This is a genomic window from Kitasatospora sp. CM 4170 (assembly GCF_032110285.1).
Lineage (GTDB): Bacteria > Actinomycetota > Actinomycetes > Streptomycetales > Streptomycetaceae > Kitasatospora > Kitasatospora aburaviensis.
Genome location: NZ_CP134877.1, coordinates 1,134,757 through 1,249,336, shown reverse-complemented (window position 1 = coordinate 1,249,336; position 114,580 = coordinate 1,134,757). Strand labels below are relative to the sequence as shown.

At 74.5% G+C, this 114,580-nt stretch carries 92 protein-coding genes and 2 pseudogenes (1 of these 94 cut by a window edge); 47 read left to right on the top strand and 47 right to left on the bottom strand.

Going from position 1 to position 114,580, the window contains the following annotated elements; translation table 11 throughout:
• Nucleotides 1-1,034, top strand: partial view of a globin domain-containing protein gene (locus tag RMN57_RS05335; protein WP_313762206.1) — the 3' portion only. 364 nt of this gene lie to the left of the window's left edge; only the last 1,034 of its 1,398 coding nucleotides appear in the window; its start codon lies beyond the left edge, outside the window; the stop codon is at nt 1,032-1,034.
• A gap of 100 nt (nt 1,035-1,134) precedes the next feature.
• On the opposite strand, the gene RMN57_RS05330 is transcribed toward RMN57_RS05335, so the two are convergent.
• On the bottom strand, nt 1,135-2,556 hold the full coding sequence (locus RMN57_RS05330; protein ID WP_313762205.1) for a selenium-binding protein SBP56-related protein: 1,422 nt from the start codon (nt 2,554-2,556) through the stop codon (nt 1,135-1,137).
• A gap of 257 nt (nt 2,557-2,813) precedes the next feature.
• Here RMN57_RS05330 and RMN57_RS05325 point away from each other — a divergent pair, with 257 nt between their 5' ends.
• The 3 genes from RMN57_RS05325 to RMN57_RS05315 all read left to right on the top strand — a co-directional run bounded on the left by RMN57_RS05325 (nt 2,814) and on the right by RMN57_RS05315 (nt 5,744).
• Nucleotides 2,814-3,872: an alpha/beta hydrolase gene (locus tag RMN57_RS05325; protein WP_313762204.1), complete on the top strand. Its 1,059-nt coding sequence runs from the start codon at nt 2,814-2,816 to the stop codon at nt 3,870-3,872.
• 56 nt (nt 3,873-3,928) lie between these two features.
• Complete coding sequence (locus RMN57_RS05320; RefSeq protein ID WP_313767717.1) at nt 3,929-4,723, top strand: fused MFS/spermidine synthase; 795 nt, start codon at nt 3,929-3,931, stop codon at nt 4,721-4,723.
• 196 nt (nt 4,724-4,919) lie between these two features.
• Complete coding sequence (locus RMN57_RS05315; protein ID WP_313762203.1) at nt 4,920-5,744, top strand: class I SAM-dependent methyltransferase; 825 nt, start codon at nt 4,920-4,922, stop codon at nt 5,742-5,744.
• A gap of 96 nt (nt 5,745-5,840) precedes the next feature.
• Here RMN57_RS05315 and RMN57_RS05310 read toward each other — a convergent pair whose 3' ends face one another.
• The 3 genes from RMN57_RS05310 to RMN57_RS05300 form a co-directional block, all read right to left on the bottom strand.
• Nucleotides 5,841-6,476 (bottom strand): hypothetical protein, encoded by a 636-nt coding sequence (locus RMN57_RS05310; protein ID WP_313767716.1) that lies wholly within the window; start codon nt 6,474-6,476, stop codon nt 5,841-5,843.
• 122 nt (nt 6,477-6,598) lie between these two features.
• A complete protein-coding gene (locus RMN57_RS05305; RefSeq protein WP_313767715.1) occupies nt 6,599-8,173 on the bottom strand; it encodes an IS1182 family transposase in 1,575 nt (524 codons plus the stop codon).
• A 156-nt stretch (nt 8,174-8,329) separates the two neighbouring features.
• Nucleotides 8,330-9,610, bottom strand: coding sequence for an MFS transporter (locus RMN57_RS05300; RefSeq protein WP_313762202.1), 1,281 nt, complete (start codon nt 9,608-9,610; stop codon nt 8,330-8,332).
• A 145-nt stretch (nt 9,611-9,755) separates the two neighbouring features.
• On the opposite strand from RMN57_RS05300, the gene RMN57_RS05295 reads away from it, so the two are divergent.
• The 5 genes from RMN57_RS05295 (at nt 9,756) to RMN57_RS05275 (ending at nt 13,947) form a co-directional block, all read left to right on the top strand.
• Nucleotides 9,756-10,262, top strand: a complete 507-nt coding sequence (locus RMN57_RS05295; RefSeq protein WP_313762201.1) for a MarR family transcriptional regulator — start codon at nt 9,756-9,758, stop codon at nt 10,260-10,262.
• A 252-nt stretch (nt 10,263-10,514) separates the two neighbouring features.
• A complete protein-coding gene (locus RMN57_RS05290) occupies nt 10,515-11,198 on the top strand; it encodes a DedA family protein (protein WP_313762200.1) in 684 nt (227 codons plus the stop codon).
• 138 nt (nt 11,199-11,336) lie between these two features.
• The gene (locus tag RMN57_RS05285; protein WP_313762199.1) at nt 11,337-12,005 is read left to right on the top strand and encodes an O-methyltransferase; all 669 of its coding nucleotides are present in this window, start codon (nt 11,337-11,339) and stop codon (nt 12,003-12,005) included.
• Nucleotides 12,006-12,171: 166 nt separating this feature from the next.
• The gene (locus RMN57_RS05280; protein ID WP_313762198.1) at nt 12,172-13,071 is read left to right on the top strand and encodes a Gfo/Idh/MocA family oxidoreductase; all 900 of its coding nucleotides are present in this window, start codon (nt 12,172-12,174) and stop codon (nt 13,069-13,071) included.
• Nucleotides 13,072-13,302: 231 nt separating this feature from the next.
• Nucleotides 13,303-13,947, top strand: a complete 645-nt coding sequence (locus tag RMN57_RS05275; RefSeq protein ID WP_313762197.1) for a hypothetical protein — start codon at nt 13,303-13,305, stop codon at nt 13,945-13,947.
• Nucleotides 13,948-14,050: 103 nt separating this feature from the next.
• Here the strand turns inward: RMN57_RS05275 and RMN57_RS05270 are convergent, their stop codons facing one another.
• Nucleotides 14,051-15,148 carry a hypothetical protein gene (locus RMN57_RS05270; protein ID WP_313762196.1) on the bottom strand — a complete coding sequence of 366 codons (1,098 nt, stop codon included), beginning with the start codon at nt 15,146-15,148 and terminating at the stop codon, nt 14,051-14,053.
• 95 nt (nt 15,149-15,243) lie between these two features.
• Between RMN57_RS05270 and RMN57_RS05265 the strand changes: the two genes are divergently transcribed.
• The 3 genes from RMN57_RS05265 (at nt 15,244) to RMN57_RS05255 (ending at nt 19,149) form a co-directional block, all read left to right on the top strand.
• Complete coding sequence (locus RMN57_RS05265; RefSeq protein WP_313762195.1) at nt 15,244-16,272, top strand: phosphotransferase family protein; 1,029 nt, start codon at nt 15,244-15,246, stop codon at nt 16,270-16,272.
• Between the two features lie 4 nt (nt 16,273-16,276).
• Nucleotides 16,277-17,506 carry an acyl-CoA dehydrogenase family protein gene (locus RMN57_RS05260; protein ID WP_313762194.1) on the top strand — a complete coding sequence of 410 codons (1,230 nt, stop codon included), beginning with the start codon at nt 16,277-16,279 and terminating at the stop codon, nt 17,504-17,506.
• Nucleotides 17,507-17,757: 251 nt separating this feature from the next.
• Entirely contained in the window at nt 17,758-19,149 is a 1,392-nt protein-coding gene (locus RMN57_RS05255) for an esterase (protein ID WP_313762193.1), read from the top strand.
• A gap of 90 nt (nt 19,150-19,239) precedes the next feature.
• Here RMN57_RS05255 and RMN57_RS05250 read toward each other — a convergent pair whose 3' ends face one another.
• Genes RMN57_RS05250 through RMN57_RS05240 form a run of 3 tightly spaced genes read right to left on the bottom strand, consistent with a single transcriptional unit; the run spans nt 19,240 to nt 21,775 of the window.
• Nucleotides 19,240-20,211, bottom strand: a complete 972-nt coding sequence (locus tag RMN57_RS05250) for an NADPH:quinone oxidoreductase family protein (protein WP_313762192.1) — start codon at nt 20,209-20,211, stop codon at nt 19,240-19,242.
• Nucleotides 20,208-21,020 carry an SDR family oxidoreductase gene (locus tag RMN57_RS05245; RefSeq protein ID WP_313762191.1) on the bottom strand — a complete coding sequence of 271 codons (813 nt, stop codon included), beginning with the start codon at nt 21,018-21,020 and terminating at the stop codon, nt 20,208-20,210. Before RMN57_RS05245 ends, RMN57_RS05250 begins: the two co-directional genes overlap by 4 nt.
• A complete protein-coding gene (locus RMN57_RS05240; protein WP_313762190.1) occupies nt 21,017-21,775 on the bottom strand; it encodes an SDR family oxidoreductase in 759 nt (252 codons plus the stop codon). Before RMN57_RS05240 ends, RMN57_RS05245 begins: the two co-directional genes overlap by 4 nt.
• Nucleotides 21,776-21,983: 208 nt before the next feature.
• Here RMN57_RS05240 and RMN57_RS05235 point away from each other — a divergent pair, with 208 nt between their 5' ends.
• Nucleotides 21,984-22,613: a TetR/AcrR family transcriptional regulator gene (locus RMN57_RS05235; RefSeq protein WP_313762189.1), complete on the top strand. Its 630-nt coding sequence runs from the start codon at nt 21,984-21,986 to the stop codon at nt 22,611-22,613.
• A 37-nt stretch (nt 22,614-22,650) separates the two neighbouring features.
• Here the strand turns inward: RMN57_RS05235 and RMN57_RS05230 are convergent, their stop codons facing one another.
• The 8 genes from RMN57_RS05230 to RMN57_RS05195 form a co-directional block, all read right to left on the bottom strand.
• Nucleotides 22,651-23,496 carry a methyltransferase domain-containing protein gene (locus RMN57_RS05230; RefSeq protein WP_313767714.1) on the bottom strand — a complete coding sequence of 282 codons (846 nt, stop codon included), beginning with the start codon at nt 23,494-23,496 and terminating at the stop codon, nt 22,651-22,653.
• 310 nt (nt 23,497-23,806) lie between these two features.
• Nucleotides 23,807-24,202, bottom strand: coding sequence for a ribonuclease (locus RMN57_RS05225; protein ID WP_313762188.1), 396 nt, complete (start codon nt 24,200-24,202; stop codon nt 23,807-23,809).
• Nucleotides 24,203-24,495: 293 nt separating this feature from the next.
• Nucleotides 24,496-25,326, bottom strand: coding sequence for an SAM-dependent methyltransferase (locus RMN57_RS05220; RefSeq protein WP_313762187.1), 831 nt, complete (start codon nt 25,324-25,326; stop codon nt 24,496-24,498).
• 84 nt (nt 25,327-25,410) lie between these two features.
• Nucleotides 25,411-25,815, bottom strand: coding sequence for a hypothetical protein (locus RMN57_RS05215; RefSeq protein WP_380236880.1), 405 nt, complete (start codon nt 25,813-25,815; stop codon nt 25,411-25,413).
• 136 nt (nt 25,816-25,951) lie between these two features.
• Complete coding sequence (locus RMN57_RS05210) at nt 25,952-26,422, bottom strand: roadblock/LC7 domain-containing protein (protein ID WP_313762185.1); 471 nt, start codon at nt 26,420-26,422, stop codon at nt 25,952-25,954.
• 262 nt (nt 26,423-26,684) lie between these two features.
• Nucleotides 26,685-27,608: a MarR family transcriptional regulator gene (locus tag RMN57_RS05205; RefSeq protein WP_313762184.1), complete on the bottom strand. Its 924-nt coding sequence runs from the start codon at nt 27,606-27,608 to the stop codon at nt 26,685-26,687.
• 366 nt (nt 27,609-27,974) lie between these two features.
• Complete coding sequence (locus RMN57_RS05200) at nt 27,975-28,901, bottom strand: lysozyme (RefSeq protein ID WP_313762183.1); 927 nt, start codon at nt 28,899-28,901, stop codon at nt 27,975-27,977.
• Nucleotides 28,902-29,127: 226 nt separating this feature from the next.
• On the bottom strand, nt 29,128-29,544 hold the full coding sequence (locus tag RMN57_RS05195) for a VOC family protein (protein WP_313762182.1): 417 nt from the start codon (nt 29,542-29,544) through the stop codon (nt 29,128-29,130).
• A gap of 471 nt (nt 29,545-30,015) precedes the next feature.
• On the opposite strand from RMN57_RS05195, the gene RMN57_RS05190 reads away from it, so the two are divergent.
• Nucleotides 30,016-30,531 (top strand): hypothetical protein, encoded by a 516-nt coding sequence (locus tag RMN57_RS05190; RefSeq protein ID WP_313762181.1) that lies wholly within the window; start codon nt 30,016-30,018, stop codon nt 30,529-30,531.
• A 131-nt stretch (nt 30,532-30,662) separates the two neighbouring features.
• On the opposite strand, the gene RMN57_RS05185 is transcribed toward RMN57_RS05190, so the two are convergent.
• The 4 genes from RMN57_RS05185 to RMN57_RS05170 all read right to left on the bottom strand — a co-directional run bounded on the left by RMN57_RS05185 (nt 30,663) and on the right by RMN57_RS05170 (nt 36,026).
• Nucleotides 30,663-32,990 (bottom strand): collagenase, encoded by a 2,328-nt coding sequence (locus RMN57_RS05185; RefSeq protein WP_313762180.1) that lies wholly within the window; start codon nt 32,988-32,990, stop codon nt 30,663-30,665.
• A gap of 469 nt (nt 32,991-33,459) precedes the next feature.
• Nucleotides 33,460-35,079 carry an MFS transporter gene (locus tag RMN57_RS05180; RefSeq protein WP_313762179.1) on the bottom strand — a complete coding sequence of 540 codons (1,620 nt, stop codon included), beginning with the start codon at nt 35,077-35,079 and terminating at the stop codon, nt 33,460-33,462.
• Nucleotides 35,080-35,181: 102 nt separating this feature from the next.
• Complete coding sequence (locus RMN57_RS05175; RefSeq protein ID WP_313762178.1) at nt 35,182-35,466, bottom strand: SHOCT domain-containing protein; 285 nt, start codon at nt 35,464-35,466, stop codon at nt 35,182-35,184.
• 107 nt (nt 35,467-35,573) lie between these two features.
• Nucleotides 35,574-36,026, bottom strand: a complete 453-nt coding sequence (locus RMN57_RS05170; protein ID WP_313762177.1) for a DUF6325 family protein — start codon at nt 36,024-36,026, stop codon at nt 35,574-35,576.
• Nucleotides 36,027-36,578: 552 nt separating this feature from the next.
• Here RMN57_RS05170 and RMN57_RS05165 point away from each other — a divergent pair.
• Both RMN57_RS05165 and RMN57_RS05160 read left to right on the top strand, forming a co-directional pair.
• Nucleotides 36,579-37,895 carry a hypothetical protein gene (locus RMN57_RS05165; protein WP_313762176.1) on the top strand — a complete coding sequence of 439 codons (1,317 nt, stop codon included), beginning with the start codon at nt 36,579-36,581 and terminating at the stop codon, nt 37,893-37,895.
• A 152-nt stretch (nt 37,896-38,047) separates the two neighbouring features.
• Nucleotides 38,048-38,248, top strand: coding sequence for a hypothetical protein (locus RMN57_RS05160; protein ID WP_313762175.1), 201 nt, complete (start codon nt 38,048-38,050; stop codon nt 38,246-38,248).
• Between the two features lie 148 nt (nt 38,249-38,396).
• Here RMN57_RS05160 and RMN57_RS05155 read toward each other — a convergent pair whose 3' ends face one another.
• The 3 genes from RMN57_RS05155 to RMN57_RS05145 form a co-directional block, all read right to left on the bottom strand.
• Nucleotides 38,397-38,915, bottom strand: a complete 519-nt coding sequence (locus RMN57_RS05155) for a hypothetical protein (RefSeq protein WP_313762174.1) — start codon at nt 38,913-38,915, stop codon at nt 38,397-38,399.
• Between the two features lie 18 nt (nt 38,916-38,933).
• The gene (locus RMN57_RS05150) at nt 38,934-39,329 is read right to left on the bottom strand and encodes an SHOCT domain-containing protein (protein ID WP_313762173.1); all 396 of its coding nucleotides are present in this window, start codon (nt 39,327-39,329) and stop codon (nt 38,934-38,936) included.
• Nucleotides 39,330-39,562: 233 nt separating this feature from the next.
• Nucleotides 39,563-39,907 (bottom strand): hypothetical protein, encoded by a 345-nt coding sequence (locus tag RMN57_RS05145; RefSeq protein WP_313762172.1) that lies wholly within the window; start codon nt 39,905-39,907, stop codon nt 39,563-39,565.
• Nucleotides 39,908-40,104: 197 nt separating this feature from the next.
• Here RMN57_RS05145 and RMN57_RS05140 point away from each other — a divergent pair, with 197 nt between their 5' ends.
• From RMN57_RS05140 to RMN57_RS05120, 5 genes are all read left to right on the top strand, one after another.
• The gene (locus RMN57_RS05140) at nt 40,105-40,686 is read left to right on the top strand and encodes a GNAT family N-acetyltransferase (RefSeq protein ID WP_313762171.1); all 582 of its coding nucleotides are present in this window, start codon (nt 40,105-40,107) and stop codon (nt 40,684-40,686) included.
• A 135-nt stretch (nt 40,687-40,821) separates the two neighbouring features.
• Nucleotides 40,822-42,612: a glycosyltransferase family 2 protein gene (locus RMN57_RS05135; RefSeq protein ID WP_313762170.1), complete on the top strand. Its 1,791-nt coding sequence runs from the start codon at nt 40,822-40,824 to the stop codon at nt 42,610-42,612.
• A 212-nt stretch (nt 42,613-42,824) separates the two neighbouring features.
• Complete coding sequence (locus tag RMN57_RS05130; RefSeq protein WP_313762169.1) at nt 42,825-45,098, top strand: acyltransferase family protein; 2,274 nt, start codon at nt 42,825-42,827, stop codon at nt 45,096-45,098.
• A 1,196-nt stretch (nt 45,099-46,294) separates the two neighbouring features.
• Complete coding sequence (locus RMN57_RS05125) at nt 46,295-46,516, top strand: hypothetical protein (RefSeq protein WP_313762168.1); 222 nt, start codon at nt 46,295-46,297, stop codon at nt 46,514-46,516.
• A 386-nt stretch (nt 46,517-46,902) separates the two neighbouring features.
• The gene (locus RMN57_RS05120; RefSeq protein ID WP_313762167.1) at nt 46,903-47,529 is read left to right on the top strand and encodes a class I SAM-dependent methyltransferase; all 627 of its coding nucleotides are present in this window, start codon (nt 46,903-46,905) and stop codon (nt 47,527-47,529) included.
• 1 nt (nt 47,530) lies between these two features.
• Here the strand turns inward: RMN57_RS05120 and RMN57_RS05115 are convergent, their stop codons facing one another.
• A complete protein-coding gene (locus tag RMN57_RS05115) occupies nt 47,531-47,959 on the bottom strand; it encodes a VOC family protein (protein WP_313762166.1) in 429 nt (142 codons plus the stop codon).
• An 89-nt stretch (nt 47,960-48,048) separates the two neighbouring features.
• Complete coding sequence (locus RMN57_RS05110; RefSeq protein ID WP_313762165.1) at nt 48,049-48,609, bottom strand: TetR family transcriptional regulator; 561 nt, start codon at nt 48,607-48,609, stop codon at nt 48,049-48,051.
• 83 nt (nt 48,610-48,692) lie between these two features.
• On the opposite strand from RMN57_RS05110, the gene RMN57_RS05105 reads away from it, so the two are divergent.
• Nucleotides 48,693-49,547, top strand: a complete 855-nt coding sequence (locus RMN57_RS05105) for a patatin-like phospholipase family protein (RefSeq protein ID WP_313762164.1) — start codon at nt 48,693-48,695, stop codon at nt 49,545-49,547.
• Between the two features lie 143 nt (nt 49,548-49,690).
• On the opposite strand, the gene RMN57_RS05100 is transcribed toward RMN57_RS05105, so the two are convergent.
• The 3 genes from RMN57_RS05100 to RMN57_RS05090 form a co-directional block, all read right to left on the bottom strand.
• Nucleotides 49,691-51,478, bottom strand: coding sequence for an alpha/beta fold hydrolase (locus tag RMN57_RS05100; RefSeq protein ID WP_313762163.1), 1,788 nt, complete (start codon nt 51,476-51,478; stop codon nt 49,691-49,693).
• Nucleotides 51,479-51,704: 226 nt separating this feature from the next.
• Nucleotides 51,705-52,292, bottom strand: a complete 588-nt coding sequence (locus tag RMN57_RS05095; protein WP_313762162.1) for a TetR family transcriptional regulator C-terminal domain-containing protein — start codon at nt 52,290-52,292, stop codon at nt 51,705-51,707.
• Between the two features lie 204 nt (nt 52,293-52,496).
• Nucleotides 52,497-52,922 (bottom strand): DUF6193 family natural product biosynthesis protein, encoded by a 426-nt coding sequence (locus RMN57_RS05090; protein WP_313762161.1) that lies wholly within the window; start codon nt 52,920-52,922, stop codon nt 52,497-52,499.
• Between the two features lie 220 nt (nt 52,923-53,142).
• Between RMN57_RS05090 and RMN57_RS05085 the strand changes: the two are divergent.
• From RMN57_RS05085 to RMN57_RS05055, 7 genes and pseudogenes are all read left to right on the top strand, one after another.
• Nucleotides 53,143-53,844: pseudogene (locus tag RMN57_RS05085) on the top strand (serine hydrolase domain-containing protein); the annotation flags it as partial.
• 70 nt (nt 53,845-53,914) lie between these two features.
• Nucleotides 53,915-54,850 carry a serine hydrolase gene (locus RMN57_RS05080; protein WP_313762160.1) on the top strand — a complete coding sequence of 312 codons (936 nt, stop codon included), beginning with the start codon at nt 53,915-53,917 and terminating at the stop codon, nt 54,848-54,850.
• A gap of 125 nt (nt 54,851-54,975) precedes the next feature.
• Nucleotides 54,976-55,599 (top strand): histidine phosphatase family protein, encoded by a 624-nt coding sequence (locus RMN57_RS05075; RefSeq protein ID WP_313767713.1) that lies wholly within the window; start codon nt 54,976-54,978, stop codon nt 55,597-55,599.
• A 51-nt stretch (nt 55,600-55,650) separates the two neighbouring features.
• Nucleotides 55,651-56,214 carry a GNAT family N-acetyltransferase gene (locus RMN57_RS05070; protein ID WP_313762159.1) on the top strand — a complete coding sequence of 188 codons (564 nt, stop codon included), beginning with the start codon at nt 55,651-55,653 and terminating at the stop codon, nt 56,212-56,214.
• Nucleotides 56,215-56,477: 263 nt separating this feature from the next.
• Nucleotides 56,478-59,279, top strand: coding sequence for a LuxR family transcriptional regulator (locus RMN57_RS05065; protein ID WP_313762158.1), 2,802 nt, complete (start codon nt 56,478-56,480; stop codon nt 59,277-59,279).
• A 222-nt stretch (nt 59,280-59,501) separates the two neighbouring features.
• Nucleotides 59,502-60,476, top strand: a complete 975-nt coding sequence (locus RMN57_RS05060) for a helix-turn-helix domain-containing protein (RefSeq protein WP_313762157.1) — start codon at nt 59,502-59,504, stop codon at nt 60,474-60,476.
• A 431-nt stretch (nt 60,477-60,907) separates the two neighbouring features.
• A complete protein-coding gene (locus tag RMN57_RS05055) occupies nt 60,908-61,948 on the top strand; it encodes an alpha/beta hydrolase (RefSeq protein ID WP_313762156.1) in 1,041 nt (346 codons plus the stop codon).
• A gap of 233 nt (nt 61,949-62,181) precedes the next feature.
• On the opposite strand, the gene RMN57_RS05050 is transcribed toward RMN57_RS05055, so the two are convergent.
• Together RMN57_RS05050 and RMN57_RS05045 are read right to left on the bottom strand one after the other, a co-directional pair.
• Nucleotides 62,182-62,727 (bottom strand): DoxX family membrane protein, encoded by a 546-nt coding sequence (locus RMN57_RS05050; RefSeq protein WP_313762155.1) that lies wholly within the window; start codon nt 62,725-62,727, stop codon nt 62,182-62,184.
• Between the two features lie 42 nt (nt 62,728-62,769).
• Nucleotides 62,770-63,432, bottom strand: coding sequence for a hydrolase (locus RMN57_RS05045; protein WP_313762154.1), 663 nt, complete (start codon nt 63,430-63,432; stop codon nt 62,770-62,772).
• A gap of 457 nt (nt 63,433-63,889) precedes the next feature.
• Here RMN57_RS05045 and RMN57_RS05040 point away from each other — a divergent pair, with 457 nt between their 5' ends.
• A complete protein-coding gene (locus tag RMN57_RS05040; RefSeq protein WP_313762153.1) occupies nt 63,890-65,014 on the top strand; it encodes a helix-turn-helix domain-containing protein in 1,125 nt (374 codons plus the stop codon).
• 96 nt (nt 65,015-65,110) lie between these two features.
• Here RMN57_RS05040 and RMN57_RS05035 read toward each other — a convergent pair whose 3' ends face one another.
• The 4 genes from RMN57_RS05035 to RMN57_RS05020 form a co-directional block, all read right to left on the bottom strand.
• Nucleotides 65,111-65,851 carry a class I SAM-dependent methyltransferase gene (locus tag RMN57_RS05035; RefSeq protein ID WP_313762152.1) on the bottom strand — a complete coding sequence of 247 codons (741 nt, stop codon included), beginning with the start codon at nt 65,849-65,851 and terminating at the stop codon, nt 65,111-65,113.
• Nucleotides 65,852-66,101: 250 nt separating this feature from the next.
• Nucleotides 66,102-68,573, bottom strand: a complete 2,472-nt coding sequence (locus RMN57_RS05030; RefSeq protein WP_313762151.1) for a hypothetical protein — start codon at nt 68,571-68,573, stop codon at nt 66,102-66,104.
• A 53-nt stretch (nt 68,574-68,626) separates the two neighbouring features.
• A complete protein-coding gene (locus tag RMN57_RS05025) occupies nt 68,627-70,918 on the bottom strand; it encodes a helix-turn-helix domain-containing protein (RefSeq protein ID WP_313762150.1) in 2,292 nt (763 codons plus the stop codon).
• A 224-nt stretch (nt 70,919-71,142) separates the two neighbouring features.
• On the bottom strand, nt 71,143-72,735 hold the full coding sequence (locus RMN57_RS05020) for a M4 family metallopeptidase (RefSeq protein WP_313762149.1): 1,593 nt from the start codon (nt 72,733-72,735) through the stop codon (nt 71,143-71,145).
• 226 nt (nt 72,736-72,961) lie between these two features.
• Between RMN57_RS05020 and RMN57_RS05015 the strand changes: the two genes are divergently transcribed.
• The 3 genes from RMN57_RS05015 (at nt 72,962) to RMN57_RS05005 (ending at nt 75,439) form a co-directional block, all read left to right on the top strand.
• The gene (locus tag RMN57_RS05015) at nt 72,962-73,363 is read left to right on the top strand and encodes a GNAT family N-acetyltransferase (protein ID WP_313762148.1); all 402 of its coding nucleotides are present in this window, start codon (nt 72,962-72,964) and stop codon (nt 73,361-73,363) included.
• 68 nt (nt 73,364-73,431) lie between these two features.
• Entirely contained in the window at nt 73,432-73,974 is a 543-nt protein-coding gene (locus tag RMN57_RS05010; protein ID WP_313762147.1) for a GNAT family protein, read from the top strand.
• Nucleotides 73,975-74,083: 109 nt separating this feature from the next.
• A complete protein-coding gene (locus tag RMN57_RS05005; RefSeq protein WP_313762146.1) occupies nt 74,084-75,439 on the top strand; it encodes a hypothetical protein in 1,356 nt (451 codons plus the stop codon).
• A gap of 106 nt (nt 75,440-75,545) precedes the next feature.
• Here RMN57_RS05005 and RMN57_RS05000 read toward each other — a convergent pair whose 3' ends face one another.
• Nucleotides 75,546-77,696, bottom strand: a complete 2,151-nt coding sequence (locus RMN57_RS05000) for an amino acid adenylation domain-containing protein (protein ID WP_313762145.1) — start codon at nt 77,694-77,696, stop codon at nt 75,546-75,548.
• A 310-nt stretch (nt 77,697-78,006) separates the two neighbouring features.
• Between RMN57_RS05000 and RMN57_RS04995 the strand changes: the two genes are divergently transcribed.
• The 6 genes from RMN57_RS04995 (at nt 78,007) to RMN57_RS04970 (ending at nt 85,523) form a co-directional block, all read left to right on the top strand.
• A complete protein-coding gene (locus tag RMN57_RS04995; RefSeq protein WP_313762144.1) occupies nt 78,007-78,846 on the top strand; it encodes an ATP-binding cassette domain-containing protein in 840 nt (279 codons plus the stop codon).
• 461 nt (nt 78,847-79,307) lie between these two features.
• On the top strand, nt 79,308-80,453 hold the full coding sequence (gene efeO / locus RMN57_RS04990; protein WP_313762143.1) for an iron uptake system protein EfeO: 1,146 nt from the start codon (nt 79,308-79,310) through the stop codon (nt 80,451-80,453).
• 111 nt (nt 80,454-80,564) lie between these two features.
• The gene (efeB, locus tag RMN57_RS04985; RefSeq protein ID WP_313762142.1) at nt 80,565-81,902 is read left to right on the top strand and encodes an iron uptake transporter deferrochelatase/peroxidase subunit; all 1,338 of its coding nucleotides are present in this window, start codon (nt 80,565-80,567) and stop codon (nt 81,900-81,902) included.
• Nucleotides 81,903-81,932: 30 nt separating this feature from the next.
• On the top strand, nt 81,933-82,784 hold the full coding sequence (efeU, locus tag RMN57_RS04980) for an iron uptake transporter permease EfeU (RefSeq protein WP_313762141.1): 852 nt from the start codon (nt 81,933-81,935) through the stop codon (nt 82,782-82,784).
• Between the two features lie 204 nt (nt 82,785-82,988).
• Complete coding sequence (locus RMN57_RS04975; RefSeq protein WP_313762140.1) at nt 82,989-84,581, top strand: IS1182 family transposase; 1,593 nt, start codon at nt 82,989-82,991, stop codon at nt 84,579-84,581.
• A gap of 294 nt (nt 84,582-84,875) precedes the next feature.
• Nucleotides 84,876-85,523: an HNH endonuclease family protein gene (locus tag RMN57_RS04970; RefSeq protein WP_313762139.1), complete on the top strand. Its 648-nt coding sequence runs from the start codon at nt 84,876-84,878 to the stop codon at nt 85,521-85,523.
• A 125-nt stretch (nt 85,524-85,648) separates the two neighbouring features.
• Here the strand turns inward: RMN57_RS04970 and RMN57_RS04965 are convergent, their stop codons facing one another.
• The 6 genes and pseudogenes from RMN57_RS04965 to RMN57_RS04940 all read right to left on the bottom strand — a co-directional run bounded on the left by RMN57_RS04965 (nt 85,649) and on the right by RMN57_RS04940 (nt 95,581).
• A complete protein-coding gene (locus RMN57_RS04965; RefSeq protein ID WP_313762138.1) occupies nt 85,649-88,210 on the bottom strand; it encodes an ABC transporter permease in 2,562 nt (853 codons plus the stop codon).
• Nucleotides 88,211-88,257: 47 nt separating this feature from the next.
• Nucleotides 88,258-89,027, bottom strand: a pseudogene (locus tag RMN57_RS04960) (ABC transporter ATP-binding protein).
• A gap of 315 nt (nt 89,028-89,342) precedes the next feature.
• Nucleotides 89,343-91,493, bottom strand: a complete 2,151-nt coding sequence (locus RMN57_RS04955) for a restriction endonuclease (RefSeq protein ID WP_313762137.1) — start codon at nt 91,491-91,493, stop codon at nt 89,343-89,345.
• 342 nt (nt 91,494-91,835) lie between these two features.
• Nucleotides 91,836-92,513: a maleylpyruvate isomerase N-terminal domain-containing protein gene (locus RMN57_RS04950; protein ID WP_313762136.1), complete on the bottom strand. Its 678-nt coding sequence runs from the start codon at nt 92,511-92,513 to the stop codon at nt 91,836-91,838.
• A gap of 167 nt (nt 92,514-92,680) precedes the next feature.
• The gene (locus RMN57_RS04945; RefSeq protein ID WP_313762135.1) at nt 92,681-93,931 is read right to left on the bottom strand and encodes an ALF repeat-containing protein; all 1,251 of its coding nucleotides are present in this window, start codon (nt 93,929-93,931) and stop codon (nt 92,681-92,683) included.
• Between the two features lie 303 nt (nt 93,932-94,234).
• Nucleotides 94,235-95,581, bottom strand: coding sequence for an ALF repeat-containing protein (locus tag RMN57_RS04940; RefSeq protein ID WP_313762134.1), 1,347 nt, complete (start codon nt 95,579-95,581; stop codon nt 94,235-94,237).
• A 256-nt stretch (nt 95,582-95,837) separates the two neighbouring features.
• Between RMN57_RS04940 and RMN57_RS04935 the strand changes: the two genes are divergently transcribed.
• Both RMN57_RS04935 and RMN57_RS04930 read left to right on the top strand, forming a co-directional pair.
• On the top strand, nt 95,838-98,198 hold the full coding sequence (locus RMN57_RS04935) for a penicillin acylase family protein (RefSeq protein WP_313762133.1): 2,361 nt from the start codon (nt 95,838-95,840) through the stop codon (nt 98,196-98,198).
• A 127-nt stretch (nt 98,199-98,325) separates the two neighbouring features.
• Nucleotides 98,326-99,252 carry a DUF2797 domain-containing protein gene (locus RMN57_RS04930; RefSeq protein ID WP_313762132.1) on the top strand — a complete coding sequence of 309 codons (927 nt, stop codon included), beginning with the start codon at nt 98,326-98,328 and terminating at the stop codon, nt 99,250-99,252.
• An 88-nt stretch (nt 99,253-99,340) separates the two neighbouring features.
• On the opposite strand, the gene RMN57_RS04925 is transcribed toward RMN57_RS04930, so the two are convergent.
• The 4 genes from RMN57_RS04925 to RMN57_RS04910 all read right to left on the bottom strand — a co-directional run bounded on the left by RMN57_RS04925 (nt 99,341) and on the right by RMN57_RS04910 (nt 103,404).
• Nucleotides 99,341-99,586 carry a hypothetical protein gene (locus RMN57_RS04925; RefSeq protein WP_313762131.1) on the bottom strand — a complete coding sequence of 82 codons (246 nt, stop codon included), beginning with the start codon at nt 99,584-99,586 and terminating at the stop codon, nt 99,341-99,343.
• Between the two features lie 418 nt (nt 99,587-100,004).
• On the bottom strand, nt 100,005-100,742 hold the full coding sequence (locus tag RMN57_RS04920; RefSeq protein ID WP_313762130.1) for a succinate dehydrogenase/fumarate reductase iron-sulfur subunit: 738 nt from the start codon (nt 100,740-100,742) through the stop codon (nt 100,005-100,007).
• Nucleotides 100,739-102,694 (bottom strand): fumarate reductase/succinate dehydrogenase flavoprotein subunit, encoded by a 1,956-nt coding sequence (locus RMN57_RS04915; RefSeq protein ID WP_380238044.1) that lies wholly within the window; start codon nt 102,692-102,694, stop codon nt 100,739-100,741. The genes RMN57_RS04920 and RMN57_RS04915 overlap by 4 nt, the downstream gene beginning before the upstream one ends.
• A 5-nt stretch (nt 102,695-102,699) precedes the next feature.
• Nucleotides 102,700-103,404, bottom strand: coding sequence for a succinate dehydrogenase cytochrome b subunit (locus RMN57_RS04910; protein WP_313762129.1), 705 nt, complete (start codon nt 103,402-103,404; stop codon nt 102,700-102,702).
• A gap of 96 nt (nt 103,405-103,500) precedes the next feature.
• Between RMN57_RS04910 and RMN57_RS04905 the strand changes: the two genes are divergently transcribed.
• From RMN57_RS04905 to RMN57_RS04890, 4 genes are all read left to right on the top strand, one after another.
• Nucleotides 103,501-104,427, top strand: a complete 927-nt coding sequence (locus tag RMN57_RS04905) for a LysR substrate-binding domain-containing protein (RefSeq protein ID WP_313762128.1) — start codon at nt 103,501-103,503, stop codon at nt 104,425-104,427.
• 84 nt (nt 104,428-104,511) lie between these two features.
• Nucleotides 104,512-105,396 (top strand): IS5 family transposase, encoded by an 885-nt coding sequence (locus RMN57_RS04900; protein WP_313761644.1) that lies wholly within the window; start codon nt 104,512-104,514, stop codon nt 105,394-105,396.
• Nucleotides 105,397-105,672: 276 nt separating this feature from the next.
• Nucleotides 105,673-107,613, top strand: coding sequence for a protein kinase domain-containing protein (locus RMN57_RS04895; RefSeq protein ID WP_313762127.1), 1,941 nt, complete (start codon nt 105,673-105,675; stop codon nt 107,611-107,613).
• An 88-nt stretch (nt 107,614-107,701) separates the two neighbouring features.
• On the top strand, nt 107,702-108,832 hold the full coding sequence (locus tag RMN57_RS04890) for a hypothetical protein (protein WP_313762126.1): 1,131 nt from the start codon (nt 107,702-107,704) through the stop codon (nt 108,830-108,832).
• Nucleotides 108,833-108,897: 65 nt separating this feature from the next.
• On the opposite strand, the gene RMN57_RS04885 is transcribed toward RMN57_RS04890, so the two are convergent.
• Nucleotides 108,898-109,386, bottom strand: coding sequence for a glutathione peroxidase (locus tag RMN57_RS04885; protein ID WP_313762125.1), 489 nt, complete (start codon nt 109,384-109,386; stop codon nt 108,898-108,900).
• A 265-nt stretch (nt 109,387-109,651) separates the two neighbouring features.
• Between RMN57_RS04885 and RMN57_RS04880 the strand changes: the two genes are divergently transcribed.
• The gene (locus RMN57_RS04880) at nt 109,652-111,634 is read left to right on the top strand and encodes a serine/threonine-protein kinase (RefSeq protein WP_313762124.1); all 1,983 of its coding nucleotides are present in this window, start codon (nt 109,652-109,654) and stop codon (nt 111,632-111,634) included.
• 102 nt (nt 111,635-111,736) lie between these two features.
• Nucleotides 111,737-112,501 (top strand): hypothetical protein, encoded by a 765-nt coding sequence (locus RMN57_RS04875; protein ID WP_313762123.1) that lies wholly within the window; start codon nt 111,737-111,739, stop codon nt 112,499-112,501.
• 89 nt (nt 112,502-112,590) lie between these two features.
• On the opposite strand, the gene gcl is transcribed toward RMN57_RS04875, so the two are convergent.
• Nucleotides 112,591-114,369 carry a glyoxylate carboligase gene (gene gcl, locus RMN57_RS04870; RefSeq protein ID WP_313767711.1) on the bottom strand — a complete coding sequence of 593 codons (1,779 nt, stop codon included), beginning with the start codon at nt 114,367-114,369 and terminating at the stop codon, nt 112,591-112,593.
• Nucleotides 114,370-114,580: the final 211 nt, after the last annotated feature.

Here is a 114,580-nt window from a genome sequence, read left to right as displayed (position 1 = left end):
CGATGGAGTTCCAACAGGCCCACCTGGAGCGGATGTTCACCTATCTCGTCGAGCACCTCGACCGGCCCGCCGAACTCGCCGACACGCTCGGGCGGCTCGGTCGCGACCACCGCAAGCTCGGCGTCCGGCCGGTCCACTACGAAGCCTTCGAGGAGGCGCTCTGCGCGGCGATCCGGCACCGGGCCGGCTCGCAGTGGAACGAGGAGCTGGAGGCGGCGTGGGTGCGGATGCTGCGCTTCTCCGTCGGGGCGATGGTCGCCGGCGCCGAGTCCGCGCTCACCGAACCGCCGTACTGGCACGCCGTGGTGGTCGGCCACGACCGCCGCCGCCCGGACGTCGCCGTGCTGCGCGTGCGCACCGGCGAGCCCTACCCCTACCGGGCCGGCCAGTACGGGACCGTCGAGCACCCGCTGCTGCCGCACACCTGGCGGCAGTACTCGATGGGCTGCGCGCCTCGCGCGGACAACGAGGTGGAGTTCCACGTCCGCCGCACCGGGCCGGGCGGGGTGAGCGAGGCGCTGGTCGAGCGGACCGCGGTCGGGGACCGGCTGCGGCTCGGCCCGCCGCGCGGCTCCCTGATGCCCGCGGACGACACCCGGGACCTGCTCCTGGTCGCCGGCGGCACCGGACTGGCGCCGATGAAGGCGATCGTCGAGGAGCTGGCCGAGCACCGTCCGCGCGGGCGGCGGGTCCACCTCTTCGTCGGCGCCCGGGACCGGGCCGACCTCTACGACTGGCCGGCGCTGTCCGAACTCGGCGGGCGCAAGCCCTGGTTGGAGCTGATCCCGGTCGCCGACGACGACCCGGCGGGCGGTGCGGCGGGCGGTGCGGCGGGCGGTGCGGCGGGCGGTTCCGCGGGCGGTGCGGCGGGCGGCCGGCGGCTGGCCGAGGCGGTCGGGCGCAGGGGCGACTGGAGCGACCACCTGGCCTGCGTCAGCGGTCCGGCCGGGATGGTGGACGAGGTCCGCACCCGCCTGGTGGCCGCCGGCCTGCCGCCCGCCCGGGTCCACCACGACCCGGTGCTCGGCCGCTGAGCCGGGGCGGCGGGCGGCGGCCCCTCCCGGCCGCGCCGCCCGCCGCTCGGGGCCGCCCGCGGCCCAAAGCCGCCCGCCCCCGCCCCCGCCCCGGCGCCACCTACCGGTAGCAGTACGAGTCCGACGACGCGTCCCCGCCCGCCAGGTGGGTCTGGTGCACCCGCAGCCCCCGGAACTCGTCGCCGTGCGGGAAGAAGCGCCGGTCGACGCTCAGCCCGCCGGCCCGGGGGTCGGCGTCGAGCTTGACGATCCACGGCTCGATGCCGTCCGGGTAGAACTGGTCGTCCCAGGCCCCGTACAGCGAGTTGGTGACGTACAGTCGCCGCCCGTCCCGGCTGAGCTCCACCATCTGCGGGGCGCCGCTCAGCGGCCGGTCCGGCTCCGCCGGGTGCGGCGTCCGCGCGGTCACCCCGCCGAGCCGCACCGAGGCCGCCAGCCGCGGGCGGAACGGGTCCGAGACGTCGTACTGGAACAGCTCCCCGGTGCCCCAGGCCGACACGTACAGCCAGCGGTCGTCCACCGAGAGGTTGATGTCCGTGACCAGCGGCGGCACCGCGCCGAACGGCTGCAGCGCGGGCGGCAGGTCCTCGGCCTTCGCCGGCTCGGCGGGGATCTCGATCACCTTGCGCGCGGTGAAGGCCGGGCCCTCCCGGTACCAGAGCCAGACGGAGGAGGAGAGGTCCTCGACGTTCGCGACCACGCCGACGAAGCCCCACTCGGCCTGCGGGTCGTGCGCCGGCCGCAGCTCCAGCACCATCTGGTACTGGTCCCCGAGGTCGATCCGCTGCAGGTGCCGGCCCGAGTCCAGCTCCCAGAAGTGCAGCGCGTGCCCGTACTTGCGGCCCAGCAGCAGTTCCGGCACCACCCCGTCCTCCACCATCCACGGCGTGCCCCACTCGCTGGTCACCCCCACGTTGCTGCCCAGGTGCCACCAGACGTCGTAGGCCAGGTGCTGCGGTCCGCGCTCGGTCTCCCAGGCGCGCAGCACGTCGAACGTGGTGTGGTCGAGCAGGGCGACCCCGCCCGGGCCGTCGGCCCCCGTCCCGCCGCCGAGGCAGGAGAGGAAGACGCCGTCCGGCCCGCAGTGCAGCGTGTGCGGGCGCGAGTACCCCGCGCGGGCCGCCAGCTCCTCGGCGGGCACGGTCTTCACCAGCCTCGGCCGCACCGGGTCCGGCCGGGTGTCGAGGACGTGCAGCTTCGAGGAGCGCAGCCCGGGCAGCAGCAGGTAGCGCCGCTCGGGGTCGCGGTGGCACGCGTGCGCCAGCGCGCTGGAGCAGGCGTTCCAGCCGAAGTGGTGCAGTTCGTCGCCCGGCTCGGGCATGTCGGTGAAGTTGAGCACCCGTCCGTAGGTCGGCGACCCCGGATCGGTGTCGACGGTGATCAGCGCGTCCGGCCGGCGCGCCGTCCGGTCGAACCCCGCGACGTACGCCAACCGCTCCGGCGGAGCGGCGATCGCCTCGGCGGGCGTGCGGTACAGGGACGGGTCGCCGTGCCCGGCCCGAGGCGCGTCTCCGTGCGGCATGCTGACTCCTCAACTCGCGTCACCGACAAGGGGAGTGACTCTGGTCCGGGCAGCGTTCCACAGAACCGCGGGCGCACAGCAGGCGCACCGGGAGCGGGGGAGCGGGCGGGGCGACCCCGCGGGCGACCGGACGGCCGGTACCGCGCACCCGGCTACCGGCCGGTATCGTCGGTCCAGCAGGAGCGCCGCTCCCGGACCGCCCGGTCCGGCGCCGGCGCGTCGGGGCAGTCTGAGCAGAGAGCCGGGTGCGGGCAGGCATGGAATTCCGAGAAGACGTCCTGGGCGCTCCCTACGAGGCCGCCGAGCTGCCGCTCGCCGCCGACGCGGAGGGCGCGGTCAGCGCCACCCTGGTGCGCCGCCTGGTGAAGGGCTCGGACCGCGCCGTGCTCTACGTGCACGGCTACAACGACTACTTCTTCCAGACCCACCTCGCCGACCACTACGTCGAGCTCGGCTACTCCTTCTACGCCCTCGACCTGCGCAAGTACGGCCGGTCGCTGCGCCCGCACCACTCGCCGAACTTCGTCCGCGACCTCTCCGAGTACGACGAGGAGCTGGACGCCGCCGTCCGGATCATCCGCGAGGAGGACGGCCACCGCCGGCTGCTGCTCAACGGCCACTCCACCGGCGGCCTGGTCGGCGCCCTGTGGGCCGGTCGCCGGGCCGGCCGCGGGCTGGTCGACGCGCTCTTCCTCAACAGCCCGTTCCTCGCGCTGCCGACCGCCGCCGCCGTGCGCACCGTCGGCGGGCCCGCGGTCTCGGCGGTCGCCCGGCTCTCCCCGACCCGTGTGCTGCCCTCCACGCTCAACCCCCACTACACCCACAGCCTGCACCGCGACCACCGCGGCGAGTGGGACTTCGACCTGCGGCTCAAGCCCGCCGAGGGCTTCCCGCTGTTCGCGGGCTGGCTGGCGGCGATCAACCGGGGCCAGCGCGAGGTCCGGGCCGGGCTCGGCATCGACGTGCCGGTCCTGCTCATGGCGTCCACCGCCTCGATCGCCACCACCAAGTGGCACGCGGCGCTCCACCACGCCGACGGGGTGCTGCGCGCCGACGACATCGCCGCCCTGGGCCCGCGCCTGGGCCGGCACGTCACCGTCATCCGGATCAAGGGCGGCATGCACGACCTCGTCCTCTCCGGCGAGGCGGCCCGCACCCAGACCTTCACCGAGCTGGACCGCTGGCTCGACACCTACCTGCCGGCCCCCGACGCACCGGCCGCCGACGCACCGGCCGCCGACGCACCGGCCGCCGACGCACCGGCCGCCGACGCACCGGCCGGCGGCGCACCGGCCGCCGACCGGACCTCCGCGTGAGCGGTGCGGAGCGGCTGCCGGTCGCGCGCAGGACCGACCTCGGGCAGGCCCGGCTGATGCCCGACATCGACCGCGACGGCGGCTGGCTGCTCACCCTGGACGACACCCCGCAGTCCTACGTCGACCTCGACGACCCCACCCACCTGGAGTTCGAGTACACCCGGCGGCTCGGCCACCTGGTCGACGCGATCGCCCCGGCGGGGCAGCCGCTCGACGCCCTCCACCTCGGCGGCGGTGCCCTCACCCTGCCCCGCTACCTCGCCGCCACCCGCCCCGGCTCCCGGCAGCGGGTGGTCGAGGTGGACGGCCCGCTGCTCGCCCTGGTCGAGGAGCAGCTGCCCTGGCAGGGACCGGGCGTCGACGTCACCGCGGTGGTCGGCGACGCGCGGGCGGCCCTGGCCGACATCCCGGCCGGCACGCTGGACCTCGTGGTCGCCGACGTCTTCCACGGCTCGCGCACCCCCGCGCACCTCACCTCGGTGGAGTTCCTGCGGGTGGCGGCCGCCGCGCTGCGCCCCGGCGGCTGCTACGCCGCCAACCTCGCCGACGGTCCGCCGCTCGCCTTCGCCCGCGCGCAGGCGGCGACGGTGCGCGCCGTCTTCCCCGAGGTCTGCCTGGTCGCGGAGGCCCCGGTGCTGCGCGGCCGCCGCTACGGCAACATCCTGCTGGTCGGCTCCACCGCCCCGCTGCCGGTGGCGGACCTCTCCCGCCGCGTGGCCGCCGACATCTTCCCGGCGCGCCTGACGGACGGCGCCGACCTGGCGGCGTTCACCGGCCGGACGGCTGCGGTGACGGACGCCGGGGCGACCGACTCACCCCCGCCGCCGGACGGCGCGTTCAGCGTCGGCTGAGCCGCCCGCGGCCGGCGGCCGTCCGTCGCCGCCACCGCGATCGCCACCCGGACAGGCACCGCGGCCGGCACCGCGACAGACACCACGACCGGCACCGGCGCGCCGCTGCGGCGCGCGCCCGGTTCGCGCCCCCGCAGGTGTCAGAATCGGCGGGTCCACGCCGGGAGCAGGTCCGAGACGTCCGAGGGAGCGCGTGATGAGCAGCGGAGAGCGGCCCGAGCTGGGGGAGGTGCCGGAGACGGCGCTGTGGACCCTGTGGTACCGGGCCGTCGAGGCCCGCCGGCCGGACGCGGTGCTGCACGACCCGAAGGCCGTCGAGCTCGTCGACCGGATCGACTTCCCGTTCGCGGACCGCTTCGGCACCAGCGGCACCCAGGCCCAGCTGCAGGCACTGCGGGCGTCCTGCTTCGACCGCGAGGTGGCGGACTTCCTGGACCGCGAGCCGCGCGGCACCGTCGTCTCCCTGGGGGAGGGGCTGGAGACCCAGTACTGGCGGGTCGACAACGGCCGGGCCCGCTGGCTCGGCGTCGACCTGCCGGAGGCGGTCGCCCTGCGCGAGCGGCTGCTGCCGCCCGGCCCGCGCCGGCGCCACCTGGCCGCCGACGCCACCGACCTCTCCTGGGCCGACGAGGTGGACCACAGCCGCGCCGTCCTGATCTCCGCCCAGGGCCTGCTCATGTACCTCCCGCCGATGCAGGTGCGGGCCCTGATCGCGGGGTGCGCCGAACGCCTCCCGGGGGCGACCTTCCTGCTGGACGCCGTCCCCCGCTGGTTCAGCCACCTGACCCTCACCGGCAGGATGCGCAGCCACGCCTACCAGCCCCCGCCCATGCCCTGGGCGATGGACGCGGACGAGCGCGGCAAGCTCCGCACCGCGGGCCCGGCGGTGGCCGCGGTCCGCGACGTCCGGCCGACCGGTGGACGCGGTCTGGTCGGCGCGCTGCTGCCGCTCGCGCTCGCCGTCCCGCCGTTCGCCACCCGCCGCCCCTCCGTCGTCGCGCTGGAGTTCTCCGCGCGGTGACGCCGGTCGGGCTCCGACCGGGCCGGGTCGGTCGGCCTGAAGCGGGGCGCGTCGGGCGCGGCCGGGTGCTCGGGTGTCGGCGGGTGCCGGCCGGTGTCAGCGCACCGCCACCGTGGTCGTGACGCGGACCAGGCAGGGTGTCCGGGGCGTGGACCCGAAGCCGAACCGCACGGGCGTCACCGGCGCGAGCGGTCCGAGCTCCCGGCCCCCGAAGACGGCGGTGGCGGTGGTGAGCGGGTGGAGGTCGCGGACGCCGTACCACTCCCGCCGGCCCCGTCCGGCGGTGCCGCGGGTGCGCACACCCAGCAGGAGGCGGGCGAGCGGGTCGGTCACGGCGGTCCACGCCGGACGGGCGGCGATCGGCGCGGGGACGGCCCGGAGCAGGTGGCCGAGGGTGTCCCGTCGCCCGACGGTGAAGCGCAGGTCGAGCGGTCCCGCTGCGATCCGCCAGTCCACCGGCCCCGTCTCGACGTGGACGGGGGCGATCAGCACGCGGTCGAAGGTGTACGTCCCGGCGACGAACTCGGCCGTCCGCTCGGTGGGGGCGATCAGGAGCCGGTCCCCGTCCGCGTGCTCGACCATGACGTCGGTGAAGGGTCCGAACGGCGAGCCCGGCCAGTGACCCACCACCAGGCGGGTGCCGGAGGCCGTCCCGACCCCGGCGATCCAGCCGTCGAACCGCAGCCGCGCCGGCCGCCGGGAGCCTCGCGCGGGCTCGGGCGCGGTGAGCATCCGGCCACGTCCAGCGGGTAGCGGGTCCATCACTCCTCCTCCGCGAGCCTCCATCAGCCTAGAAGCCTGATGAAGATCTTGCTGTTGGAGGGGTTGTCCTGTCTGGGACAGCCCCTCCAGCGCTATGTGGTTGCGGGGGCGATGGTCCAGGTGTGGCCGGTGCGGGTGAGTCCGAGGTTGATGAGGCGGCGGAGGTTGAGGGCGGCGGCGCGGTTGTGGAGCCAGGTGTTGTTCTTCAGGACGCCTCGGTAGGGGACGCGGCGGTTGCCCCGGGCGGTGAGCCATGCGATGGCGCGTTCCACCGGTGGCCGCCAGCGGCGGTATTCGGCCTGCCAGGTGGGGTCGGAGGCTTGGTCGCGGGCGGCTTTCAAACGGTCGTAGTGGGCGTGGACCTGGAGGGCGCGGCCGGTCTTGGAACGGGTGCACCGCTCGCGCAGGGGGCAGTGGGTGCAGAGCTTCTTGAACTGGGCGGTGCGGGCGCCGGCCGCGTCAGGGCGGCCGAGGGCCTTGGTGTGGCCGGCCGGGCAGGTGACGGTGGCGGCCCGGGTGTCGACGTGGAAGTCGTCACTGGTGAAGCCGCCGGGGACGGCGGGCCGCTGCGGCGGTGGCTTGACGACCGGGGTGTGGCCGTCGGTTTCGAGGGCTTCGCGCAGGTCGCCGGTGCCGTAGGCGGTGTCGCCGAGGATGGTCAGCGTCTCGCTCTCGTCGGCGAGCAGGTCCTGGGCGACGGCGGCCTCGTGGTTCTGCGCTCCGGTGCCGGCGGTGAGCTCGACTTCGGTGAGCAGGCCGGTCTCGGGCTCGAACGCGGCGTGGGCGCGGAAGCCCTCCTGGTGGCGGGTGCGGGTCTTGTGGATGTGCCGGGCCTCGGGGTCGACGGTGGACACGATGCGGTCGTGAGCGGTGCCACGGGCGATCCGCCAACGGCCGTCGCGACCGTCGGAGCCGTCGGCGACCTCCACGTCCTGACCGGCGACCAGGGCCAGCAGCCCGACCGCGTTGGCGGCCTTCTCGTCCAGCTGGCGTTCGGGCAGGCGGCCGAGCAGGTTGAGGGCATCGGTGACCAGGGCGTCGACCAGGTCGGCGCGGGCCCGCTCGTCGTTCCAGGCGATGCGGGGCTTGCCCGGGTCGGTGTAATCGTGGGCGGTGCACCAGGTGGCGGCGGTCCGCCCGGCGTCGGGGACGTCCCGGATCACCCGGCGGATCGCGGCGATCAGCTGGGTGACGGTGTCCTGGGTGGCCACCGCGTCGTCCAGCACGGTGGAGTCCAGCGCCCGCCGCTGCCTGCCCTTGAGGACGCCGGTCGCCGCCACTACCTGCCTGACCCTGGTGAACAACCGGTTCGGATCCGGCGAGCGCTGCAGCCGGCGGCGGAAGTAGGCCAGCAGCGACGGGTCGAACGCGGTGTCGTACAGGCCGAGCCCGCACGCGGCCTTCCACCGCAGGTCACACCGCAGCTGTTGGACCGTCTCGAAGTCCGACAACCCGTGCAGGCTCTGCAGGACCACGGTCGCCGCCAGGACCTGCGGCGGCATGCTCGGCCGTCCGTTCCGAGACGGGTACATGTCCGCGAACATCGAACCCGGGAACAGCGCCTCCCGGTGCTCGGCCAGGAACGCGAAGACACTCCCCGCCGGGATCAACTCCCGGCAGGTCTCCCACACATCCGGCCCGACCAGCTCCCCGGCCCATTCCCCCATCGCCACAGAGACGAGTCTGGCCCCACCACACGGACGGTGGGGCCAGAACCCAACATCTTCATCAGACTTCTAGGTCCTGTCAGGGCCTGGGACCGGCGCCCGACGACGGACCGGTCCCGGAGGCCCCCCGGGTGCGGTCCGCGCTGGGCCGGCCGGTCAGCCGCCCAGCGTGATGAGGGCGGCGATCGCCGGGCCGAAGGCGCCGCCCAGCTGGTAGCAGAGGTTGAAGAGACCGATCGCCGTGGGCCGCTGGGCGGCCGGCGTGGCCTGGGTGGCGGACACCGCGAGCGTCGCCTGGCCCGCACTCGTCGCGAGGACGGCCAGGGTCGCGACCGGCAGGAGCAGCGGAGCCCAGGGGGTCAGCGCGGCGGTGAGCGGGGCCAGTGCGCCGACCGTGAGCACGATCGTCAGGACCCGTCGGCGGCCCATCCGGGCCGAGGCGGCGGCCAGCGCCATGGCGAGCGCCGAACCGACGAGGAGGGCGACCAGCTGGCCGGTGCCGATGGTGGAGGTGGACCAGTCGGTCCGCCGGTGCAACAGCTGCGGGACGGTGAAGAGCAGCGTGAAGTACGAGGTCGAGACGGTGCAGGCGAGCAGGGCGGACAGGACGAACGTCCGGGTGCGCAGCAGCGACAGCGGGACGAAGCCCGTGGGGTTGGACCGGACGTGGAGGACCAGCAGCGCTGCCGCTGCCAGTGCGGCGGCGACCGCCGGGAGCGGGTAGCGCGGGACGAGCACCAGGGCGGTGGCCAGCAGGACGAGCAGCGCGGCGCCCCGGCCGTCGAAGCGGGTGGTCTGCGGGGGTGCGGAGAGGTCGGCGCGGCGCATGACCGCCGGCACCGCGATCAGGGCCACGGCCCCCACCGCGAGGGACAGCCGCCAGGAGGCCGCCCCGGCGACGGCCGAACCGAGCAGCGGTCCGACCGCGCCCAGCGTCCCGAAGCCCGCCGTGATCACGCCCATCCGGCGGACCGAGCCCGCCAGGCTCATCGCCGCGGTGATCAGGCCGGCGGCACCCACGGCCTGGGCCGCCCGCCCGGTCATCGCGAGCGGCAGCCAGGGCGCCGCGGCGACGACCGCGGTGCCGGCCACGATCAGGGCGGTGCCGAGCCGGAGCGTGCTGCCCAGGCCGCGGCGTCGCAGCAGGCTCGCCATCAGCGGTGTGCCGACGGCCATGGCCCAGGCGAAGACGGTGACGAGCCAGGTCGCGGTGGCCGTTCGGACGCCGAGCGAGCCGGCCATCTCGGGAAGGATCAGGACCGGGCTGTTGGCGCTGGCGGCGACCGGGGTGGCCAGCAGGGCCAGCCACGCGACCGGCACCGGGCGGCGTGGAGCGGGCCCCGCGCCGGCCGGCTGTGGTGGGGCGGTGCGGGTGTCGCCGTGGGTGTCGTTATGGGTGTCGTTCTGGCTGTGGGCGCGCAGCGTCAACGCGGACATCGGATGCCCCCCTCGTTCAGGACCGTCAATCTCAACACTGAGATAACACCAGCTGGCTCTCTTAGAGTCAAGTATCTCGAAACTAAGAGAATCGATACTGATAGAGTTCTCCTTGAGAGAGTCGGGATCGAGAGGAGTGACGGCGATGAGCGACGCCGTGGACGCGATCATCGGGCAGTGGGCCAAGGAGCGCCCCGACGCCGTGGAGGGTCTCTGGCCGGTCGAGCTCTTCGGGCGCGTCCAGCGCCTCGCGCTGGTGGTCGAGCGGTCGGTCAAGGCCACCGCGGCCGCGCACGGCCTGGACGTCGGCGAGTTCGACCTCCTCGCCACGCTGCAGCGCTCCGGGCCGCCCTACGCCCTCACGGCCGGGACGTTCCTCAAGGCGTCCATGGTCTCCTCCGGCACCATCACCAACCGCGTCGACAAGATGGAGGCCAAGGGCCTGGTCGAACGCGTGCGGGACGGGGAGGACCGGCGCACCGTCAAGATCCGGCTCACCGAGCGCGGGCACGAGGTCACCCGGGCCGCCTTCGCCGATCATCTGGCGAACTACGCGAAGCTGCTCGACGACGTCGACCGCGACCTGGTCGAGGAGTCCGGCGCGACCCTGCGTCGCGTCCTGGAGGCCCTCGGCGACACCAGCATCACCTGACGGCCGACCGGCACCGTCGCGCGCGCCGGCCCGACCGTCCGTCGCCGACCGGTTCCGGGCGGTCCGCGGAACCACCCGCAGGCGTCGTACGTCGTAATCGGGGGTGATCGGCCGGGGGGACAGGCCGCCTCGGCACGTTAGGCTGCACTTTCGGGGAGCGGCCTGTGCCGCCATGATCGACGTCGAGACCGCCGGCCACGCACCGCACGCGTACCGCCGCCGCGGCTCGTCCTGCCACGGAGGTAGCTGGCCTTGCACATCGACGCCTGGATCGAGAGCGTGCCGCCGAATGCGGTGTACGCCCTGGTCGCGCTGATCATCGGGCTGGAGTCCCTGGGCATCCCGCTGCCCGGCGAGATCGCGCTGGTGTCGGCGGCCCTGCTGTCCGCCAAGGGCGTGGTGAGCCCGGTCTGGGTCGCGGGCTGCGCGATCGCGGGCGCGATCATCGGTGACTCGATCGGCTACTCGATCGGTCGCAAGGGCGGCAAGCAGCTGTTCGAGAAGCTCGGACGGAAGTTCCCCAAGCACTTCGGGCCGGACCACCTGGCCAGCGCCGAGCGCTCGTTCCAGAAGTGGGGCATGTGGGCCGTCTTCTTCGGCCGCTTCATCGCCCTGCTGCGCATCTTCGCCGGCCCGCTCGCCGGTGCGCTGAAGATGCCGTACTGGAAGTTCCTGATCGCCAACGTGCTCGGCGGCGTGGTCTGGGCCGGCGGGACCACGCTGCTGGTGTACCAGGTGGGCAAGGTGGCCGAGCAGTGGCTGTCGCGCTTCTCCTGGGTGGGCCTGCTGCTCGCCGTGCTGATCGGCACGCTCTCGGCCTGGATCATGAAGCGCAAGGCCGCCAAGTCCGCGAAGCAGCGCGAGGCCGAGAACGCGGCCGCCGCGACCTCCTCCGCCGCCGCCGAGCCGACGGCCGCCGCACCCGCCGTGGACTGACCCTCCGCAGCGGACGGATGCGGCAGCGCCGCAGCGCCGCACATCGTCGGGCTTGTCGCTCCAGCGGAGCGGCCACACCGCCGGGGTAGCATCGGGCTACCCCGGCGGTGGCATGTAAAGCAGCAGGTGGAGGGCCCGATGACGCAGCAGACGTGGGACGCGGTGGACGCGTACTTCACCGATCGGCTGATCGGCCACGATCCGGAGCTGGAGGCCGCGGCGGCCGCTGCCGACCGGGCCGGGCTGCCGCACATCGCCGTGGCGCCCAACCAGGGCAAGCTGCTCCACCTGCTGGCCCTCACCCAGGGCGCCCGCCGGATCCTGGAGGTCGGCACGCTCGGCGGCTACAGCGCGATCTGGCTGGCCCGGGCGCTGCCCGCCGACGGCCGGCTGATCACGCTGGAGATCGACCCCCGCCACGCGGAGGTCGCCCGGGGCAACCTGGCCCGGGCCGGGCTGGACGGGGTCGCCGAGGTCCGGATCGGCCCGGCCGCGGACACGCTGGCCCGGCTGGTGGCGGACGGCGTCGAGCCGTTCGACCTGGTCTTCATCGACGCGGACAAGCAGAGCAACCCGGAGTACTTCGCCCGGGCGCTGGAGCTGACCCGCCCCGGTTCGCTGATCGTCGTGGACAACGTGGTCCGCGCCGGCGCCGTGGCCGACGCCGCGAGCACCGACCCGGCGGTCACCGCCACCCGGCGCCTGCACGACCTGATCGCCGCCGAGCCGAGGGTCTCCGCGACCTCGGTGCAGACGGTGGGCACCAAGGGCTACGACGGCTTCACCCTGGCCCGCGTGCGGAGCTGATCCGGACCGCGGAGCTGAGCCGTGGAGCTGAGCCGCGCCGCGGAGCTCGCGGAGCCGAACAGCACGGCAAGGCCGCGCAGGAAGGCCGCACCGCGTTCCGGAACCGGCCGGAGCGCCGCGAACGGGACCGGCGGACCGGCACACGAACGAGAGAGCGAAGGACACCATGCGGATCGGACTGCTGGGCACCGGCCCCTGGGCGGAGCGGGTGCACGCGCCCGTCCTCGCGGAGCACCCCGCCTACGAGTTCGCGGGCGTCTGGGGCCGCCGGCCCGAGGCGGCCGCCGCGCTCGGCGCGGCGCACGGCGTGCCCGGCCACGCCGACCTCGACCGGCTGCTCGCCGAGGTGGACGCCGTCTCCATCGCCCTCCCGCCGACCGTCCAGGCGGACCTCGCGGTGCGCGCCGCCGAGGCCGGCTGCCACCTGCTGCTGGACAAGCCGGTCGCGCTGACCGTCCCGGACGCCCGCCGCGTGGTCCGGGCGACCGGCGCCGGCGGTCTCGCCTCGGTGGTCTTCTTCACGGTCCGCTTCGGCGGCGAGCAGATCCCGTGGATCGAGAAGCAGGCCGCGGTCGGCGGCTGGTTCACCGGCCGCTCCGACTGGCTCGGCTCGGTCTTCGCCCCCGACAGCACCAGCCCGTACGCCGCCTCGGCCTGGCGCCGGGAGAAGGGCGCGCTCTGGGACGTCGGCCCGCACGCGCTCTCCGTCCTGCTGCCGGTGCTCGGCGACGCGGCGCAGGTCACCGCCGTGGCCGGCCCGCTCGACACCGTCCACCTGGTCCTGCGGCACACCGGCGGCGCGTCCAGCACCCTCGCGCTCAGCCTGACCGCCCCGCTGGCCGGCGGCGGCACCGGCCTGGAACTGCGCGGCGAGGCCGGCGTCGTCCACCTCCCCGAGCGCGGCGAGGGCCCGGTCGCCGCCCTCCACCGCGCCCTCGACGCCCTGGCCGACTCCGTCCGCACCGGCGTCCCGCACGCCTGCGACGCCGTCTTCGGTCTCCGCGTGGTCGAGATCCTGGCCGCCGCCGAGCACTCCCTCACCACGGGCACCGCGGTCACCCTCTGACGCCGCCCGCCGGCCCCGCCGGCCCCGGTGCCGGGTCCGGCGCGAGCGGAGAGTCCGGGTGCGGCGGCGCCCGGACGGTCGGGCGGACGCGCGCATGATCTCGTCCGGCACGCCGGGCGCGGGCCGGCGTCGCGCAGCCGCGCCGGTGGGGGTGCGCGAAGCCCCGGCGCGCGCCGCCCGCAGGCTCTAAGCTGGCGCGGCCAAGCACCCCACGACATCGGGAGCCGGACGATGGCCGTACCTCGCGACGCCCTGCTGGACCTGCGCCGGGCCGCCTCGGCGGGACTGCTCGACCTCGACGCGTCCGGCCCCGCCTCGCGCGATGCGGTGCGGGCGCGGGAAACCCTCCTGGAGCCGCACTTCGGTGCCGTCGACTGGTCGGTTCCGCCGAGCTACGGGGCGCTGCTGGCGGAGCACAACCGGCTGTGCTGCCGCCGGGAGGAGGACGATCTTGAGCGGGAGTTCGTTCTCGTGGACGAAGAGGAGCTCGTCGACCTGAACGCCGAGCTGGTGCACCTGCCCGAGGGGGTCGGCCGCGAGCCGGGGCGGTACCTGTCGACCAACCACCTGGTCGGGTTCGCCGAAGCCGGCTACGAGGCGGTGTGGTGCTTCGACGTCGCGCAGCCCGGCGAGGACGGCGAGTACCCGGTCTACTACCACCATCAGGACGAGCCGCGGGCACGCTACCTCGCGGACGGCGCGTGGGAGGAGCAGGCCGACGCCGTGCCAGACTTCCCGTCGTTCGCGGCCTGGTTCGAGGCGATGGCCGCGGCCTTCACCGCCGCGCGGCCCCCGGCCTGGTTCGACGAGATGGGTACCCCGGCCCTGGTCGGGCTCGCCCGCGACGGCGTCTTCCGGGCCGGCGGCCGGCCCTGACCGAAGCCCTGACCGAAGCCCTGACCGGCCGCGGCGACGCAAGCGCCGGGCTGCCGGCTCCGGGCCCCGGCCCCGCCGCGGGCCGGGCCCGGCCGACGCCGGGTCAGGCCGGGCCCGGGGGGCCGGGGCGACGGTCCGCGGGGCGGGCCGGGGGGATCGGAGGGGCGTGGAAGTCGCGCGGCCCGGTCCAGAGGGCGGGGACGGCGTCGCTGCGGCGGGCCAGCTCGTAGGCCAGAGCCTCGTAGTTCACGCGCCAGCCGTGGAAGTGCGGCCAGGCGTCGGCGGTGGCGCGCTCGCGGGGGAAGCCGGCCGCGGTGATCATGGCGACGGCGGCGTCGAACTCGGTGTAGCTGAGCCGGATCGGGGTGTCGGGCGACGGGTCCGGGTCGAAGTCGACGCGCAGCGAGCGGGCGATGTCGCGCAGCGCGGTGAACCCGGCGCGCAGCACCAGGCGGGCCTCGGGCGGCGCCGAGCGCGGGTTGACGGCCAGGTGGATGGCGGCGGCGTCCATCACGGAGACCAGGCCGACCACCCAGCTGCGGTTCGGCTGCGGGGAGCGGAAGGAGAGCAGCACGGGGTAGTTGGAGTGGCTCTCACCGATGTCCGCGGCAAGCCGCTCCCAGTCGCGGTAGAGCTGGGGCAGCGCCGTCTCGGTGTCGACCAGCGACTGGCGGGCCAGCAGCTCCGGGCCCCAGGCGGGCTCGCCGGCGCGGGACTGGAGGAGCGTCACCTCGACCTCGCGGCGGTTGTAGGCGCCGTACAGGGTGGGCAGGTAGGAGATCTGCAGCGCGATCACCAGCGGGCCGCTGGCCGCCGCCATGAAGTCGATGACGGAGAGGTGGAGGCGGTCGCCGCTGGCGAAGCCGAGGGTGAAGAGGCTGGATCCGGCCTCGCGGAAGGAGACCGCCCAGTCCAGCTGCGAGGTGCCGTGCAGCAGCAGGGTGTAGGCGATCAGCATGCTGCCCAGCCAGACCCCGAGCATGCCGAGCAGGACCAGCGGGGCGAGCCAGGTCTGTACCCGGTCCTGCGTGTGGTAGCCGCCGAACGGCTGTGTGAGCAGGCGCAGCAGCGCCCGCAGGGTGCGCCAGAGTCGGTGCACCAGGGCGGAGTAGAGCCCGCGCGGGACCACGAGGGTCCGCAGGATGCTGGCGACGGTCAGGACCAGGAGCAGCACACCGGCCAGGGTGTGGATCAACCTCATGGAGGACATTCTGGCGGTCCGGCGGCATTGACAGGGCACGGCCCACCGCTGAATGCTAAGCAAGCGCTTAGTCAGCCGAGTGAGGAGAGCGATCCGTGCCAGAGAACCCCGTCGACCCGCCCGGCCTCGACCTCGCCCGGCTCCGCGCCCACCTGGACCGCGAGCTGCCCGGCACGGTGCAGGGCCCGCTGGACGCCGAGCTGATCGAGGGCGGCCGCTCCAACCTCACGTACGTGCTCACCGACGGCACCGGCCGCTGGGTGCTGCGCCGCCCGCCGCTCGGTCACGTGCTCGCCACCGCCCACGACATGGGCCGCGAGCACCGGGTGATGACCGCGCTCGGCGGTACCGGCGTGCCCGTCCCCGGCACCCTCCTGCTCGACCCGGGCACGGAGACGCTCGGCGCGCCCTGGTACCTGATGGACTTCGTCCCGGGGACGGCCCACCGGGACGCCGCCCCCCTCGCCGGCCTCGGCGCCCCGCGCGTCCACGCGATCGGCGAGCGGCTGGTCGACACCCTCGCCGCCCTGCACCGGATCGACCCGGCGGCCGTCGGGCTCGCCGACTTCGGCCGCCCGGACGGCTACCTGGAGCGGCAGCTGCGCCGCTGGTCCACCCAGCTCGCCGCCTCCCGCAGCCGCGAGCTGCCCGGCGTCGACCGGCTGCACGGCCTGCTCGCCGCCCGGCTGCCGGAGTCCCCCGTGCCCGCCCTCGTCCACGGCGACTACCGGCTGGACAACGTGCTCGTCGACGAACACGACGCCGTCGCCGCCGTCCTGGACTGGGAGATGTCCACCCTCGGGGACCCGCTCACCGACGTCGGCCTGCTGGTGATGTACACCGAGCTGGCCGGGGTCGGCGGCGGCATCATCCCCTCCGCCGCCACCGCCCCGGGCTTCCCCTCCGCCGGCGAGCTGGTCGCCCGGTACGCGGGGCTCACCGGCCGCGAAGCCGCCGACCTCGACTGGTACGTCGCCTTCGCCTCCTTCAAGCTCGCCGTCGTCGCCGAAGGCATCCACTACCGCTTCCGGCAGGGCAGCACCCTCGGCGCCGGCTTCGAACGGGCCGGCGAGATCGCCCCCGTCCTCGCCGAGCACGGCCTGACCACCCTCAAGGAGCGCTGACCCGATGGACTTCGCCCACGACGCCCGCACGCTCGAACTGCGCGAGCAGCTGCTGGCCTTCATGGACGCGCACGTGTACCCGGCCGAGCCCGTCCTGGAGGCACAGCTCGCCGACCCGGCCCGCACCGCCTGGGCCGTGCCGCCGATCGTCGCCGAACTGCAGGCCGAGGCCCGCAAGCAGGGCCTGTGGAACCTCTTCCTGACCGATCGGCACGGTCTGCCCGGTGAGCCGGGCGCCGGGCTGACCAACCTCCAGTACGCGCCGCTCGCCGAGATCACCGGCCGCAGCCCCCAGCTGGCGCCGCCCGCCCTCAACTGCGCCGCGCCCGACACCGGCAACATGGAGCTGCTCGCCCAGTTCGGCTCCGCGGAGCAGAAGCGGCAGTGGCTCACGCCGCTCCTCGACGCCGGGATCCGCTCCGCCTTCGCGATGACCGAACCGGACGTCGCCTCCTCCGACGCCACCAACATCGAGACCCGGATCGAGCGCGACGGCGACGACTACGTGATCACCGGCCGCAAGTGGTACATCACGGGCGCGATGAACCCGCAGTGCCGGATCCTCATCGTGATGGGCAAGACCGACCCCGGCGCCGACCCGCACCGGCAGCAGAGCATGGTGCTCGTCCCGCGCGACACCCCCGGCGTCACCGTGCGGCGCGGCATGAAGGTCTTCGGCTACGACGACTCCGACCACGGTGGCCACGCCGAGATCCACTTCGACGGCGTCCGCGTCCCGGCGGCGAACCTGATCGGCGAGGAGGGCGCCGGCTTCGCGATCGCCCAGGCCCGGCTGGGCCCGGGCCGGATCCACCACTGCATGCGGGCGATCGGCATGGCCGAGCGGGCCGTCGAGCTGATGTGCCGGCGGACGCTGGACCGGGAGGCCTTCGGCCGGCCGCTCGCCGACCAGGGCGTGGTGCAGGACTGGATCGCCGAGTCCCGCGTCCGGATCGAGCAGCTGCGGCTGCTGGTGCTCAAGACCGCCTGGCTGATGGACACCGTCGGCAACCGCGGCGCGCACACCGAGATCCAGGCCATCAAGATCGCCACCCCGAGCACCGTCGAGTGGATCCTCGACAAGGCCGTCCAGGCCCACGGCGCGGCCGGCGTCGGGCAGGACACCCCGCTCGCCCAGCTCTGGGCCGGCAACCGGACGCTGCGCCTGGCCGACGGGCCCGACGAGGTGCACAAGCGCTCGCTCGCCAGGCGCGAGCTGAAGCGCCACCGCTGACCCCGGCGCGCGGGCGCCGGCCCGCCCGGCCCGCCCGGGCCGCCCGCCCCGCGCGCCGCGGCGGCGTCGCTCCGCGGCGGCCCCTAGGGGAGCGCCCGGAGCGCGGGGCTCCCTCGAACGGGTGTCATATCAGGGTGGAACCGGGAGGCTTGGTTCCGAGGTATGACGTCCACGCACCACTGCGGCCCGTACTGTCACGGTACGGGCCGGCCGGTCGGCGGCGGGCGGAGACGAACGGGGAACGGGCGAGCATGCGCAAGCGGGGGCAGGAGCAGTACCGGGGTCACGACCGGGCACAGGCAGAGGGACAGGCGCCGGCACGGGCACGCACCCGGGCACCCGGCCGGTCCGCGGCCCGGGGCCGCAGCCGGGCGGCGCGGACCGGGATCGCCGCGGTGCTGGCGGCGACGGCGCTGCTGGGCACGGCCGCCGCACCGGCGACGGCCGCAGCAGCGGCACCCGCCCCGGCCGGGACGGAGCGGCAGGCCCGCGCCTGGCTGCCCGAGCCGACCGGGCCCTACCCGGTCGGCACCACCACCCTGCACCTCACCGACGCCGGGCGGCAGGACCCGTGGAAGCCGGAGCGGGCCCGCGAGCTGATGATCAGCCTCTGGTACCCGACCGCGCGCCCCGCCACCGGCGACGACCGCGCCCGCTACATGGACCCGCGCGCGGCCGAGCACTTCGGCGGCGCGGACGGCGCCGCCGTCTTCAACTACCGCACCGAGCCCGGCCGGACGGCCTGGCAGCAGATCCGCACCCAGGCCCGCCAGGACGCGCCCGCGCTGCCCGGCCGCGGCCCCCGCCCGGTGGTGCTCTACTCGGCGGGGCTCGGCGACCCGCGCACCTGGGGCACCGGCCTGGTCGAGGACCTCGCCTCCCGCGGCTACGTGGTGGTCACCGTCGACCACACCTACGACGCGTCCGAGGTGGTCTTCCCGGACGGCAGCCGCGCCGACTCCGTCCTTCCCGGCATGGCCGGCCCCGACCTGGACATCGGCGCGCTGCTCCGCAAGGTGATGCGGACCCGGGTCGACGACACCCGCTTCGTCCTGGACGAGCTGGCCGCGCTGCGCACCGACGGTCGGCTGCCGGCCGGTCTCGGGGCCTCGCTCGACCTGGGCCGGATCGGCATGGTCGGCCACTCGGCCGGCGGGTTCACCGCAGTGCAGACCATGCACGACGACCCGCGGATCGCGGCCGGGGTCAACATGGACGGCCAGCTGCACTTCCCGGGGCCGGACGGCACCGGGGTCAACCTGGGCAGCGTCGCCGAGGACGGCCTGGACCGGCCGTTCCTGCTGATGGGCACCGGGAGCGAGGACTCCGGCGACTACCACCACCAGCCCGGCTGGGCCGCGCTCTGGCAGCACAGCAGCGGCTGGAAGGCGGACGTCACGCTCACCGGTTCCCGGCACGGCTCGTACACCGACGCGCAGTCGCTGCTGCCGCAACTCGCCCGCCAGGGCGCCGTGTCGGGGGATCAGCTGCGCTCGGACGTCGGGGACGTCCGGCCGGAGCGCGCGGTGGCGGCGACCCGCGCGTACGTCGCGTCGTTCTTCGACCGGTGGCTGCGCGGGCACGACGACCACCTGCTGGACGGGCCCTCCCCGCGCTTCCCGGAGATGGAGTTCACCCGCTAGCGCGAACCCGCGGGGCCGCGGAGCCCGCGAGCCCGCGGGGCCTGCTCACCGGGCCCGCCGCCGTCACGCGGCGGGCCCGGTGAGCAGGCCTCAGCTGCCCAGCACCACGACCCGGCCGGTGGTGAGACCGTCCGCGACCTGCTGGACGGCGTCCGCCGCCCCGGTGAGCGGGAGGCGGGCGCTCACCAGCGGGCGGACCACGCCGGCCGCGGCCAGCTCGGAGAGCTGCTCGTGCGCGGCCCGGACCGCCTGCGGGTCGTGGGTGTTGTACAGGCCCCAGTGCAGCCCGAGCAGGCTGTAGTTCTTCACCAGGGCGTGGTTGAGCGGCGGCGCCGGGATCTCCCCGCTCGCGAATCCGACCACCACGATGCGGCCCTCGAACGCGACGCACCTGGCCGAGCCGGTGAACGCGGCGCCGCCGACCGGGTCGAAGGCCACGTCGGCGCCCCGCCCGCCGGTCGCCTCCTTGACCGCGGCGACGAAGTCCTCGGCGCTCCGGTCCACCACCAGGTCGGCGCCGAGCTCCTTGGCGACGGCGGCCTTGGCGGGGCCGCCGACCACGGCGATCACCCGCGCACCGGCGGCCCGGCCGAGCTGGACCGCCGCACTGCCGACCCCGCCGGCCGCCGCGTGCACCAGCAGCGTCTCACCCGGCCGCAGCCCGGCCCGCCGGTGCAGCGCGAACCAGGCGGTCTGGTAGCCGATGTGCAGCGCGGCCGCCTCGGCGTCGTCGAGGGCGCCGGGCGCCGGGAACGCGGCCCCGGCGTCCAGCAGCGCGTACTCGGCGAAGGCACCGGCGGGCAGCACCGGGTTGCCGATCACCCGCTCGCCCGCCCGGGGGCCGTCCACCACCTCGCCGCAGAGCTCGACGCCGGGGGTGAACGGCAGCGGCGGGCGCACCTGGTAATGGCCCCGCACCATCAGCGCGTCCGGGAAGTTGACGGCGGCGGCCCGCACCCGGACCACCAGCTGCCCCGCCGCGGCCACCGGCGCCGGAACGTCCTCGGCCAGCCGCAGCACCGCGCGCGGCTCGCCCCACTCGTGCACCTGCCAGGCCCTCACAGCGCCGCGCTCCGTTCCAGCCCCTGCTGGAGCCGGTTGACGCCGGCCAGCCAGCGGTCCGGGTCGGTGGCGCGGACGGCGTAGTACTCGGCCACCTCGGCGTGCGGCAGGACGAGGAAGCGGTCCTCGCGCAGCGCGTCGAGCAGGGCCGCGGCGACGTCCGCCGGCTCCATCGCGGTCGGGGCCAGCAGCGCCTCGCCGACCGCGCCGGCCGCGGTGAGCATGTCCGTCCGCACGCCCTGCGGGCAGAGCGCGTGCACCCGGACGCCGCGGTGGCGGTAGGTGGCGGCCAGCCATTCGGCGAAGGCGAGCGCGCCGTGCTTGGAGACCGCGTACGGGGCCGAGCCGAGCATGGTGAGCAGCCCGGCGGCCGACACGGTGGAGACGAACCGGCCGGCGCCGCGCTCCAGCCAGCGGGGGAGCAGCAGGTCGGCGGCGCGGACGTGCGCGAGCACGTTGACCTCCCAGGCGGCCGCCCAGGCACCGGCCGACGCGTCGGCCCCGCCGACCGGCGCGACCCCGGCGTTGGCGCACCAGACGTCGATCTCGCCGAGCGCGGCCCGGGCCCGGTCGACCAGCGCGGCCACGCCCTCGGCGGAGGCGGCGTCGCCGGGGGCGGCCGTGCCGCCGCACTCGGCGGCCACCGCACCGGCGGCCGCGGCGTCCAGGTCGTTGACCACCACGCGGGCACCGGCGGCGGCGAAGGCGCGGGCCAGCGCGGCCCCGATGCCCCGGCCGGCGCCGGTCACCACCACGCCCTGGCCGGCGAAGTCCCCGGCGGGCCCGGTGGGCTCCGCGGCGGCGGTCACAGCCCGCCGCCCAGGGTCACGCCGCCGTCCACCACCAGGGTCTGACCGGTGATCCAGGCGGCGTCCGAGGAGAGCAGGAAGGCCACCGCGCCCGCGACGTCCTCCGGCACCCCGAGCCGGCCCAGCGGGTACGCGGCGGCCACCTGCTCCTCGCGGCCCTCGTAGAGCGCCTCGGCGAACCTCGTCTTCACCACCGCGGGCGCGACGGCGTTGACCCGGATGCCCTGGCCGCCCAGCTCGGCGGCCAGCTCCGTGGTGAGCCGCATCAGGGCTGCCTTGGACACCCCGTACAGGCCGATCCCGAGGGACGCCCGGATGCCCGCGATGGAGGCCACGTTGACCACCGAGCCGCCGTGCTCGCCCATCCAGGCGGCGTGCGCCCGGCGGGTCCAGGCCAGCGGGGCGAGCACGTTGACGGCGAGGATCTTGGCGGCGGCCGCCTCGTCGGTGTCCAGCACGGGGCCGTAGACCGGGTTGATGCCGGTGTTGTTGACCAGGTGGTCGAGCCGGCCGAAGGCCTCCATCGTGCGGGCGACCGCGTCGTCCTGGTGGGCCGGGTCGTCGGCCTTGCCCGCGACGCCGATGGCGACCTCGGGGCCGCCCAGGTCGCGGACGGCCTCGGCGAGCGGCTCGGCGTTGCGGGCGGTCAGGCAGACCCGGGCGCCGCGGGCCACCAGCTCCCGCGCGATCCCGAGGCCGATGCCCCGGCTGGAGCCGGTGACGACGGCCACTTGGCCCTTGAAGGAGTGCACCACGGAGGGTCCTTTCGCGCGGTCCGGCCGAAGGGCTGGCCGGGGGCTGGCCGGGGAGCCGGCCGGAGGGACCGGCCGGCGGGTCTCACGTTCTGCCTCAGTACTCGTGACTAAGCGCTTGCTTAGCATGCTGTCGGTGCGGGACCCTGTCAACAGCCCGCCCGACCCCGCCGCCGGACCGTCCGCACGACCCTTCTGGGAGGATGGCGCCATGACCAGCACGCCCATCGCCGACCTATGGCCCGCCCGGCCCGGCGGCGCCGACGCCCGCCCCGAGGCGGCGTACCGGCTGCTCCAGGCCGCCGTGGAGTCCTTCGCCGAGCGCGGCTTCCACGCGACCACCACCCGGGACATCGCCACCGCGGCCGGCATGAGCCCCGCGGCGCTCTACATCCACTACCCGTCCAAGGCCGCCCTGCTCGCCGAGATCAGCCGGACCGGGCACGCGGCCACCCTCGCCCTGGTCCGGGCCGCGGCCGGCGGCGCCGGCGACGCGGCCGCCCGGATGCGTCGCCTGGTCGAGGACTTCACCGTCTGGCACGCCCGCGGCCGCACCGTCGGCCGGGTGGTCAACTACGAACTGCACGCCCTGCCCGAGGACGACTACGCGGTGGTCGCCGCGCTGCGCCTGGACATCGAGCGCGAGGTGACCGCCCTCATCGAGGAGGGCGTCACCGGCGGCCTCTTCGTCGTCCAGGAGGTCCGCACCGCCGCCCGGGCGGTCACCTCGCTCGGCATCGACGTCTCCCGCTGGTACACCGACCGCAGCAGCGAGACACCGGAGGAGCTCGGCCGCCGCTACGGCGAGCTGGTGCTGCGGATGCTCGGCGCCCGCCTCTGACGCGACCGGCGGGGCGCCGGGGCCGACGGAGGCAGGTCTACGGCTTGACGGCGGTGTGCACGTACCAGGAGACGTAGTCCCGGACCTTGTACATCTCCACCACCGACCGCATGTTCAGCCACCGCTCCGCCGGGCCGAACAGTCGCAGCAGCGCGTACGGCACCCGGAAGTAGGCGTAGAGCGCGTCCGAGGTCGGCCGGTACCGCGCGGTCGCGTCCAGCGCCTCCTCGACCCGGAAGCCCGCCCCGGCCAGCAGGTCGTTCAGACTCCGGGTGTCGTACTGCTTCGCCCCCGGGAAGACCATCGCGTCCAGGTACGGATCCAGCACAGCGCGGCCCTCGGCGCCCAGCTCGTCCCGCGGCGCACCGATCGGGCCCAGGAGCACCAGCCGGCCGCCCGGCCGCAGCACCCGGTGGAGCTCGGCCAGCGCCCGCGCCGGGTCGTACGAGTGCACCAGCGTCTCCATCGAGTACGCGCCGTCGAACGAGCCGTCGGCGAACTCCAGGTCGTGGTAGTCGCCCCAGGAGAACGTGGTCCGGTCCTCCAGCGCGGCCCGTTCGCTCAGCCGGCGGGCCTCCCGGACGTGGAAGTCCAGCACGTCGACCCCGGTGATCCGCAGGCCGAACCGCTTCGCCATCTCCCGCGCCACCACGCCCGCACCGCAGCCGGCGTCCAGCACCCGGGAGCCGGCCGGCAGCGACAGCTTCCGCCCCAGCACCCCCTCCAACTGGCGCTGCGCCCGCCAGCAGCGCCACTTCGACTGGCCGGGCTCCGTCCAGCCCCAGTGCCGGGCGTTGCGGCAGACCGCCGTGTAGAAGAGCCGGCTGCCGGGGCGTCCGTAGACGCGCCGCAGCCCGGTGAGATCGAGCTCGCCACTGACCATCTGCACCCGCCCGGCCTTCCGCTGCTCCGCGCCGCCGCCGCCGTTGTCGCTGCCGCCGCCGTCGCTGCCGTCGTCGCCGTGCGGCGCGTACCGTCCCGCGCCGCCGTCCCGCCCACGCTAGCGACGGACTCCGGGCGGCGCCGGTCCGGTGCGTCCGCTCGGGTGGTGGGCGGACGCCGCACCGGGGCGTGGGGCGCGGTGCGGGCGCGGGTCCGGCCGGGGTGCGGAGGTGGGGCCGCCCCGCCCCGGGAGGTCGGGGCGGGGCGGCGGGTGGACGTGGGGGTGTGGGGGCGGGTGTGTCGGGGGGAGCTCAGCAGCTCCAGTTCACCTTGTAGAAGGTGGAGTAGTGGTTCGAGGTGTAGTAGTCCTCGTGGTAGACGCGGCCGGTGACGATCCGTCGGGCACCGCGGGTCGGGCTGCCGGGGGTGATGACGGTGTACTCGTGGTAGTAGCCGGAGGACTTGGCGGGCAGCACGCCCTCCCGGTTCTGGAAGACCACGCCGTCCTGCGAGTACGGGAAGGGGCCGCCGGCGTCGATCAGGTCCAGGGTGTCCCAGGCCTCGTCCGGCAGGTCGGTCAGGCACACGCTGCCGCTGACGGTGGCGTGGGCCTCGGTCGCGAACACGGCGGTCGGCGCCAGGGCGATCAGGCCGACGGCGACGACGGAAGCGGCGCGGGTCTTCAACGCGCGTAGAGCAATTCGCATGGCAGCAGTCTGAAGTCTTGTCAGGTTCGCGCGGAACCCTTGTCGGAGCGGTGCGGAAACACTTCACGTCCGCGTAACTGGCGCAGCCCCGGGGCGATGCGCGGCGTATCCGATCCACACGGAATCCGCCAGGATTCGCGTGCATCGGCGCCGGTCGGAGCCGCCGTCGCGGCGGCGCGGCGCGGCGCGTCGACGTGCCGGACGCGCGGCGGCCCGCCGCCGGGCGTGCCGGCGGCGGGCCGTGGTGGAGCGTGGTGCGCCGAAGCGGGGCCGGGAGGTGGGCCGGCCGGCGGTCAGGCCTTGCGGCCGACGCCCGCGTACATCCAGCGGGTGGAGCCCTCGGTCGGGCCGTCCGGGCGCCAGAGCGGGACGAAGTCGACCCCGGGCTCCAGCAGCTCCCAGTCGTCGAAGTACCGCACCACGTCGGCGCGGCCGCGGTCGTGGATCTTCGAGGCGGTGTTGTCCCAGGTCTTCGCGACCTCGGCGGCCCGCTCGGGGTCGCCTTCGGAGCTGCTGTGCGAGACCAGCAGGTAGCTGCCGGGGGCGACCCGCTTGTGGATCGCCTGCACGGCGGCGTCGGCGTGCTCGTCCCCGACGAAGTGCAGTACGGCCAGCAGGAGCACGGCGACCGGCTGCGAGAGGTCGATCAGGTCGCGCAGCTCCGGGCGGTCCAGCAGCTCGTCGAGGTCGCGGAGATCGCCGGTGAGGACGGTGGTGGTCCGGTTGTCCGCGAGCAGCGCCCGGCCGTGGGTGAGCACGATCGGGTCGTTGTCGATGTAGACCACCCGCGAGTCCGGCGCGACCTCCTGCGCGACCTCGTGGACGTTGCCCCGGGCGGGCAGGCCCGAGCCGATGTCGATGAACTGGCGGATGCCCGCTTCGGCGCAGAGCCGGACGGCCCGGCGGAGGAAGGCGCGGTTCTCGCGGGCGCCCTGCGGGATGTCCGGCGCGATGGAGATGGCGTGCTCGGCCGCGGCCCGGTCCGGCGGGAAGTTGTCCTTCCCGCCGAGCCAGTAGTCGTATATCCGGGCCGGATGCGGACGGTCGGTCTGCAGGTCCGTCACATCGCTCTTGCCTCTGTCGTCGAACATCCGGTCCCCTCCGGTGAACTGATAGGCTGTCATGTACATGTCCGCCAGGGGGCGGCTCGGTGACGGCCGGTCGAACGTTCACGCATGATAGCGGTCCCGGGCGAACGCCCCGGTTGCTCAGAGCGGACCGTGCTCCCGAAGGACCCTCCTGGCCTGGGCGAAGAGCATGCCGACGTTCACGGTCTTGCGGCAGACGACCACGGCGACGACCTCGTCCGCGCTCTCCATCCGCAGGAACAGGTGCGTCAGGTTGTCGCTGTTGACCAGGATCTCCTGGAAGTAGTGCCGGTCGCTCACCACGCCGCGGCGCTCCTTGAAGATGCCCTCGATCATCACCACGTTGCGGCCCTGGAAGAGGTCGAGCGTGGCGGCGGCCAGCATGTCGAGGACCTCCGGCGGGTGGGAGTCGACCGTCTCCACCGCCAGCAGCATGCCGGTCGACATGTCGATGATGCCGGCTGCCACGCAGTCGGGGGCCTCGGAGCGGAGGCTCTTCACGATGCGCACCACCCGTTCGGACATGCTGTGGGGTTGGGTCTCCGGCAGGTTCATGGGGGTGCTTCGTCTCCTGGTGTCGTCGATCACGTACTGGATGTGGGGCCGTGCTGGTTGTGGGGCCGTGCTGGGCCGGGGGCGGGTCGTCGCCGGGTCGTGGCGGTCAACCGGCCGGTGCGGCCGGTTCCCTGGGCTCGGCCGACTCGGCCGACTCGGCCGATTCGGCCGCGCGCCGCGGGTCGGCCGGGCCCGCGGGTGCGGTGGGGGCGAGGACGGAGCCGATGCGTTCCGCCGCACCCTGGGTTTCGAGGTGGAGGCGCTTCATGTCCATCCCCGCGTCGCCGAGTACGGCGATCAGTCCGAGTTCGCCGATGGCCTGGGCGAAGAGGTAGCCGTCGCTGAATCTGGCCGTCGTGTGGCGCAGCGGCCCCTTCCCGGTCGCGCTGCCGGACCGGCGGGCGATGCCGACCGCGGCGGCGGTGAGCGCGGCGAGCACCTCGGGGTCGGCGGCGTCGTCGGTCTCGGCCGTGATCAGCAACCCGTCGGCGGACGCCACGACCACGTCGGTGACCCCGACCACCCGGTCCCGCAGAAGCCGCATCTCGGCAGCCAGGTCGTCACCTTTGATCGGCATGGTGCTCCGTATCTGTTCGTTCGTTCACGTGGGTTTCTCGCGAGGGGTTCGTGCGAGTGGGTTCTTGCGAAGGAGGGGATTCGCGAGCGGTTCGGCGGGTTTTCCGCGGAGTCGTGCGAGGGATTGCGCGGGTTTCCGCAGCAGGCTCTCGCCGGGGGCTTCGCAAGCGTTCGGTGCGGGCCCCCCGGAAGGAGGCCCAGCGGGCCGAATCCGGCCGGACCCGGGAATTGGACGGGCTGCGACGGGGCTGCGGCGGGGCCGTTCAGGGGAGCCGGTCGGAGACCGACCGGAGCGGGAACAGTTCGGTGATCCGGCTGGCCCCGCGCTGCCGCAGTGGAAGCGCCGGCCGGTCGGAGCGCGGACCGGCCGCCAGCGGCGGCGCGCCCGTGCCCGGCGAGCCGAAGGGGCGGCCGTTCCCGCCCGCCGTTGCGAGCGGCCGGAGCGTTCCGGGGGGTCCGGCCGTCTGGACCAGGCCCTCCGCGTGCATGCGCGCCATCTCGACGGTCACGGCGTACAGGCTCCGCCCGAGGAGGAAGGCGATGTCGCGGGCGCTGCGGCGCCCGTTGACGCGGACCAGGATCTCGCGCCGGTCGCCGTTCACCGAGGACCGGTCGGGGTTCGCCGGCCCCTCCAGCAGCGCGGCGCCCGTCACCGTCCGCAGGGGGCGGCTGTGGAAGGGGGCGTGGGGTGCGGCGAGCGAGGCGAGCACGCCGATCCGTCGTTCGGCCTCCTGGAGCAGCCAGTCCGCGTCGATGCCCTCGGGGGCCGCGAGGTGCTGGAAGGGGGCGCCCGGATCGAAGGAGAACCCGTCGATCCGTCCCATGCCGATGGCCAGCGCCGCGTCCAAAGCCGCCATCAGGCAGACCAGTTGGAGCTCGGCCTGGCCGACCAGCCCGCGGGCGACCAGCTCGGCCCCGGCCCGGTCGCTCGCCTCTCCGGCTCGCAGGGCGGTCGACCATTCGGACTCGCTCACCCGGCCGGAGTGCAGCAGCAGGGTCTCCACGCCCGGGGCGCCCGGTGAGGAGACCTCGACGACGGCGCCGGTCCGGAAGTGGAACCGGCCGCCGGGGTCGCCGACGACCTGCAGGGAGCCGGAGAGCTCGCCGGTCCGGGCCCGCCGCCGGATCTCGGAGGTGACGGACACCAGGGAGTCGCAGTGTTCCGCCGGCCGTTCGACTTCTGGCATGTTCCCCGCAATCGCCCGGATTGAGTAGCTTTCGACTTCGGGCTCGGACTCTAGCCGCAGGGTCGAATCCGCAATCGAGGAGACCGGAATTGATCGCAATACCTGGCCATGCGGGCATATGACAATCGGATGATGATCGGTGATGTCGGAATTCGCGGTGATCTGTCCGGTGCGCATTCGGCGCATTCGGCGCGGTCGGCGCGGTCGGCGCGGTCGGCGCGGTCGGCGCGGTCGTGCGGGGTCGGCGCGTTCGGCGCGGGGGTCGGGGCCGGGCGGGCCGCCGCCGCGGTCGCCGGGGGTAGCGCCGCGGCCCGGGCCGAGGAAACGACTCTCCTCGGCCCGGGCCGCTGGCGTGCTCGGTCGGGATCAGCCGTTGGCGAGGGCCTGGAGGCGGTCGTAGGCGCCGTTGAAGAGGTTCTGGTCGCCGGGGAAGGTGCCGGAGTCCGCGTACTGCCAGAAGGTCTGGTAGCTCCAGCCGTTGGGGAGCGTGCCGACGGAGGAGGAGTAGCGGGCGATCCAGAGCGGGTTGGTGGACCCGAAGCCGCCGTAGTTCCCGGTGCAGGTGGCCCACCAGTTGGTGGTCGTGTAGATGGTGGGGTAGCGGCCGGTGCGGGAGCGGACGGTGTCGCTGAACGAGCGGATCCAGCCGACCATGCCGCTCTGGCTGAGGCCGTAGCAGGTGGCGCCGTACGGGTTGTACTCGATGTCGAGGGCGGGCGGCAGCGTCCTGCCGTCGCGGGACCAGCCGCCGCCGTGGTCGACGAACCAGTTGGCCTGGGCGGAGCCGGAGGAGCGGTCCGGGAGGGCGAAGTGGTAGGCCCCGCGGATCAGTCCGGCGTTGTAGGAGCCGTTGTACTGCTGGGCGAAGTAGGGGTTCCGGTAGGTGGTCCCCTCGGTGGCCTTGACGTAGGCGAAGCGGGCGCCCTTGGTGGCCACCGACGACCAGTTGACGTTGCCCTGGTAGCTGGCGACGTCCAGTCCGGGGGTCTGGGTGACGGCGAGGGCGGCGATCCCGGCGGTGCTGCCTCTGCCTTCGTGCGCGGCGACGGTGGAGCCGGCGAAGTCGCGCTCGGGGTGGATGGGCGGCAGGTGCCGGTCCGCCTGCTCGGCGGTCGGGGAGGCCTCGGCGGTCGCGGAGGTCTCGGTGGGCGCGGGGTCGGCCGCGTAGGCCGGGGCGGCGGTGCCGGCGGCCAGGGCGACCGCCGCGGCGAGGGCGGCGAGGACGGCGAGCCTGTGGGCTTGCGGGGTTTCGGTGGTACCGGTGGGGCTGGCGGAGCGGGAAGTGCTGGACATGAACACTCCTCTGGTCCGGTTCTGGTGACCCGTGGACAGCGGTACAGCCGGTGCGCCGGTGCGGGACCGGCCGGGAGCAGAGTAGCCATGTCCCCGCCAGGATGGCCAGGTATCGTCGGTAACATCCTGATCGGTCGTCACATCCGTTCGTGCGGAGCCCCGGTGGCCGGACCGGTGGCTGGACCGGTGGCCGGCCGGACCCCGGGGCGCCGCCGCGGCGGTCGGCTCAGGATTGCGGCTGGACGATGTCGACCAGCCAGGTGATGCCGTAGCGGTCGGTGCACATGCCGAAGATGTCGCCCCACATCTGCTTCTCCATCGGCACCATGACGGTGCCGCCGCTGGAGAGCTTCTCCCAGTAGCCGCGCAGCTCGCCCGCGTCCTCGCCGCTCACGCTCACCGAGATGCGGCCGCCGGAGGCGTCCTGGTCCCCCTGCGGGCTGTCGGCGCCCATGAGGGTGAAGCCCGCGGTCGTGGTGAGCATGCTGTGCATGATCCGGTCGGCTCCGCCCCCGGCCTCGGCCTGGCCGAAGTCGCCGTAGGTGTTGACGGTGAGTTCGCCGCCGAAGACCTCGCGGTAGAACTCCATGGCCTCGCGGGCGTTGCCGTTGAACCCGATGTAGGGGTTGAGGATGGAAGCCATCACATCTCCGTTTCCTGACGGTATGTCCGTTCTGGCAGGGTAGGTGATGGCGGGGCGGCGGCCCCGGCGACGACTCCTGACCGGCGCGGCGGATCCGGGCGCGGCGCGGCCTGCCGGACGTGTGCGGGAGTGCGACCGTCCGACCCGCCCCGGTCGCCAGTGCATTCCGGCCGGCCCGGTGACTACCGGCGGCTCCGGTCGGTGCACGGTACGTGTCGGCCCCGTTCGCTCGCGCGCCTGCTCGTGCGGCGCCGGGGCCCCGGCGTGGGACGTCGGACAGGCCGACTTCCCACGCCGCGCCCGCCGGGCACGAGGCGCCCCCGGCGGTGCCGGGGCGCCCGTCGGCCCGCGGGCGGACAATGGAGAGCCAGTGCCAGGGTGTGCCGGAACGGAGGCCGCCGCCGAGACCGCGCGAGCGGGGCGGCCCCGCGGCCCGAGCACCCCTGTCCGGTCGCCGACCGGGAGGTGCCCATGCCGACCGCCCCCACCCTCCGTGGCAGCGCCCTGCTGCCGCGCCTCGCCCGCGTCGTGCACTGGCCCGGGCGCCGCCGCCCGCCGCCGCGCCCCGACCGGACCACGCAGCTGACCGGCCTGGCCGAGGTCCTGGCCGAGGCGGTCGCCGAGCAGGTGCCGACGGACCTGGTCGTGGCCGGCTGCGGTGAGCCGGGCCCGGTGCCCGGCGCACTGGCCCGGGCCACCGGGCTGCAGGCCGTGCGCTGGTCCCGGCTCGCGACCAGGCTCCGTGACCTGCCCGCCGACGGCGACGTCGCCGGGCTGCGGGAGCACGCGCTCCGGCTGGTGCTCTACCACGAGTGGATGCTGCGGCACTCCGCCGACCTGGCCTTCACCTCCCACCCGGACGCGCGCACCGAGCAGGCCCGGCTCCGGATCAACGGCCTCGGTGCTCCGGCCGACCGGCTGCGCGAGCTCTACCTCATGGTCCGCGCGGAGTCCGACCCCACCCGCCGGGAGCGGGCCGGACCCTGAACGGCGGCTCCGGACGGTTCGCGCCGGGGGCGATGCCCCCCGGGCGGGCCCGAATGTTCGTCGAGGGCTTCCAGGGGGCGCCGGCGGGAAGGGGCGGGGCCGGACCGCCGGCGCGGTCCGGCCCCTGGGAGTCACCGGCGCAGGGGGCCTTCGCAGGTGTAGTCGGCGGTGCCGGCCCGGCCGTCCGGCCAGACGTCGACCTTGCCGAACCAGCAGTTCATGTCGGCGAGGTTGTTGGCCGCGCCGCCGCCGCGGTTGAGCAGGTAGTGGTCGACCGTCGAGGCCATGTCCTGGCGGACCCGGCCGGTGTCGGCGGAGTCGGTGAGGTTGGCGGTGATGCGCCCGCTGCAGCTGAAGCGCATCTTGTTGTTCCAGTCGGCGTTGTCCTTGCAGAGCGGGGCGTTCTGGGTGGCGGAGGCGAAGGCGGACTGCACCTCCGAGGCCCAGGCGTAGTTCAGCCGGCCGTTGGCCGTGTAGTCGGTGTCGGGCACGAAGAGTTCCGTGGCCCGGGGGAGGGCGGCGTCGATGAACGCCGTGTACTCGGCCTGGAGGCCGGCGTCGCGGCCGAGGCGGTCGCGCCAGGCGTCGTAGCCGGCTCTGTCGTCGGCGCGCAGCAGCCGGTACATCTCGGCCAGCCGGTCGGGGTGCTTCTCGCCCAGCAGGTTGAAGAAGGTCGCCGCGTACGGGTAGGCCCGGAAGCCGAGGCTGCTCCAGGTGGCGTGCACGATCTGGTCGACCGTCAGGGGCCGGTTGCCCTGACGGAGGTCGGTCGCGATGCCGTCCACCATGTTCTTGCGGAGCCTGACGCCGTCGTCGCGGGTGGCGCCGGCGAAGTACTCGGCGGTGCCCTCGTTCATGGCGAAGGTGGCGTCGCCGGGCCAGCGCTTGGTGTAGCCGGAGTCGGGGATCGCCCAGCGGGCGTTCAGGTAGTGGGTGTACTCGTGCCGGAACAGCTCCTCCAGGCTCAGGTACGACTCCACGCCGACCACCCGCTGGTAGGTGTAGAAGGTGGAGCGGTCCTCCAGGAACATGCCGCCGTTCTCGACGTCGGCGATGCCGGCGAGCAGCCGCTGGAGGTTCTTGTAGTGGGTCTTGGTGTCGTACAGCTGGACGGTGAGCACGGGGTGCTCGTCGCCGGGCAGCGGCTGGTCGGTGCCGATGGTGCGGAAGAACTGGGCCTTGACCTGCTTGGTCGCGTAGTACAGCTGGTCGGCGGTGGCCCGGTCGAGCGCGGTGCGGACGACCAGGGTGCCGTTGTCGTAGCTGTAGGTGTGGGGGAAGATCTCCGGGTCGACGTCCGAGGGGCACGCCCGGTACGGGGCGCAGGCCTTGATGGCGGCTGCCCCCGCGGCGAGGGCGCCCCACTGGTAGCTCAGCCGGCCGTAGGTGTCGGTGACGTTCTGGAACACCCACGGCAGCCGGCCGGCGACCTCGGCGGTCAGGCCGGGGAGGGCGCCGATCCGGGTGTACTCCAGCATGGCGTCGGCGACGGTCCAGTCGCTCTTCGTGCCCTTGAGGTGGGTGTAGCCGGCGTAGGCGCGGAAGGCCTCGCGGTACTCCGCGTCGGCGGCGACGGCGGCCCGGAACGTGCCCTGCGGGTCCTCGCCGACGTTCTCGATGCCCTGGAAGTTGATCCGGAGGGCGCCGTAGACGGCCCAGTTCCAGCCCTCGTCGCCGGTGGCCCTGCTGCCCGCGGCGAAGTACGGCAGGACCCGCTTGATCAGCCCGAGGCGGTTGGTGCGCAGGGTGGGCGCGGTACCGGTGTGGAGCAGCTCGCCCAGGGCCCAGCCGTTGGCGGTGGTGACCTCGAAGACCCGCGGGTTGGCGGTGTAGTCCTGGATGGCGTGCTCGATCGCGGCGACGGTCCCGGCGTCCTTGACGTCGATCTCGTCGTGGTCGTAGTCGAAGAGGACCGCGACGTGCAGGAAGTACCAGAGTCCGCGCTGGTTGTGGTTGTTGGCGTTGTCGAAGGAGGGCGCCAGCGCGCTCACCCGGGCGGCGACGGCCTGCACGTACGCCGGCGTGATCAGCCGGGTGAAGCGGGTGTCCCAGCTCCCCAGCAACGGCAGCAGGCAGTCGTCGTAGGTGTGGGCCGGGTCGGCGAGGAAGTCCGCGACCTGGGACGGGCTGAGCGCGGTGAAGGCCTCTCGGCTGCACGAGGCGTCGTGGGCGGCGGTGGGTCCCGCCGAAGCGGTGGCCGGTGCGGCGGCAGGCTCGCCGGCGGACGGACCGCTCGGTGCGTCGGACCGGGCGCCGGTGTTCGGCTGGAGCCGCTCGGCGCCGTCCCAGCCGGCGGGGGCCGGCACGCCGGTACCGCCCGACCTGGCCGGGGACGCTGCTGCGGGGGTGGGGGCGTCGGCCGCGACGGCCGGCTGGGCGCTCCGGATCAGCGGAGCCGCGAGCGTGACGGCCACGGCGGCCGAGAGCAGCGTGTTCCGCAGGCGTAGCTTGGTGGACACCAATTCTCCTCTGAAAGTGGGGTGTTGGGATTCTGGTGTCGTGCAGTGGCCGCCGCGCGGGCCCAGGGGAGTGGAGGTGGGCGCGAGTGGGGGCCGCCCCGGCGCGCGGGGGTGGTGCGCGCCGGGAGCGGCCGGCCGGGTGGAAGGACCGGCCGGTCCGGGCCCCGTACGGGGACATCCTGGAATCAGGGCAGGGGTGTTCCCGTACGGGAGTTGAAGGGGCGGCGGCACCTGGTGGGAGGGGCAGGTTGCCAGCCGGTGATACGTAACATAGTAATGTGAAATTGCAGTGCGCAAGGGTTTGCAGCAATGTCACCTTGTGTAGCCGGTGTGGGCGATCCGAGGTCGGCGCCGACGCGCGGGCATTCGGCGGGGCGTCACGGACGCGGCGTCAAGGTACGTGCCTGGTGGAGGAGTTGTTCCCCGTGCGGGCTCGCCGGGGGCGACGCCCCCGGGAGGCCCGGGCCGTTCACGGCACGTCGCCGGCGGGCTCCTCGTCGGTGCCCTCGTCGCCGGTCGGCCGGCGGCCGGGGAGGTGGCGGGTGAACAGGAAGCTCGCCGCGGTGATCCCCGCACAGGCGAGCACGGCCGCCTTGAGTCCGTCGAGCTGCGCCTGCCGGTAGTCGTCGACTATCGCGGCCGCTTCCTCCGGCGGCACCTCCGGGTGCTCGGCCAGGGCCGCGGCCACGTCGTCGGCGGGTACGAACGACACACCCGCCTCCAGTTGGACGGCGGCCTGCCCCGCGACGGCGTCGGAGATGCGCGGATCGTCCTCGATCCTGCTGCCGACCGCGCCGGCCAGCGCGCCGATCAGGATGGCGCCGATGAGAGCCGTCCCGAGCGAGGAGCCGAGGTTCTGCGCGGTGTACTGCAGGCCACCCGCCTCGCTGCGGTCCTCGGTCGCGACGCTCGACTGCACGGTGTTGCCCAGCTGGGAGGCGAGCATGCCGAGGCCGAGGCCGAGCAGGGCCATCGCGCCGGCGAACGCGGCGCCGCGCAGCTCCGGCTCGATGGCGGTGATCAGCCAGAGCGTGGCGGCGAGCAGGACCAGCAGGCCGGTCCGGACGATCGTCCGCGGTGAGGCGATTCGCAGCAGCAGCGTTCCGCTCATCGAGGCGACGAGCATCGCCACCGAGACCGGGAGCAGCTTCAGGCCGGTCTCGAAGGCGTCGAGGCCCTGCACCACCTGGAGGTAGAGCGGGATGACGAAGAACAGCCCGAGCAGGATGGTGTTCTGGTTGAACAGTGTCGCCAGCCCCGAGCGGAGCGCGGAGTTGCCGAACAGGTCCAGCGAGACCAGGGGTTCCAGACCCCGGGCCTCACGCCGGCGCTCGTGGCGGCAGAACGCGTAGAGCAGCGCCGCCCCGAACGCGACCACGAACAGCGTCGGGGAGAAGCCGAGGACGGTGAACGGCGGATTGCGCGGCTGCACCCAGCCCCAGGTGCCGCTCTGAAGCACGGCGAGCACCATCAGCGCGAGGCCGGCGGCCGACAGCGCGACGCCCGCGGTGTCGAGCCGGGCGCGGTGGTCCGGGGCCCGCTCGGGCGGGATCCAGCGCATCAGCAGCAGGATCGCGACGACCAGCACGACCTCTCCGGCGAACACCAGCCGCCAGGTCAGGTACGTCGTCACCCAGCCGCCGAGCAGCGGGCCGACGGCGATCCCGGCGCCCGCCAGGCCGCCCACCACCCCGTACGCCACCGCCCGCTCCCGGCCGGTGTAGGAGCCGGCCACCAGCGCGGCCAGGGCGGGCAGGACGAGGGCCGCCCCGAGGCCCTCGATCACCGACCACCCGAGGGCGAGGACCCAGAGCGTGGGCGCCACCGCCGTGAGCCCGGAGCCGACCGCGTAGACCACCAGGCCGACGACGAAGACCCGGCGGCGGCCGAACATGTCGCCGAGCTTGCCGCCGGTGAGCATGAAGGCCGCCATCACCAGCGTGTACAGGGTGATGACGGCCTGGATGGCGGTCACCTCGGTGTCGAAGTCCTCGACCAGCTGGCTGATCGAGACGTTCATCACCGAGGCGTCCAGCACCATGAGGAACTGGGCGGTTCCGAGCACGATCAGCGGCTTCCACCGGCCCATCGCGTCTCCAAGATCGTCGGGCCCGGCCCGGCGGGTGTGACGGGCCGGGCGTGGACGTCAGCGGGGTGCCGGCGGATGCCGGCAGGGGCGTCGGACCTGCCGTCAGCTGCCGAGGATCCGCGCCTTCTGGGCGGCGAACTCCTCCTCGGTCAGGACGCCCTGCTCCTTGAGGGTGGCGAGGTCCTTGAGCTGGTCGAGCTTGTCCTCCATGGTGACGCCGGCCGGCGGTGCGGTCGGCGCCGGCGCGACCGGCTGCGGGGCGGGGGCTTCGGCGGCCTCCTGCTGGGCCCAGCGGCCGGCCTGGCGGCGCGAGACACGGTTCGACACGGCGGTGGCCGTACCGGCGACGACGGCCGTACGGGCGACTCCGCGAATGAGTCCGGGCATGGCTTCCTGCCTGGGGTCGGGGGAAAGGTGGGCGCCGGCCTGGCGGACGGCGGGCGGCACGGCCCCGAGGGGCGCGTCGGCGGGGCCGCCGGGCCGGCGGAGCGCGGTCAGACCGAGGCCTCCAGCGCGTTGAGCGCCGCGAGGACGTCCTCGACGGGGATCCGGCCGCTCGCGATCATGCGGGCGCCGGCGTGGCGCAGTGCCTTCACGAGCGGCGCGGCCCAGAGGTTCTCGTAGAGGAAGACGGCCGCGGAGTCGCCGGGAGCCAACAGCGCGCCGGCCTCCGCGACGTCGTCCTCGCCGATCAGGCCGGAGGAGATGCCCTCGAAGAAGGTGAGGTCGAGCTCGCCGTCCCCGGTGACGTCGGCCAGCTCGATGCCGCTGACCGTGCCGTCCTCGGCCTTCGTGATGAAGGTCAGGTCGAGGATGCGGATGATGCCGCGATCGACCAGGTCGACGAGGACGGGCATCCCCTCGCCGGTCATCCGGCTGCCCGGGAACTCCACGACCACGTAGTCGATGGGGCCGACTTCGTCGAGTTCGCTGGATTGGTTGCTCACGACGGCTCCTGACGGTGGGGTCCGATCGGCGCGCCGCAGGGCCCTGTGGGCGATCCGGCGCGCTCCTGCGACGCTAACCCGCCGCGGGGGGAGCGCGGATCACCTGCTGGGGGTGACCCGCGCGTCGGTGCGGCGGTCGACGGCGCCGGCCGTTCGGGGGATCCCCGGTCACCCCGGTGGGGTAGTCCTGCTGGCCGGGTGCGGGTGGCGGCACTTGGCTGGTCGGGAGGGCCCCGTCACGGGCGCCCCACCCGCGGGCCGCTGGAGGAGAGATACATGCCGTCGTCTGAACCCGACAAGCCCGAGTCCGGTGGCGCCGCGTCCGGTGGTTCTCCGTCGGGTGGTGGCGCGTCCGGCGGTCCCGCGGCGGGAGGCTCCGAACCGCCCGGAGGCTCGGAGCTCGGCGGTCCCGCGGCGGGTGGCGGCCCGTCGCCCGCCGGTCCTCCGCCCGCCGGACCACCGCCCGCAGGCCCTCCGGCCGGTGCCCCGGCGCCGGGCGGCCCCGAACCCGGGCCGGCGGAGTCCGAGGAGCTGCGGGCACTGCACGAGCGCGTGGCACAGCTGGAGTCCGACGCCGCGAAGCGGGCGCCCACCCACCACCGGATGCGCACCTTCGGCTCCACCGTCCTGGTGGTCGTCGCCTCGATCCTCTCCATCCTCGCCGTCGTCGCGGTCTGGGCCCACAACGAGGTGACCGACACCGACCGGTTCGTCTCCTCGCTGGCCCCGCTGGCCCACAACCCCGACGTCCAGAACGCGCTGGCGAACCGGCTCACCAACGCCGCGGCCGAACAGGTCGACGTCAAGGCCCTGGTCAACGACCTCTCGCAGGCGGCCGCCGAGCAGGGCGTGCCGCCGCGGCTCGCCGACCTGATCGGCGGGCTGAGCGGACCCCTGGAGGGGGCGCTCACCAACGTCATCCACGCCGCCGCCGAGAAGGTGGTCACCAGCGACGCCTTCGCCACGGTCTGGGAGCAGGCCCTGCGGCTCGGCCACGCCTCGATGGTGAAGGCGCTGACCGGCGAGGGCGGTGGAGCCGTCCAGCTGAAGAACGACGAGGTGACCATCGACATCGGGCCGATGGTCGACAAGGTGAAGACGGAGCTGGTCAACGCCGGCTTCGCGCCCGCCGCGAAGATCCCGGCGGTGCACACCGACTTCGTGGTCTTCTCCTCGCCCGACATCGCCAAGATCAAGGGCGGCTTCCGGCTCCTGGAGGTGCTGGGCAACTGGCTGCCGGTGATCGTGGTGCTGGTCGCCGCGGCGGGCGTCTTCACCGCCTTCAACCGGCGCCGCGCCCTGGTGGGCGCCGCGGTGGGCATCGCGCTGGCCATGCTGCTGATGGGCATCGTGTTGACGGTGTTCCGGTCCTACTTCCTCGACCACCTGCCGTCGGACGCCTCACCGGCCGCCGCCGGCGCCGTCTACGACGCCCTGGTGACGTACCTGCGCACGACCGTGCGGGTGGTGGGCGTGCTGGCCCTGGTCGTGGCCATCGGTGCCCTCATGATCGGGCCCTCGCGCGTCGCCGTCACGATCCGCTCGGTCTGCGGCCACGGGGTGGCCGCGGTCCGGCACGCCGCCGACTCGGCGGGCTTCCACGCCGGTCCGGTGGACGCGTTCGTGCGGCGCTGGAAGCGGTGGATCGGCATCATGGTGCTGCTCGGCGCCGCCGTGATCTTCGCCTTCTGGGACCACCCGACCGGCATGGTGGTGTTCTGGTTCGCCGTGGTGGTGCTGGCCCTCTTCGCGATCCGCGAGTTCTTCGCCCCCGCCTACCCGGCCGGTGGCCCCCTCGTGCCGCGCGCCCCGGCCACCCGGCCCGGCCCGCCGGCCGCGGCCGGCCACGGTGGGGCGGCGGGCGCCTGAGGCCTGGCGCCCGCTCCGACGGACGAGCCCCGGCGCGGTCCCGCGCCGGGGCTCACCTGGGCGGGGTGATGCCCGGGGCGCCCGCGTCCGTGAGCATGGTGGCGGGGCCGGCCGGATCCCTCCGAGGGCCGGTGCGGTCCCGGGAGGCGTGGATGCGGTACGAGATCCGGGTTGCGGGCGCGATGACCGACGACCTGCTGCACGGCGGCTTCCCCGAGCTGGAGAGCTTCGTCGTGGCGGGCCAGACCGTGCTGGTCGGCCGGATCGTCGACGAGGCGCACCTGTACGGCCTGCTCGCCCGCTTCCAGGCACTGGGCCTGCGGATCGTCGAGCTGCGGCAGCGCTCCGACTGACCGGCTGGCGGCCGGTCGCGGTTCGGACGCTCGCGGTTCGGACGGGAGACCGGACGTTCCGCGGCCGTGGACGCGGAGGGACGGCGACGGGCCGGGTGGCCCGGGTGGGCCACCCGGCCCGGTCGTCGGCCGGTGCGGGCGGGACCGGTCAGCCGGCGGCCCCGCGGTCCGGACCGTAGGAGGCCGGGGGAGCGGGCGCGGCCGGGGCGGCCGCGGGTGCCGCGGGGACGGCTCGGTCCGTACCGGCGCGGCCGCCGTAGGCGATCAGCGCGTAGATGGCGATGACGTCGAGGGCGATGACCAGGATCGACCAGGCCGGGTAGGACGGCAGGAACGACATCTGGGCGAACCCGTTGAGGACCAGGACGCCGACGCCGAACCAGCGGGCGGCCTGGACGCGGGCCATGATGCCCACCACCGTGAACCCCTGGGCGATCGCGAGGGCGAGCATGGCCCAGCCCCACGCCCGGAGGTCGCCGAAGACGTAGTGGGCGTCGCGGACGAAGACGTGCGAGCGGTTGATCGCCGCGATGCCGTCCAGCCCGTTGAACAGGGCGAGGACGCCCATGAGGACGGCCGCGAAGGTGAGCATCGCATCGCCGCGGGCCGGTGCGGACCCGGATGCCTGCCACGACCCCGGCGGGACGTGGTGCTGTGCGGTTGCCATCGGAACCTCCGACGTCTGTCAGGACAGGACGAGGGCCTTCGCCCGCTGGTACTCCTCCTCGGAGATGTCGCCGCTGCGCCGCAGTTCGGCGAGGTGGGCCAGCTCCTGGGCGGTGCTCGGCTTCTTCGACTCCCCGGCGGCCTCCTGGACGTAGCCGCGGAACTCCTGCTCGGCCTGCTGGACCCTGGCCGTCTCGCGCATGCCCATCCCCTTGCCACGGGCGATCAGGTAGACGAAGACGCCCAGGAACGGCAGCAGGATCACGAATATCGACCAGCCGGCCTTGCCCCAGCCACTCACCGAGTCGTCACGGAAGAGATCCGCGAAGACCCGGAAGAGGAGCATGAACCACAGGATCCAGATGAAGAACCACATGGTCGTGAGGAAGATGTTGAGCAGTGGGTAGTCGTCCATGACCGGAATCTCCTGTCCTCGGCCCGACGCGCGTACCCGGCGGCCGCCGGGCCGACCGGCGGGTGCGCCTGGCTCCCCCGGTCCCACGGTCGGCGCCGACGGCCGTTCCCGCACCACCCCCGGCGGGTGATTCCGGCGGGCGCCGGGCGCCGGGCGGTGCGGGCGCGGCCGGGGCGCGTCCGGCGGACCACCGCCACGAGCCCCGGTGGACTTCAGGGACGAGCCCCGGTGGACTACCGGACGGCGTGCAGGGCGCGGGGGCGGGACCGGCCGGCGAGGGCGGCGCCCGTGGCGGCGGTGGCCACCACCCCGGCGGCCAGCAGTCCGCCGCGGGAGCGCCAGGACAGCACCGACCAGCGTGAGTTCGCGGAGAGCAGCGAGCCCAGGCTCAGCCAGGAGCCGGCGGACAGGACGGACATCGCCGAACCGGCCGAGCCGATCGACAGGACGGACCCGACCGAGCCCACCGAGAGTACGGAGCCGACCGAGCCGATCGACAGCACCGAGCCGGCGGAGGCGATGGCGAGGACGGAGTCCTTGGACCAGAGCGTCAACGAGGATGCGGTTTGTGGCGACACCCGATGATCGTATGTCCGGCCCGGCGCCTCGCGCAGGAGGTGGCGGAAGATCCACGGTGGCCGGGCGGGGAGGGGGTGGCGCAGCCCGCAGGCCGGACCGCCTCCGACCGGTGCTGTGGCACGATTCCAGTGATCGGTACCGGTCCGGTACCGGATCGGCATGCGTTCGGCCGCCCCACCGGAGAGACGAGGACCCCGTGCCCGAGACCACCCGAGAGACCGACCGGCCCCAGGCCGCCACAAGGACCGTCGACCTCGCCTTCCGCCCCGCGACCGTGGCCGACGTGCCGGCACTGGTGGAGCTGGTCGAGTCCGCCTACCGCGGCGACGCCAGCCGGACCGGCTGGACCACCGAGGCCGACCTGCTGGACGGCCAGCGCACCGACGCCGAGGGCGTCACCGCCGCGGTCACCAACCCCGACGGCGTCGTCCTGGTCGCCGAGCCGGACGGCGAGCTGATCGCCTGCTGCCAGCTGGAGCGCCGGGGGCGGCACGCCTACTTCGGCATGTTCTCCGTCAGCCCGGCCCACCAGGGCGGCGGGCTGGGGCGGGCCGTGCTGGCCGAGGCCGAGCGGTTCGCGGAGGAGGAGTGGGGCGCCGTCGAGCTGGAGATGACGGTGATCGAGCAGCGCGACGACCTGATCGCCTGGTACGAGCGCCGGGGCTTCCACCGCACCGGCGTCTACTCCCCGTTCCCGTACGGCGACGAGCGCTTCGGGATCCCGCGCCGGCCGGACCTGAGGTTCGAGAAGCTGGTGAAGGTGCTTACCCGGCAGTAGGTCTGACCTGCCGTCAAGCGATGACCGGGGGCGATGCGGAGATGTCATACCTCGTTCATTATTGGTCTAGGCCAATGTGAGAGGGTGGCGGACGAACGGCCACGTTCCGTCCGAGCCCAGGGGGGCCATTTCCGCATGCCCGTAGCCCGTGGCACCGCCATGCCCGCTTCCGACACCGGTCCGCGCCACCACGTCGCGGACGGTGCCCCGCGACCGCCCGCTCCGCCCGTCCCGTCCGTTCCGCCCGTTCGGCCCGGACCTCCCGGGCCGCCCCGACTGCCCGCCCCGCCCGACGACGAGGAGCTCTACTGGTACTTCGGCCCGCAGCGCCGCTGGGTGCTGCTCTGCGCCACCCTCTCCTACGCCGGCGCCACCGCCACCCTCGGCCTCTTCGCGCTCAGCCGGCCGCTGCTCTGGCCATTCCTGGTGCTGACCGTGCTCAACGCCGCCACCTGGCTGCTCTCCCTGGCCGACGGCCAGCGCGCCCGCCGGTTCACCCGCGACTCGCACGACCTGCTGCTGCGCGCCTGGCGGCCGGCCCGCTGCCCCTCCGTCGACCTGCTGCTGCCCACCGCCGGTGAACCGCTGGACGTCCTGGCCAACGCCTACCGGCACACCGCCGCCGTCCGCTGGCCCGGCGAGCTGACCGTCCTGGTGCTCGACGACGCGGCCCGCCCCGAGGTCCGTGAACTCGCCGAGTCCCACGGCTTCCAGTACCGGGCCCGGCCCGACCGCGGCCGGTTCAAGAAGGCCGGCAACCTCAACCACGGCCTGGCCGAGGGCAACGGCGACATCATCGCCGTCCTCGACGCCGACTTCTGCCCGCGCCCGGACTTCCTGCACCACCTGGTGCCCTACCTCGACAACCCCGAGGTCGGCATCGTGCAGAGCCCCCAGTGCTTCGACACCGACCCCGGGATGTCGTGGCTGGAGCGGGCCGCCGGAGCCACCCAGGAGATCTTCTACCGCTGGATCCAGCCCTCCCGGGACGCCCAGGACGGCACCGTCTGCTGCGGCACCAACGCGCTCTACCGGCGCGCGGCGCTCGAACGGGTCGGCGGATTCGCCGAGATCGACCACAGCGAGGACCTCTACACCGGCCTCTCGCTCGCCCGCGCCGGCTGGACCACCCGCTACGTACCGGCGCTGGTCGCCAAGGGCATGTCGCCCACCGGCCTGCCCGCCTTCATCAGCCAGCAGTACCGCTGGTGCCTCGGCTCGCTCGCGCTGGTCGGCGATCCCGGCTTCCGGCGCGGGCCGCTCTCCCGCTCGGCCCGGCTCTGCTTCTGGAACGGCATCCTCGGCTACCTCACCAGCGCGGTGAACGTCTTCGCCGTGCCGCTGCCGGCGCTGATCATGCTCTTCTTCCGGCCCGACGAGATCGAGCCCTGGCAGGTGCTGCCGTTCCTGCCGCCGATCTGGGTCGCCCTGGTCCTGCTGCCCGCGACGTCCCGCACCCGTTGGCGGTTCGAGGTCACCCGGGTCCAACTCCTCGGTGGGCTCTGCCACGTGGTCGCCATCGCGCACGCGCTGCGCCGGCGCAGCGCCGACTGGGTGCCCACCGGCGCCGTCTCCGGCGGCAGTTCACTCGCCCGTACGGTCGCCCGGATCGGTGTCGGCTGGCTCGGCCTGGTCGTCGTCGCGGGCGCCGCCGGCCTCGTGCGTGCCGTCGTCCTCCACGGCTGGCAGCCCTACTGGGCGCTCGCCGCGCTCCTCGGACTCACCGCCTACACGGTGGTCCCGCTCCTCCGGGCCCTGTGGCCCCTGCTGCGCGGCGGCAACGGTGCCGCCGTCGCCGAAGTCGCCCCGCCCGCCCGGCGCGGCTCGGACCTCGGCTTCGGCCGGGCCGAGGCGGTCGCCGTGACGGCCGTGCTGCTGCTCTGCGGCCTGCTGGCCTCGGGCTGGGCGGATCCGCTCGTCTTCTGACGATCAGCCATATCACTTTCTGTTCGGCTGAGTTCCTTCAGATGGCCGAGGTTGCGCCCGGCCGGCTTCCTCCCTGTTCCGCCGCTCTCCCTGCTCTTCCTGTTCTTCCTGCTCTTCCTTGCGTCGCCCCACCGGCGCGGATCCGCCGCCCGGCCGCCCCATCGGCCCGGCGGCCCCGACCCACCGCTGCCAGTCAGGCAAGGAGCACCGCCGTGACCACGGCCGTACCACCGAACGCCGTACCTCCGAACGCCGTACCTCCGCATGCCGGGCGCCCGCCCGGCGAACCGTCGCCCGGCGAACCGACGCCCCGCGGCGCCCTCCGTCCCGACCTCACGACCGCCGCTCCCGGCAGTGGCGACACGGCCGATCAGGCCCCGGCGGCCGACTCGCTCGGGCTGGTGCACCGGCCGGCCACCGGCGCCGCACCCAGCTCCGTCACGTCCGCCTCCGCCGTCGTCGTCCAGGGTGAGGAGACCCGCCGGCGGGCGGCGTTCCGCCCCGACATCGAGGGCTTGCGCGGCGTCGCCGTGCTCTCCGTCCTCGCCTTCCACGCCGCCGTTCCCGGCTTCACCGGCGGCTACGTGGGCGTCGACGTCTTCTTCGTCGTCTCCGGATTCCTGATCACCGGCCTGCTGCTGGGCCGCCCGATCGGCCTCCGGGACTTCGCCGCGCGCCGCGCCCGCCGCATCCTGCCCGCCGCCGCCGTCGTCCTGGTCGCCACCGCCCTGGCCGGGGGCGCGCTGCTCGACCCGCTGCGCGGCACCGACCTGGCCCGGGACCTGATCGCCGCCGCCGGGCAGTTCGCGAACTGGCGCTTCGTCGGCGAGCAGACCGACTACCTCGCCGCCGAACGCGACCCGAGCCCGCTGCAGCACTTCTGGTCCCTCGGCGTGGAGAACCAGTTCTACCTGCTCTGGGGCGTCCTGCTGCTCGGCCTCGCCCGCTTCCTCGCCGGCCGCCGCCGCACGGCGGCGATCGTGCTCGCGACCACCGCGATCGGCGCCGGATCGCTCGTGCTCTGCATCCGCTGGACCGCCGGCTCCGCGCCGCTCGGCTACTTCTCGACCGCGAGCCGCCTCTGGGAGTTCGCCGCGGGCGCCTGCGCCGCGCTGCTCGGCCCGGCATTGGCAGGCCGGTCGGCGGGTACGGGCCCCGCCGGGCGCGCGCTCGGCCGGGTGCTGCGCCTGGTCGGTTGGACCGGTGCGGTGGCCGTCGTCGTCGCCGTCTTCCGCTACGACCGCAACACACCCTTCCCCGGTACCGCCGCCCTGCTGCCGGTCCTCGGCACGGCCGCCGTCCTGCTCGCCGGCCCGGCGCACCGGTCCCTCGGCGCCGCCGACGCCGGCCGCCTGCTGGCCGTCCGCCCGCTGCGCGCCGTCGGCCGGCTCTCCTACGCCTGGTACCTCTGGCACTGGCCGGTCCTGACCATCGCCCAGGCCCGCTACGGTGCGCTGCCGTGGACCACGCTGGTCGCGCTCACGGCCGCCGCCGCCCTGCCGGCCTGGCTCACCCTGCGGCTGGTCGAGCAGCCGCTGCGGTACGGCAGCAGCCCGGCGCCCAGCCGCGGTCTCGCGGTCGGCGCCAGTGCCCTGGTGATCCCGCTGATCGCGGGTCTGACCCTCGGCGGCGGGACCGTCCGGGCCCTCGGCAGTACCGACGCCCCCGTGGTGGTCCCGGCCGGCGCGGTGGACGGCCCCGCGCTGCTCGCCCCCGGCACCCGGGTGCTCGGTCTGACGCCGTCGCTGGCCCGGGCCCGGGAGGACTTCCCGCCCGGCAAGGGCTGCGAGATCCCGCTCGGCGCCGACACCAGCCCGCGCTGCCTGTTCGGCGACCAGACCAGCCCCGACCGGATCGTGCTGCTCGGCGACTCGCACGCCGGACAGTGGATCTCCGCCGCGCTGACGCTCGCCGAGCAGCGGCACTGGGCCCTGGAGGTGCTGGTCAAGCCCGGCTGCCCGCTGGCCGCGCTGACCGTGCGGAACAACGTCCTCGGGCGCACCTTCGAGGAGTGCGACCGCTGGCGGGAGAACACCCTCACCCGGCTGGCCACCGGCCCCCGGCCGAAGCTGGTCCTGATGGCGGGCCTCAACCGGTACGGGAGCCAGGAGGAGCGCGCGGACGGCTGGGCCCGCACCCTGGACCGCCTCTCCGCGGTCGGCGCGCCGCTCGCCTACCTGGGAGACACGCCGATGCCCGGCAAGGACATCCCGACCTGCCTGGCCGCCTCCGACGGCCGGCCGGACGCCTGCTTCTTCCCCCGGGAGTCCGCCTTCGAGCGCGACCCGCTGATCGAGGGCGGACTCGCCGAGCGCTACCGCGTCCGGGTGCTCGACCTCGGCCCGTTGCTCTGCCCGGGCACCGGCCCGGACTGCCCGGCGGTGCTGGAGGGCGTCGTGCTCTACCGGGACACGGGGCACATCACCGACACGCTCGCCCGGGTGCTGGCGCCCCGGCTGGACCGGGGGCTCCTGGGCGCGGGGTGAGGCGTGGGGCCGGCAGCCCGCCGGTGACCTGCCGGTGACCTGCCCCCGGCGGACGGGGCCGGGGCGCGGTGCTGGGCCCCGACCCGTCCGCCGGGTCTGCTGTGTTCGCTGTGTTCGTCCCGGCCGGCCTGTCAGCCGTAGAGGCCGTGGCAGAGGTGGGCCTGCTCCGAGCCGGCCGCCCAGCGGCCCAGGCGCTCGGCCTGCTCGCAGAGCGAGCCGATGCCGGGCACGGTCGGGCCGGTCGCCGGCGGGTTCGGGGCCTTGTTCGGGGCCGGGGCAGGGGTCGCCGGAGCCGCGCCCGGCCCCGCGGTGCCGCCGCCCGCCGGTCGCGACGGGCCGGGCCGGGCCGTACGGCCGGGCTTGGACCGGGGCGCCGCTGCGTGGTCCGGCCCCACGGGCTCGTCACCGGGACGGGCCGGAGCCTGCGCCTCTTCGGGTGAGGGGGCCGGTTGGGGTGCGGGCGCGGCTTCCGGAAGGGCCGAGGCAGGGGTGGGCGCAGCGGCGGGCGGCGACCCGTCCGGCACCGACACCGGCTCGGGCACCCCGCTGCCGGACAGGGTGGGGGAGACGGACGGAGTGGACGAGGGAGCTTCCCCCGGAAACGCCACCACCCCGGAGCCCTCGTCACCCGACCCGGGCCCGCACATCACCAGGACGGCCGCCAGGGCGGCGACCGTCCCGCCCGCCGTGACCGCCCACCGCAGCCGCCGCCGGCGCAGCGGCCCGGCAGCGAACGCCGCCGCGCCGGCCGATGCGTCCGAGGCCGTCGTGCAGCCGGACCCGCCCGCACGGGCCGAGCCCGCCGAGCCCGTCCTGGGGAAGGGCACGGGCGTGGACGCCGGTGCGGAGCGGCCGATCGCCGGTCCGGGGGGAGGCGGCGGCGGTACCGGCGGTGGCTGCCACGCATGCTCGGGCCACTTCCACTGCCCGCCCTCCGATTGCCCGCCCATCGCTCACGTCCTCCTGCCGAATGCCGCCGACCACCGGCGAGCCGATACCCGTGCTCAACGAGCGCGCCGTCGCGGGGACATGACTCGTAAGGGGGATCACTCCCGGGAGTCGTCCCGCGCGCCCTCCGGCCGGCCCGCCGCCGCGCCCACCGGCTCGCCGCTCGGTTCGCGGCCCGCCCATGCCGCCCGTACGCTGCCTGCCGTACCCCGGGTGCGGACGCCCTGGGTGCGCCACATGCTGGGGGCATGGAAACCAACAAGCCCCTGGTCGAGGTCGCCGAGTTCCGCACCGACAGCCGCTACCGCCTGGTCCGCTTCGAGGGCCACGGCTGGGAGCCGCTGGGCCCCGAGGAGTTCGAGCCCCGCATCCACCAGCTGTTCCCGGACCTCGACCCGCACGACCCCGCCCGCGTCCAGTGGGCCGACCGTCCCTGGGAGTGGCCCGCCTGGCACCCCGGCGAGGCCTGATCCCGACCGAGGGCCCGGTCGGGGAGCCGGGCGGACAGGCCCCCGGTCCCGGCTGTTCGCGCGGCGCCCGGGTCGCCGTCCCGGACGCCGCGCGAACAGCCGGGCGCGGGAGCCTCTCGACGTCGAGGATTCGTTCGGGGTGGGAGCGCCGGGGCGCCCTCGGGGGACTCGTTCCACCAGGCCCTGACATGCGATGCCCGCCGGCAGTTGGAACGGCGCGGAATCCAGGGCAAGATCGTCGTGAATCTGCGGGCCGACCGTTCGGCCGCGGCCGGCGCCGTCCCGGGTCCGACCCGGCGATCGACCGACCGGGCGTACGGGTTGCCCGGGGCGTGATCCGAAGGACACGCCCCAGGCCCGCGCCGGGCGTCGGAGGGGGAGCTGTGGTGAACGGGCTGGCGAGCAACGCGGGTTACGGCGAGCGGGCGGAGGAGCTCGTGCGGCAGTACGAGGCCGTGACCTTCGAGGAGGTGCACCGCGAGGTCCTGCACCTCTTCCCCGAACAGCCCTCCGCCGTACTCGACTTCGGCGCAGGCACCGGCCGCGACGCCGCCGCACTCGCCGCCCGCGGCCACCGGGTCGTCGCGGCCGAGCCGACGGCCGAGCTGCGCCGCGCCGGGCAGCGGATCCACGGGGACACCGGCATCCGCTGGGTCGACGACGCGCTCCCCGAGGCGCCGGCGCTCCATGCATCGGGCGAGCGCTTCGACCTGATCCTGCTCTGCGCCGTCTGGATGCACCTGGCCGACCACGAGCGGCCGTCGGCGATGGACACGCTCGCCCGGCTGGTCGCTCCCGGCGGGCGCGTCCTCCTCTCGCTGCGGCACGGTCCGGTGCCGCCCGGCCGGCGGATGTTCGAGATCACGCCCGAGGAGACCATCGCGCTCGCCCGGGCGCGCGGGCTGGACCTGCTGCAGGTGACCGAGCGGACGGACCTGCACGACCGGCCGGGCGTCAGCTGGCACCTGCTCGGGTTCGAGTCGCCCGCCTCACCGGGCCGGGCCACGGCCTGACTCAGTCGAGGCAGAACTCGTTGCCCTCGGGGTCCTGCATCGGGATGCACGCGTCGTTGCCGTCGTAGAGCGTCTGCACGTGAACGGCGCCGAGCGGGACCAGTCGTGCGCACTCCGCTTCGAGCGCGGCGAGGCGCTCCTCGCCCACGAGCCCGGTGGCGACCCGCACATCGAGGTGCACCCGGTTCTTGGCGGCCTTCCCCTCGGGGACGCGCTGGAAGTACAGTCGCGGGCCCGCCCCCGAGGGGTCGACGCAGGCGAACCAGGAATCCCGCTCCTCGGCGGGCCGTGAGCCCTGGTAGTCGTCCCACGTGGCGAACCCCGCCGGTGGCGGCGGTACGACGTACCCCAGCACCTCGCACCAGAAGCGGGCGAGGCGCTCGGGTTCCGCGCAGTCAAAGGTGACCTGGACCTTCTTGATCGCTGACATCCGCGCACCCTACCAAGGGAGTCGCTGCCGTTCGGCCCGTTTCCGGTGGCACCGATCGAGGTGGGTGGAAGGGGCCGACGACGGCTCGTTCAAGGCCGGAGGAGTTCGCAGAAGCGGTCCAGCGCGTGGTCGGTGCGGTGGCGGTCCCCGGTGTTCGTGAGGTCGAACAGGAGACCCCGGACGACGGCCATGACCAGCGTCGGGGTGGCGGTGTCGTCAGGGCCGGTGGTGATGTCGCGGAACGTGGTGCCGAGGGTGTCGAACCAGTCCGTGATCGCCTCGGCCCGGTCCGGGTAGTTCTCGGGGTGGACGAGGCCGTCGGCGTGCACCTCGAAGAAGAGCCGGACGAACGGGGCGCGTTCCGGTGCGCTCATCCAGGCCCAGATGCCGCGCAGCCGCTCCTCCGGGGAGCCCGCCTCCGCCGGGAGGTTCGCGGCCAACCGTGTCGCACCGCGGCGGCGGGCCTCGGCGAGGACGGCGGCCACCAGCTCCTGCTTGCTGCCGAAGTCGTAGAGCAGCATCCGCGGACTGGTGTCGAGAGCGGCGGCGAGCGGCCGCAGGCTCAACCCGGCCAGGCCGTGCGCCAGTACGTAGTCGGTCGCCCGCACCAGCGTGGCCTCCCGTCGCGCGGGATCCGGGGGTCGTCCCACGGTGGATCGTCCTCTCGGTGCTGCCAACCTGAATATGCGTCAGTATATGGTACGACTGTTTCAACAATGGGAGGGAGACAGTCGTGCACTCACTCGATCGGGCACTCGCACTGGGCGCCGGAGGCCCCGTCGGTGCGGCCTGGATGGCCGGCCTGGCCTGCGGACTGCGCCGCGGCGGGGTGGATCTCGGCGAGGCGGATCTGATCGTCGGCACGTCGACCGGCGCGATCATCGGCGCAGTCCTGGCCACCGGCCAGGACCCCGGCCGGCTCGCCACCCCGGTGCGCCCCGCCGGCTCCGCCGGCACCCCGCCCCAGGTGGACGGGCGCCGGCTCGGCGAGGCGTTCGCGGTGCTGCGCAACGCGGCCTCCAACCCGGCCGAGGCGCGGCGCCGGGTGGGCCGGATCGCGCTCGCCGCCGAGACCGGCCCCGAGCAGGCGCACATCACCCGGATGCACGCGCTGGCGGGCGCGGACCACTGGCCGGACCGGAAGCTGCTCATCACCGCTCTGGACGCGGAGACCGGCGAGCAGGAGGTCTTCGACCGTGCGAGTGGCGCACCGCTGCCCGCCGCCGTGGCGGCAAGCACGGCCTTCCCGGGCATCTACCCGCCGATCACCATCGGCGGCCGCCGGTACATGGACGGCTCCCTGCGGTCGGCGACCAGCGCCGGACTCGCGGCCGGAGCCCGCACGCTCGTCGTGATCGACCCGCAGGCGCACCTGTTTCCCCGCGAGTTGCTCGACCGGGAACTGGCGGTCGCCGCGGCGCACACGGTGGTGACGATCGAGCCCGATGCGGCCTCGATACGCGCATTCGGCCCGGACCTCACCGACCGCACGGCGTGGGAACCGGCCTACCAGGCGGGTCTTCGCCAAGCCCCCGATGCCGCAGGGCGACTCCGCCCCGCCTGGAGCGCCGGATCCGGCACGGGCTGAGACCGCACAATCGCAGGCCGAGGGTTCGGCCCGGCCGCCCCTCGCCCTTGCGAGGGGCGGCCGGTGCGTTGTCAAGCGAGGACGTCAGTGGGACCAGCGGTGATCGTGGAGATCGATTCAGCTGGTCAAGGGCCTGAGGGGCGCTACCGGGAGGGTAGCGACCGGGTGAAGTCCTCGATCGTGAGGGCGAGTTCGCCGGGGTAGCCGGCCTGGGGGAGTGAAGGGGCCGGGACGAGGCGGACCGGCGTCGAGGAGGACGCCAGCAGGGCCGCCACCCGGGCTCGTTCGGACGGGCGGCGGGCACTTCGGAGCGCGGCTTCAGCCCGGCGGACCGCACCGGGGCGGTGCGAGGGGAGCTTGGCGACCACGGCGGAGTCCGGTCGCAGGTGCGGCGGTGCGACCAGGACGAGGCCGGACACGCGGTCCGGATGGTCCGCCGCGTAGCGCAGCGCCGTGGCGGCGGCGGTCGAGTGCGCCACCAGGAGGGGGCGCGTCCTCGCCGGTGCGAGCAGTTCGGCCAGCCAGTGGTGGTCCGGGGCGGTGGCCCCGGAGGAGCGGCCGAGTCCGGGCAGGTCGGGGGCGAGGGCCGGCTCGGAGAGCCGCGCGGCGACCCTTCGCCAGGCGTCCGCGTCGGCGCCGGCGCCGTGGAGGAGGACGTGGCGCGGGGCCTCGCGGTCCCCGAGCAGGAAGCTGCGGCTCCCGGCGACGGTGGCGAAGCCGATCGCGGCGAGGGGCGTCGCGGAGCCGGTGCCGGGAGCGGAGTCGACCCCGGGAGCGGAGCCGGTGTCGGGAGTGAAGCCGGTGTCGGGAGCGGAGCCGTCGCCCGCCCCGAAGCCCTCGGCCACCAGCCGGGTGGCCCAGCTTTGCAACAGCGGTATGACGGGCGGGTGTTGGAGTCCCGCGGCGTCGGCGAGGCGGTCGGCGGACGTCGTGTCGTAGGTGTCCTCGGAGAGGAAGGTGAGGGTCTCGGGGTCGGCGCCGGTGAGGGCGCGCGGCAGCCGGCGGACCAGGCCGACCGGGACCAGCCGGCGGGGCGCCGGCACCCCGAGGTGCTCGGCCACCACGGCGACGAGTTCGGCCAGTGGCGGGGTGGAGGGGTCGAGCACGGTGTGGGCGTGGACCGGTCCGTGGTCGTGCGCGGGGACGGCGGCAAGGAAGCGGGCGAGGTGGTCGACCGCGACCACCGGCAGGAACGTGCGCGCCGTTCCGGGCAGCAACGGCAGTCGGCCGTGCCAGAGTTGACGGACCAGCTCGGCCGGGCCGACGTACTGCCCGGCCTCGCCGGTCGCCGAGTGGCCGACCACGCTGCTCGGGTTCACCGTGGTGAGCGGTACGCCGAGCCGGGCGGCCTCGACGCGGACGGCGGCGTCGCCCAACTGCTTCGACGCCTCGTACGCGCCGAGGCGGGCGTAGAGCGCGTCGGTCTCGGCGTCCGGGAGCGGATGGCGCGGTGCGGGATCGCGGCCGACCCGGTAGCCGGAGAGGTGGACCAGTCGGCGGAGCCCCGATCGGGTCGCCGCCCAGTGGAGGACGTGGAGTGCGCCGTCCACGTTGGCGGCGTGCGCCTCGGCGCGGGGGAGGCCGAACTCGTAGCGGGCGGCCGGGTTGTGGACGTCGCGGACGCGGGTGAGCCGGGCCTCGTCCCCGGGTGAGAGGCCCAGGCCGGGGCGGGTGAGGTCGGCGGCGACGGTGGTCAGCGGCGCGTCGTCCGCCCCGTGTGCGCGGAGCCAGCGGCGCAGCTCGCGGTCCTTGGCCGTGTCGCGCCCGCCGCGGACGGCGGCGGCCAAGGGTTCGCCCCGGCGGAGGAGTTCGAGTACCAGCCAGCGGCCGATGAAGCCGGTGGCGCCGAGGACGAGCGTGCGGGGCGGTGGCGGCGGTGTCGGCGGTGAGGCGGGGGCGGCGGCGGGGTCGGTGCCCGGGGTGGTGGTCATGGCAGGGTGGATCCCTTTCTGTAGACCGGTCTGCATATTTTTGGGAGCTGCGTGAACGGCGGAGGGCTGGAAGCGCGGCAGGAGACGGGCGGGGTGCCGGGAGCCGGGCGTTGTCGGTGGACCGCTCGGCATCTTCGTGAGTGGCCGGTCGGCGGAGCCCGCCGGTCGACTCGTCAGGCGTGAGCCGTGACGCGTCCGGGGTCGCATCGTGGCGCTCCTTCGCGCGTCACGGCTGCGGTTCCTTGGCCGTGAGCAAGGTGCTCACGGCGTCCCGGGCGTCGTCCAGGGGGCGGCGGCTGCGTCGTACGCGAGCCAGTAGGACCGCCCCCTCCAGCAGGGCGAGTGCCTGGCCGGAGGTGGTCTCGGCGTCGGCGCGGCCGAAGCCCTGGGCGGTCAGGCGGTCGGTGACGACCTGCTGCCAGCTGCGGTACACCTCGGCGCAGGTGCGGCGCAGTGCCTCGTTGCTGCCGGACACCTCCAGGCCGACGGTGGCGATCGGGCAGCCCTTGGTGTAGTCGGACGCCTCCAGGCGGGCGGTGAAGAGCTCGGTGAGCCGCCCGATGATCGTGGCGGCGTCCGTGCCCTCGCGGGCCAGTGACGTGAGCAGTTCCTCGACCTCCCGGCCCGCCTGGACGAGTGCGGCGGCGACCAGTTGGTCCTTGCCCTCGGGGAAGTGGAAGTAGAGCGAGCCGCGGGGTGCCCCGCTCTCGGTGACGATCTGGTTGAGGCCGGTGCCGAAGTAGCCCTGCGCCTCGATCAGATTGCGCGTCCCGGCCACCAGCCGGGCGCGGGTCTCCTCGCCTTTGACTCCCATGACGGAAACAGTAGACCGGTCTTCATATTCTTGTCGACCTGTCGCCGACCGGGGAGCGGTCTCCCGGGCTGTGGGTGGTGCCTGATCTACTGCGTGACGTCGGATCGGACTCCGGAGGGGGCGCCATGGGTGTGTTGACGGACTACTTCCGCGCCCGGAGCTCGTCCGGCTCGCCGGGCGGGCGCGCGACGTCGGCGAACAGCTCTACTGCTGGATGTCCTTGTAGGACGGGGGGAGACGGGCCAGGACGAGCGCGACGGCCGCGGCGGCGGAGTCCGTCTCGCCGATGACCTCGCCCCGCCGGTGAGCCATCACGCGGAACCGCCCCTCCGGCAGCGCCAGCACGGCCGGGGTCCGGGCGGGCGACGGCGCGCCCGGGTCGGAGCCGAAGCACAGGACCCACATGGTGGTGAACGGGAAGAGCCGCCGCAGCCCCGGTTCGACGGCCGCCGCGTCCAGGAGGGCCACGAAGGCGTCGTAGCCCGCATCGGCGGCGTCGGCCCGCAGCCGCCGCCACTGCAGGTCGACGACGTGCGAGGGGCCGCGTTCACGCGCCTCAGCGAGCTCGGCTGCACGAGCCTCGGTGCGCTCGGCTGTACGGGCCTCGGCCAGGGTCCTCCGGTCGTTCACGCCCTCAGTCTGGCCGACCCGTCAAGTCGGCAGGTCGAGTACCCCCGTCAGTGGCACGGGTCCGGGCCACCGCCCCCGTTACGGCAGGTGGGTGGATTGCGCGGGGGACGGCGCGGCGGTGGCCGGGGCCGTCCCGGGCCGTCGAATACTCGCGCCGTGAGGCGGACGGCGGCGTGTCGGATCGGGGCCGCGCCGCCCGGACGAGGGAGGACGGACCTTGATGCATCGTCACGGCGCAGCCCGGCGGCCCACTGCCGGGCCGGGGCGGAGTGCGGCCCGGCCGGGTCTGCGCGTCGCGGCGCCGTTGCTGGCCGGCCTGCTGTTGAGCGGCCCGCTGCTCGCCGGATGCACCTCGGCGGCCGCGCCCGGTCCGGCGGCCGCGCCCGGTCCGGTGGCCGCGCCCATGCCGAGCCCCGCCTCCACCCCCTCCGGCACGGTGGCGACCGCTCCGCCGCAGCCGCCGCCCCGGTTGACGGAGGAGAAGGTGTCCGCCGCGGTGGGCCGGATCGACGGCTACGTCCAGAACGCCATGGCGACGACGGGCGTCCCGGGGCTGGCCCTCGCGGTCGTGTACCGGGACACGGTGGTCCACGCCAAGGGGTTCGGCGTCCGCCGGCTCGGTGAGCAGGAGCCCGTGGGCCCGGACACGGTCTTCCAGCTCGCCTCCGTGTCCGAGCCGATCGCCTCCACCGTGGTCGCCGGGGCGGTCGGCCAGAAGGCGGTGACGTGGGACGACCCGGTCTCCAGCCACGATCCGGGGTTCGCGCTGTCCGACCCCTGGGTGAGCGGCCACGTGACGATCGCCGACCTCTTCTCGCACCGCAGCGGCCTTCCGGACCACGCCGGTGACCTGCTGGAGGACCTCGGTCACCAGCGCGACTACATCCTCCAGCACCTGCGCGACCAGCCGCTCGCGCCGTTCCGGGCGAGCTACGCCCACACCGACTACGGCCTGACCGAGGCGGCCGTGGCCGTGGCCAAGGCCAATGGCCGTGGAGTGGGAGGACCTGGCGGCGGACGTCCTCTACAAGCCGCTGGGGATGAGCTCCACGAGTTCGCTGCGCTCCGCCTACGACGGCGCGGCGAACAAGGCGGTGCCGCACGTCCGGACCGACACCGGCTGGCAGGTCAGCACCACCGGGAACCCGGACCCGCAGTCCCCGGCCGGCGGGGTCAGCTCCACCGTGCAGGACCTCGCCCGGTGGATGCGGCTGCAACTGGCCGACGGCACGTTCGAGGGCCGGCAGATCGTGGACGCGGCGGGCCTGAACGAGACCCGGGTGCCGCAGATCGTCTCCGACCCGCCGACGGCGCCGGCGGGTGGCGCCGGCTTCCACGGCCTCGGCTGGAACGTCAGCCACGACCCCCAGGGGCGGCTGCGGCTGAACCACTCCGGGGCCTTCGAACTGGGCGCGGCGACCGTGGTGACGCTGCTGCCGTCCGAGCAGATCGGGATCGTCGTGCTGACCAACGGCCAGCCGATCGGCGTGGCGGAGGCGGTGGCCCAGGAGTTCCTCGACCTCGCCCAGGACGGCCGGGAGACGGTCGACTGGCTGGGCTTCTTCGGCAAGGCCGTCCCCGCCGCCGCGCTGGAGGGCGTCTCGCCGACCGACTACGGCAAGCCGCCGGCGGGCGCCGCTGCGGCCAGGCCGGACGCCGCCTACGTCGGGACGTACGGCAACGGCTACTACGGGCCGCTGACCGTGAGCGCCCGGGACGGGGGCGGGCTGGTGATGAGCCTGGGGCCCGACGACCTGGAGTTCCCGCTCCAGGACTACGACGGCGACGTCTTCGGCTTCCGGACCAGGGGGGAGAACGCCGTCGGCCTCTCCGGGGTGACGTTCACCGTCGGCGCCGACGGGCGGGCCGCGGCCGTGGTCGTCGAGCAGCTCAACCACGAGGGCCTCGGGACCTTCACCCGCAGCTGACCGAACGGGCGCAGCGGCCGGGTCGCGCCGGTGCCGCCGCAGCCCGCGGGGAACCACCGTCGGCACGGACCGCGTCCAGCCCGGGAAGGCGGACAAGATCGCGACGAAGGCGGAGGGCCCTCGGCATGACGGAGACGGCGACGCGCTACCTGTACCTGGTGCGGCACGGCGAGGCGCTGCCGGACGAGAGCGGGCTGTCGGCCGACGGACGGCGGCAGGCGGCGCTGCTCGGCGCGCGGCTCGCGAGCCGCCCGATCTCGGCGGTGCACCACGGCCCGCTGCCCCGGGCGGCGCAGACGGCCCGGCTGATCGGCGAGCACCTGGACGGTGTTCCCCTCACGGTCTCCGAGGTCGCCGGCGACTACGTTCCGCACGTCCCGGAGCGGGAGGAGCTGCCGCCCGACAGCGCCGACCGCCTCCTGCGCTTCCTCGCCGGGGCCACCGCCGAGGAGCGCGAGCGCGGACCGGTGCTGGCGCGGCAGGCCCTGGCGCGGTTCGCGGGCCCGGTGGAGGGCGCCGCGGAGCGCCACGAGCTGGTGGTGACCCACAACTTCCTGGTGGCCTGGCTGGTCCGGGACGCTCTGGAGGCTCCCGCGTGGCGCTGGCTGGCGCTCAACCACGCCAACGCCGCGCTGACCGTGATCCGCTACGCCCCGGGCCGGCCCGCGTCCCTCCTGGTCTACAACGACACCGGGCACCTGCCAGCCGAGCTGCGCTGGACCGGCTTCCCGCCGGAGCTGCGCCTGTGAGGAACCCGTGCGTGCCGTTCAGCAGCCCTCGGCCTGTGATTGGCTGTCCCTGTGATCGACAAGCAGAGCGGCGCAGCCCGTCGACCTTCGGAATGCCTCGTCCGGCGGCGGGAGCCGTCGGACCTGGACGCGTGCGTCCGCGTGCTCGGTGCAGTCCACGGCAGTGACGGCTACCCGATGAACTGGCCGGACGATCCGTTCGGGTGGCTGGCCCAGCCGTCCCTGCTGGAGGCCTGGGTCGCCGAGCGGGCGGGCGAGGTGGTGGGCCACATCAGCCTCTGCCGCAGCGCTCCGGGGGATCTGGCACCGCGGGAGTGGAGCCGTCGTACGGGCCTTCCCAGCCGGGCGACGGCGGTGGTCAGCCGCCTGTACGTGTCGCCGGGGGCACGTGGCCACGGCATCGGCGCCCTGCTGCTGAGCGAAGTCGTAGCGGCGGCACGGCTGCACGGCTTGCACCCGGTCCTGGACGTGCTGGCCTCCGACTCGGCTGCGGCGGGGCTGTACCGCCGCGCCGGCTGGAGCCTGCTGGCCGCCGTCGAGGAGGAGTGGAGCCCGCTCCAGAGGGTCACCGTGCTGTGCTACGCGGCGCCGGCGGACACGGCCCCGTCCTGCTGAAGTCCGCACGACCGGCCGGTGACCGGGTCACCGGCCGGCCCCGGGCAGTCGGCGGACCCCCAGCGCCCCCCCGCGTACCGCGCTGACCTGCGGAGGAGGGTGGATCCCGGCCCGGCGCCGCGGGCCTTCGGCGGAAGGTAGGGTTCACACTGCCCGGTGACGGGCACAACCCGCTGAACGACCGGGGGCCGAAGGGCACCGGGGCAGCGTCCGGAGGCACGTGCGGACCGCCTCCGGGAGGCCGGCCGACCCTGGGGACGAAGATGGGGCGACACACGCAGGACGCGGAACGGGACGCCGAACCGGATGCCGAACTGGTCGGGCGCCGACGGGAGACCGAGCTGCTGGCGGCGGCCCTGGACCGGGCCGCGGACGGTGCCGGCGGCTCGGCCGTGCTGCTGCGGGGCGAATCGGGCATCGGCAAGAGCGCGCTGCTCGACTGGGCCGCGCGGCGGGCCGGCGAGCGCGGGTTCACCGTCCTGCGGGCGATCGGCGCCGAGGCCGAGCGGGAGTTCGCCTTCGGCGCGCTCCACCAGGCGGCCTGGCCCCTGCTGCAGGCCTCCCGCACGCTGACCGAGCACCAGCGGGACGCCCTGGAGTGCGCCCTCGGCGCCCGTGCCGGCACCCCGCCGAGCGGCTTCGCCGTCGGGGCCGCCACCCTCGCGCTGCTCGCCGGGGCGGCGCACGACGGCCCGCTGCTGCTCGTCCTCGACGACCTGCACTGGATCGACTCCTCCAGCGCCGCCGTGTTCGCCTTCCTCCAGCGGCGCTGCGCGGAGCTGCCGCTGGTGATCGTCGGCGCCGGCCGCCCGGACGGCGCGGCGGCCGAGGCCTGGCCCGTCGAGCCGGTCGAGGTCCGCGAGCTGCCCCGGCCGGACGCCGCCGCACTGCTGCTGCGGAACTGCCCGGAACTGGCCGCCACCGCCGCGGACCGGGTGCTGGACGAGGCGGCCGGCAACCCGCTGGCCCTGGTGGAGCTGCCGCGCCAACTGCGCGGCGAGGAGCAGCGCGGGCTCGCGCCGCTGCCCGACCGACTGCCGCTCGGCCGACGGCTGGAGCGGATGTTCGCCGAGCGGCTCGGCGCGCTGACGCCCGAGGCCGGCCGCGTCCTGCTGCTGGCGGCCCTCGCCGCGGGCACGGACGCCGCCGGCGGGGTCTGGCTGCGCGAGGTCGCCGGAACGGGGGCCGAGGAGGCCCTGGCCCGGATCGAGGCCGAGGGCCTCGCCGGGCTAGACCCGGCCGGGCGGCTGGTCTTCCGTCACCCGCTGGTCCGCGCCGCCGTGATCTCCACGGCACCGGAGTCCGCACGGCGCGCCGCCCACCGCGCACTGGCCGGCCGACTGGCTCCGGACGACCCGCGTGGCCTCGTCCACGAGGCGTCCGCCGCGCTGCTCCCGGATGAGGGGCTGGCGGCCCGGCTCCAGGAGGCCGGCGGCCGGCTCGCCCGCCGCGGCGGCGAGGCGGAGGGCGCGCTGCTGCTGGAGCGCGCCGCCGCGCTCAGCGCCGACCCGGCCGCCCGGGCCCGCCGGCTGACCTGGGCCGCCGTCATGGCGGCCCGCGGCGGGCGGCTGCGGCACACCGCCGCGCTGGTCGAGGAGGTGCGGCGGGCCCCGGTGCCGCCGGACATCGCCCCGCTGTTCGCGTACGCGGTGGTCTACGTGGACCAGAGCCACCGGGTCGACTTCGAGTCCTCCGCCGCCCTGCTGCCCGCGGCCCTCGACGCACTGACCGCGCCCGGCGCCGAGACCTTCGGCGGCCTGGTCGACCAGGTCTACTTCAAGCTGCTGCTCGCCGCCACGTACACCGGCGACCCCCGGGCCTGGCAGGCGCTGGAGCGGCACCGGGAGAACGTCTCGGCGCCCGGCCGGCTCTGCCACCGGGCCTGGTCCGACCCGGCCCGGACCGCCCACGGCGCGGCCGAGGAGCTGCGGGCGATGGCCGACGGGCTGAGCGAGGAGCAGGAGGCGGGCACCGCCTGGCTGCTGCTCTGGACGGCGACCGCGGCCGACACCGCCGACTGCGAGCTGTGGCGGCGCTTCACCGGGCTGCACGGCTACGCCACCCAGGGCTCCGTGGCCAAGGCCAAGGCCTACCAGGACTTCCTGCGCGGCCGGTGGGAGCTGGCCCCGGTCTGCCTACGGGAGGCCGAGGTGGCGGACGAGCTCGGCTACCACTGCAACGCGCTGATGTTCCGCCACTACTACGCCCACTTCCTGGCCGGCCGGGGCGACGAGGAGGGGCTGCGTGAGATCGAGCGGCTCGTCCGGCCGACGGCGGCCCGCGCCCGGATGCGCTTCGTCCTGGACCGGCTGACCCACCTGCGGGGCCTCGCCGCCCTCGCCCACGGCCGCTACGAGCAGGCGTACGCGCACTTCGCCGACCTCACCCCGCCCGGCCGGCTGCCCCGCGGCCTGCCCTGGTTCCACCCGCTCTTCTTCGACCTGGTGGAGGCCGCCGTGCACACCGGGCGGCGGCCCGAGGCCCGCGCACACGTCGCGGCCGGGCGGGCCGTGCGCGCCGACGAGATCTCCGGCCACCACGCCTTCCTGCTGGCCGCGGCCGCCGCGGTGGCCGCGGACGACGACGAGGCCGAGGACGCGTACCGGGCGGCGTACGCGGTGCCGGGCGCCGAGCAGTGGGTGTTCGAGCTGGCCCGGCTGCGGCTGGCGCACGGCTCCTGGCTGCGCCGCCGTCACCGGGCCGGGGCCCGCGACGTGCTGCGCGCCGCCCACCACGCCTTCCGCCGGCTCGGGGCCGGCCCCTGGGCGGACCGCTGCGAGGAGGAGCTGCGGGCGGCCGGCGGCCCGGTCGGGGCGGAGCCGGCCGCAGCCGCGGCGACCGGCGCGGTGGTGGCGGGTCCGGCGGTGTCGGCGTCGGCGGCCGCCGCGCTGACCGGCCAGGAGTTGCGGATCGCCCGGCTCGCCGGGACGGGCCTGAGCAACAAGGAGATCGGTCTGCGGCTCGGGCTGTCCCACCGCACCGTCGCGGCGCACCTGTACAAGATCTTCCCCAAGCTCGGCATCGCCTCGCGGGCCGCGCTCGCCCGCGCCCTCGGTGACGGGTGAGGGCGGTGCGGGAGGTCCGCGTGGCGCCTGTTCCGCGTGCTCGGTGTGCCCCGCGTGCCCCGTCGTCCTCCGCGCCGACCCGTGCCGTCCGCGCATCCGGGCTTGACTACGCGTGCACACTCCCGGGTCGACCGCAGAGCGACAGTCAAATGACCTAGCGGACGGCGCCGCCCCCGGCCGAGGCTTGACCTGGAAGGCTTCGGCCGGAAAGGGGCAGGTCAGGTGGGTGTGCTGTGGACGACGGCTTCCGTCCCGGACGGCGAGAAGGCGGCGTTCTGGGGCGAGGCCGTCTCGCGGACGCTGGCACCGGTGGAGGTGGTGCCGCACGCCGACCGGCCGTTCGACGGCCGCCTGTCCTCGCACCGGCTGGGCTACGTGCAGGTCTCGACGATCGAGGCGGACGCCGCCCGGGTCTCCCGCACGGCCGGCCTGGTCGCCCGCTCCGCCGAGGCCGGGGCGGAGGCACAGCTGGGGGTGGGGGTCCAGGAATCCGGCCGCGCCGTGCTGGTGCAGGACGGCCGCCGGGCGGAGGTCGCCCGGGGCGGCCTGCTGGTCTACGACACCGCGCGGCCCTACTCCATCGACTACCCGGAGCGCTTCCGGGCCCACGTGTTCCAGGTGCCGCGCCGGCTGCTCGGGGTCTCGGAGCGCGAGGCCCGACAGGTGGCCGGCAGCGCGCTCACCGCCGACGAGGGTCTGGGCGCCGTCCTGCTGCCGTTCCTCGGTACCCTCGCCGACTCCGCGCACGCCTATCCCGCGTCCGTCGGCGACCGGCTGGCCGGCAGCGTCGCGGACCTGTTCATCACCCTGGTCGCCCAGCTCACCAGGCCCACGGCCACCGAGCAGCCCAGCGCCAACGGGCACCTCGTCCGCAGGATCCGCGAGCACATCGACCGGAACCTCGGCGATCCGGACCTCTCGCCCGAGGGCATCGCCCGGGCGCACCGGATCTCGGTGCGCTACCTGCACCGGATCTTCGAGGGGGAGGGCGTCACGGTGGGTCGGCTGGTCCAGCAGCGCCGGCTGGAGGAGTGCGCCCGGGAGCTGTCCCGGCGCGGGCGCGCCGTGCCGACGGTGTCGGCCGTCGCCCAGCGCTGGGGGTTCGTCAACCCGGCGCACTTCAGCCGGGCCTTCCGCGCCGCGTACGGGGTCTCCCCGCGCGAGTGGCGCGCGCTCCGGGCCGCCGACGGGGCCTGACGCCTGCCCGACCCGGGCACGGGACGGCTTGACGCGGCCTGACGAGTTCCGGGCCTGAGCCGACCTGACGGACCCTGGCCCTGTGCCTGGTCTGACGGGCCCGGGCCTGAGCCGGCCCGACGGGCCGCCCCCGCGGTGTGCACTGTCGGGCAAACCGTGGTTCCCGCCCGGGACGGTGGCGGCCCCCTGCACGCCTACTTTGGACGGGGTGCCCGCGCGGCCGCCGCGCGCCCGGTCCGGGGGCGCGGCGCCCCGGGCGTACCCACCCGGCCGGCCCTGGGGCCGGCGGCGCGGAGCCGCGGGGCGAAGGCCCGTCGCGCAGGGGCCGTCGGGCAGGGACCGTCGGGCAGGGGACCGACCGGGTCGGGCCGTCGGAACGAGGACGACCACCGTGGAATCCGGCCGACCGGCCGCTACGCCAGGAGACAAGCGTGTCCGACACCACCCCCTCGCCCGACCGGCGCCCGGCCCTCGAACCCTCGGTCCAGGCGTTCCTCGACGCCCTCGCCGGCCGCCCGGCTCCGGCCGGTTGGCCGCCAGGGGCCTCCGAACCAGCGGCCCGCGCCCGGGGCGGCCGGCCCGTCGAGCCGGGTGCGGCGCCCGCCGACCTGCTCGCCGACCTGGTGGAGGACCTGCTGGACGACCCCTCGGACACCACCGCGGAATGGCTCGCCCTGCCCGGCGGACCGACCGGGCGGGTACGGGTCCAGGTGGTCAGACCGGCCGGTGCCGCCGAGCCCGTCCCCGTCGTGCTCTTCCTGCACGGTCTCGGCTGGGCGCTCGGCGACGCCGACTCGTACGGGCGGATCCTGCGCGAGTTCGCGGTGGGGGCGGACGCCGCCGTCGTCTTCGTCGACTACGACCGGGCGCCCCGGGCGCGCTACCCCGTCGCCGTCGAGCAGTGCTGGGCGGTGGCCCAGTGGATCCGCGCCCACGGCCGCGAACTCGGCCTGGACGGGGAACGGATGGCCGTTGCGGGGGACTCCTCGGGCGCCAACCTGGTGGCCGCCGTCACGCTGCTCGCCCGCAGACACGGCCCGGTGCCGCTGCTCCACCAGGTGCTGATCTGCCCGGTGACCGACGCGGACTTCGACACCCCCTCCTACCGCGAGTACGCCGAGGGCTACCTCCTGCGCCGTGAGGACATGCGCCGGTACTGGGACGCCTACCTGCCCGACCCGGCCCGCCGCCGCGAGGCCACCGCCGCCCCGCTGCGGGCCTCCCTGGAGCAACTGGCCGGCCTGCCGCCGGCGTTGGTGATCACCGCCGAGGCCGACGTGCTGCGGGACGAGGGCGAGGCGTACGCCGCCCGGCTCCGGGCGGCCGGCGTCCCCGTGGTGGCCACCCGCTACCAGGGCGTCGTGCACGGCTTCGTGCTGCTCGACGCCTGCCGGCACGCCCCGACGGCCCGGGCCGCGTTGATCCAGGCGGTGGACACCCTGCACGTGGCACTCCACCGCTGGCCCGACTGAGGCCGGGCGGCCGGGGTCGGGCGGCCGGGGTCGGGCGGCCGGGGTCGGGCCCGGCCCGGTCCGGGCGCCAGGCACGCCCGAGGGCCCCTCGACCGTTGACACGGTCGAGGGGCCTGGTGAGTGCGCGGTCGGGCGAGGGGGCGGCGCGAGGGCGGGCGCGGGGTGCGTCCGGGCATGCCGACGGCCGCCCGAACCGGGGGACGGTTCGGGCGGCCGTGGCGCGGGGGAGCGGTTCAGGCGCCCGCGTGCTCGACGGTGCCGGGCCCGGAAGCCGGCCCGGCCGCCGGGTCGGCGGTCGACCGCCGGTGCAGGACGAGCCTGGTCAGCAGGCCGCTGCCCAGGCCGGCGACCAGCGCGGCACCCGACCACCGGAGCGGATACGGCGTCAGCCCGATCGCGTGGTCGGCCGACCACGCCCCCGGTCCGGTCGCGGCCAGCGCGGCGGCGGTCACGACGAGGACCAGCGGGTACTCGTAGCCGTCGTTCTGGACCCAGAGGCCGTGGGGGCGCTTGACGGTCAGCGCCACGGTCATGACGCCGATCGCGCCGGTGGCGGCGAGCGGGGTGAGCAGGCCCGCGGCGAGCAGCAGGCCGGAGCCGATCTGCCCGGCCCCGGCGGCGAGCGCGGTGAGCCACCCGCCGCGGAAGCCGTCGCCGCGGAACTCGCGGGTGCCGCCCTCCAGCCCCTGGCCGCCGAGGTGGAAGCTCACCTTCTGGACACCGTGGCCGGCGATCAGCAGGCCCACGACGACGCGCAGGACGAACAGGCCGAGGTTCATCGGCGCCCCCGCTCGGGGTGGGGGATCCGGTGGCGCACCGGCTCAGCCCGCCGCGTGGGCGCCGAGGATGCTCTGCGCGTACACCACACCGAGCCCGTAGGCGCCGGCGTGCTCCTTCACGATCTCCATCACCGCGCCGTAGCTCTCCTGGCGGGCCCAGTCGCGCTGGAGCTCCAGCAGCACCTGCACCCACGTCACCGGCACGGCGCCGGCGGCGGTCATCCGCTGGAGGGCGTGCTCGTGGGCGGCCGCGCTGACACCGCCGGAGGCGTCGGCCACGACGTACACCTCGTACCCCTGGCCGAGCGCGGACAGGGCGGGCAGGACGAGGCAGACCTCGGTCCAGAGGCCGGACAGCACGATCTTGGTGCGGCCGGTCGCCTTGACCGCCTCGACGACGGCGGCGTCCTCCCAGGCGTTCATGCTGGTCCGGTCGAGGACCTCGTGCTTGGGGAACACCTCGGCCAGCTGCGGCAGGAGGGGGCCGGAGAACGACTCGGCGGCCACCGTGGTGAGCACCACGGGAACGTCGAAGGCGCGGGCGGCCTTGGCGAGGCCGACGGTGCTGTTGATGATCGCGGCGCGGTCGCCGCTGCCCACGCCGAAGAACATCTGCGGCTGGTGGTCCACGAAGAGCATGACGGCGTTGTCGGGAGTCAGCAGGTCGGGGCTGGGCGCGGCCTTGACCTGGGCGAAGTCGACCATGGGGAGTCCTTTCGGAGCGGGTTCCCGCGCTCGCGGCTGGGCGAGGCGGGACGGGGACGGTGACGGCGGCGGGCGCGGGCCGCGCGCCGGGGACGGCCCGGAGGATCCTTCGACCCACCCGGTGCCCGGCGCGGACTGGTCTGCCGCGTTGCAGAGTTGACGTTAGGTGAGGTTCCGGGGGCATTCTGTTCCCATCGCGCCCTGCCGCTGTCCCCGCACTGCATGCCGTCGCCGCGGCCGGCGCGGTCGTCGCCGGCGCCGTCGTGGTCGTCCCGGACGTCGCAGTCGTCGCACCCCGGCGGGGCGAAGTTCTTCCTGCTGTTCTTCCTGGTGGCCGGCGGTGGGGCAGGGTGGGATGGAGGAGGCCGAGGGGCCGTACCGCGCCCGTCCCCACCCCCCCGACCTCACCCGACGGACCGTCCGGGCCCGCCCCGCCGGCCGTCGCAGGAGTAACCAGATGCCTCCCGTTGCCACCGCCGCCGAAACCGCCGCTGCGACTGCGCCCGCGCCCGCGCCCGCGACTGCGATCGCGCCCGCCGCCGCCACGACCCTCTCCACCACCGCGTTGCCGACGACGGACCGTGCCGAGTACTGGCACGAGGCGGTCGCGCACACGTTCATCCCGCTGGACGTCAGGCTGCTCGAATCCGCGCCCTCCGTCGGGACCATCACCAGCCACCGCCTCGGCGCCCTACAGGTCTCGCTGGTCCAGGCCGGCCCCCAGCGGGTGGTCCGGAGCAGCGGCCTGATCGCCCGGGGCGGGGAGGACCACGTCACCCTGGCCCTGCAGCACCGCGGCACGGCCCGGCTCGTCCAGGACGGCCGTCAGGTGCTGCTGCGGCCGGGGACGTTCGCCGTCTCCGATGCCGGGCGCCCGTTCAGCAAGGAACTGGCGGAGCCGTTCTCCTTCACGGCCTTCCACTGGCCGCGGGCGGCCATCGGGGTCTCCGACGAGGAACTGCGGGAGCTCACCGCGACGGACTTCGGTGCGGAGGGCGGCACCGCCGCACTGGTCGCCGCCCACCTGGACCGGCTGGCCCGGGCGGTGGGTGTGCTGGACCCGCAGGCCGCGGTCCGGCTGGCCGCGACCGCGCTGGACCTGCTGGCCGTCCTCGCGCAGGAGCGCCGGGGCCGGCCGCCCGGCGCGCAGCCCTCCGAGGCGGCCCTCGCCCTGCTCGCCCGGATCAAGGACCACATCCTGCGCCGCCTGGGCGATCCGGAGCTGGACCCGGAGCAGATCGCGGCGGCCCACCACCTGTCGGTGCGGTACCTGCACAAGCTGTTCCAGTGCGAGGGCATCACCGTGGGCCGCTGGATCCAGCGGCAGCGCCTCGCCATGTGCCGCCGCGACCTGGCCCGTCCGACCGCGCGCCCGGTCACCGTGGCGGCGGTCGCCGGGCGGTGGGGATTCGTCAGCGCCAGCCACTTCAGCCGGTCGTTCCGGACGGCCTACGGCGTCTCCCCGCGGGAGTGGCAGGCCGGTGCCCGCGTCGCCGAGGCACCCACCGTGGAGGCCCGCATCCCGGCACCGCGCTGGTCGGACGTGGGCGCGACCGCGGGCCTGACCGCGGTGCCGGCGTGAGCGGCCGGCCCGTCCCCGGCCCGTCCCCGGCCCGTCCCCGGCCCGTCCCCGGACCGTTGACGGACCGGGGACGGGCCGGGGACCGGCCGCTCGGGGTCAGGCCCGGCAGCGCAGCATCGTCAGCGCGGGGTTGGCGTTGAAGTCGTCCCAGAACTCCGCGCCGAACTCGCGCACACCGGCGGCGGAGATCTCCAGGGGCACCCAGGTGATGTCGCTGAACCCGGCCGCCCGCAGGCACTTCTCGTAGACCTCGCGGCTCGGCGGGTTGGCGACGAAGGAGATCGGCGGGTCGAGGAGCGCGGTGATCCGCACCCGCGGCCCGATCTCGGTCTCCTCGCCGAGCGATTCGCACAGGAAGCCGTACTTGGCCAGGGACGGCCCGTCGAAGCGGAAGTCCGGGTGCTGGACGAAGGCGAAGAGCTCGGCCCCGTCCGCGAGGCTGCGGTGGATCCTGCGGCACATCCGCTCGATGGTGGCGACGTCCTCGGCGTAGTTGAACGCCTGGACGGCGACCGCGAGGTCGAAGGGCTGCTCGAAGGCGGGCAGTTCGGCGATGTCGCCGACCTCGTACTGCACGCCCAGCGGGTCGCTCTCCTCCAGGGCCCGGGCCGCGTCGATCATCGCGGAGGAGATGTCGACGCCGAGGACGCGGGCGGCGCCGCGGCGCTTGAACTCCCGGCTGTAGAAGCCGGTCCCGGAGGCCAGGTCGAGGATCGACCTGGCCTTCACGTCGCCGACGAGGGCGAGGAATCCGGCCACCTCCCCGTAGCGTGCGAGCGGGAGGTTCTTGAAGCCCTCGAACGCCTCGCCGATCTCGTCGTACAGCTGACCACTCATCGGGTCGTCCCCCTCTGTCGTTGGCGTCGGCCTTCGGACGGGCCGCGGCCTCTGGCCGGAAGTCTCCCTGCCGCCGGAGGGCGCGGCGTACTGGCGAAAACCCCAAAGATGCCGGGGCTTCAGCTGGTTCGCTCTTCGTGTTCGTCTCGGACGGCCGGCCAGGATCCCGGCCGCCTTGCCCCGACCCCCGGCCACCCTTCCCACGTCGGTGCTCCACGGGCCCGGACGGCCGAGCCTCCCGTGGAGCTGGTCACGGACCTGTCGTGCTCTTCCAGCGGCGGCCGGCGAAGTGGGCCAGGGCCGCCTCCAGTTCGAGCGGTGGCGTGTCGGTCGGGCCGAGATCCCAGAAGCGGATCCAGTCGCCGCACTTCGTGAGGGACCTCGGTGTGTCGCGCCCCGGCGCGGGCTTCAGCTCCAGGTGGAAGTGGGCCGGCAGGACGGTTCCCCTGACGCGGTGGACCCGCACCGCGTCCACGTCGTCCCAACGAAGCCGCACCTTGCGCCCCTTGGTGAGCTCGATCGCCTCGGCATCGATCCTCAGCTTTGTGTCCACCGCTCGCAGCGCCACCGCGCCGAGCAGGAGTACGGCGCCCATGGCGCCGAGCTGGAATCGCAACCTGACCAGCAGCTCCCAACTCTGTTGCCAGTCAGCCAGATACCCGTCACGCGACGTGAGCGGCGAGACGACCACGAGTAGTGCGACGACCGGCACCGTCAGACCGAGTACGCCCCGCCCGAGCGCGCGAACGGTGTTGCCGCTGCTGCGAACGAGGACCGTACGCGGTGGCAGCGTCCCGGCGGTTGGCCGCTTCTCGCCGGCTCCGCCGAGCCGGCGCCGTAGTTCCGTGTGTCGGAACTGGTAGACGCCGCCGACCTGGCGCAGCATGCCCAGTCGACGGGCATCCTCCAGGAAGGTCATCACGTCCCACGGAAGGCGTCGGCGTGCCGCCAGTTCGAGGCGCGTGGCCGTCCAGCGCCCCCATCGGCCGGTGGCGGCGAAGGTGAAGGACGAACACGACCACGCGACGACGAGCGCCCCGACGGCGAGTAGTGGATGGCTGCGGGGCCAGGAGAAGAACCCCACCCAGGCCGCGGCTACGGCGGGCGCCACGAGTACTGCTTCGGTCAGGGCGATCCGCCGCTCGTCGGCGAGCAGCACCCCGGGCTTGGTGGCCGTGTCGTATTCCGCCCTCCTCGTCAGCAGGACACCGGAGCACGTGGGAAGGGTGAGGCCGACCACGATCGCGAGACCGCCGCCGCCCGGAACGATCATCCCCGCACCGGCCAGGCCCGCGGCGAGCACGGTAGTGAGGAGCCGAACCCGCAGGGCGGCCGGTCGCCGGGGGCGGTCGTCGAGACCGGGGAAGAGGTGGCCGGCGGCGGTTCGACCGGCGACCGTGGCGAAGGTCGACAGTACGGCCACCAGGTTCAGCGCCTCCACCGTGTCTCCGAACGGGGGCTGAGCCCGGAAACGCCCGGCGAGGGAGAGGAGCGCGGTCACGACATGGCTCGCCGCCGTTCCCCACAGCGCTGCCGCCGTCAGGACGACTCCGCTCCAGAGCGCCGGCCCGGTGAGTCTGCCTTGTAGCTGCCACCAGGCAATGTCCTGGGTCCGTCGGCGAATCAACTGGCGGGCCAGGAAGCCGTGGTGCGTCCGTGCTTGCTCCACTCCCCACCGGCGGACCGGCTTGGGTACGGAGGCCGGGGCCGGGCCTCGCGAGTACAGAGCCGGAAGCAGCTCGTCGAGGAGGTGGCCTTCGACGTCCTCGCGGGTGGAGAACCTGGCGGTGTCGAGCAGCTCGCGGGGATCACTGGACTCGGTCGCGTACACCTCCGAAGCCAGCCAGAGCATCAGGGGCGATGAGAGAACAGTGATCAGGGGACCACCGGAGTGCTGGACGGCCGTCGCGAAGACCGATTCCCAGGAGATGCGTTGGGCGGGACGGCAACGTCCGGTGAGATAGCCCAGCCCGGCCTCGGGGGACATCGGACACGCCCGGACGACCGGAATGTTCCGGAGTTCGGTGGGCGATGCCGCGGCCGCCTCGATGGCTTCCGGCCGGGACAGCAGGACCAGAGGCGCGTCGACGCTCGCGCGCCAGCGATCGATGGCGATCGCCACCTCTTTGCCGGGAAGGGACATGAGTTCGTCGAGGCCGTCCAGAACGGGGATGATTCTCCCGTCGTCCACCAGTGTCGCCACCCTGCTCTCGCCGGTGCGGGTGGCGAGTTCGCCGTAGTCCTCCCTGATTCGCTGGACGACCCAGTCGTCCAGGCTGTCCTCGCGCCCGGGGCACCAGTCGGACAGGGACAGCAGGACGGGGACGGGATCACCGGACCTTCGATGCTTCAGTAGCTCGCGAACGAGCAGCACGGCCAGCGACGACTTCCCCGCTCCGCCCGGTCCGGTGATGATCAGGCGGACCGGCGTGAGCGCACGGATCCGGGCGAGCAGGTCGTCGAGCCCGGTCCGTTCGCCCGGTGCGGGGGACGGCGGGGCGCTGCGAATCTGCCGCGCGTCCCACTGAACGGACATGGGCACGGAGCCCGTCAAGCCACGGACGTTGGCCTCGTCGTCCCACTGTTTGCGTACCAGCCTGGCCAGTTCGTCCTCGGCAGGCGGGTCGGACGGAGGGCGGGGCGCCAGTGTCACCTCGACGTTCTGCGCCAGAATGGCGTTCTCCGCGCGCCCGTTGAAGTTGTTGTTCACAGAGCCGGCCATGACGACATGATGTCAGGGCGCCGCACTCGCCGGCCGAGCCGAGCCTCGGGTCGTCAGCTCTCCGGCGACGTCGACCAGTTCGTCACCAGGGCGGTGGCCTCGGTGAGGCGGACGGGGTCGTCGGCGGCTTCGGCGAAGGTGACGGCGTCCCGGGCGGCGGTGAGGGCCTGGGCACGATCGCCGAGTGCGTCGAGGGCCTTGGCCTGGCCGAGGGCGGCGATGCCCTGGAGCAGCGGCACGCCGACGCGCGCGCCGAGACGGCGTGCCTCCGTGTAGGAGCCCGCGGCGTCCTGTGCGCGGCCGAGGTCCAGTTGGGCCTTGCCGCGCTGGGAGAGCGCGTTGGTCATGGTGAAGTCGGTGATGTGCGGGGCGGGGGCGGTGGCCGGGTCGGCGAGCAGGGCGATGATGGTGTCGGCCGTCCCGATGGCGCCCTCGGCGTCGCCCTGCTGCTGCTGGGCGGCGGCCAGCGCCAGCAGGGCCTGCGGCCGGCCCTCGTGGTCGCCGGCCACGGCGAACAGTTCCGCCGCCCGGCGAGCCCGGTCGGCGGCCGCGTCGAGGGTGCCCAGGCGGTTCCCGGCGGCGGCCGCGTAGAAGTGGGCCCACGCCTCCTGGCCGGCGTCGCCGCCGCGGCGGGCGAGTTCGGCGGCCTGTTCGGCGACGGCCAGCGACTCGCGGGGCTGCCGCAGGCAGTACAGCAGTGCCCAGGCGAGGTAGTTGGCGTGGGTCGCCTCCAGGGTGTCGTCACCGAGCGCCCGGGCGGACGCCCGGGCGAGGCCGAACACGGTGTGCCAGTGCCCCCAGTTGGTCCAGCGGTCGGAGAACCAGTGCATGGACTCGGCGGTCCGCACCACCTCGGCGTGCCGGCCGGCGGCCGCCGCGCCGTGCAGCGCGGCCAGCCAGTTGGCGCTCTCCGTCGCCAGCCACCGCTGGGCGGCCGTCGCCGTCGGGAACGGGTGGCCGCTCGCCGGCGGCGGGCCGGGCTGGAAGCACTGGCCGGCGGCCGAGGCCGTGTCGAGCAGCCAGCCGTACAGCGTCGCCTCCGCGGTGCGCCGCTCCTCGGGCGACTCCTCCTCCTGCAGTCGCTCGCGTGCGTAGAGGCGGATCAGGTCGTGGAACAGCAGCCGGTCGGCGGAGGTGCGGCCGAGCAGGCCCAGCTCCAGCAGTTCGTCCAGCATCTCCTCCACCCGGCCGGCGCCGAGCCCGGTGAGGGCGGAGCCCAGCGCGGCGTCGAAGTCGGGCCCGGGGACGAGCGCCAGCCGGCGGAACAGCCGCCGCAGCGGCTCGGGCAGCTGCGCGTAGGAGAGGCCGAACGCGGAGCGGATCCGCAGGTCGCCGGCGGTGAGCCGCTGCAGGCGCAGGTCCTCGTCGCCCAGGCGCTCGACGAGGTGGTGGGCGCTCCACCCCGGCCGGCTCAGCAGCCGGTGGCCGGCGATGCGCAGAGCCAGCGGCAGGTGTCCGCAGAGGTCGGCGATCAGTGCCAGCGCCGCCGGGTCCGGCCCGGCCGCGCCGTCCCGCGGGGTGCGTTCCGACAGGGCGTCGTCCTGCTGGGCGAGGATGGCCCCGAGCAGGGCGGTGGCGGCGTCGGTGGGCAGCGGTTCGAGGAGCAGCCGCCGTGCGTGTTCGATGCCGGTCAGCGTGCGCCGGCTGGTGATCCAGGCGGCGCCCGCGCCGGCGCCCGGCAGCAGGGCCCGCACCTGGGCCTCGTGGGCGGCGTTGTCCAGGACGACCAGGGCGTTGCGCTCCCGCATCAGCCGGCGGTAGAGGACCTGGCGCTCGTCCGTTTCGAGCGGGACCTCCCGCTCGCGCACGCCCAGCGCGCGCAGCAGCCGGGCCAGGGCGTCGTGCGGGGTGACGGGTTCGGTGTCCAGGCCGCGCAGGTCGACGAAGAAGCAGCCGTCCCGGAACCGGCGGGCGAGCCCGGCCGCGGTGTGCACGGCCAGGGCGGTCTTGCCCAGGCCGGGGGCGCCGGAGACGATCGAGACCGGCAGACGCTCCGGCTCGTCGGCGGAGCGGGCGAGCCAGGCGGCCTCGGCCGGGCGGCCGGTGAAGTCCGGGACCGCGGGCGGCAGGTCGCAGAGACCGGGTGGGGTCGGCCGCTCGTGCCGGCGGCGGCCCGCCCGGGCGGCGCCGAGCAGGGCGTCGGTGTCGGCGGGGGAGAGCGCCAGCGCACCGGCCAGGGCCTCGACCGTACGGGCCTGCGGGCCCCGGCTGTGGCCGCGCTCCATGTCGCCGATGGCGCGGGCACTGACGCCGGAGCCCTCCGAGAGCTCCTCCAGCGTCAGCCCGGCCGCGCGACGGTGGGCGCGCAGCAGCGGTCCCAGCTCCTGGGCCTCGTCGTCGTGCATGCGCCCGTCCCCCTGTTGGTTGAATCATCATCATAACGGGCGAATGTGCCGAATGTTCCGGGCCCTGATCAGCGCACCCGCGTCCGCTCGGTGGGGCGGAGTGCCGGGCACGAACCGGGTCGGTCGGGGGAGCCGCACGTCCCGCACGCGGTCGCGCGCACGACTGCGGCCCGCCGCAGGGGGGCGACGGGCCGCAGGGGGAGGAGCGGGTGCGGAGCGGGGGGTCAGGCGACCGAGACGGCGCTCCAGGCGGCCGCGACCGCCTTGTACTCGGTGCTGTTCAGGCCGTAGAGGTCCTTGGCGGCGTTCAGGGACGCGGTGCGGGCGCCCTTGTAGTCCGTGGTGGACGTCATGTAGACGGTCAGCGCGCGGTACCAGATCTTGGCGACCTTCTGGTTGCCGATGCCGGTCACCGTCGAGCCGTTGCAGGTCGGGCTGTTGTAGGTGAAGCCGTTGATGGTCCGGCTGCCGCTGCCCTCGCTGGCCAGGAAGAACCAGTGGTTGCCGACGCCCGAGGAGTTGTGCACGTCGAGCTGGCCGACCTTGCGGGTCCAGCAGTCGGCGGAGCGGCCGTCGAGCGAGGGCTTGTCCATCCGGCGCAGCCACGGCGGGGTGGACTGGTCGCTGAACAGGTAGTCCGGCTTGTCCACCGCGTTGTTGGCGTACCACTCGACCATGGTGCCGAAGATGTCGCTGGTGGCCTCGTTGAGGCCGCCGGACTCGCCGCTGTAGCGCAGGTTGGCGGTGGCGCTGGTGACGCCGTGGGTCATCTCGTGGCCCATGGTGTCGAGGTCGACCTGCTCGGGGTCGGTCACGCCGTCGCCGTCGCCGGTCATCATGCAGAAGCAGCTGTCCGACCACTGGGCGTTGTCCCAGTTGGTGCCGACGTGGACGAAGACCGTGGCGCCCTTGCCGTCGTTCTTGATGCCGTTCCGGCCGAAGGTGTTCTTGTAGTAGTCGTACGTCCAGGCGGTGTTGGCGTGGGCGTCGACGGCCGCCGTGGAGCGGTCGGTGGAGAACTTCCTGCCGTCGCCCCAGACGTTGTCGGCGTCGGTGACGACGGTGCCCGAGTTCGCGTTGAGCGAGTTGGACGAGACGTTGTGGGCGTCCTTGGTGATGGTCCCGCGCACCGGGTCGATCAGCGCGTAGCCGCCGGACTGCGCGGTGGTGTCGATGGTGACGTCGCCGGTGTACTCGGAGTGCCCGGTGCCGCTGGCCTGGTGCTCGGAGTCGTAGGTCTCGATCTGCTCGCCGGTGGTGGCGTCGGTGACGACGACCTTGCCGGCCGGCTGGCCGTGCTCGCCGACGCCGGCGACGGTGGTCTTCCAGGCGAGCCGGGGCGTGCCGTCGGCGGCCCAGACGACCAGCTCGGGCGAGCTGGTGGCGGAGCCGATGCTCGGCGCGGCCTGGAGCGCCTGACGCGCGCTCGCCTGCGCCGGGACCTTCGGGACGGTCGACTTCACGGCGGCGTCGTGGGCGGCCGCGCGGGTGGAGTCCTTGAGCCGGCCGTGGGCGTCCTGGTGCACCACCAGGTCGCCGCCGACGACGGGCAGGCCGAGGTAGGTGCGGTCGAAGCGGACGTGCTGGGTGCCGTCGGCGTCGACGACGACGTCCTTGACCTGGAGGTCCTGGCCGTCGCCGAAGCCGAACACGCCGGCGTTGTGGGCCACGTTGGCGCGGGCCTGGGCGATCGCCGCGTCACGGCCGGTGGGGGCGGCGTTCGCGGTGCCGGCCTGGAAGGTGGCGGCGACGAGGGCGGCGGTGGCCGCTATGGCTCCGGCCGCGAGGTGGCGGCGGTGAGAGGAGGTGGGGCTCACTCTGACTCCAGTCGGGGTAGCTGCAGGGAAAGAGCTGCGTCAGAGATTGACGGTGCGCTGCCAACCCCGGCTAGGTGCTGAGTCAGATCTTGACCATTTCGTGTCCTGTACTGATCAGGTCTGATCGGTTGTGAATGCTGACTGTGAAAGCGGCTGTTGAAGCAGTGAAAGCCGGTGTGAACGACGGTGTGAATGCTGTTGCGGCCGACCGTCCTAGGATCACGCCATGACGACCCGGTACACCTGGCGCGGTCCCTTCACCGACGACGAGCTCGACGCCCTGCACGCGGAGGGATTCGGCCACGCCGCCCAGGCCGTCGCCTGGCGCGCCCGACTGGAGCGGCACAGCCTCGGCTGGGTCTGCGCCCGCCCCGCCGACGGCGGCGCGCTGACCGGCTTCGTCAATGTCGCCTGGGACGGCGGCGGCCACGCCTTCCTCCTCGACACCGTGGTCGCCACCACGGCCCGCCGCACGGGCGTCGGCAGCCGCCTGGTCGCCGCCGCCGTCGACGGCGCCCGCGCCGCCGGCTGCGAATGGCTGCACGTCGACTTCGAACCCGACCTCCGGGCCTACTACCTCGACGCCTGCGGTTTCCGCAGCACCGACGCCGGCCTCTTCCGGCTCTGACCGGGCGGGAGACCCGGTCCGTCCGAATCGGGTTGCCGCCGACCGGTCGGGTCGGATAGGAAGCTCGCATGCTACGAGGCGAGAAGATCGGGCTGCGGGCCCGGCACGAGGAGGACGTCCCGATCCTGCGGGCCGAGCTCTACGACGACGTGGTCAACTCCTCGCGGGCCGAGAGCGCCCCGTGGCGGCCGATCGCGCCCGGCTCGAAGGACCCGCGGCTCGTGGTGGACGACACCGCACAGGGCCACGTCCCCTTCTCCGTGGTCGAGTTGGACGGCGGGACGCTGGTCGGCACCGCGACCCTGTGGGGCATCGACAACCACCACCGGTCCGCGCACATCGGGCTGGGGCTGCTGCCGTCCTGCCGCGGCAAGGGCTACGGCACCGACGTGGTCGCGGTGCTGTGCCACTACGGCTTCGTCGTGCGCGGCCTGCAGCGGCTGCAGATCGAGACGCTGGCGGACAACGTCGGGATGCTGCGCTCCGCCGAGCGCAACGGCTTCGTCCGCGAGGGCCTGCTGCGCTCCTCGGCCTGGGTGATGGGCGAGTTCCTGGACGAGGTGCTGCTCGGGCTCCTGGCCCGGGACTGGAAGCCGGAGCCGAAGGCCTGAGGCCTGCTGTCCGGGCTGCCCGGGGGCGCGCGTGGCCGGAGTCGGATCCGGTGCGGTGATCCTCCGGCTCCGGCCCCGCGGACGTCCCGTGGAGCCGTAGGCTCGCGGGATGGACGGATGGGTGGGGGCCTGGACGGGCGGGCGGCGGGCCGTGCACCTGGGGAACGTGGCCGACTTCAACGAGCAGTTCTTCGGCGCCGCCATGGACGACGCCCAGCGCGCGCGGCGGCTGCGCCAGGCGCACCACTACGCCTGCATGGCGACCTGCTACAGCCCCGAGCCCGCCCTGGTCGTGCTGCCGGCCGAGGTCGAACCGGCCTGGGTGGACTGGCTGGCACGGGAGTTGGAGTGGGAGCCCGTCGAGCTGTACGGCGGGGTCGCGCCGGACGGGACCCTGGCGCAGGCACTCGCCGCCCGACCGGCGCTGGCGGAACGGATCGCGGCGGGCGGCCGCCCGGTCCTGCCCTGGGGCCGCACCGCCGCCCAGGGGGAGGGGGCCGCACTGGCGGCGGTGCGGCGCTACGAGTCCAAGGCGGCCACGCACGCGCTCTTCGCCGAACTGGCCCCCGCCCACCCGGGAATCGCGGTGCCCCACCAGGAACAGCCCGCCACGCCGCGCCGTGCCGCCCGTCGGCTGACCGCCCGGGCGGTCCGGGGCCTGACCACGGTGGTGAAGAGCCCGCACGGCGTCGGCGGCTACGGGACCGCCGTGGTGACGCCGCAGGAGCTGTTCGCGGCCGGCGGCGGCCGTGCGCTGCTGCGCCGGCTGGCCCGCGCCGAGGTGCTCGCCGCGGACGGCGGACTGCTGCTGGAGGAGTACGTCGACGGCGGCCGGGCCGACCGCCTGCGCGACCTCACCTTCGACGCCGTGATCGGCGCGGACGGGCGCGTCCACCCCGTCGGGGTCGGCGAGATGGCCGTCGACGGCACCTGCTACCAGGGGGTGACGGTCGGTCCGGGCGTGGTACCTCCGGGCGTGGCGGCCACCGCCGAGCGGTTCGGGCTCGCGGTCGGCGAGCGCCTCGCCGCCGAGGGCCACCGGGGCTGGTTCGACGTCGACTTCGTCACCGACCGGGAGCGCCGGCTCGCGCCCACCGAGGCCAACCTGCGGCTCACCGGCCCGGCGGTCGCCTTCAACCTGCGCGCCCGGCTGGACCGGGTGCGCGGCCCCGGCCACCTGGTCCGCACGCTGGACGGCCTGCGGCTCGGCGCCCGGCTCTCCCAGGAGGCGCTGTACGACCACCTGGACCGGCTCCGGCCGCGCTGCGCCCGCCTCGGCGTCACGCTGCTGCCGCTGGTGGTGACGGCCGGTTACGAGCCGGAGCCGGTCGTCGGTCTGGCGCTCGCCGCCCGCTGCGCCGGGGCCGGCGGGTCGCCGGAGGCGCTGGAGGCGCTGGACGCCGCCGAGGCGCTGGTCGCCGCGGCGAACCAGGCGCTGGGCCGGATGTTCGCGGCGCTGCGCTGATCCGCGGGCGGGCCACCGGAACGGGCCAGCCGGCCGTCACGTCCGGCCAGCCGTCGCCTTCTGTCCGGTCGTCGCGTCCGCCCGGCCCGTCCCGTCCTGCCGACCGTCACTTCCGCCCGGTGGGCGGGCGCCAGACCAGGAAGCGGACCACGATCGCGGCCGCGACCATCAGCGCGATGTTGAACACCGAGACCAGGAGTGCCTGCCGCTGCCAGTCCGTCGGCGAGCTGGTCCGGTACAGGTTGTCCTGCGGCCACCAGGAGGCCAGCAGCCAGAACACCGAGACGTGCGCGGCGACGGAGAGCCCGAGCGGCCGGCCGAGCCGGGCGATGGCCCGGGCACCCGCCAGGAGCCAGGCCACCCCCAGGCCGAACGAGACCCACTCGAAGAGATACAGGACGCGGAACCAGCCGGCGTAGGGGCCGGGCACCGCCGAGACGTCCGTGGAGCCCGGCCAGAGGCCGTGGGTGAGCAGCCAGGCGAGCAGGGCGACCGGCAGGGCCACCACGAGCCATCCGCAGCCGGAGATCGGGACGTCCTCGTCCGACCTCCCGGTGCCGGCCTTGCCACCGCCCCGGCCGGCCTTGCCGCCGAGCCGACCGGCCTTGCCGCCCGTCGGCGCGGAACCGCCCATCGACGCCGCGAAGGAGAAGTAGTCGCGCGGGGCCGGCAGCGGCAGGGCGGTGCGGTCCAGCTTCCCGGCCCGGGTGCGGGGGAGCGCGGGCAGGGCCACGACGGCGGCGGGCGCCTCCCCGGCCGGCAGCTCCTCGGCCAGCAGGGCGGAGAGCGACCAGGCGTCCGGCTCCCCGGCGCCGGGTGCCGTCACCGCGTAGCCCACCAGGGCGCGCCGCCCCGGGTCCGGTTCGACCTCGGCGACGGCGGCCTCCCGCACCGCCGGGTGGGAGCGCAGCAGCCCCTCGGCGCGCGCGGCCTCCGTGACCCGCCGGAGCACGCCCGCGGCCCGGACGCGCTCGGTCGGGCCGACCACGCCTTCGGCGCGCGCGGTGAACTCCAGCACGCCGTCCTCGCGGATCCGCCCGAGGTCCCCGGTCAGCAGGACCCGCATGTCCGGGTCGAACGCCGCGGGTACGAAACGCCGCTCCGTCTCCTCCGGCCGGTTGACGTAGCCCCGGCCCAGGCCCGGGCCGGCGACGGCGATCTCGCCGACCTCCCCGGGCGCCGCCGGGGAACCCTCCGGGCCGAGGACGTACACCCGCGCACCGGGGAAGGGCCGGCCGACCAGCGAGACCCGCTCGCTGCCCTCGCCGCCCGTCGCGCCGGCCGCGTCGAAGTAGGTGCTGTCGACGGACGCCTCGGCCAGCCCGTAGACGTTGAGCACCCGGGTGCCCGCGCCGAGCAGCCGCTGCAGGCCCAGTTGCTCGTCCAGGTACCACTTCTCCGCGCCGACCGTGACCAGCCGCACGCCCGGCAGGGACCCTCCGGCGGCCGCCAGGTGGTCGTACAGGCGGCGCGCCGTACGGACGTTGAGCTCCAGGACGGTGATCCGCTCGGCGGCCACCAGGGCGGGCAGGTCGGCGATGTCGGCGGTGCGGTCGAGGGTGAGGTTGCGCGGCGTGACCACCAGGGTGGCGCCGGTGCAGAGTGCGCGTATCCAGTCGGCGGTGAAGACGTCGAACTCCAGGCTCGCCGTCTGGAGGATCCGGTCGGCGGTGCGCAGCCCGTACACCTCGCGCCAGCCCCGGTGGGCGGCCAGCAGGTTGCGGTGCTCGATCAGCGCGCCCCGGGGCAGGCCGGTCGAGCCGGAGGTGAAGAAGAGGCAGGCGAGGTCGTCCGGCCCGGTGGCGACCGGCGGCGGACCGGCAGGCATTGCCGCGATCTGCTCCGCCGCCGAGTCCGGGCAGACCACCGCGCGCCCGCCGGTGTCCGTCAGCCGCACCCGGTGCGCCTCCTCGGTCACCACCAGCACCGGGTCGGCGTCCGCCAGCACGTGGCGCAGCAGCGCGTCGGGTGCGCCCGGCTCCAGCGGGACGTACGCGCCGCCCGCCTTCAGCACGGCGAGCAGGGCGACGAACACCTCGGTGCCCCGGCCGAGCGCCACGGCCGCCCGGCCGCCCGGCTCAAGGCCCTGCGCGACCAGGTGGCGGGCCAGCCGGTCCGCCCGCTCGTCCAGTTCACCGTACGTCAGCTCCCGGGTGCCGCACCGGACGGCGACCGCCCCCGGTGACTGCCGGGCCTGTTCCTCGAACCGCCCGTGCAGTGTTCCGCCCCGCCCCGCCGGTTCCGCGTCCCACCCCATCCGTCCATCCCCCTTCGTACCGTGCTTCCCTCCGATCCTGCCGCCAACTGCCCTCCGGCGACAGGGGCGTACGGCGTACCCGGCCGTTCGCGCCCCCACCGGTCCGCGCGGCCGCCGATCGGGCCGCTGCCGATCGGCCGCCACCGCACGGGGCCCCACCGGCCGGCGTCCACGCCTCGGACCGCACCGGCCGCCGCCCCGTCGACGGTTGTACTCTGCACGCGGAGGACCGGCGCCGGCCCGTCCGGTGCGGCGTCGCCCCAGGCCCTGACCCCCTGCCCGGCGCCAAGCCCCCGGAGGACCACCCGCCATGAGTACGTCCGACCCGCTGCCGACCGACCCGCTGCCCACGGGCCCGCTGCTGCGCACCCGTGACGTCGAGGTGGTCCGGAACGGGCGCCACCTGCTGCGCGGGATCACGCTGGCGATCGAGCCCGGCGAGCACTGGGCGCTGCTGGGCCCCAACGGGGCCGGCAAGTCGACCCTGCTCGGCCTGCTCGGCGCGGTCTCCCACCCGACCCGCGGCGAGGTGGACGTGCTCGGCCGCCGGCTGGGCCGGGTCGACATCCGCGAGCTGCGCGCCCACCTCGGCCACGTCAACCCGCGCCATCCGCTGCGCTCGCCGCTGACCGTGCGCGAGGTGGTGCTGACCGGCCTCGCCAACACCATCGAGCCCGATCTGTACCGCAAGCCCGGCCCGGAGGCCGTCGAGCGGGCCGAGCGCCTGATCGAGACCCTCGGCATGACGGCGGTCGCCGAATCGCTGTGGCCCACGCTCTCCCAGGGCGAGCGCGGCCGCGCGCTGATCGCCCGCGCCCTGATGCCCAGCCCGCGCCTGCTGCTGATGGACGAGCCGGCCACCGGGCTCGACCTGACCGCCCGCGAGCTGCTGCTGGACAGCCTGGACCTGCTGCGCCACCAGCACCCGGAGCTGGCCAGCGTGCTGGTGACGCACCACCTGGAGGAGCTGCCGGAGAGCACCACCCACGCGCTGTTGCTGCGCGAGGGGGAGTGCGTGGCCGCCGGGCCGGTGGACGAGGTGATGACCACCGAGCTGATCAGCGCCTGCTTCGATCACCCGATCCGGATCAGCCGGCACGAGGGGCGCTGGACCGCGCGTACGGCCGCCCGGCGCGTGCCGGGGGCGTGAGCGGACGGCCGCGGGCGCCTCGGAGCGCCCACGCGCCCGGCGCGGCGGTCGTACGCAGGGGCTCGTGGACGGGCTCGCGCGCGGGTGTCGCGCGGCGGGTCGCACGGGGGCGCGTGCAGGGGCGCGCTTAGGGGAGCGGGCGGGCGGTCGCGCGGGACGCCTTCGCAGCCGAGTCGAGCCGAGCCGAGGGGCGGGGTGGAGGGGTGGCCGGAGGGGCAGGTGAGGCGCCCCCGCCGTTCGGCGGGGGTGGTTGGCCGAAAATCGTCGGTGGGCTGACGACTCCCCGCTGCCAAGGCGGCCTCCACCAGCATCGATCGAAGTCGGACCCCGGTGTAGACGGCGAAATCGGATGTCCCTAAGGTATGCCTTAGCTAAGTGGGTGGGGGCGCCGGAACGGCTTCGGTTCCCGCAGCCACCCTCAGCCCTGCCCTGGTACACCCTGCCCTTCCGTTGGAGCCCGCATGTCCGCCCGTCGTTCCACCGCAGCCACGCTGCTCACCCTCGCTGTGGCGACCGCCGCGCTGGCCGGCTGCTCGCAGAAGAAGGACGACAAGGCCTCCTCCGACGCCGTGAAGGTGAACGCCACCGACACCGCCTGCGAGGTCTCGAAGACCAGCTTCCCGGCCGGCCACGTCGTCCTCGACATCACCAACAAGGGCTCGAAGACCACCGAGGTCTACGTCTACGCCGCCGGCGACAAGATCGTCACCGAGCGCGAGAACATCGGCCCCGGCACCAAGGCGACCATCAACGCCGAGATCAAGGCCGGCTCCTACGAGATCGCCTGCAAGCCGGGCATGGTCGGCGACGGCATCCGCCAGAAGATCACCGTGACCGGCGACGCCTCGGCCGCGGCCGCCCCGGCCGACCCGCGTCTGACCGCCGCCGTCGACGCCTACCGCAAGTACGCGCAGGAGCAGGCCGACCTGACCATCCCGGCCGTCGAGGCGTTCGCCGCCGCGATCAAGGCCGGCGACGTCGAGAAGGCCAAGTCGCTCTACGCCCCGTCGCGCACCGGCTGGGAGCGCACCGAGCCGGTCGCCGAGAGCTTCGGCGACATCGACCCCAAGACCGACACCCGCGAGGACGGCCTGGAGGCCGGCCAGGAGTGGACCGGCTGGCACAAGCTGGAGAAGTCGCTCTTCGCCGACGCCAAGATCGGTGACGACGAGAAGAAGCTGGCCGACCAGCTGGTCACCGACCTCAAGGACTGGCAGAAGAAGATCCCCGAGGCCGAGATCACCGCGACCAGCATGGCCAACGGCGCCAAGGAGCTGCTGGACGAGGTCGCCACCGGCAAGATCACCGGTGAGGAGGACCGCTACAGCCACACCGACCTCGCCGACTTCGCCGCCAACGTCGAGGGTGCGAGGAAGGCGTACGAGCTGCTGAAGCCGGTCGCCTCCGAGAAGGACGCCGAGCTGGCCAAGACGCTGGACTCGGAGTTCGCCGCCACCGAGGCGCTGCTCGCCAAGTACAAGCAGGCCGACGGTACCTACACCTCCTACGACAAGGTCGCCGACGCCGAGCGCAAGACCTTCTCCGACGCGGTGAACGCGCTGGGCGAGCCGCTGTCGAAGCTGGCCGCCGCCGTCGTCGTCAAGTAGCACCGACCGCGACACCCCGGCACCGAGTACCACCCCACCCACACCGCCGTGGCGGCCCCCAGTGGCCGCCACGGCACCCGTGAGACAGCACAGAGAAGGGCCCGCCCGCCGATGGACGCCGAGAACGAGCAGCAGAACGGGACGCCGGCCGGTACCGACGCCACCGCCACCGCGGCCGTCGCCGCCGAGCAGGACGGCTCCGGCCGCAGCGCGGTCAGCCGCCGCGCCGTGATCGGCTGGGCCGGTGCCGGGGTCGCCCTCGGTGCCGCCGGCGTCGGCTCGGTCGCCGCCGCCACCCGGCAGGACGACCCGGCCCCCGCGCCGGCCGCCGCCGTCGGCGGGGACGTCCCCTTCTACGGGGACCACCAGTCCGGCATCTCCACCCCGGTCCAGGACCGGCTGCACTTCGCCTCCTTCGACGTCTCCGCCACCGCGACCCGCGAGTCGCTGGTGAAGATGCTCAAGGAGTGGACGAAGGCGGCCGCCGCGATGACCGGCGGCCGCGAGGTCGGCAGCGGCGCCGCCAGCGGCCTGCCCGAGGCGCCGCCGGACGACACCGGCGAGGCCCTCGGCCTGCCCGCCTCCCGGCTCACCCTCACGATCGGCTTCGGCCCGACCCTGTTCGAGAAGGACGGCGTCGACCGCTTCGGCCTCAAGGCCCGCCGCCCCGAGGCCCTGATCGACCTGCCGAAGTTCAAGGGCGACAACCTCGACCCGCAGCGCACCGGCGGCGACCTCTGCGTCCAGGCCTGCGCCGACGACCCGCAGGTCGCCGTGCACGCGATCCGCAACCTGGCCCGCATCGGCATGGGCACGGTGAACATCCGCTGGTCGCAGCTGGGCTTCGGCAAGACCTCCTCCACCACCCCGGACGCCCAGACGCCGCGCAACATGATGGGCTTCAAGGACGGCACCCACAACATCGCGGGCACCGACACCGAGAAGCTCGGCGAGCACGTCTGGGTCGCCCCGGGCGAGGGCCCGGACTGGATGACCGGCGGCTCGTACCTGGTCGCCCGCCGGATCCGGATGCACATCGAGACCTGGGACCGCACTCCGCTCAAGGAGCAGGAGGACATCTTCGGCCGCACCAAGGGCGAGGGCGCGCCGTACGGCAAGGCCAAGGAGCACGACACCCCGGACCTCAAGGCGATGCCCGAGGACTCGCACGTGCGGCTGGCCCACCCGGACAGCAACAACGGCCTGATGATCCTGCGCCGCGGCTTCTCCTTCACCGACGGCACGGACGGCCTCGGCCGCCTGGACGCCGGCCTGTTCTTCCTCGCCTACCAGCGCGACAGCCGCAAGGCGTTCGTCCCGCTGCAGCAGCGCCTCGCCGCCAGCGACGCGCTCAACGAGTACATCCAGCACGTCGGCTCCGCCCACTTCGCCTGCCCGCCCGGTGTCCGCAAGCCCGGTGAGTGGTGGGGCCAGGCCCTCTTCGGCTGATCCCGTCCGCACAACCCCGAGGAGAGTGCCGTGTTCGGCAACTACCTGATCGGCCTGCGCGAGGGCCTCGAAGCCAGCCTCGTCGTCTGCATCCTGATCGCCTACCTGGTCAAGACCGGCCGGCGGGACAAGCTGGCGCCGGTCTGGGCCGGCATCGGCTCGGCGGTCGGGCTCAGCATGGCCTTCGGCGCCGTGCTGCAGTTCGGCTCCTCGCAGCTGACCTTCGAGGCGCAGGAGGCGCTCGGCGGCTCGCTGTCGATCATCGCCGTGGGCCTGGTCACCTGGATGGTCTTCTGGATGCGCCGCACCGCCCGGCACCTGAAGGCCGAGCTGCACGGCAAGCTGGACGCGGCCCTGGCCATGGGCACGACGGCGCTGGTGGTCACGTCCTTCCTGGCGGTGGGCCGCGAGGGCCTGGAGACGGCGCTGTTCATCTGGTCGGCCGTCCAGGCCACCAACGACGGCTACAACCCGATCATCGGCGCGGTGCTCGGCCTGCTCACCTCGGTGGTGCTCGGCTGGCTGTTCTACCGCGGCGCGCTGAAGATCAACCTGGCCAAGTTCTTCACCTGGACCGGCGCCATGCTGGTCGTCGTCGCGGCCGGCGTGCTGGCCTACGGCGTGCACGACCTGCAGGAGGCCGGCTGGCTCGGCGGCCTGCACGACGGGGCCTTCGACATCAGCAGCACCATCCCGAAGGACAGTTGGTACGGCACCCTGCTGAAGGGCGTCTTCAACTTCCAGCCGGACCCGACCGTGCTCCAGCTGGCGGTCTGGGGGGCCTACCTGGTGCCGACCCTGGCGATCTTCCTGGGCCTGTTCGGCGGCAAGCCGGCCAAGCCGGTCGCGCCGAAGGCTGGCTCCGCCAAGTCGGCCGCCTGAGGCCCCCGGAGGCCTCTCCCCCGCTCTCCCACCGCCCCGCCCGGCACCACGCCGACACTGTTGGCGAAGTCGTCGGGTAAGACGAATAACCCCCGGTTCGGCCACCTCGTTAGGTGGTCGGACCGGGGGTTTCGTGTCGTTGGGGAGGGTTCGGTGCTGGTTCACGCTGCAGGTGTTGGCGAGGTACCCAAGGAGACCGAGCGGGTGGCCAGGGCTGCGTTCCCGAAGGGGAGCCTGGCGATGCGGATGCGCGACGAGCTCGGTGGCTTCGTGGCGGACGCGCATTTCGGAGACCTCTACCCGACATGTGGACGCCCGGCGCTCTCGCCCGCGGCACTGGCTCTGGTGTCCGTGCTGCAGTTCGCCGAGGGGCTGTCGGACCGGCAGGCCGCCGACGCGGTGCGGGGACGCATCGACTGGAAGTACGCCCTCAACCTGGAGCTGACAGACCCGGGCTTCGACTACTCCGTGCTGAGCGAGTTCCGCGACCGCCTGGTCGCCGGGCAGGCGGAAGAGCTGATCATGGAGGCCCTGCTGGAGCGCTGCCACCTGGTCGGCCTGCTGAAGAGCGGCGGCCGGCAACGAACTGACTCGACCCATGTGCGTTCAGCGGCAAGGGAGCTGAACCGGCTGGAACTCGCCGCCGAGGCGATGCGGTGCACACTCAACGCACTGGCGATCGCGGCCCCCGACTGGCTCTCCGCTCACATCGACCAGGACTGGATCGACCGGTACGGGCCCCGGGTCGAGGACTACCGACACCCGAAGGGGAAGCAGGCCAGGATCGACCTCGCCGCATCCATCGGCGAGGACGGCGTCGCCCTTCTCCAGGCGGTCTTCGCCACCCCTGAACACGACTGGCTGCGCAGGCTTCCGGCGGTCGAGACTATGCGCCAGCTGTGGATCCAGCAGTACCAGGTCGTCGACGGTGCCGTCCGGTGGCGGCGTTCGCACGACCTGCCGCCCGGCAAGACCAGGCTGACGACCCCGCACGACACCGAGGCGCGCTGCGGCGTGAAGCGGGAGACCGTCTGGCACGGGTACAAGGCCCATCTGACGGAGACCTGCGAGCCGGACGCCCCTCACCTGATCACCCAGGTCCTGACGACCGTGGGCTCGGTGAGCGACATCGACACGACAGCGGTCATCCATGCCCGGCTGGACGAACGCCGGTTACTACCCGACACCCACATCGTGGACGCCGGCTACGTGGACGTCCACTTGATCACGACTTCCGAGCGTGACCACGGAGTCGAGCTGCTCGGGCCCGTGGCGAGCAGCACCGTCTGGCAGGCGGGTGCCGGAGGCTTCGCGCTGGAGGACTTCACCATCGACTGGGAGAAGCACCAGGCGACCTGCCCGCAAGACCGTATCGCCACTTCCTGGCGCCCGGACCGTTCACAGGCCGGTGTGCCCGTCGTCCGGGTCACGTTCCGGTCGAGCGACTGCAAGCCGTGCCCGGTCCGGGACCAGTGCACGACCTCAGCCGTAGGCCGGCGCCTGACGCTGAGGCCCGAGCTGGAGCACCGCACCCTGCAGAAGGCGAGGGCCGACCAGCGGACCGCCGAGTGGCGGCAACGCTACGCAGCCAGGCAGGGCGTCGAAGGGACGATCTCCCAAGCTGTCCGAAGCTTCGGGTTGCGTCGGGCGCGATACCGCGGTCTGGCCAAGACGCGGTTGCAGCATCAGCTGGCCGCCGCCGCGATCAACCTCGCGCGCCTCAGCGCATGGGTGATCGACCACCCGCTGGCCGCCACTCGGCACCCTCCACTGATGCAGCTCCGCCTCGCCGCGTAGAGCGACGAGGCGGATTCGCCAACAGTGTCGGCACCACGCCGGGCGGGGCGGTTTCGTGTCCGGCCTGCGGAGCCGCGCGTCCGGCCGCCGTGGGCCTGGGTGTTCGGCGCCGCGGAACCGTCCGTTCGCCGTCGTGGAACCGTACGTTCCGCCCTCGTGGGCGACTTGACGGTCACTCAAGTGTTCACCTCCAGGGTCTACCCGCGTAAACCGATCCAGGGCATGCTGGTTGGCGGCCCGGGCCGCTCCGCCCGGTGGCTTCCGCATGCCCTCACACCATCCTGGAGTCCCCGCATGTCCGCGATACGCACGCCCCGCCGTGCCCTGGCGGCCGCCTTCGGCGCCCTGCTGCTCGCCCTCACCGCCCTGCTCGCCGGCGCCGGAAGCGCCGCGGCCGCGCTGCCCACCCCGGTCTCGGCCGCCACCGCCCGCTCCTACCTGGCCTCGATCGAGGTGGCCGCGGAATCCCACGACAGCACCTACGACCGGACGTTGTTCCCGCACTGGATCACCATCTCCGGCACGTGCAACACCCGCGAGACCGTCCTCAAGCGCGACGGCAGCGGCGTGGTGACCGACTCCGGTTGCGCCTCCGTCAGCGGCAACTGGACGTCCGTCTACGACAACGTCACCACCACCAACTCCTCGTCCTTCGACATCGACCACCTGGTGCCGCTGGCCGAGGCCTGGCGCTCCGGCGCCTGGGCCTGGACCACCGACCAGCGCAAGGCGTTCGCCAACGACCTGACCCGCCCGCAGCTGATCGCCGTGTCCGCGAGCTCCAACCGCAGCAAGGGCGACCAGGACCCGTCGACCTGGCTCCCGCAGGCGTCCTACCAGTGCACCTACGCCCGCGCCTGGGTGCAGGTGAAGTACTACTACGGCCTCTCCGTGGACAGCGCCGAGAAGAGCGCCCTCAGCTCGATCCTCAACGGCTGCTGAGGAAACGTTCCTGCAGGAAATGCCCGTGCCGGAGTCCGACGACTCCCCGGCACCCCGCAAAGCCGGAGCCCCGGCCGGTACCCGTTCCGGCCGGGGCTCCTCCGCGTCCGTGCGGGACCTTGGGGTCAGCTGCTCTTGATGGCGTCCAGGATGTCCGTGCGGGCGGCCCGGTGGGCCGGCCAGACGGCGGCCAGCAGGCCGATCAGCGCGGCGGCGACCAGGAAGCCGGCGATCTGCACCGGCGGCACCACCATCGTCATGTCCTTGAACGCGTCGGCGAGCGTCCGGGTGCCGGCCCAGGCGGTGACGACGCCGAGCAGCACGCCGACCAGGCCGCCGAACAGGGCGATCAGCAGGGACTCCAGCCGGACCATCCGGCCGATGCCGCGCCGGTCCAGGCCGATCGCCCGGAGCATGCCGATCTCCCGGCGGCGCTCGAACACCGACATCGCCATGGTGTTGACCACGCCGAGGACGGCGATCACCACGGACATGCCGAGCAGCCCGTACATCATGTTCAGCACGGCGGTCACCATCTGCCGGTTCTCCGCCTTGATGTCCTTCTCGCCCTTGACGGCGATCAGCGGGTTGCCGCCGGTGGCGTCGCGCAGCGCCTGCTTGAGCTTGGCGTCCTCGCCGTGGGCGCCCTTGACCAGCACCTTGTCCAGGCCGGTGCCGGGCGCGGCGTGCGGGCCGACGACGGAGTCCGGGGCCGTGAGCCCGGAGAGCTCGGTGTTCTGCTCGACCAGGGCGCCGACGGTCAGGGTGCCGCGGGTGCCGTCGGGGTAGGTGACGTCGAGGGTCGAGCCCACCTTGAGGTGGTTCCGCTCGGCGTAGCCCGTGGTGGCGAGCAGCTTGCCCTGCTTGAGCGCGTCGGCCGCGCCCTCCGTGACCTTCACGGTGACCAACTGGTCGAAGGTGGCGGCGTCCACCGCGCGGAGCCACGAGGTGTCGCCGTCGGCGACGGCCTTGACCGGGAGGGTCCGCATCACGGTCGCCGCGGTGACCCCGGGGGTCTTGGCGATCTGCGGGCCGACCTCGGGGGAGAGCATGGAGAAGTTCTCCATGGCCACGGTGTAGTCGGCCTTGCGGTCGCTCGCGGTGGCCTTGTCGACGGCCTTGTTCACCGAGGCGCCGACCACGGTGAGCGCGGTGATCAGGGTGACGCCGATGGTGAGCGCGGACGCGGTGGCGGCGGTGCGGCGCGGGTTGCGGACGGCGTTCTCGCGGGCGAGCCGGCCGGGCGTGCCGAACAGCCGGCGCAGGACCGGGGCGAACAGGGCGATCAGCGGCCGGGACAGCAGCGGGGTGAGCACGAAGACGCCGATCAGCAGGGTGCCCGCGCCGAGGCCGACCAGCTTGGCCTCCTTGCCCGCGGCACCGGCCAGCAGGCCGGCCGCACCGGCGGCGGAGAACAGCAGGCCGATGACGTTCCGGATCAGCAGCGACTTCTGGGTGGCGGGCTGCTCCACCGAGCTCATCGCCGCGACCGGGGCGATCCGGGAGGCGCGGCGGGCGGGCAGCCAGGCGGCCAGCACGGTGACCGCGACGCCGACGCCGACCGACCAGATCACCGTGGACGGGCCGATCACCAGCGGGCCGTCCGGCAGGTTGGCCTCCAGCGGCCCGTTGAGCAGGGCGCGCAGGCCGGTCGCGATGCCGATGCCGGCGAGCAGACCGCCGAGGGAGGCGGTGAGGCCGACCAGCAGCGCCTCGACCAGCACCGAGCGGGTGATCTGCTTGCGGCTGGCGCCGACGGCGCGCAGCAGGGCCAGCTCCCTGGTGCGCTGGGCGACCAGCATGGTGAAGGTGTTGGCGATGATGAAGATGCCGACGAAGAGCGCGATGCCGGCGAAGCCCAGCAGGGCGGTGGAGAGCCACTTGGTGCCCTCCTGGATCATCCGGTCCTGCTCCGCGGCCAGTTCGCGGCCGGTCTGGGCGTCAAAGGCGTCGGGCTCCGGGAAGGTCTTCTTGACTGCGGCGAGCAGTGCGGTGTCGTCGGCGCCGGGCTTGCCCTTGACGTCGACCTCGGCGTACCGGCCCGGGCTCAGGTAGAGCTGCTGGGCGGTGGCGGTGTCGAACGCGGCCAGCGAACCGCCGGAGACCACCCGCGGGTCGTTGGTGTGCACGGTGCCGGTGAGCTTGAGCTCCATGACCGGGCCGTTGACGGCCACCCGGACGGTGTCGCCGACCTTGTAGCCGCCCTTCTCGGCGGTCCTGGCGTCGAGCGCGACCTCGCCGGAGTTGCGCGGCCCGCGGCCGTCGACCAGCGGGTAGCGCGGGTCGGTGCCGTCGGCGCCGGGCACGTAGTTGGTACCGGTGGTGGAGAAGCCGTCGCCGATCAGCGCGCCCTTCCGGTCGGCGATGCCGGCGAAGCCGCTGACCACGCCGCGGGCGTCGGCGGCGCCGGGGAGGGCGGCGATCGACTTGAGGATCGCGTCGGTGAGGACGGGGCCGTCGTCCGCCGTGCCGCCGTGGTCGTACCCCTTGCTGACGGCACTGCGGTCGCTGACGGTGACGGCGATGTCGGTGTAGCTCTTGGCGCTCTGCGAGCGGAGCGCGTTGCCGAGCGTGTCGGTGAAGACGAGGGTGCCGGCGACGAAGGCGGTGCCGAGGAGGACGGCGAGCGTCGTCATCAGGAGTCGGCCCTTGTGGGCGAGCACGTTGCGCAGTGCGGTGCGATACATGGGGTGTCCTGTGGTCTGCGGAGGGGCGGGCTGCTGCTGGTGGAGCGTCAGCTCGTCCGGCCCTTGGCGTCGAAGCGGCGCATGCGGTCCAGGACGGTGTCGGCGGTGGGGTGGGTGAGTTCGTCGACGATGCGGCCGTCGGCGAGGAAGACGACGCGGTCGGCGTAGGCGGCGGCGACGGGGTCGTGGGTGACCATGACGACGGTCTGGCCGAGTTCGCGGACGGAGTTGCGGAGGAAGGAGAGGATCTCGGCGCCGGAGCGGGAGTCGAGGTTGCCGGTGGGTTCGTCGGCGAAGACGATGTCGGGCTTGCCGGCGAGGGCGCGGGCGCAGGCGACGCGCTGCTGCTGACCGCCGGAGAGCTGGCTGGGGCGGTGGCTGAGGCGGCCGGAGAGGCCGACGGTGTCGACGACGCGGTCGAGCCAACCTTGTCGGCCTTGCGGCCGGCGATGTCCATCGGGAGGGTGATGTTCTCCAGGGCGGTGAGGGTGGGGAGGAGGTTGAAGGCCTGGAAGATGAAGCCGATGTGGTCGCGGCGCAGCTGGGTGAGCTGCTTGTCCTTGAGGCCGACGAGTTCGGTGTCGCCGATGGTGGAGGAGCCGGAGGAGACGGTGTCGAGGCCGGCCATGCAGTGCATGAGGGTGGACTTGCCGGAGCCGGAGGGGCCCATGATGGCGGTGAACTCGCCCTGGGCGAAGGCCACGGTGACGTTGTCGAGGGCGACGACGCGGGTCTCCCCCTCCCCGTAGACCTTGTTCAGGCCGGTGGCGCGGGCGGCCGCCCGGCCGGTGCGGACGGCGGTTGCGGGCATCGTCACGGGGAAACTCCTGCGGGGACGGATTCGGATGATCGGGTTCCGTTCAATCCTCCCAATCCGCGCAGGTCGGAAGTGTCGCCCAGGGGTACGGAGGCCCCCCGCCGTCCCGGCGGGACGGCGGGGAGCGCTCTCCTCCTCAGGTATGACACCGGCCCTGAGGCCACCGGGCCGGCGAGGTCGTCGGCCCTGAGGCCCGTTGACCCCCGAGGTCCGTCGGCCTCCGAGGCCCATCGACGGTCACCGGCCCCGCGCCGCGGCCGGACCCCGCGCCGCGGCCGGGCCCTGCCGTGCGGCCTCCGGGCCCCGGCCTCCCGGTTACTCGACCGCGACGCCCCACCGCACCGCGAGGCCGGCCAGCCCGCCCGCCACCGCCTTCCCGGACGGAGTGAACGTCCAGGAGCCGCCCCGCCGTTGGAAGGAGCCGACCAGCATCGCGGTCTCCGGCATGCCGCCCGTCGCGGCCGCCCAGCGCTCGGGCCCGGCGGTGTGCGGGCCGTACGAGCCGGTCATGGCCAGCCCGTGCACGTAGCCGAGCGGCAGGGCGGGCGGCTCCTCCTCCTCGGTCGAGACCGCGACCACCACCTCGTCCGCCCCGGCCGGCAGCCGCTCCGGATCCAGCGTCAGCTCCGCGGCCCGGACCGGCTCGCCGGGCACCGAGCGGGTGGGGTGGAGGCGCACGGCGCCGTCCGGGTCCTGCGGGTTGTTGAAGAACACGAAGTGCTCGTCGCCGACCACCCGCCCGCTCGCGCAGACGAAGGCGGAGACGTCCAGCTCCACCGCGTCCCCGCCGGCCGTCCGGCTCTGCCAGGACAGCCGCACGGTGGTGGCCGGCTCCGCCGCCTCGGCGGCGCCGCCTGCCGCGGGGGCCCGCCGGGGAGCCGCGGAGCCCCCGCCGCCGAGCCGCCCGCGCAGGCCCTGCTCCGCCAGCAGCTCGACCAGCTCCGGTCCGCTGACCAGCGTCAGCGGCTTGTTGCGGATGTACTCGTAGGAGCCCGGCCCGAAACCGGCCGTGGTGACCAGGATGCCCTTGATGGCGCCGTGGTGGCGCACCGTCGAGTCCAGGTCGCGGACGGCGGTGGGGGAGACCGTCGAGCGGTACCGCTTGGCCTGGATGACGATCCGTCCGCCGGTCACCGGATCGAGGTCCTCCGCGACCACGTCCACCCCGGCGTCGCCGCTGCGGGCGGTGGTCATCACCCGGAACCCGCGCAGTCGGAACAGCTCGGCGATCAGCTCCTCGAACTCGATCGGGTCCATCTCGAAGAGGTCCGGCTCCTCCTCGCCGCCCTGCCCGGCCACACTGCCGCCGACCGTCTCCGGCAGCCGGTCCGGCCGCACCTCGTCCAGCCGCTCCGGTCGCGCCGACAGCTTGCCGCCGAGCCCCTGGAAGCACTCCACGGCCGCCACCCGGTCCAGCGCCAGCCCGGCGAACTCGGCCCGGTCCACGGTCACCGTGGACAGGAACCGCTCCGCCTCCCGGCCGGTCGCCGGGTCGATCCCGCGGACGAAGCCGTTCAGCACCACCGAGGCCAGCAGCCCGTCGCCGTCCGCCCGGAACAGCTCGGTCACCACCCGCAGCGCGCTCTGCGCCAGCACCTCCTTGTAGAGCGCCTTGCGCTCGGTGGCCGGGCGGGCCACCTCGGCCTCCCGGTCGTCCGCCTTCACGTACCGCACCCGTGCGCTCGACGGCACCACGTCCGCGCCCGGCAGCTCCCAGTTGACCACCAGCTGGCGGGTCGAGGCCTCCCAGGCGGCGACCAGCCGGTGCGGGAAGCCTTCCGGCCAGCCCGCCGAGCCGTACAGCACGGCGCTGAAGTACTCCTGCACCGCCTCCGCCTCGCCGGCCCGCAGCCGGTGCAGCAACTCCCGGGTGCCGGCGGCCCGTTCCTCGTCCTGCCGGCGGTGCTGGGCCACCCACTCCAGGTACTGGCCGTGGTACTCGGCCAGCCGGCGCTGCCGGTCCGCCTCGGCGGCCTGCGCCGCGTACCAGTCCTGCTCGAACCGGGCCCGGGCCTGCGCCACGTACTGCTCGTACTGCTGCCACACCCCCGGGTTGCGCGCCTGCACCGGGTCCGGCGGCGGCACCTGGTAGCGCGCCTGGTCCGGCATCGGCACCGGCTCCCCGAGCCGGCCCGGCTCGAACGGCGGCAGCGTGCGCGGCGCCAGCAGCGCCTGCGGGCTGAACGCCGGCCGGCCCAGCCCGGCGGCCAGCAGCCCGCGCAACTCCTCCACCCGGCCGTCCAGTTCGGCCGTCCGCCGGGCCGCCTCGGCCTCCCGCGCCTGCTGGTACGCCCGCAGCGCCTCGCGCTCGCCCCGGGCCGCCGCCCGCTGGGCCTCGCGGGCCTCCCGCTCGCGGCGCCGTTCCTCGGCCGCCTCGGCGCGCCAGCGGGCCTCCTCCCGGCGCTGCTGCTGCCGCTGCGCCTCCGCCCAGACCGCCAGCACCCCGTCGTTCCGCCGCCCCGCCACCGTCCACCCCTTCGCTCCGCACCCGACCGGCGCGGCGCCGGCCTCCCGGCCGCGCCACCCACCGCGCCCGCCACAATAGAACGTGGACGGGCGAACCGGCGAAGCGCCCTGTGACCTGCGGCGGCGTCAGCAGCGGGCCGCCGTCGGCCGGGCGTGCGGATCACCACCGTGCCGGCCGACCCCCGGCCGCGAAGGCGTGGAAGGCCCGCGGTGCCGCGTCGAGGCCGGGCTTCCGAGCGACCGGCGGTCGCAGCCCGTGCGCCGAGGCCGCGTCCAGCGCCGCGTTGCCGGTCGGGGCGGGGCGACACGCCGATGCCGCTCGGGCCCATGCGCGACGGGCCGCTACGCGGTCGGGCGGACGTCCGCGTGCCACCGCCAGCCGGTGCGGCGCGGACGACCGGGCAGCTCGACGCGACCGGTGGCCCAGAGCAGGGTCTGCCAGGGGCCGGCGGCGTCGGGGGCGACGTCCGGGAAGAGCCGCGCGAGGGTGCGGTGACAGGGGCCGGCCGGGGGCTGCCACGGCAGGCCGAGCCCCTCGGCGACGTCGTGTAGGTGCACCAGCGTCTCCACCAGGCTCATCGCGGTGAACCCGGCCGGGTCGGCGAGGCCCCAGGGATGGTAGGCGCGCACCTCCGGCGCGGTGGTGCGCGCCATCGCCACCATCAGGGCCCCGCTCGCCTCCAGGACCTGGATCAGCCCCGCCGGGCCGCTGTCGCGGTCGGCGTAGACGAAGCTGGGGGGCCCGCCCGGAGTCCGGGGCTCCGACAGGAAGGGCACGTAGCGGTCGAGCGGTGGTGCGGCCGGGCCGAGTTGGGCCGCGTAGGCGACCAGGTCGTCGGCCAGGTGCTCGACGGTGGCCCAGCAGTCCCAGCCGAGCGTGCCGGCGGGCCGGGACCAGTCGGCGTCGGCGGGCGCGCCGTGCAGGGTCTCGGCGGCGAGGCGCAGGACGAGCGCGAGGTCGTCGGGGGTGGGGGCGGGGGCGTCGGAGCCGGGGGCCGCCCCGGGAGTGGTATCGGTCACCCTGTGACCGTAGCCGTTGCGTCCGGCCGTTCCGATGCCCCCGGGGGGATTCCTGCGACGTCGAAAGGCCTGCTGCCGGCCGGGCTGCTCGCCGAGGTGCTGCTGGCCGGACGCGGCGGCGCCCCGGCCGGTGGGGCCGGGGCGCCGTGGGGTGTTGTGTCGGGGTGTCAGCTCTCGGTGGTGCGGCGGCGGCTGATGGCGATCAGTGCGGCGCCGGCGGTGACGGCTGCGGCGGCGCCGCCGGCCTCCCAGTCGAGGCCGTCGTTGGCGCCGGTGGCGGCGAGTTGGCCGGTGGTGGCGGTGACGGTGGTGGTGCCGACGGTGGTGCCGGTGGTGACCGGGGCGGGGTTGGTGACCGGGTTGGAGGCGGCGGTGACGACGGCGGCGGTCTGTGCGGTCGTGGTGCCGGTCGCTGCCTGCCCGGCGGTGGTGCTCTGGGCCTGGGTCTGCGGCTTGGCCGTCTTCTCCTGCGCGGGCTTGGCGGCGGCCGCGGCGGCCTCGTCCTCGGCACGGGCCGTGTACTGGCCCTCCTTCAGGAAGTACAGGATGTCCCCGTAGGTCCCGTTGAACGCCTTGTCGGCGGCCTTGCGGACGGCGGGGCCGCCGGCCTCGCCGATCTGGGCCGCCTTGACGCGGTTGTCGTCCTGCCGCTGCTTCTCCAGCTCCACCTGGAGGAAGTGGCGGAAGTCGGCTGCGGTGCCCTTGAGGGCCTTCTCGGCCGTCTCGCGGACGCCGGGGCCGGTCTCCTTGTCGGCGAGGATCCGCTCGATCTCGGCGCGGTCCTGGTCCTCGGCGCGGGCGATGTACTGGCCCTCCTTCAGGAAGTACAGGATGTCCGCGTAGGTCCCCCTGAGGGCCTTGCCGGCGGCCTTCTCGACGGCAGGGCCGCCGGTGGAGGCGATCCGGGCGGTCAGGACGCGGTTGTCCTCCTGCCGCTCCCTCTCCAGCTCCACCGTCAGGAAGTGGCGCATGTCCGCGGCGGTGCCCTTGAGGGCCTTCTCGGCAGCTTCGCGGACGCCGGGGCTGGTCTCCTTGTCGGCGAGGATGCGCTCGATCTCGGCGCGGTCCTGGTCCTCGGCGCGGGCGGTGTACTGGCCCTCCTTGAGGAAGGCCTCGCTCTCCGCATAGGTGCCCATGAGAGCCTTCTCGGCCGCCTCGGTGACGGCCGGGCCGGCGCCGTTGAGGATCCGCACGATGAGGACCCGGTTGTCGGAGTGACGTGCAGACTCCAGTTCCACTTCGAGGAAGTGGCGCAGGTCGGCTGCGGTGCCCTTGAGGGCCTTCTCGGCGGCCGCGCGGACGCGGGGGCCGGTCTCCTTGTCGGCGAGGATGCGCTCGATCTCGGCGCGGTCGCTCTTCTCCTGGGCGGTGCCGTGGTCGTCGGCGGTGTCGGACGCGGTGTCAGGGCCGGGTGACACCGGCGGGCTGCGGGTTGTCGGCGGCGGAGGCCGGCGACTGGAGCAGAACGGGCGCCAGCACGGCAGCGGCGAGGACCGCCGAGACCTTGGGCAGCTTCATGCGAGTGGACCTGCTTCGTGTGGAGCGATCGTGAACGCGGGTCAGCATAGATCGTTTTCCATGCTTGTCACACCGACATTTCCTCGCGGCAGCGGGCCCGGTGGACACGATCCTTCCCGGCGACTGCGCACGCGTCGGCGGTCGTTCCGCATCGGCGCCCCGGCCGGTGGGGCCGGGGCGCCGTGGGGTGTTGTGCCGGGGTGTCAGCTCTCGGTGGTGCGGCGGCGGCTGATGGCGATCAGTGCGGCGCCGGCGGTGACGGCTGCGGCGGCGCCGCCGGCCTCCCAGTCGAGGCCGTCGTTGGCGCCGGTGGCGGCGAGCTGGCCGGTGGTGGCGGTGACGGTGGTGGTGCCGACGGTGGTGACGCTGGTGACCGGGGCGGGGTTGGTGACCGGGTTGGAGACGGCGGTGACGACGGCGGCGGTCTGTGCGGTCGTGGTGCCGGTCGCTGCCTGCCCGGCGGTGGCGCTCTGGGCCTGGGTCTGCGGCTTGGCCGTCTTCTCCTGCGCGGCCTTGGCGGCGGCCGCGGCGGCCTCGTCCTCGGCACGGGCCGTGTACTGGCCCTCCTTCAGGAAGGCGACGACGTCTGCGTAGCTGCCGTCGAAGGCCTTCAGGCCCGCCTTCTTCACGGCCGGGCCGCCCGCCTCGATGAGCTGCGAGACCTTGATCCGGTCGTCGCTCTCGCGCAGGGTCGACAGCTGCTTCTCCAGGAACCGGCGCAGGTCGGCCGGGGTGCCGTCGAGGGCCTTCTGCGCAGCCTCGCGGACGAGGCGCCCGGTCTGCGGGTTGGCCAGGAGCAGCTGGACCTCGGTGCGGTCGTCCTCGGCCCGCGCGGTGAACTGGCCCTCCTTGAGGAAGTGGACGACGTCCGCGTAGGTACCGTCGAGCGCCTTACCCGCCGCTCGCTGGACGGCCGGGCCACCCCGGGCCATGATCTGCGAGAGCTTGACCCGATCGTCGTCCTGCCGGGCCTTCTGCATCTCGACCGTCAGGAACTGCCGCAGGTCGGCGGCGGTGCCCTTGAGGGCCCTCTCGGCGGCCTCGCGGACGCCGGGGCCGGTCTCCTTGTCGGCGAGGATGCGCTCGATCTCGGCGCGGTCCTGGTCCTCGGCGCGGGCGGTGTACTGGCCCTCCTTGAGGAAGGCGAGGATGTCGGAGTAGCTGCCGTCGAGGGCCTTCAGACCGGCTGCCCGGACAGCGGGGCCGGCGCTGTCGATGATCCTGGCGACGAAGATCCGGTTGTCGGTCTGCTGCCGCCCCGCCAGCTCCACCGCCAGGAACTGCCGCACGTCCGCGGCGGTGCCCTTGAGGGCCCTCTCGGCGGCCTCGCGGACGCCGGGGCCGGTCTCCTTGTCGGCGAGGATCCGCTCGATCTCGGCGCGGTCGCTCTTCTCCTGGGCGGTGCCGTGGTCGTCGGCGGTGTCGGACGCGGTGTCAGGGCCGGTGACACCGGCGGGCTGCGGGTTGTCGGCGGCGGAGGCCGGCGACTGGAGCAGAACGGGCGCCAGCACGGCAGCGGCGAGGACCGCCGAGACCTTGGGCAGCTTCATGCGAGTGGACCTGCTTCGTGTGGAGCGATCGTGAACGCGGGTCAGCATAGATCGTTCGACCTGGTGGTCATGCCAACGACTCCTGCGACAGGCGGGCGCCACCGGGTGTACATCGACAGGACCACCCCCGGTCCTTCGCGGGAGCGATGTGCCGCCCTGCCGGCCGAGGCAGCCTGGGACCATGACGACGCAAGAAGCACCAGAGGTGGCCGAGCGTCACCCCCGCTCCTTACCGGCACGGTTGAGGGCCGCCGCCGTGGGCCTCTGCCTCACCGCGCTGTCGGCGGTGACGCTGGCCCCCGGTCCCGCGCAAGCGGCCGGGCCCGAGGAGCTCCAGGAGCGCGGCGGCTACACCGCCAAGATCCGGCGGACCGAGTACGGCGTCCCGCACATCCAGGCGCACGACTTCGGCGGCCTCGGCTACGGGTACGGGTACGCGTTCGCGCAGGACAACCTGTGCCAGCTGGCCGACCACGTGGTGACGCTGCGCGGTGAGCGGTCCCGGTACTTCGGCCCCGCCGAGGCCTCGGCCGACGACCCCCACGTCGCCAACCTGGCCAGTGACACCTACTTCCAGGGCCTGAACCGGTCCGGCACCGTGCAGCGGCTGCTGGAGCAGCCGGCCCCGCTCGGCCCGACGCCCGAGCTGCGCCGGATGGTCGAGGGCTACGCGGCCGGGTACAACCGCTACCTGCGCGACACGGGCGTCGGGAAGCTGCCCGACCCGACCTGCCGGGGCGAGGAGTGGGTCGGCCCGATCAGCGCCACGGACCTCTGGACGCTGATGCTCGACCTCAACACCGCCGCCGGCGCATCCGCGTACAAGGGCCCGATCGGCTCGGCCGCACCGCCGGGCGCGGCCGCCACCACCGCGGCCGCCGCCGGCGCGTCGCCGGCGCCGCGCCCCGCGCGCCCGGCCGGCGAGGCCGCCGACCTGGGCAGCAACGGCTGGGCCCTCGGGCGCGACGCGACCCGCGACGGCCACGGCATGCTGCTCGCCAACCCGCACCTCAAGTGGGCCGGCAGCGACCGCTTCTACCAGGTCCACCTCACCGTACCCGGCGTCCTGGACGTCGCCGGCGGGAGCATCTACGGCACCCCGATGGTCGAGATCGGCCACAGCCGGGACCTCGCCTGGACACACACCACCAGCTACGCCGACCACGCCTCGCTCTACCGGCTGGCGCTCGCCCCCGGCGACCCGACCGGCTACCTGGTCGACGGCCGGCCCGAGCCGATGGGGCGGCAGAGCGTCCCGGTGACCGTCCGCGCCGCCGACGGCACGCTCTCCACCGTCACCGCCACGCTGTACACCTCCCGGTACGGGCCGGTGCTGGCGGACGGCTGGTCCGCCGAGCACGCCTACACCCTCCGCGACGCCAACGCCGGCAACCTGCGCTCGATGAACGAGTGGCTGGCGATGGGCCGCGCCCGCACCCTCGACCAGCTGAAGCAGGCGCAGCGCACCTACCAGGGCATCCCCTGGACGTACACCATCGCCACCGACGCCGGCGGCACCGCGTACTTCACCGACAGCTCCGCCGTCCCGCACCTCACCGACGAGCAGCGCACCGGGTGCACCGTCGAGGCGGACGAGCTCGGCACCACGCTGGACGGCTCGACCACGGCCTGCGACTGGGGCAGCGACCCGGACGCCCTGGTGCCCGGTGTCCACGGCCCGGCCCGTCAGCCGGCGCTGACCCGGACCGACTACGTCGCCAACTCGAACAACGGCCCCTACTACACCAACGCGGACGCCCCGCTGACCGGAATCCCCGCCGTCTACAACGGCGGCAGCCGGCTCGGGCCGCGCGCCCAGCTGGGCCTGCGGATGATCGACGACCGCCGCACCGGGGCCGACGGGCTGGGCGGCCGGGGGTTCACCCTGCCCACGCTCCAGGCGACCATGCTCGGCGACCGCGTGTACACGGCCGAGCTGGGCCGCGGCGACGCCGTGGCGATGTGCCGGGCCCACCCCGTGCCGACCGCGACCGACGGCACCGCGGTGGACGTCCGGGCCGCCTGCGACGTCCTCGCCGCCTGGGACGCCCGGGCCGACGCGGACAGCCGGGGCACGGTGCTCTGGCAGGCGTTCCAGCAGGCGCTGGGCCGCAGCGGCCCGCCCACCTGGTGGCGCGTGCCGTACGACCCGGCGCAGCCGCTCACCACCCCGCGCGGGATCGACGGCGAGAACCCGGCGGCCCGCCGCGCGCTCGCCGACGCGGTGCAGTGGCTGTCGGCCCGGGGCACCCCGCCGGACGCCCCGATCGGCCTGGTCCAGCGCTGGGCGGGCATCCCGCTGCCGGGCTGCTCCGGCGGGCTGGGCTGCTTCAACGTGCTCACCGCCGGCCCGCAGTCGGGCGCGGGCGGCGCCACCCGGCCGGCCGACCTCACGACGATCCCGCACGGCTCCGGCTTCATGATGGCCGTCGAGATGACGCCGCGGGGCCCGCGGAGCCGGACGCTGCTCACCTACGGGGAGTCGGCCGATCCGGGCTCGCCGCACTACACCGACCAGACCCGCCTCTTCGCCCGCAAGGAGTGGGTGACGGAGCGGTTCACCGAGGCCGAGATCAAGGCGGCCCCGGGCCTCCTGGTCACCACCCTGGTCCGCTGACCGTCCGGGGCGCCGGGCCCCCGGCGCCCCGGGAAGTCCCCTACACCCGCGGGGCCCGCCTGCGCAGCTCAACGGCGCTCCGTCCGGGGGAGCGGGTAACCTCGCTGGTTCGGACGGAGGGGTGGACATGGGCACGGTGCAGCAGGCGGGCGGCGGGTGGATCTCCACCGGGCTGCAGTGGCGGGACGGGCGGCCGGTGCTCAGCGCCGTGCACGGGCGCCGGGTGCACGAGCGGGTGGCGGAGCCGGGCACCCCGGTCGGCTGGCTGCTGGGCGGCCCCCGGCGCTGCACCGGCGCCTGGCTGGCCGGCGCGACCGAGCGGACGCCCTGCCCGCACCACGCCGAGATCGAGCCCGACGGCGGCGCCGTCCAGTGCCCCGCCTGCCAGAGCGTGGACCGGGGACTCGCGCTGGCCCGGGACCAGATCCTCGACGACGGGCGCACCTACCGCCTCTACCTCGCCTGGTTCGGCGACGGCCAGCTGAAGGTGGGCCTGACCGCCGAGCAGCGCGGCACCAGCCGGCTGCTCGAACAGGGCGCGCTGGCCTGGACGTTCGCCGCCCGTGGCGGGCTGCCCGCGGTCCGCCGGGCCGAGCTCACGATCGCGGCCTCGGGGCTGGCCCGGGAGCGCTTCAACGCCCGGACGAAGCCGGACCACTGGTGGTCGCCCGGCGACGCCGCGCACCGCCGGACGCTGCTGCTGGACGCCCGCGCCGCGGCGCACCGGCTGCTGGCCGGCCACGCGGTGGAGCTGCTGGCCGACGACCCGGTCGCCGACCACGTCGCGCTCTTCGGCCTGGCCGACGGTGCGCCGGCCGCCTACGGGCGGATCGAGTCCCTGGCCCCCGGCGCGGTGGTCGCCGGAACGCTGCGCCCGCCGATCGGCCGCCACCTGCTGCTCGACCAGCCGGACGGCGGTGAGCCGCTGCTGCTCGACACCCGTCTGCTGACCGGGTGGACGCTCACCCAGGCCGTCGGCCGTCCGGCGTCGGGGCTGACCGTGCGCCCGCGGGCGCGTCCCGAGGTGCCGGACACCCAGGAGGCGCTGTTCTGACGGCGCCCGGCCGACCGCCGCCGCCCAGGCCGCCGCACGGCCGGCTCGTCCACCGGGCCGCCGCCCGGGCGGTCGGCAGCCCCACCGCTCAGGCCAGCTTGCCGCGCACCCCGCCCGGGCCCGACCGCGCGCGGCGCGACGCCGGCGGCCGGGACGGCCGGACGTCGCCGCGGGCGGGCGGCTCGGCCTCCGCCGCCCGCCGCGCGAGCGCGGCCCGGGCGGCGGCCAGCGCCACCCGCGCGAGCAGCGGGTCCTCCCGCTCGCCCGCCGAGCGCTTGGCCGCCTGGCAGTACCCGCACCAGACGGCCGAGGCGGGCCCGTCCGGGTACACCATGCCCTCCGGCGGTAAGTAGTGGGCGCCGCACTCGACGCACTCGAAGACCATCCTCATCCGACGATCACCGTCCCGGATCCGTGGCACCGACGGCATGGCGACCAGAAGGTGTCGACCCTCGGCACCATGCTCCCTTCCTCGTCCAGCTCGACCGAGGCTTCGGTCTTCTGGGTCCCCCCGGACCCGCCACACCCGGTGCAGGCCTGAACCTCAGGCATATGACCCTCCTTGGCGCGGGGACCCACCGTAGCGCGAATTGCCGCGACCGGCGCCGCTCCTGACGAACCACCACCCGTGTGGGGAGCGCACGGCCCGCCGGCGCGCGCCGCCCGTGCGACCTGGGCCGGGACGCGACGGGGCCCCGGACACGCCGGTGGGCCCCTCCCGTCCGGAAGGGGCCCACCGATGAACTCCGCGTTCAGCCCAGGGAGCTGCGGAGGAACTCGCGGTTCATCGCCGCGATGCTGGGCAGCGGGATGCCCTTCGGGCAGGCGGTGGCGCACTCGCCGGTGTTGGTGCAGCCGCCGAAGCCCTCGGCGTCCATAGCGGCGACCATGTTCCGCACCCGGGACTTCCGCTCCGGTGCGCCCTGCGGCAGGACGTTGAGGTGGACCACCTTGGCGGAGGTGAACAGCATCGCCGAGCCGTTCGGGCAGGCGGCGACGCAGGCGCCGCAGCCGATGCACTCGGCGTGCTCGAAGGCCGTGTCGGCGGCCTCCTTGGGCACCGGGGTGGCGTGCGCGTCGGGCGCACTGCCGGTCGGGGCGGTGATGTAGCCGCCGGAGCCGATGATCCGGTCGAACGCCGAGCGGTCCACCACCAGGTCCTTGACCACCGGGAAGGCCGAGGCCCGCCACGGCTCGATGTCGATGGTGTCGCCGTCCTTGAAGTGCCGCATGTGCAGCTGGCAGGTGGTGGTCCGCTCGGGGCCGTGGGCCTGGCCGTTGATGACCATGCCGCAGGCGCCGCAGATGCCCTCGCGGCAGTCGTGGTCGAAGGCGACGGGCGTGTCGCCGCGGGTGATCAGCTCCTCGTTGAGGGTGTCGAGCATCTCCAGGAAGGACATGTCGGGGCTGATCCCGGAGACCTTGTAGGTGGTCATCGAGCCGGGTGCGTCCGGGCCCGCTTGGCGCCAGATGCGCAGGGTGAGGTTCACGCGTAGCTCCGCTGGGTGGGGTGGACGTGCTCGAATTCGAGCTCTTCGCGGTGGAGGACCGGTGCCGTGCCGGTGCCGGTGAACTCCCACGCGGCGGCGTAGCTGTAGTCCTCGTCGCGCCGGGCGGCCTCGCCGTCCTCGGTCTGGCTCTCGGTGCGGAAGTGGCCTCCGCAGGACTCGGCCCGGTGCAGGGCGTCCAGGCACATCAGCTCGGCCAGCTCGAAGTAGTCGACCAGCCGGTTGGCCTTCTCCAGCGACTGGTTGAGCTCCTGGCCGGTGCCGGGCACCTTGATCCGGCGCCAGAACTCGTCGCGCAGCTTCGGGATCCGGTCGAGGGCGCGGCGCAGGCCGGCCGCGTCGCGGGCCATCCCGCACTCGTCCCAGAGGAGTTCGCCCAGCTCGCGGTGGAAGGAGTCGGGCGTGCGGTCACCGTTCACCGCGAGGATGAGGTTGAGCCGGTCGGTCACCTCGGCCTCGGCGGCGGCGATCTCCCCGTGGTCCGCGGGGACGGCCGGCAGCGGGTTGCGGGCCAGGTAGTCGTTGAGGGTCGGCGGGAGGACGAAGTAGCCGTCGGCCAGGCCCTGCATCAGCGCGCTGGCGCCGAGCCGGTTGGCGCCGTGGTCGGAGAAGTTGGCCTCGCCGATCGCGAACAGGCCCGGCACCGTGGTCTGCAGGTCGTAGTCGACCCAGAGTCCGCCCATGGTGTAGTGGATCGCGGGGTAGATCCGCATCGGCACCCGGTACGGGTCCTCGGCGGTGATCCGCTCGTACATCTCGAACAGGTTGCCGTACTTGGCGGCGACGGCGTCGCGGCCCATCCGGCGGATCGCGTCGGCGAAGTCCAGGTAGACGCCCTGGCCGCCGGGGCCGACGCCGCGGCCCTCGTCGCAGACGTTCTTGGCGGCTCGGGAGGCGATGTCGCGCGGCACCAGGTTGCCGAAGGCGGGGTAGATCCGCTCCAGGTAGTAGTCCCGCTCGGCCTCGGGGATCTCGGCCGGCGGCCGGGTGTCGCCCTTGGCCTTGGGCACCCAGATCCGGCCGTCGTTGCGCAGCGACTCGCTCATCAGGGTGAGCTTGGACTGGTGGTCGCCGGAGCGCGGGATGCAGGTCGGGTGGATCTGGGTGAAGCACGGGTTGGCGAAGTACGCGCCGCGCCGGTGCGCCCGCCAGACGGCGGTGGCGTTGGAGTTCTTGGCGTTGGTGGAGAGGTAGAAGACGTTGCCGTAGCCGCCGGTGGCGAGCACCACGGCGTCGGCGGTGTAGGTGGAGATCTCGCCGGTCACCAGGTCGCGGGCGACGATGCCGCGGGCCCGGCCGTCGACCACCAGCAGGTCGAGCATCTCGGTGCGCGGGTGCATCTCGACGTTGCCGGCGGCGATCTGCCGCGACAGCGCCTGGTAGGCGCCGAGCAGCAGCTGCTGGCCCGTCTGGCCGCGGGCGTAGAAGGTGCGGGAGACCTGCACGCCGCCGAAGGAGCGGGTGTCGAGCAGGCCGCCGTACTCGCGGGCGAACGGGACGCCCTGCGCCACGCACTGGTCGATGATCTCCACCGAGACCTGGGCGAGGCGGTGCACGTTGGACTCGCGGGCGCGGAAGTCGCCGCCCTTCACGGTGTCGTAGAAGAGCCGGCGGATCGAGTCGCCGTCGTTGCGGTAGTTCTTGGCCGCGTTGATGCCGCCCTGGGCGGCGATCGAGTGGGCGCGCCGCGGGGAGTCCTGGAAGCAGAACTGCACCACGTGGTAGCCCTGTTCGGCCAGCGTGGCGCCGGCCGCGCCGCCCGCCAGGCCGGTGCCGACCACGATCACGGTGTGCTTGCGGCGGTTGGCCGGGTTGACCAGCTTGGCCTCGAACCGCCGCTGGTCCCAGCGCTGTTCGATCGGCCCGGCGGGTGCCTTGGCGTCGGCGATCGGAGCGCCGACGCCGTACTCGGCGTAGGGGATCTCGGTGTTCACGGTGCTCAACTCACCACTCCGGTCATCACGGCCACGGGGACGGACAGGAAGCCCACGGTCAGCACCAGGGCGAGGCCGTTGGCGGCCAGCTTCAGCGCCTTCTCCCGGCGGGCGTTGGAGGCGCCCAGGGTCTGCGCGGCGCTCCAGAACCCGTGCCGGACGTGCAGGCCGACGGCGAGCATCGCGACGACGTAGATCACGCAGCTGTACCAGTTCGAGAAGGACGCCACGATGTTCTGGTACGGCTTGCCGTGCTCGGCGTTGGGGTTCACGGTGAGCGTGGTCAGGTCCAGGATGTGCCAGACGATGAACAGTCCCAGGATCACCCCGCCCCAGCGCATCGTCCGGGTCGCGTAGCTCGCCCGCCGCCGCTTGTGCACGTACTTGCTCGGCCGGGCCGCGATGTCGCGCCGGCTCAGCTGGTACGCGGACACGCCGTGCAGCACCACGGCGGCCAGCAGGCCGGCGCGGGCGATCCAGAGGAACCACTCGTACCGCAGGAACGGCTCGCCGAGGGTGCGCAGCCAGTGCGCGTAGCCGTTCAGCTCGTCCGGACCGAAGAAGATCTTCAGGTTGCCCAGCATGTGGGCGACCAGGTACAGCAGCATGACCAGTCCGCTGACGGCCATGACGGCCTTCTTGCCGACGGTCGACCGCCACAGCGTCACCAGTGTGGACGGGTGCCGGGCCGTCCGAGTCGCGGTTGTCATGGCGTCAACGGTAGGGACGGGCCGTCCAGTGCGTCCAAGACATGATACGGCTCGCCGCGATAGCCGGTACCTATCGTCCACGCCTATCCTGGCCGGGTGCAGCTCCAGCAACTCCGCTACTTCGTCGCGGTCGCCGAGACCCGCCACTTCACCCGGGCCGCCGAGGCGGCCCGGGTCGCCCAGCCGTCGCTCTCCCAGCAGATCCGCGCCCTGGAGCGCGAGTTGGGTGCCGAGCTGTTCCACCGCACCCGGGGCAACATCGCCCTCACCGACGCCGGTGACGCGCTGCTGCCGCTCGCCCGGCGCATCCTCGCCGACACCGAGAGCGCCCGGCTGGCCGTCCAGGAGACGGTCCAGCTGCGCCGCGGCCGGGTCCGGCTCGGGGCGCCGCCGAGCCTGTGCACCAGCCTGGTGCCGGACGTGCTGCGGGTCTTCCGGGACCGCTACCCGGGCGTGGCGCTGCTGGTCCGCGAGGGCGGCTCGCGCGACCTGGTGCGCACCCTGGCGGCGGGCGAGCTGGACCTCGCGCTGATCATCACACCGCCGAGCGGCGAGGCGGCGCCCGCGCTGGACGTGACCGAGCTGCTGCACGAGGAGCTGGTGCTGGTCTCCCGGTCGGCCGAGGGGCGGCGCCGCAAGGTGCGGGTGGCGGAGCTGCGCGGACGGCCCCTGGTGATGTTCCGCGAGGGGTACGACGTCCGCGAGGCGACCCTGGAGGCCTGCCGGGCGGCCGGGTTCGAGCCGGAGTTCGCGGTGGAGGGTGGCGAGATGGACGCGGTGCTGGGCTTCGTCCGCGCCGGGCTGGGGCCGGCCGTGCTGCCGGGCATGGTGGCGGCCCGCTCCGGGCTGGCCGTCACCCCGTTCGCCGGGCCCGGCCTGGGGCGGACCATCGCCGTGGCGCACGGCCGCGAGGTGCCGCTCACCCGGGCCTCGGCCGCGCTGCGCGAGACCCTGCTGGCGCACCTGCGCGACGCCGCCCGGGACGGCGACCTGCCGCCGGGCACCCGCCTGCTGCTCGCCTGAGAAAGTGTTGGGTAATTGATCAACTTCATGGCGTGATCCACTGGTGGTGATCTTTGCGTTGCCCTGTCCGCGAAGATCACCGCCATGTGTGTCTGTGCGTGCAAGCCGTCCTATGACTCGTCGTTGACGGACGCTCAGTGGGCGGCGATCGAGCCGCTGCTGCCGGTGCGGGATCTGCGCCGGGCCGGCCGTCCGTTGAAGTTCCCGCGTCGGCTGGTCGTGGACACTGTGCTGTACGTGCTGGTCAGCGGCTGTGCGTGGAGGCTGGTGCCGCATGATCTCGCCCCGTGGGACGTGGCCTACCGCTGGTTTCGCGCGTGGACGGCGGACGGCACCTGGGACCGGGTTCACGACACGCTGCGCGAGCGGGTCCGGGTGGCGGACGGCCGGGACCCGCAGCCCTCGGCGGCGGTGCTGGATTCGCAGTCGGCCCGCAGCCACCAGGGCGGGCAGGCGATCGGCTACGACGCGGGCAAGCGGGTGCGGGGCCGTAAGCGGCACCTGCTGGTGGACACCTGCGGGCTCGTGCTGCGGGCGGTGGTGCACTCGGCCTCGGTGCAGGACCGGGCGGGCGCGAAGCTGGTCCTCAGCGGGATCCGGAACCTGTTTCCGCAGGTCGGGCTGGTCTGGGTCGACGGCGGCTACGTGAATGTGGTCGACGCGGGCCTGGTCGGCTGGGCGGCCGAGCACGAGAACCTGGAGATCGTCGCGGTGCCGCGCAATGCGGATGTGAAAGGGTTCCAGGTGCTGCCCCGCAGGTGGGTGGTCGAGCGGACATTCTCCTGGCTGGGACGGTGCAGACGGTTGGCACGGGACTACGAGCGCAAGACCGCGCACGCCGAAGCGATGATCAAGGTTGCGATGATCCGGCTCATGGCCGCCCGCCTCGCCGGCGAGGAGGTCGAACCGCGCGGCCCCATCGAGACCGAAGCAGCCCGCCGCCTCGCCGACGACCTCAAGAACCAGTAATCATCCGATTACCCAACACTTTCTGAGCGGGGCGTCGGCCCGGCGGCTCCGGGGTCGGCCGGGCCCGACCGCCGGGTCCGCCGCACCCGATCGTTCGCGCGAATGGTTGGCACGGTGTGCGAAGCACCCGAATCGTGATCCGGAACCGCCACCGGCCCGGAACCCCGTGTTCACGGGCGTGCGTCCCGTGCAGTGACCGCGGTGCCGTATGGTGCGTCGCCGCAGAGCCGAGCAGGCGGTCACGGGCGAGCAGGAAACCACGGGGAGTACGACGCGATGGGCGACGGGAAGCAGCAGGACGGCAGACCGGTCGGGGACGACACCACCCCCGCGGACGGCCTGCCGGAGATCATCGAGGACGAGCGCCCCTGGGAGCTCCCCGACTACCTCCACGAGCGGGAGCTCGGCGCCGGCGCCAGCGGCCGGGTCGTGCTCGCCCGCCACCGGGAGACCGGCACCCCGGTGGCGATCAAGTACCTGCACGGCTCCGTCGGCACCTCCGGCCTGCGCGAGGAGGCCGAGGTCCTCGCGGCCGTCGAGTCCCCGCACGTCACCCGGCTCTACGAGTACGTGGAGGGCGAGCGCGGCTCGGCCATCGTGATGGAGCTGGTGGACGGCATCGCGCTGCGCGACCTGCTCCGCGCCGAGGGCGCCACCACCCCGGAGGCGGCCCTGGTGGTCCTGAAGGGCTCGCTGCTGGGCCTGGCCGCCGCCCACGAGGCCGGGGTGGTGCACCGCGACTACAAGCCCGCCAACGTCCTGGTCGACACGGCCGGCACCTCCAAGCTGGTCGACTTCGGGATCGCGGTCGCGCGCGGGGAGGAGGGCGACGTCTCCGGCACCCCCGCCTACATGCCCCCGGAGCAGTGGGCCGGGCGCCCCGCCTCGCCCGCCGGCGACGTCTACGCCGCCACCGTCACGTTCTTCGAGTGCCTGACCGGCGCCCGCCCCTACGCCGGCACCACGATCGCCGAGCTCGCCGTCCAGCACACCGAGGCCCCGATCCCGGCCGAGCAGGCGCCGGACCTCGTCCGCCCGCTGATCCTCGCGGGGCTGGCCAAGGACCCGGCGGACCGCCCCGACAGCGCGGCCGCCCTGGTCGAGGAGCTGGAGGCCGTCGCCACGGCCGCGTACGGGCCGGACTGGGAGGAGAAGGGCTGCCTCGACCTGGTCGCGCTGGTGGCCCTGCTCGCGCTGCTGCTGCCCGGGGCCGGCGGCGCGGCCGGCGGCACCGCGCTGGCGCACACCGCCCTGGGCGGCGGGGGTGCGGCCGGCGCGGAGGCGGCCGGCACCGTCCTCACGGCGGGCGTGGACGCCGCCGGGGCCGGCACCGTTCCGGCGGTCCCGGTCCGGGAGACGCTGGTCCGCCGCGGAGCGCGGCTCGGCAGCCGCGGGAAGGCGCTCGCCGGGGTCGTCGCCGGCACCCTGACCCTGGCCACCCTGGCGGGCATGGCGATGGCGGGGGCCGCCGACGGCGGCGCCCACACGGTCACCGGCGGTGCGGCCCCCGAGGCCACCACCACACTCGGCACGACCGACCCGGCCGGCGGACCGTCGCCCGCGGCGAGCAGCGCCACGGACACGCCGTCCGCCTCGCCGTCCGCCTCGACGGGCACGCCGTCGGCCTCCGGCAGCCCGAGCGCCACCGCGACGGCCGGCTCCCCGACGGCCGGACCCTCCGGGGCCTCGCCGACCGGCGGGGCGCCGACCACCAAGGGGGCCCCGCCGGCCACCGGCGCCCCCGCGCCCGGGCAGCCGACCCCGCCGCCCGCCGGCCCGGCCTCGCCGCCCCCGACGGTCCCGCCCGCCGGTCCGGCCGCCCCCACGACCGTCGTCGCACCGACGCCGGTCGTCACCCCGACGCCGACCCCGACCGTGGCGCCGGCCACCCTCGCGGTCAGCACGGTGAACCTGGACTCGCTGACCTGCAGCGGCCGTTGGAGCCTGAGTGCGACGGTAACGGTGGTCGCCGCGGGGACCGGCAGCGGGACGCTCACGCTGAGCTGGTACCACACCTCCGGCGGACGGTCGGTCACCGTCGCGACCGACACGGTGGTGATCAAGGGCGGTCGCGCCACCGTCACCCGGGCGCACGACTTCGGCTCGGCCGACACCTTCCCGACCTGGGGCGTGCGGATCGGCACCAGCCCGGCGGCGGCCAAGCCGGGCAAGACGTCGGCCGAGACGGCCGCCTTCCTCTGCGACCCGCCCCGCTGAGCCGGCGCCGCCTCGCTCTCCCCCTCGATCCGGTCCGTCACCGACCGGTCCCCGACCACTCGTCCCCACCCCGCTCTCCGGAGGAGCCATGTCCACGTCCCGCCCCGACTCCGCCGCGGCCCCGGCGCCCGAACCGGACCGGACCGTGCGGCTCGGCGCGGCCCCGGAGGAGGTCGAGGAGACGGTCAAACTCGGGTCCGGCCCGGTGACGGAGGAACTGACGGTGCGCCTGACCGGGGCCCCGGAAGGCACCGAGCAGACCGTCCGGTCCGGCTCGGAGCCGGCGGCGGGGGAGCGGACCGTGCGCCTGCCCGGCGGCTCGGGAGCCGTCGCGGCGACGGTCGAGCTCGGGTCCGGCCCGGTGACGGGGGAGCAGACCGTCGAGGCGGCCCGGAAGACCGCGGCACCGGTCGCCGCCGGGCCGGACACCGAGGCCACCGTCCGGCTCGACGCCGACGACGCCGCGAGCGCGACCTTCCTCGACCCCCGGGTCTGGGGAGCCGCCCCGGAGACGGGGGAGACCAGCACGCTGGTGGACACCCGGACGGGCGGGCGCACGGTGCCCGCCCCGCCGCCTGCGCCCCGGGAGGCGGACGCGACCGGCACCGTGGAGAGCAGCGCCACCACCCCGACCGACTCCTCGCCGGCCGGTGGCACCCCGAGCGGCGGAACGCCGACCGACTCCTCGCCGGCCGGTGGCACGCCGGAGGAACGGTCCTTCGCCCCCGGCGAGCTGCGGCGCTTCGGCCCCGGCGTCCCGCCGCAGGCCGCCGCCGTCTGGCACGGCGCCACCGTCCCGGAGCAGCAGCAGCCGGAGCGTCGCCGGGCGTCGCGGTGGCTGGTGCCGCTCGCCCTGCTGCTGGCCGTCCTGGCCCTCCTGGCGTTCCTGTTCTGGCGCTTCACCACGCCCGCCCTGGCGGTCACCGGCGTCGGCGTGACCACCGACCCGGCAGGCCCCGGCTGCGGCGGCACGGCGGTGATCACGGCCGCGGTGGAGACCAACGGCGGCGCCGGCACCATCCGCTACCGCTGGCTGCGCAGCGACGGCACCACCTCCGACGAGATCCGCCAGGACGTCGAGTCCGGTGCGCGCAAGGCCGACCTGGTGCTGCGCTGGAGCTTCGAGGGCCGCGGCGAGCTGCAGGCCACCGCGACCCTGCAGATCCTCTCCCCGGACACCCGCACCGCAGCCGCCTCCTTCCCCTACCGCTGCTCCTGAGCGTCGGGGAGGACGCGAGCGGGTCCGGGGCAGCTGCCCCGGACCCGCTCGCGTTGCCGGGTGGATCAGGCCGGGAGGACGGCCTCGATCGCGGCGACGACCTCGTCCGACTCCGGCTCGGTGCGCGGGCGGATCCGGGCGGCCACGGTGCCGTCCGGGGAGACCAGGAACTTCTCGAAGTTCCACGCGATGTCGCCCGCCTGGCCCTCGGCGTCGGCGGTGCGGGTCAGCACCTCGTAGAGCGGGTGCCGGTCGTCGCCGTTGACGTCCGTCTTCTCGAACAGCGGGAAGGAGACGCCGTAGGTGGTGGAGCAGAAGGTCTGGATCTCCTCCGCGCTGCCCGGCTCCTGCCCGGCGAACTGGTTGGACGGGAAGCCCAGCACGGTGAAGCCGCGCGCGGCGTACCGCTCCTGGAGCCGCTCCAGGCCGGCGTACTGCGGGGTCAGGCCGCACTTGGAGGCGACGTTGACGATCAGCAGCGCCTTGCCCTTGTAGTCGCCCAGCGAGGCGGCCTCGCCGGAGAGGGTGCGCAGCGGGATGTCGTACAGGCTCACGGAGATGCCCTTCGGTCGGTCGGGTCGGTATCGGAAGACGGGTGTGCGGAGCGCGCCGGGGCGCGACTCACCGTGGCGCACAACTCCCGAGTGCGCCGGTCTGTTCCCGATCGTCGTCCGCCCAGGTCAAGCGGTCTGCCAGCGCGAACGCCGCGGGCGGTGTACGACCGGCCGCCGGCCGGGTTCGGACCGTACCCGAAGTGGGGAACCCGTCGTCCCGCGGCCGCGTCGACGGCTGCGGGACGACGGGTCGAGGGGGTTGGCGATGCGGGACCGGGAGCAGGACGGCACGGGGTCGGGAAACGGCGAGTGGCAGCTGCCGGAGTACCGCCACATCAGGGAACTCGGCGCGGGGGCGGCCGGGCGGGTGGTGCTCGCCCACCACGACCCCACCGGTACGCCGGTCGCGATCAAGTACCTGCACGACGCGGCGGGCGGGGCCGGGCTGCGCCGGGAGGCGGCCGTCCTGGCCCGGGTCGACTCGCCGTACGTGACCCGGCTCTACGAGTACGTGGAGAGCGGGCCGCACGCGGCGATCGTCATGGAGCTGATCGACGGCATCTCGCTGCGGGCGCTGCTCCGGGCGGAGGGGGCGACCACCCCGGAGGCGGCGCTGGTGGTGCTCAAGGGCTCCCTGCTGGGGCTGGCCGCCGCGCACGCGGTCGGGCTGGTCCACCGCGACTACAAGCCGGCCAACGTGCTGGTCGCGGCGAACGGCACCACCAAGCTGGTCGACTTCGGCATCGCCGTGCCGAGCGGCGACGACCGGGACGTCTCCGGCACCCCGGCGTACCTGGCGCCCGAGCAGTGGACCGGCGCGCCGGCCTCGCCCGCCGCCGACGTCTACGCGGCGACCGTCACCTTCTTCGAGTGCCTGACCGGCGCGCGGCCGTACACCGGCGGGACGCTGGCGGAGCTGGCGGTCCAGCACCAGGAGTCGCCGGTGCCGGACGGGCTGGTCCCGGAGCCCGTCCGGCCGCTGGTCCGGGCCGGTCTGGCGAAGCTGCCCGGGGACCGGCCGGCGGGCGCGGCGGAGTTCGTCCGGCTGCTGGAGGCGGTGGCCACGACCGGGTACGGCCGGCGCTGGGAGGAGCGCGGCCGTTCCGACCTCGCGGCGCTGGTCGCCCTGCTGGCCACGCTGCTGCCGTGGGGCGCGGCCGGGATGCCGCCCGGTGGGACGACGGCGCTGGCGCGCACGGAGCTGGTGGCCGCCCGGGGCGCCGCGGCGAGCCGGGGTGAGCACGCGCGCGGCGGCGGTGCCACGGCGACCAGGGCCGAGCATCCGCGCGGGGGCGCCTCCGCGAGCCGGACGGTCCGGCGGCTGGGGCTGCACGGACGCGTCCGTGCCGAGCATCCGCGACGTCGGCGCGCCCGGGCGGTCACCGGTGCGGTGGCGAGCACGCTCGCGGTGGCCGCGCTGGCCGCGGTGGCGATCGCCGGGACCGGGGACCGCGGGGAGCGGACCGGGCTGGGGAGCCCGATGCCGCAGCTCACCACCACACTGGGTCCGGCGGGCGCAGGAGGCGGGGACGCGACGGAGGGGCCGTCCGGCCCCACGGCGTCGGCCACGTCCGCCGGCGGCCGGACGCCCACCGACCCGCGGTCCTCCGCGGCGGGCGCACCGCCGTCCCCGTCGCCGTTCGAGCCCGCGTCCCCGTCCCCGTCTCCGCCCGGGGCGCCGCCGCAGCCGCCGCGGCCCTCGCCGTCGGTGCCGCCGACCACCGGTACGACGTCGGGCCGCTCGCCCAGTCCGACGCCGAGCCGTACGCCCGGCCCGACGCCGACGCCGGGTACCACCACGTCGTCCACGGCCAGGCTCACGGACGCGCCGCGGTCCACCCCGCCGACCACGAGCACAACGTTGGCGACGGTCGTCGGCGGACCGCCGACCGTCGTCACCCCGCCGCCGGTGACCCGGGTGACCTCGCTGAGCGTCGACTCGGTCGGCTGCCTTGACTTCAGCCGATGGGGCATCCGGGCCAGGGTCACCGTGGTGGCGTCCGGGCCGCCCGGGGCCACGCTCACCGTCCTCTGGCAGCACCACTCCGGCGCGAACAACACGCCGGTGACCATCGCCACCGACACCGTGCGGCTCGGCACCGGCTCCGTCACCCTCACCCCGTCCCACGAGTTCGGCAACGACGACAGCATCTTCTGGGGTGTCCGGGTCGTCAGCGATCCCAGGGCGGACAGCATGACGACGCCCTACCGGGAACTGCGCGGCTTCGACTGCCGGCAGCCCGGCTGATCCGCGCGCCGGCCGCTCAGGCCGGTTCCGGGCGGACGTCCCTCCGTACGCCCCGCCGACCGCCCCGCCGTCCGATCCCGTCGCGCGTCCTCGGAGGTTCCCATGTCCCTGCCCCGACCGGAGCCCGGGTCCGGCCCCGGGCCCGACCGGACCGTCCGACTCGGCGGCGGCCCGGCGTCCGAGCGGACGGTCCCGCTCGGTCGCGCTGCGCCCGCCGCCGAGGAGGCCGAGTGCGCCACCTACCTCGACCCGACCGTCTGGGGCGCCGCGGCGGCCGGCGCCGCACCGGCGCCGCCGCACCACGAGCCGCCACCGTCCGAGCCGCCACCGTCCGAGCCGCCGCAGCCCGAGCCACTGCAGCCCGAGCCACTGCAGTACGAGGTGCACCGGTTCGGCCCCGGCGTGCCGCCGGTGGCCGCGGCGGTCTGGCACGGCCCGCCGCCCGAGCCGCCGCTGCCGCCCCGGCGGCGCCGGGCCGTCCGGTGGCTGGTCCCGGGGGCCGTCCTGATCGTCCTGCTCGCCGCCCTCCTCGTCCGCTGCCGGTCCGAGCCGCCGCTGGCCCTGGGCGGCGTCACCGTCGCGGCCGAACCGGCGGGCGGCCCGCCGTGCGGCGGAACGGCCGTGATCACCGCGACGGTCGCCACCGACGGTCATGCCGGCACCATCCGCTACCGCTGGCTGCGCAGCGACGGCACGTCCTCCGGCGAGCTGGTGCAGCCGGTGCAGTCGGGCGAGCACCGGGCGGACCTGGTCCTGCGCTGGACCTTCGACGGCCGCGGCACGATGCAGGCGACCGCGACCGTGGACATCCTCGCGCCCCGGCACCTGGGTGCGGCCACCTCGTTCACGTACGCCTGCCAGGGCTGAGCCACCTGCCAGGAGGCCCGTGGCAGAACGCGAACGGGCCCCGGCGGCACCGCGGGCGCGGTGCCACCGGGGCCGTGGGACGTTCGGGCTCAGACCTTGAGGGTCTTGATCGCCGTCGGAGCGTGCTCCGGCAGGGAGGCCAGCTCCTCGAACTCGGTCACGTTGCTCATGTCGACCGTCTTGCTCATCGAGATGTTGGTGACGCGCTCCAGGATGGCCTCGACCACGACCGGGACCTGGTGCTCGACGGCGAGCTTCTTGGCCTCCTCGAAGGCGGCACCGAGCTCGTTCGGGTCGGTGACCCGGATGGCCTTGACGCCCAGGCCCTCGGCGACCTTGACGTGGTCGACGCCGTAGACGCCGATCTCCGGGGTGTTGATGTTCTCGAACTCCAGGTTGACCTGGAAGTTGATGTCCAGTCCGGCCTGTGCCTGGCGGATCAGGCCCAGGTAGGCGTTGTTGACCAGGACGTGGACGTAGGGGACCTTGTGCTGCGCGGCGACCGCCAGCTCCTCGATCATGAACTGGAAGTCGTAGTCGCCCGAGAGCGCGACGATCGGGGTCTCCGGGTCGGCGGTGGCGGCGCCGATCGCGGCCGGGATGGTCCAGCCGAGCGGGCCGGCCTGGCCGCAGTTGATCCAGTGGCGCGGCTTGTAGACGTGCAGGAACTGCGCGGCGGCGATCTGCGAGAGGCCGATGGTGGTGACGTAGCGGGTCTCCGGGCCGAAGGCCTTGTTCATCTCCTCGTACACGCGCTGCGGCTTCATCGGGATGTTGTCGAAGTGCGTGCGCCGCTGCAGGGTGGCCTTGCGCTCCTGGGCGGAGGCGGCCCAGCCGCCGAAGTCGGGGAGCCGGCCCGCGGCCTTGAGCTCCTTGGCGACCGCGATGAAGAGCTCCAGCGCGGCCTTGGCGTCGGAGACGACCCCGTAGTCCGGGGCGAAGATCTTGCCGAGCTGGGTCGGCTCGATGTCGACGTGGACGAACTTGCGGCCGTCGGTGTAGGCCTCCAGGTTGTACCCGGTGTGGCGGTTGGCCCAGCGGTTGCCGATGCCCAGGACGAAGTCCGAGGCGAGGAAGGTCTCGTTGCCGTAGCGGTGCGAGGTCTGGACGCCGACCATGCCGGCGGCCAGCTCGTGGTCGTCCGGGATGGTGCCCCAGCCCATCAGGGTGGAGATGACCGGGACGCCGGTGAGCTCCGCGAACTCGACCAGCAGGTCGGAGGCGTCGGCGTTGATGATGCCGCCGCCGGCGACGATCAGCGGACGCTCGGACTCCAGCAGGAAGCCGATGGCCTTCTCGATCTGGGCCCGGGTCGCGGACGGCTTGTAGACCGGCAGCGGCTCGTAGGTCTCCGGGTCGAACTCGATCTCGGTCAGCTGGACGTCGATCGGCAGGTCGATGAGGACCGGGCCGGGACGGCCGGAGCGCATCAGGTGGAAGGCCTGCTGGAAGACGCCGGGGACCTGCGCGGCCTCCAGGACGGTGGTGGCGGCCTTGGTGACCGGCTTGGCGATCGAGGCGATGTCGACGGCCTGGAAGTCCTCCTTGTGGAGCTTCGAGACCGGCGCCTGGCCGGTGATGCAGAGGATCGGGATGGAGTCCGCGATCGCCGAGTACAGGCCGGTGATCATGTCGGTGCCGGCCGGGCCGGACGTACCGATGCAGACACCGACGTTGCCCGCCTTGGCGCGGGTGTAGCCCTCGGCCATGTGCGAGGCGCCCTCGACGTGGCGGGCGAGCGTGTGCTTGATGCCGCCGACGTTCTTGAGCTCACGGTAGAAGGGGTTGATCGCCGCGCCGGGCACGCCGAACGCTTGCTCAACACCCTCGCGCTTGAGGATCTCCACGGCCGCGGCGGCGGCGGTCATACGAGGCATCGGGTTTCTCCTGCGTCGGCCCGCTGTGGGTCGGAGGGCTCATCTCCAGAATTCCACCATACGGAAGAACGGTTTCTGTATGTGGAAACAAGGTACGGCGCGGTCTGTCGGGGCGTCAAGGGGACTTTCAATGGAATGTAGAAGTGGCCGGCTCTGGGGAACCCGCAGGTCGCGGGCCCGGGGCGGGGCGCAGGCGGGGTGC

Bases quoted from the DNA above. Each gene is read 5' to 3' on its own strand.
- RMN57_RS05280 (WP_313762198.1), top strand. From the start codon at position 12,172: ATGCGGATCGGACTGCTGGGCACCGGCCCCTGGGCGGAGCGGGTGCAC.
- RMN57_RS05005 (WP_313762146.1), top strand. From the start codon at position 74,084: ATGGACGGATGGGTGGGGGCCTGGACGGGCGGGCGGCGGGCCGTGCAC.
- RMN57_RS04925 (WP_313762131.1), bottom strand. From the start codon at position 99,586: ATGGTGTACCCGGACGGGCCCGCCTCGGCCGTCTGGTGCGGGTACTGC.
- RMN57_RS05095 (WP_313762162.1), bottom strand. From the start codon at position 52,292: ATGGGAGTCAAAGGCGAGGAGACCCGCGCCCGGCTGGTGGCCGGGACG.
- RMN57_RS05205 (WP_313762184.1), bottom strand. From the start codon at position 27,608: ATGCCAGAAGTCGAACGGCCGGCGGAACACTGCGACTCCCTGGTGTCC.
- efeO (WP_313762143.1), top strand. From the start codon at position 79,308: ATGTCCGCCCGTCGTTCCACCGCAGCCACGCTGCTCACCCTCGCTGTG.
- RMN57_RS05040 (WP_313762153.1), top strand. From the start codon at position 63,890: ATGCCTCCCGTTGCCACCGCCGCCGAAACCGCCGCTGCGACTGCGCCC.
- efeB (WP_313762142.1), top strand. From the start codon at position 80,565: ATGGACGCCGAGAACGAGCAGCAGAACGGGACGCCGGCCGGTACCGAC.
- RMN57_RS05160 (WP_313762175.1), top strand. From the start codon at position 38,048: ATGCGGTACGAGATCCGGGTTGCGGGCGCGATGACCGACGACCTGCTG.
- RMN57_RS05255 (WP_313762193.1), top strand. From the start codon at position 17,758: ATGCGCAAGCGGGGGCAGGAGCAGTACCGGGGTCACGACCGGGCACAG.
- RMN57_RS04965 (WP_313762138.1), bottom strand. From the start codon at position 88,210: ATGTATCGCACCGCACTGCGCAACGTGCTCGCCCACAAGGGCCGACTC.
- RMN57_RS04895 (WP_313762127.1), top strand. From the start codon at position 105,673: ATGGGCGACGGGAAGCAGCAGGACGGCAGACCGGTCGGGGACGACACC.
- RMN57_RS05260 (WP_313762194.1), top strand. From the start codon at position 16,277: ATGGACTTCGCCCACGACGCCCGCACGCTCGAACTGCGCGAGCAGCTG.
- RMN57_RS04900 (WP_313761644.1), top strand. From the start codon at position 104,512: ATGTGTGTCTGTGCGTGCAAGCCGTCCTATGACTCGTCGTTGACGGAC.
- RMN57_RS05030 (WP_313762151.1), bottom strand. From the start codon at position 68,573: ATGGCCGGCTCTGTGAACAACAACTTCAACGGGCGCGCGGAGAACGCC.
- RMN57_RS05000 (WP_313762145.1), bottom strand. From the start codon at position 77,696: ATGGGGTGGGACGCGGAACCGGCGGGGCGGGGCGGAACACTGCACGGG.
- RMN57_RS05025 (WP_313762150.1), bottom strand. From the start codon at position 70,918: ATGCACGACGACGAGGCCCAGGAGCTGGGACCGCTGCTGCGCGCCCAC.
- RMN57_RS05235 (WP_313762189.1), top strand. From the start codon at position 21,984: ATGACCAGCACGCCCATCGCCGACCTATGGCCCGCCCGGCCCGGCGGC.
- RMN57_RS05220 (WP_313762187.1), bottom strand. From the start codon at position 25,326: ATGACAGCCTATCAGTTCACCGGAGGGGACCGGATGTTCGACGACAGA.
- RMN57_RS05300 (WP_313762202.1), bottom strand. From the start codon at position 9,610: ATGTCCGCGTTGACGCTGCGCGCCCACAGCCAGAACGACACCCATAAC.
- RMN57_RS05315 (WP_313762203.1), top strand. From the start codon at position 4,920: ATGAGCAGCGGAGAGCGGCCCGAGCTGGGGGAGGTGCCGGAGACGGCG.
- RMN57_RS05295 (WP_313762201.1), top strand. From the start codon at position 9,756: ATGAGCGACGCCGTGGACGCGATCATCGGGCAGTGGGCCAAGGAGCGC.
- RMN57_RS05285 (WP_313762199.1), top strand. From the start codon at position 11,337: ATGACGCAGCAGACGTGGGACGCGGTGGACGCGTACTTCACCGATCGG.
- RMN57_RS05230 (WP_313767714.1), bottom strand. From the start codon at position 23,496: ATGGTCAGTGGCGAGCTCGATCTCACCGGGCTGCGGCGCGTCTACGGA.
- RMN57_RS04930 (WP_313762132.1), top strand. From the start codon at position 98,326: ATGGGCACGGTGCAGCAGGCGGGCGGCGGGTGGATCTCCACCGGGCTG.
- RMN57_RS05075 (WP_313767713.1), top strand. From the start codon at position 54,976: ATGACGGAGACGGCGACGCGCTACCTGTACCTGGTGCGGCACGGCGAG.
- RMN57_RS05200 (WP_313762183.1), bottom strand. From the start codon at position 28,901: ATGTCCAGCACTTCCCGCTCCGCCAGCCCCACCGGTACCACCGAAACC.
- RMN57_RS04890 (WP_313762126.1), top strand. From the start codon at position 107,702: ATGTCCACGTCCCGCCCCGACTCCGCCGCGGCCCCGGCGCCCGAACCG.
- RMN57_RS04970 (WP_313762139.1), top strand. From the start codon at position 84,876: ATGTCCGCGATACGCACGCCCCGCCGTGCCCTGGCGGCCGCCTTCGGC.
- RMN57_RS05305 (WP_313767715.1), bottom strand. From the start codon at position 8,173: ATGGGGGAATGGGCCGGGGAGCTGGTCGGGCCGGATGTGTGGGAGACC.
- RMN57_RS05050 (WP_313762155.1), bottom strand. From the start codon at position 62,727: ATGAACCTCGGCCTGTTCGTCCTGCGCGTCGTCGTGGGCCTGCTGATC.
- RMN57_RS05330 (WP_313762205.1), bottom strand. From the start codon at position 2,556: ATGCCGCACGGAGACGCGCCTCGGGCCGGGCACGGCGACCCGTCCCTG.
- RMN57_RS05215 (WP_380236880.1), bottom strand. From the start codon at position 25,815: ATGTCCGAACGGGTGGTGCGCATCGTGAAGAGCCTCCGCTCCGAGGCC.
- RMN57_RS05100 (WP_313762163.1), bottom strand. From the start codon at position 51,478: ATGACCACCACCCCGGGCACCGACCCCGCCGCCGCCCCCGCCTCACCG.
- RMN57_RS05010 (WP_313762147.1), top strand. From the start codon at position 73,432: ATGCTACGAGGCGAGAAGATCGGGCTGCGGGCCCGGCACGAGGAGGAC.
- RMN57_RS05270 (WP_313762196.1), bottom strand. From the start codon at position 15,148: ATGAGGTTGATCCACACCCTGGCCGGTGTGCTGCTCCTGGTCCTGACC.
- RMN57_RS04995 (WP_313762144.1), top strand. From the start codon at position 78,007: ATGAGTACGTCCGACCCGCTGCCGACCGACCCGCTGCCCACGGGCCCG.
- RMN57_RS05325 (WP_313762204.1), top strand. From the start codon at position 2,814: ATGGAATTCCGAGAAGACGTCCTGGGCGCTCCCTACGAGGCCGCCGAG.
- RMN57_RS05065 (WP_313762158.1), top strand. From the start codon at position 56,478: ATGGGGCGACACACGCAGGACGCGGAACGGGACGCCGAACCGGATGCC.
- RMN57_RS05210 (WP_313762185.1), bottom strand. From the start codon at position 26,422: ATGCCGATCAAAGGTGACGACCTGGCTGCCGAGATGCGGCTTCTGCGG.
- RMN57_RS05155 (WP_313762174.1), bottom strand. From the start codon at position 38,915: ATGGCAACCGCACAGCACCACGTCCCGCCGGGGTCGTGGCAGGCATCC.
- RMN57_RS05180 (WP_313762179.1), bottom strand. From the start codon at position 35,079: ATGGGCCGGTGGAAGCCGCTGATCGTGCTCGGAACCGCCCAGTTCCTC.
- RMN57_RS05035 (WP_313762152.1), bottom strand. From the start codon at position 65,851: ATGAGTGGTCAGCTGTACGACGAGATCGGCGAGGCGTTCGAGGGCTTC.
- RMN57_RS05135 (WP_313762170.1), top strand. From the start codon at position 40,822: ATGCCCGTAGCCCGTGGCACCGCCATGCCCGCTTCCGACACCGGTCCG.
- RMN57_RS05115 (WP_313762166.1), bottom strand. From the start codon at position 47,959: ATGTCAGCGATCAAGAAGGTCCAGGTCACCTTTGACTGCGCGGAACCC.
- RMN57_RS05320 (WP_313767717.1), top strand. From the start codon at position 3,929: ATGCCCGACATCGACCGCGACGGCGGCTGGCTGCTCACCCTGGACGAC.
- RMN57_RS04875 (WP_313762123.1), top strand. From the start codon at position 111,737: ATGTCCCTGCCCCGACCGGAGCCCGGGTCCGGCCCCGGGCCCGACCGG.
- RMN57_RS05125 (WP_313762168.1), top strand. From the start codon at position 46,295: ATGGAAACCAACAAGCCCCTGGTCGAGGTCGCCGAGTTCCGCACCGAC.
- RMN57_RS05310 (WP_313767716.1), bottom strand. From the start codon at position 6,476: ATGCTCACCGCGCCCGAGCCCGCGCGAGGCTCCCGGCGGCCGGCGCGG.
- RMN57_RS05015 (WP_313762148.1), top strand. From the start codon at position 72,962: ATGACGACCCGGTACACCTGGCGCGGTCCCTTCACCGACGACGAGCTC.
- RMN57_RS05190 (WP_313762181.1), top strand. From the start codon at position 30,016: ATGCCGACCGCCCCCACCCTCCGTGGCAGCGCCCTGCTGCCGCGCCTC.
- RMN57_RS05175 (WP_313762178.1), bottom strand. From the start codon at position 35,466: ATGCCCGGACTCATTCGCGGAGTCGCCCGTACGGCCGTCGTCGCCGGT.
- RMN57_RS05275 (WP_313762197.1), top strand. From the start codon at position 13,303: ATGGCCGTACCTCGCGACGCCCTGCTGGACCTGCGCCGGGCCGCCTCG.
- RMN57_RS05045 (WP_313762154.1), bottom strand. From the start codon at position 63,432: ATGGTCGACTTCGCCCAGGTCAAGGCCGCGCCCAGCCCCGACCTGCTG.
- RMN57_RS05150 (WP_313762173.1), bottom strand. From the start codon at position 39,329: ATGGACGACTACCCACTGCTCAACATCTTCCTCACGACCATGTGGTTC.
- RMN57_RS05195 (WP_313762182.1), bottom strand. From the start codon at position 29,544: ATGGCTTCCATCCTCAACCCCTACATCGGGTTCAACGGCAACGCCCGC.
- gcl (WP_313767711.1), bottom strand. From the start codon at position 114,369: ATGACCGCCGCCGCCGCGGCCGTGGAGATCCTCAAGCGCGAGGGTGTT.
- RMN57_RS04940 (WP_313762134.1), bottom strand. From the start codon at position 95,581: ATGAAGCTGCCCAAGGTCTCGGCGGTCCTCGCCGCTGCCGTGCTGGCG.
- RMN57_RS05225 (WP_313762188.1), bottom strand. From the start codon at position 24,202: ATGCGAATTGCTCTACGCGCGTTGAAGACCCGCGCCGCTTCCGTCGTC.
- RMN57_RS04910 (WP_313762129.1), bottom strand. From the start codon at position 103,404: ATGACAACCGCGACTCGGACGGCCCGGCACCCGTCCACACTGGTGACG.
- RMN57_RS04880 (WP_313762124.1), top strand. From the start codon at position 109,652: ATGCGGGACCGGGAGCAGGACGGCACGGGGTCGGGAAACGGCGAGTGG.